Here is a 115,343-nt window from a genome sequence, read left to right as displayed (position 1 = left end):
GTCCTAACGAACCAGTAGAAGCATCTACTCCAGGTGTTGTTTTGATGTCAGGATGCCCTTGCAGCATCTCTCCTGTTTTCCGTAATTTACTTAATTCTTTTTTGGGGAAAAATCCTGTATTTACCAAAGTCGTATACAGCGCGGGTGCCGCATGACCTTTAGATAACACGCAACGATCACGATTTTCCATAGCTGGCTGGTTCGGATCAATCGTCATCTTTTCATAATAAAGCACCGTTAATACATCAATAATTGACAAAGATCCTCCAGGATGTCCAGATTTTGCTTCAGTAATCATTTGGATGATATCGATTCGAGCAGAAGTTGCAATTTCATTTAGTTTCTCACTTTTCATACAAACGCCTCCATTCTAGCTAACAAAGTGTTTCTATTTATTCAGACAATAAATTCGATCTTGTATATTTTTTTAATCACCCATAAATTGCTTTAATTACATTTAAAATGAGATTGAATAATTACCGAAATAATCTGGAATCAGTGCGGGAAACTACGCATCGCTAATCCCCAAATACACTCACTTAAAACTTAGACATTTTTGGTGATTCTCTTCTACAATTTTTACTACTTCTTCGTACCTTTGGGGGTCGCTGCCAAAACGACCAACAAAAACGCCGTCGATTTCATTATTTTGCACAATAAGCTTGGTATTTTCAGGACTAACAGAACCACCATAAATAATTCTCACTTTTTGTGCTGCTGCATCTCCGAAAAGATCCTGTAAAATATCTCGTATCAGACTCGCTATCTTGTGAATGTGTGGGACATTGGCAGCTTTTGTTTTCCCTACAGTCCACATAGGAGTATAGGCAACGACAATTTTTGGGGCTTGAGATTTATCTACTTCAAAAAGATCATTAAAAAGCTGTCGGTATAATTTGCTTTTGAGTAAATTATAATTCTCTGTCTTACTTTCTTCGCCAACGCAAATTACCAGTTTCAATCCTTTATCTAATGTCAATAAGACTTTTTTGTTAATCAATTCATCACTTTCTTTAAAAATGCTTCTTCGTTCCCAATGACCTAATTCCACATACTCCCCAGCTTCATCAATAAGCGAATCAATCGAGTACTCTCCAGAGAACATACCGTATGCTTCAGGGGCAATATTTTGAGCTCCTAATTTAATAACTGAATATTTAGTAATTTCTGCTACTGAAGTAATCATACCCATAGAAGGGAATAGAACTTTTTCAACACCTTGATCTTCTCCAACTAATTGAACAAGTTTAGCTGCAAATTCTTGGGCTTCTTTTTTTCTATTTTGCCTCATTGCCCAGCTCATTACTACAATTGGTTGTCTTTCTTCCAATTTAAAACACCTCCAATAGTCACTAATGATTCACCAATCAGTTCGTTTGTTGTTCAAACTTTTCCCAATCCTTAATAAAACCCTCAATACCAGAATCCGTTAATGGATGACTCCACAGCTTAGGGAATAGCGTTCCTGGGATGGTTGCAATATGAGAGCCAGCCAAAGCCGCCTTCTCCACATGTTGAATATTTCGAACGCTTGCCGAAATGATTTCACTTTGATAGCCATATAAATCAAGCACTTTTCTCAAGTCATTGATCAATTGAAGACCTTCACCCGAAATGTCTTCAAGCCTGCCTAAGAATGGACTAATATACGTAGCTCCTGCTTTAGCTGCCATTAATCCTTGTGCCACAGAAAAAATTAAGGTCACATTCGTTTTGATTCCTTCTTTAGATAATTGGTTCGCTGCCCTCAAGCCATCTTCTGTCATTGGAATTTTTACAACAACATTTTCAGCCCAACCGGCAATGTCCCGGGCCTCTTTAACCATGCCTTCAGAATCTAAAGCAATAACTTCCGCACTAACTGGACCTGAGACTACACTGCAAATCTCTTTGATCACAGTTTCAAAGTCCTTTCCCTCACGAGCAATGATTGTAGGATTTGTTGTTACACCATCGACTAGTCCTAAATCATTAATTCTTTTGATCTCCTCAATGTTCGCTGTATCTAAGAAAAATTTCATATGATAAAACTCCTATCTATTTTTTTGTGAGAACTCATATACCTTTAAAACATCGGTGATTTCTTCTGTAGTTTTACAATTTACTAAGTCGTTAAATAGCTCTTTGTTGGTAAGACACTTATATATTTGATACAGTAAAAAAACATGACTATCCTTATCGGGAATGCTTAGACAAACGATAAATTTGATTTTAATTTCGCTGCCTTGGAATGAGAGACTTTTTTTCATTCTCAACATACTGACACCCGATTCATTCGCCCCATCTTCGGGTGAAGCATGAGCGATTGCAAATCCAGGCATGAATAGTATGTACGGTCCGTTTTCTTCAACAATATCAATCATATTGTCAATATAGTTTTGATTGATATAGCCTTTATCTTTTAGCAATTCTCCCGATTTTCTAACGGCTTCTTGCCAGGTCTTCGTCTCAACATCAAGCATCATTTGATCATTCTTAAGCTGATCAAAGAAAAAAGGCCCCTTCATGTTACTATATTGCCGATTTAGCTCTTCCAAACCTTCTAATTTGGCATTATTGCTAATAAGCTGCTGGTACCCTTCTACATAATTTTCAATGTTACGATGAAATAAAGCCTTATTTGTCTTTTTATTTATTTGCCGCATACATTTGCGGATTTTTTGCATATCGCTCGATAAAAGCATTTGGTTCACAACAACCACCGGATACTTGCTTTTCTCAATTGGAATTGTGGAAATGACCAAATCAATTCCTTGTTGCGCGTCCAGCTTATAGGCAGGGATCGTATCTTTTATTTCCACATTAAAATAATTCAATAACCTATTCTTTAAAAACATCGAAACACATCGACCGTTTGGACAAACCAAAGCTACCCGAAGTTTCCTGTCGAAATTATCGTGATTTTCCACAATAACAGCCATGTGCATGACAATGTAGGTAATATCATTTTCATTGATTCTTCTGCTCACAATATTTTCAATCGTCTCTATATGATGATTGACTACCTCAAAGATATCTGGATATAGTGCCTTTAATTCTTCACTAATCGGATTTTTTTGCGAAATGTTTCCTTTTTTTATATTTTCAACGGTCGAAATAATGTGTGAGCATAAGACCTCATAGTTTTCGTATTCAATTTCGTCTAGGATATCTAAATCCTTGCAGACTTCCCAAACGAATGAGGATATTTTTATTTGATCTTCTACGTAATAGTGATTTTTCATTTCAAATCCATTATCCGAGCTTAACCATTTAAACATCCCATTCAAATCGTTCATCTCACCGTTAGTCAACCATTTCTTTGTTTGATAAATTTCATCAAAGAAAGCTTTCATGAATACTTGATCTTCATTGCTTTCTAATGGCTCATCAGAAAGTATTTGTCCTGCGGTCATCCTCTCTTTCTTAAAAAGAACACACAGTATGAATGCCCAAAACATATCATCTTTCAGCACAATGTGGTTTTTATCGAAGAAGACAATCAATTTTGATTTTAGTTCTGTTAGGGAATTTTCCGTGAATTTGAAGATAGAGGAAATGATTTCTCTGAATTTCTCATTGAAAGCTACCGATGTTTCCATCAGCTGAACATAAACCAGCTTACGGACTACCTTCTCTTCCCCAATAATTTTATACCCTTTATTTGTTTTTGATTTTAATTCAAGCTGTTCATTTTGTAAGTCTTTTCTCAACTGCTTCAAATCATTTGTTATAGTGTTTCTGCTGACAAAAAGTTTTTTTGCAAGTTCATTGCCGGTTACATAATTCGGGCTGCTTAATATGAAGAGAATTTCAAATATCTGTCGTTCTTCTTTGCTCATTTTGTAAAGGAAGGCATCCGTTTGTTCATTATTTTGCTCTAATTGGCTAAAAAAAAGGGACCAATTTTTCACTACAATAAACGATTTGTCTAACTCAACAACGTCAGATTGCAGTTCCTCATTTATAAATAAGACATCATTTTGCAACGTTCTGAAACTAATGTCGTTTTCTTTTAAAAACAAATCGACATCAACAATTTTATTTTTTTTGAGTTCATCAATTAGACCGCTTTTCCTATTATCCATTATTTTTGTCCCCAATCGTTATTGATGAATTGGCAAGATTAATTAAATTCCTTTTCAATGATCGCTTTCAAAACCGTAGATCCTTTTTCGTTAACATGATTAATCAAGTCAGTATCATTGAATAGACCAATTACTTTTGATAATACTGGTACTTGTTGTTTATTATCCTTAATTGCTAAGTTAAGAATGTAGTTTACTTCTATTTTGGTCGATGAATCTTCCATGCTAACAAAGCTTACTTTGTTTCTTGGTTTTAATAAGCAAATGGCAGACTCATGAACAAAATCAGAATCCGTGTGGGGAATTGCGATGGGGGCTAACGTATTTAGCCCGGTAGGATATTTTTTTTCTCTTTCAATGCATTGATTGCCAAACTCATCGTTTACAAAACCTTCATCATAAAGTTTTTTTGATGTTTTTCTAATTGCATCTTGCCAATTTTCTACTTCTTCATTGATTAATAGAATTTTCATGTGCACTCACTTCCATCATTTTAATTAAGTAAAGGTGATAATACAACTACCACCTTTACTTTCAATTCGCTTACTTCAACGACTGAATAGCCTTCGCCATGTTGTCACCAAAAACAAAACTTCCTGCCACTAAACAATCTGCTCCTGCCTCTTTACACAACATTCCAGTAGTCTGGTTAATTCCTCCATCAACCTGTATAATGTAGCTATATCCATGTTCCAGTCTTTGGTTTTTCAACCAAGCTATTTTTTCAAGGGCCGAATCTTGAAAGGGTTGTCCGCCAAAGCCTGGGACTATTGACATTACTAAAGCAATGTCCACATAAGGAAGAAAAGGTAAGTAATCTGCGGTATCTATTTCGGGACTGATGGTGACTCCAACCTGTTTTCCTCTCGCCTTGATTTTTTTTACCAGCGCCATTGAACGATCGACATCATTCATTGAGTCTAAGTGGAAAGTAATACTATCCGCTCCTGCATCCATGAAGACATCTACAAAATATTCAGGATCAGTGATGACTAAATGAACGTCGATTAACAGATTTGAAACTTTTTTTACAGCTTTTAATACATCTACCCCAAAAGAGATATTTTTTACAAAATTTCCATCGAAAACATCAAAATGGATCCAATCTGCGCCGCCTGCTTCTACTTCTTCTAATTGGCTCTTCAAGTCTCTAAAATCAGCGCTTAATATTGATGGTGCTACTAACATAAATTAACCCTCCTCTTATTTCAGTGCTTTTAATAGGTTTTTTACTGCTGCCATCGAGGTCCTATTGATTGCTTCTTTGCTTAAGGCCCCATTGTGTGGTGTTAAAATCACATTGTCTAACTCCATTAGTTTCTTATCAAAGGTTGGTTCGTCACTATGAACATCTAGAGCTGCCGCAAATACTTTTCCACATTTCAAGTAATCGTATAAAGCCTCATAATCAATTAGACTAGCTCGAGCCGTATTGATAATAACGACATCCTTTTTTAGTTTCTCAAAATTGTCTCTGCTTAGTATAGGCGTCGTTGAATTAGATGGGATATGAAAAGTTATAACGTCAGCAGTCTCGAAAATCTCATTTAGCGAGGCTTTTTTTACTTGAAACTTTTCACAAAATTCTTCATCGTAATATTGATCGAACCCAAGAATATTTAAATCAAATCCTGAAAGTCGTTGGATGACTGTTTTACCGATAGCCCCTAATCCTATAACCCCGACCGTTTTTTCTGCTAGATCTAATCCCATTAATTTTGTCCATTGCCCTTTTTTGGCCTCATTGGCGGAGTAGCATAGACCTTTCAAGGCAGCTAACATGGAAGTGACCGTATATTCCGCAACAGCATTGCTATTAGCACCACTGGTAACGGATACAATTACTCCTTTATTTCTGCAATAATCCAAATCAACGTTGTCTAGTCCAACGCCATATCTGGAGATGACTTTTAGTTTGGGACAATTATCTAAGACATTTTTAGTAATTTTTTCCGTACTCAAGATCAATGCTTCAACATCAGTAAGTGCCTGAATCAATTCTTGTTCTTCCATTTGTCTTCCATAAGAATTAAGACAAACTTCCATTCCTTCTTTTTCAAGCCATTCGATTGGCTCTTTGCTAAATTTACCAAAACTATTTGAAGTAACTAATACTTTTCCCATTCTCTCACCCACTTACCTTTACAGTAATTCATAATGCACTAACATCTCTTTAATTTCCTGATCCAGTTCAGTACTTGGCTCTTGAACAGGTAGTCTTCCAGCTCCAACTCGTGCAATATCTGCAAGTTCAACTGAACGTTTCAATACGGAGGGCATTGTTCCTGCTCTATTTACTTTACTCAAGGTTTGAAGGGACGTTTGCCATTTTTCTGCCTCTACATAGTCTTTGTTCTTCGAAGCTCTGTAAAGTTTAACAAGGTTCGTTGTTAACAAATTGCTTAATCCAGCAATCGCCCCGTCAGCACCTGCCTTCATCCCCTCTAAAATAACCGAATCCGATCCGACTAAAACCGTCATATTATTTTTATTTGCAATTTCAACATAGGCCTTCAAGTTTTCCATGTCTCTGCTGCTATCCTTAACACAGACGATATTCTCAATAGGAGCTAGCTTTGAAACAATACTAGGTGTTAAGGGATTGCCTGTTAATCTTGGAATGTTATACAAAATCACTGAAATATTTACACTTTCAGCGACTGCTTTATAGTGTTCAACTAATTCGTTTTCATTTAGTGTGACAAAATAAGGTGAGATGACCGATATTCCGTCTACTCCGAGTTTTTCCATTTCTTTGGAAAGATAGATTGTTTCTACTGTAGAACAGGTCCCAGTTCCAGCATATACCGGAACTCTTTTATCGGTATATTCTATTACTCTTTCTACAAACTTAATCTTCTCTTGATTCGTTAATACATTAAATTCGCCATTACTACCAAGTGCAAAAATACCATCTACACCTTTTTCAATTAAGTGATCAATCAGCTTTTTGGTCGCCGAGTAGTTGATTTCCTGCGCTTGATTTCGCTTAAATGGGGTAACGATTGGGGTAATTAATCCGTCTATCATTTAATTGCTCCTTTACTTAATCATATTTTGTATAAATGCCAGAATAACTTCTATAAAGTTATTCATACCACCAGCTGTTACTTGAACCCCGTCCTGGATCGCTAGTACTCCAGAGCTTTCAACGAATTGTGTACATAAAGCGGCGGTGTAGTTGAAAGCAAAATAAGTGAAAACCATATAAACGGTCCCGATAATAAGCGAGCGGAAGATATTGCCTCGAGAGACTAAAGTAACGGTTGCCATTGCATAGGTTAAAGAAGAGCCAAAGAATGCTAAGGGGAAAAAGTGATTAAATGGTAAAGCAAAAGCTAGGAATACACTGATAGGAATCATTAATGCTGATACAGTAATAGCCGTTTGGTTACCTACACCCAATGCAATATCTACACCAATGTGAAAATCTGCATCATTTCCAAGTCTTTTAATCATGTAATCACGCGCTGCGGTACTCAAAGGACTGATCCCTTCCATAAACATCTTAACCATTCTCGGTGTCAGTGTAATAACAGCCGCTAATCCAACAGCGACTTGAATCGTTACTGTTAATGATTGTCTGGTAATAATGGAAAGAAATGCTCCCAAAATACAAGCAATAATTGTTGGATCACTTAACCCGCCAAGTTTGTCATTTATAGTGTCATAGGATAGATCAACTTTTTTGACCCCTGGAATTTTATCTAAGATCCAATTGATTGCTACGGCAATAGGTAAAGTAGTTCCCAACTGAAGAATCGTTGTACAGGTAGTCCCTTCCAATCCAAAGTAACTTTGCCATGCAGGTGCGATTTTGTCACCCACGAAACAAACAAGTACTGATAAGAAAAGTCCAAAAATTACACTTACCACGTAATTTGACTTACCTGACATTCCTGCAAAAGTAAGAACAAAGGATAAGACTGCAGCCGATTTAATGAGATGCCAATAATTCCAAATATCTACATTCAACGTCTTTATAAATTTTGTTCTGATTAGAACGAAATTTAACAATAACCCTAGCGGTACAATCAAGCCAGCAAATTTCGTCGCCCACGCAGCTGCGGATAATGTCTCCCATCCAACGTCAACGATTGTAAAACCAGAGCCTTCCTCGGCCGCATAAAAGTTAATAATCGGTTCCAAGGTTGCTACTAAGAAATTCACGACTAATCTCAATCCCTGAAACCCAATACCAACCAATAATCCTGATTTCAATGCCTGCAAAAACTTCATTTTAAAAATTAATCCCATTGCCAAAATCATTAGTGGCAATAGGGCTACTGCTCCTACAGCCAGAATAGATTGAATAATGTGTGTCAGTTGTGCCATTTACAACGCCTCCTTATGTTTTGTTTGCCACATCTTTCAGAAGATTTCCCAGTTGTTCTTTCAACTTATCTGTACCAATTCCAGTAATCAAAGGAGTTACGCTCATATAGGGTTTTCCTAAATCCTTCTCATACCTATTTGTAGATAAGACGACATCTGCATTCTGAGATGAATCTTCAATTGTTTTCATGCTGCATGTCTCAATAGTTGCGTTAACTTCATACGTCTTACATATTTCTGTCACTGCTTGGGAGGCTAAAGTTGATGTGGCAACTCCACTCCCACATGCGATAAGAATGTTGATTTTTCTTGTCATTTATACCAATCCTTTCAAGTTGTTAGCTAGCTATATCTATAGTTTAGCCAATTTAATTAAAAAGAAAATAGCAATTTGTTACCGTTATCATAATAAGATTGTGCTAATCCTACTCATTTCTTCTCTTATGATGCCAACTAGACGTTTAACCATTTAAAAAATCCTTTGCCCTCTTTATAAATTGATTCCTCAATTCTAATTTATTCTAACGAAATCAGACAAACTATTTTTCTCTACCAAATAAAGAATGATTCGTTATGAAACTAGTAAGTAGAAACATCGTTCCATATTTTTCTAGTTTCAGAAAAAATTACCCATCTCAACAAAATGCCTAAATTTAAGACGTCTGCCTCTATGTCGTTTTGATAGATAAAGAATGATCTAAGATCAGTCTATTTAATGCGCCGCCAGCAGCAGCCCTCAACAAAGTATAAAAATCTCTTTACCTGTTAGATGTCGCTCCCACTTATTAAAGTAGAATAAAATGGGCATGTCTCTAAAATCTGCTAAAGATTTTTAGAGACATGCCTATTTTCTATGTAAATGATACTCTTATTCGTAGTATATTGCTCTGCTTAATGTTCTTTAAACCCATCACCAAAGCCTTCTTTGTCTATTTGTTGACAACAGGTATGAAAATGAAGTAGGTCTCTATAATCAACCTAAGTACTAGCTAGTACTGTAAAAAACTGCTTATGACGAATTTTGTACAAGTAAAATATTTTGAAAGAGTTAAGAAATGTTAAGAGAACGAAACGGTTATTGAAATAAGTTGATTGATTGGACAACTTATTTAGTAATACCAATAACTGGAAAAAGACAAGGAGAGGAACAATCTAAGCCTATTCGAAAGATCAAATCAGCTGATTGTTAAACAAAGATAAATAGTACACTTGAACAGATCGTACCTATTAGGAAAGATTTGATACTACCTTGATTCCCCTCCGGTAACTCAAATTTGATAATATTCATTAACATCGCACCAGTAATAAAAGCTTCAATGGAAACTACTACATAATAGGGCAACTGAATGACCAGAGAAAGAAGTGCTCCTATTAAAATGCTTAATGAGAGCACGAAGCGTCCTCTTTGATGGTACATTTTCCCATGATGATGACTCAATGACCAATCATTCATTAAAAAGTGCAGACCAAAGGCCACGAAATACATGAGGATATAAAAATGCTCTGAAAAAGTATTGGCAATCACCAGATAACCAATCATGATATTGTACACTGCGTAGAATGAGATGTCTGACCAAAAATATGCAACTTCCGCACTGGTAAGGTCCCGCTTCTCCACGATATTAAAGTTTCTTTCATCTAACTTGTACACAATATAAGAAACGACAAGTCCCAGCAATACAATGGCATAAATCGCATGAGTATAACGAATTCCAGAATCCCAACCAAATTCGTTCACCAACACTCCTTGGGAATAAGCTAATTGAGGTAACAAATGTATGATTGCATAAGATACACCTACTCCTGCCGCAAAAGACATCATAAATTCCACATTCAGCTCCTCAAATAAAAAAAATTTGGAAGCCAAATGGATAAAGATAAATCTTAGAATGACCAAAAAATTCAATAAATTATCTTCTAACACTGCCATAACACTATAACTCCTCTTTCCTCACCTTACTTTTTATGTTTGTCATTAATTATAAACGTTGAGGTTGTACTACTGTCAATAAATGTGATCAGAAAAGGACATGCTGCGCTATCTAACAACTCTCATAAACTCGGTAATTATTCGACTCATCTCAGTTGGTGATTTTCTTGGTGTTTCTTCACTCCACACTATGGTCAGCTTCCAAAAGCCAGCTAATTTATATGCGAACTCATATTTATGATCATTAATTATTTGCTTAGCTGCTTCTAAGTCATTAGGAACACGACCTACTTTCAAAGCAATCTTTAACACTAAATCAACAATATTTTCTTCTATACAGTATAAAAGCCTGGCTTCTTTCAACAGCAAAAAGACATCGATGTTGGCTTCCCAAAATTCAAAGTAGCATTCCATCATTTCAGCTAGTGATGCTGCCTGTTTTTCCAACAAATTTGCAGTAAAATCATCTATTAACCGCAAACTAATTAACTCAATAACCTCATCTTTTGACTTGAAGTGTCGATAAAAAGTCCTTCTACCTAAGCGAGCCTCATCCGTAATATTTGCAATTGTAATATCTGAATAAGATTTGCTTTTCAATAATCGAATTATTGCTTCCGCAATCCATTCTTTCGTTTCTCCAATTTCCATCACAATACTCCTTTTCCTTACGGCACAAAAAATGAAAAGTGTGCCAATTATTCTCAGGTTGTTGATTAACTAATTTTCGCTTATTATACTTAAGTTAGATAGCTGGCACAAGTGTGTCATAGTTCTAGAATTGGGATAAAACTTATGAATACTTTTTCTGATATCACCGATAAAATCGGCAGCTTCTTAGACACGCATGAATATGAATCGATCAAACTGTCTAATGCTATTTTTACTTATTTACTATGTGGTAAAGGTAATTCAACTTTGGTCTTTTTAGATGGGGAATTGGGCACGTCAGAAATTTGGTTTGAATACATTGACTATTTTGAGAACGACTATCAGGTGTTAACCTTTGTTTTTCCCGCCAATCTAAATACAAATACTAAACAGGTTGTGGCGATTCACGAATTGTTGGAATTCTTAACGATCGAAAAGCCAGTTTTCATCGGTGCTTCATATGGTGCATTATTGGCCCAACTTTTTACTAAACAATTCCCTGAAGAAGTTGGCGGATTGGTTCTAATTTCTGGTGGTGGAATGACAACTGTTACTAAAGTTGAGCTGAAAAAATTGAAGATTCCTTTTCACTTGGCAGTAGTCATAGCCAAAATCTTACCCTTTGGTTTTGTAAGGAAAAGCATTGTCAAAGAATCCATTAAGAATATGACGAACAATGAAAACATAGAAAATCAACAGATAATCGCTGAAACGATGAATACTCTGTATGGTGATCTATCAAAAGAGTCCTTAATCAACATGGGAAATTTGCTCCCTGATATATTCGATAGTACCGTTTGTACTTCGGAAGATTTTGATTCATTGGCTGGGAAAGTTTTACTCATTTTTCCTGAGAAGGATTTCTTTCCTAAAGCCTCTCAAGAATCTTTGTTACAGCTAATGACGAATTCTGAAGTTATTTGGATAAAGGATGGCTCTCACGGTGATCCTATGTTTAGCAAAGAATATATGGAGATAGTCTCGAGATTCTTGAAAAATAGATAGTACCTCATTTTGAATCCCTCTCGTTTTGGTTACTAAAATGATTACTATAAAAAAATACAGAAATATTCTACTTTCTGCTTGACCAACACGTTACGTGTTGGCCTATAGTAAGAATATAAGTTAAATGAAACGAATCAGAATCGTCATTCTTAACATCTAAGAATATGTAGATTATCTCATTGGAAAAATAAAGGAGGAATTATCAATGGCTAGACCAACAACCAAAATCGATTTAATTCAAACAAGTAATGAAACATTCACCAAATTAATGGAGTTACTAAATTCAATACCAGAAGACCAAGTAACCGCTACATTTACTTTTGACACTGGTAAAGAAAAAGGTGCTCACTGGGAGAGAGATAAAAATCTCCGTGATATTTTAGTTCATTTATATGAATGGCACCAGCTGCTAATTGATTGGGTAACTACCAATCTTGCTGGTGAAGAAAAACTGTTCCTAAAGGAAGGATATAACTGGAAAACTTATGGCGCGATGAATGATGAATTCTGGGGGAAACATCAGAATACTTCTTATAAGGATGCGCTGGCTTTACTAAAAGAAAGTCATTCTGCTGTTATCAAGTTAGCTGAACCATTATCAAATGACGAATTGTTTTCTAAAGGAGCATTCACTTGGGTTGGCGGAAGTACTTTAAGCAGCTATTTTGTCTCTAGTACTTCCAGCCATTATCAATGGGCTTTGAAAAAAACCAGAAAATTTAAAAAATCCTTACAGACTTAACTGAGGACAGCTTCATATGCTATACTGCTAATACCTTGGCAGGGGCAATTCGTATTGCTGCGGCATCGAGCGCTACATTGGCTCGATGCCTTTTTTGAAATTTAGTTCGTCTTCTTTTGAAAAATCAGTATGAATCACACAAAAAACTAAGATAGTCCACCCTCTCAGCTGATTTTACTAAAATTTTACTCAGGAAGTTTAATCACAAACTGCTTCTCATAATTATCTGCTCCCTGACTCAATTCAATCGTGAATCCGTGCTTTTCAATTATTGTCTTTGTAATTGCTAAACCTAATCCACTTCCATTAAAATTACGTTCAGTTTCATTCTCGCTGACGAAGGGTTCGAATAGACGCTCGCGTTTCGTTTCTGGGATAGGTATGCCATTATCTCCAAAAATAATTTTTGTTCTGCGACCTAACTGTTGAATCACAATCGTCAGTTCTGTTTGCGGCGGATTGTGTTTGCATGCGTTAATAATTAGGTTGGAAAAAACCCGTTTCATTTCAGTTTTGTCAATTGCATAATACAATGGTTCCTCTGGTAGTTCTAAATTCAATTTGATCTCATGCTGCTCTATTAGATCATAATTATCTGCTGCTGCCTCTTTTAAAAGATAGTTAATGTCTTGCTGTTGTTTTTTCAATTCATAATCGGCTGAATTTAACTTAGTGTAGCGAAACATCAAATCCAGTAATTCATTTGCAGCTACTGATTTTTGATAAATAATCGCTGAGACTTCCTTCTTTTCTTCCATTTCTACAATATCTTCGCTTAATGCTTTAGAAAAGCCAGTAATGCTGGTTAGCGGAGTCTTTAGGTCATGAGCAATATTGGCAAAAAGGATGCTTTGTTCTTTTGCCAGCTGCTGACTCGTTTGGGCAATTCTCTGATCCAAGCTGCGATAAAATAAGTAAGAAAAAATTGCGACTGCTGAAAACTGCAGACAAACACAGATCGCCATCAGCGGCAGCTCATATTTATAAGGAAACAGTAGGGTAATGCCTTCACTAAATAGCTCTTCTAGCAAAGAAACGGTGATAGAAAGACCGAAGAAATAAAGGACAAAAGCTTTTAATATGGCTCGCTTAAGTTCTTCCATTAGCTACCTCCAGTCGATAGCCTAGTCCACGAATTGTTCGAATTCGTTCGTTGCCAATTTTTTCTCTCAATTTACTCATCATAACACGAACATTATTATAGCCGGTGAGTGAATCTTGCCAGCCATGTTCATAAATTTGTTCTTTGGTAAACACGCGACCAGGCTGTTCCATCATTAGCTTAAGCACCCTGAATTCAATGGCTGTCAGTTCAATTGATTCTCCCAAGACGGTTGCTATACAAGAATGCGTATTTAAATTCAAATCTCCAACTGCTAATAAGGAGTGAGGGTTTTCCTTTGATACTCCCAACTCATGATAACGACGCAGCAAAGACTTTACTCGCGCAATTGCTTCGTGAGGATCAAATGGCTTAATTAAATAATCATCTGCTCCTAACTCTAAGCCAAAAATTCGGTCAGATGCTTCAACTCTAGCAGAAATAACCAAAATCGGAATATTGCTCTCTTTTCTAATTGTGCGAATCAATTCAAAGCCGTCAATCTTCGGCATCATTACATCAACAATCATCAAATCTATTTTATTCTTACTAAATATCTCTAAGGCTTCCTGACCATCGTAAGCCTCAAGAAGCTCCAGCTCTTCACTTTTTAGATACATCTTCAGCAGTTTTACGATTTCCTTTTCATCATCTACATGTAAAATCGTGTACTTCATTTCCCCGTCTTCCCCTTTCATATCCCTTTTTAAAGTTTATCATAGAGAAGGTGAAAGCCCGTAGCCTTTTTTACATTTCTGTTTTTATAACTGTATCATTAACTAGTTCCATTCGTCGTTCCAATTCTTTTCTAGTGAATTTACCAAGATAAAGCTCATCAACCAACTGACCATCACCAACAAACAAAACTCGTTCACTTTGAGCGGCGACTTTTGCATCATGAGTAACTACAATGATTGTTGTTCCTTCTTCATTAATCTTAAGCAAAATATCTAAAATTTCTTGAGCCGCCTTTGAATTTAATGCTCCTGTTGGCTCATCCCCGAAAACAATTCTTGGGTTTCCCATTAATGCGCGACAGATTCCTGCTCGCTGCAGCTGTCCACCAGAAACCTGATTGATTTTACGATCCCTTAATTCATCAATTCCGACTTTTTCCATCAAATCTTCTGCTCGATTAACCAACTCATTCATTCCCGCATTCTTATCCTTCATACTAGGAAGAATAATGTTGTCGATAATTGACAAGTTCTTCAAAAAAGTGGGTTGCTGAAAAATAAAACCCATCTTCTCTCTACGTAAATCAGCCAAAGTCGCCTCTCTCATTGTATCAATAGGTTCTTGATCGAAGACAACCTTTCCAGAATCAATGTTGTCCATTCCACTAATAGCGTACATTAACGTTGATTTTCCTGATCCAGAAGGCCCCATAATGGCGACGAACTGTTCTTCCTCAATTTGAATATCTAAATTATTGAGAATTTGTACCTTTTCTTGTCCTTTACCAAAACTTTTTACAATATTTTTTCCTTCAACTATTGTTTTCATTTTTCTCACCTTAATCTTTCAAATTCTCGGCAATCTCGATATTGCCGGTTCGTTTCGTTACCGCTCCGGTTGCTAAAATAGTAGTTAAAATCATTAGCAACGGGCAACCTAGATAAATCAATAAATTGCCGCTGAATCGGACAGAGGTTAATCCCATGAAAGAAACCAGTACTGCTGCTAACTCTTTACCAATAGTCATTGCCAACAAGGTCCCGGTAAATAAACCGATCAGCAAGATTACAATGCTTCGTGCTAGATACTGTCGAGCTAAATCTTGGTTGGTAAAACCTAATGCTTTCAAGGTAGCAATTTCTCTCTTATCCTTAGTCATCAACAGTTTCATAAACAAAGAAGTGATTAGTCCAGTAATCAAAACGGCTGTAATAGTTGCTCCAATAGCTGCTAAAAAAATAGAGCGTATGCTAGGTCCTAATGTTTGTTCCTTATAGTCGGCCACACTGTTCACCTTTGCAAAAGGCAGCTTCTTCTTGTACAAATCAGCCTTTTTTTCAACAGCAACGGTGGGCTTTAATTGAACAAAAATATTCGTCCACATTTTTTCAGTGTTTCCATCCTTAAAAGAGGCCTTCGCTGTTCTCCCACCATTAAATGCATTGGTGTAGGTCCCACAAACAGTCAGTTTTTTCGCTTTGCCATTTTGTAAAATAGTAAGTGTATCGCCAACTTTCTTACCATATTCTTCTGCATTGATTGTTGAAAGAGCGATATCATTTGCCGTTTTTGGTGCTTCACCAGTCGTGTAGTCTACAGTAAATTTCTGATGATTGCCTAATTCGATGCGCAACACCCCTTCAGCATTTGCTTCATTTACGGCAAAGCTTTTTGTGACCATTTTATTATAATCGGCAACCTCTTGGTCCTTTTCTAAAAACTGTTCAATTGCTTTTTCCTGTTCTAAGCTATTTGGTGAATCATAAAGACTAGTTATCACATTTACTTCTTCACTATAACCAATAAATTTAATAAACGAATCATCTACAATTGTTCGGTAAGCCATCCAAGGTACAATCATGATAAACGATGAGATGATAAAAACCAGCAGCATTGTTAAATACACTTTTTTCCGATTGATAATGTCGATAATTGCTAAGCGTGTGTTTAGTGAAAGGACCACTATTTTTCTTATATTGAACCAGGAGTGATTGGAATTTTTTTCATCCGTTCCGTTGAATCGAATTGCTTCAACCGCTGAAATTTTCTTGAAGCGGTTAAGTAACAAGGAGACATACAGAATCAACACCAGCATCACAATAAGAACACCAACTATCGAAAGAAGCTTACTCAGCTGTTCATTGCTGCTTTCACCGAAATTCAGCTTAATGTTTTCCAACAATTTGGTGCTAATTGGAAGCGAAATTATATAACCTAGTAAGCTGCCGATGACTGAAATGGCCACGTATTTAGCAACATAAATTTTCTTGATCTCTTTTACTTGCATCCCAATGGCTTTCATTACACCAATTTCTTGGTAATCTGCTTCAATTTTCGCCAGCAGAGTGAAGCGTATACACATAAAAGTCATCAGAACAACCAACAAACTTACTAATAATAGAATTGCTATCAGCATACCATCAGAAATTGCACTTGCCAGTCGAAACAAGTGATGGGTAACCGTGGGACCGTTCATCTCTAAACCTGCTTTTTCATAAGACGATTGAAAATCATTCAGTTTTGATAAATCTTTTAAACGAAACTGAATCAAATGCTCAGGAGTACCAGAAGACACTAACGCATCAAAGTCTTGTTGATGAACCAAAAATCGCTTTGATCCCGTCATTGGTGAATTCATCTCGCCATCTCTGACGAAACCATTTACTTTAAATTTCCTACCTGCGATGGTTACTTTGTCACCAATTTTTGCTATTCCACTCTTTTTTAAAGATATAGGAACGTACAACTCGCCAGGCTTTGGTTTAATTGGTTGATTAGTTAAATCCAACAAATAATCTAACTGTCTGTTTTGAGTTGCCAAGCCATTATCAACGACACTGTCGGAAAAATTGTAATCCCCTATCTGAATTTTTGACCCTTCGACATTCAAAAAGATTGAATCCTCATAGCGATCAATGTTCTCGTTATTTTCGACAAACTGTTTCATTCTTTCCTCATCGAGATCGCCAGCGTGCATTTGCAAATAATGAGCCACCTCAGATTTTTCCAACAAGGTATCAATGGACCCTAGCAAATTGATGCTCAAAATTGTTGCTAAAGCAACTAATAAAGCTGCTACTGTGACGAATGTAGTTGTAGTTATCGTGATTAGTTTGCTTTGCCTTACATCGTTACGTATAATTCTAAAATACATCTTGCTCACTCCTAACTCCTTTGTAATAAGAACTATCTATAATGATCCAGATAAACTTCCTTTTAATTCTTTGCTGATGCTGTAAAAAATTTATCAGGATTTATATAAACTATAACTAATCAAGGTTGCTGGAATGTACACGAAGTATTAACTGAATATTAAAAGTAAAAAAAGACATCAGATTCAAACATTTCTGTCCAAATTTGATGTCTTAATTAATTTTAATCCTAGCGGCTGTGACTTATCTGGCTTTTCAGTGGTCGATTATTCAACGAAGCTCCCTAGCAAGTATAGCAATTTTTTTGCCACTTTTTATCAACTTATTCTGCAGTCTCACACAACTGGCCAAGGATATCAATTGAACACAAATATCTTGCTTACTTAACCACTTTGAAAAACTTTTCATTGTTCAAATCCTTTTTTCGATCAATCCTATATCCAGAAGAAATAATCTCAAGCTGCTTAGTCTTAAACAAGTTAAAACATTCTGTTCCCGTATTTAAACGGACGATTTTTATTGTATTCATATTTTTCTAAAATAGTTGATTCAAGATTAATTCCATAGTGTTCACAAATATCCATGACTCTAATTACTACGTCTGCTAATTCAGAAGGAACACCTACCATTTTACCCGAATCAGTATAATAAGTTTCGTTAATTCCATGACCCTTACGAATTTCTTCCAAGGCTTCTGATAATTCAAAATGTCAGAGAGCAATCAAGGTACCGAATTCTCTTTCTGACTCCCACCAACCATGATTCATAGCATTTTCATGAATCATTTTTTGTACCTCTTGGATTGAGCTCATTAAACTATCACTCCAGCATTTTATTTTTTTATACCTTTTTAATACCAAAATTAGATTTTGTACTACATAATTAGATAGTATAGTTACAGCAAAGGTCTCTTTGTTAGCCCTATCATGGTCGTTGCTATGTGCCTATCGTATTTAGTCAAATAAATTAAAAAACCGGCTATTAAGCCAGCTTTAAAGATCCAACACCATATTGTACCAAGTTTCTCCAGCATGTTGTGAATCAGATATCCCTTCTACTTTGTAGCCATTTCTTTCATAAAAGGGAATAAGCGTTTCCAAACAAGTTAATGTAATTCCTGATCTATTGTGATTTTTTGCCACTCTTTTCAATTCTTCGAGCATGCCACTAGCAACACCGGTCCCTCTGTACTCCGGTAAAACAACCAAGCTAAGAACAGACTGATAACCACCGGTTTCAGGATTGACCGTACTTTTTTCGAATAATTCGTCATATAAGTATCTTTCTTGAATAACTGGACCTACTACATAGCCAATTGGCTGATTTTCTTTATCTGTAGCTACAATAAAACTGTCGCTAATCAATTGGATTCGTTCTTTCATTGCTTCTTTGGTAGCAGCTTCTTCTTTTGAAAATCCACTAATTTCAATCGCGATAATTTTATCAATTTCCGTAATTAAAGGTGCTCGAAAGTTAATTGCCATAGTATCTCCTTTCTATTACTTCATACTCATATTTACTGAGTACTCCAACTTATAGAGATTCCCAAAAAATCTTAAATGCTCTGGTCCTTATTTTCCCACAATTTATTCTCGTTAACTTATAGGTTTGGTTATCTCGAATATCAATAGGGTACATATTTGGGGATTTACCTGGCAATATTACTTTGTTGTCAAAGGTTACCGTAACTTGTTGTAAATCAAAGGATTTTCTTCGTAAGTTACCAAAAGAAAGAGCCTCCAACTGTCTATTCTTAACTTGGACGGTTGTAAATTGCCCCCAAAGAGCTAAACAAGATAGCAGCAGCAGTACTGGAAAAAAGATCCAGAAACTTATTTCTTCACTGTATCCATGAGTATAAGCAAATTGACACCAGTAAATTAAAAAAATCTGAAATAGGCTAATAGATACCACATAGGCCCAATTCCATACAATCACTTTTTTCATTTTTACTCCTTACCGTACAATTAATAAAAAGACAGCTTACTTGACGAGCCGTCTTGAAATGATTTTTATTATTCAATAATCAGCATATTATTTTGATCAAATTTCCAATCTTTACCATATGCAACTTCCCAATAGTACCCATCGGGATCAGTAAAATAGCCAGAATATCCATCCCATAATGGATTTTTTTCAGGCTTTTTGGCAATTACTCCGCCAGCTTTAACAACTTTATTGAAAATTTCATCTACTTCTGCTATTGAGTGGACATTTATTGCCAAGCTGATACCTGAGAAACCCGATGTTTGAACAGCTGGTGGTTCATCTGCGTTTATATCTTTAGCCAACTCTTTGATGGGGCACAATTCCAATTTGGTTCCATCATTATCAAAGAAAACAATTGGCGGATTATTTCCTTGTTCGTAGGTTTTGAATCCTAAATACTTATAAAATGCTAGAGAAGCTGTCATGTCCTTTACACCTAAACAAATCAGATTGATTCTATTCATCAAGTTTCCTCCTAATTTTTGAAATACACACTAAAAACAGCAAACGTTGAAAGCCTAATTGCATATTTCAGCTTCTCGCATAAACACAAAAGAATAAAAAAAATGCTCCAGAATAATTTCACACCAATTTCTAGAGCACTACCTAAATCTAATCTTCAATGACAACACGTTGAACAACTGCTAAATTAATCAGACGCGAATGGCTTGATTGTGAGTGTCTGACGTGAATCCAATTTGGTTCTTCGGGAAGCTCGTTGATGAGTGTATTCGCATGAAAACTATTTCCCCGATCATACCGGAAAGCAACTTCTTTTTCATTATTCAGAGCATCGATTATAATTTGTTTCAAGAGACGATCACCACACTTTCTAACCCAATTATAGCACTTTTAGAATGGAGCAGATAATCATTTTTCAAGCATTAGTTAATCAGTCCAACAATCAATAAAATGAGCTCTGCCGCACCGTTGATCACATCTATTACCGATATTGAAGTAAAGGCTAACACAAAGCAGTTCACCAAAAGTAAGCGAGTTAAAATCTACGTGTGAATAAAGATGATATGTGAGTGACGGTCTACTATTCTATTTCTTAAACACTCTCTAAGTTAGTCTGTCTACTACTGCAAATAAAAAGGCTCGTTTAAAATAGCACAGAAGATTGGTACAACTTGTAGTATTTTATCAAGTAAAGTACTTTAGTAATAAACGATGCAGCCTTGTTTTCTTAAATCCTCAATCCAATTAGGTATTATTAATTCGTGGTTCCACCTTAGATCAAGTCTTTGCAGTTTTACTAGTTGCAATAAGGTTTCTGGAAGTGATTTAAGTTCATTGCTTCTTAAATCAAGATCAATTAAGGAAGATGCTTGTCCAATGTCTTCAGGTAATCTTTCAACTTTATTATGGCGCAAATTAATTCTTTGCAAATTTTTTGCTCTCAAAAAGTTTAAGCTGAATTGCTGAATTTGATTACTTTCCAATTCCAAAATGCGGAGCCTTTCCCAGTTACTGCAATCAAACTTGAACGCATTAATCTGGTTGTTTCTCAAGTACAGCTCTCTAATATTTTCGAGTAGCGCTAACGATAACGGAATATCCTTAAGTTGATTGTTCATTACTCTCAGCTCAACTAAATATTTTAGTTCACCAATGCTCTCCGGAAGCTTCGTCAGCTGATTATCACTCAAATTTAAATACTCAATTTTTGGTACTTTGCCAAATAAATCAGGCAGTTCTGTGATTTTATTGTTGTGCAAATAGACATAACTTTGTAGATTAACTAAATCAAAAAAAGTTTCAGGAATTGTTCGAATTTGATTATGTCCAAAGTCGATATTTTTCAGTTGAGCTATTTGCTGAATTTCTGAAGGTATTGTATCAATTTGATTAGCCGAAATATTCAATATCTCTAAATTTTTCATTTTAATGAGTGCTTCTGGAAAGTGCTTAAAAGAATTATTGAAAATATTTACTTCTTTATAGCTATTCATTGCGCCTTCTAAATGCGGAAGCTTAGTCAACCCTTTACTCATTGCTGTTAGTTTCATGAATCCTCCTTTAAAATTGTGATAACTAAGTATAGCAATGTTTTATTGATTGGTTCAATAAACTTTGCAAGAAAGAACCTAACAAAAGGTCCTTTGCTAGGTCATTAGAAGGTTATTCTCTACTTCTTTTATAAGGATAACTTTACAAAAGAATAACTATAAAGATGAAAGCAATAATTACTCTCTACTATTGAAGAAAGCACCCCTGGAGTAATAAAATTGGGCTCCTTATTGTATTTTTATCACTACTATTCAAAAAAGTAAGAGGCACATTTAGCATCTTTGAAAACATTCCTCAAAAAGACAAAGAGTCGAATTTCAATAAACTATTGAAATCCTCGTTAGAGGTATTTTCTTCTTTCCGGCATTCTAAAATCAACCAACCCTTGATTAAGAAAACCATTTAAAGGTAGCATTAATTTAAATTTTTCTACTACATATTCTGAAGCTTCAGTTAGCAGTTCCTGGTCGCTGATTTTATATTCGATGTTCCATGACTTATGCTTTAGGTATTCTGCCAAGGGATGATCTTTATCATAGCCTCTTGGAACGTTTTTTAACTTTAAACCTTCCACTTTAAAAGTTTCCACAAATGCTTTCTTTGTAATAATCTGCTGAAATTCCTCTGGGTGTGAGATAAGGTGTTCCCTGATTAATTCAGTTGCTTGTGAAAATTGTGTTGCAAAAACACCACCACCCAAAAATGATTGACCTGGCTTAATGCAAATATAGTAGCCTGCTGGAATTGGTTTGCGTTCAGCAATTGATAAATGTGCTCTAAAGGCTGGATGATATGGCGTCTTATCATGACTAAAACGAATGTCACGATTTAATCTATAGACTAATCTCTTTGGCTCTAAATTGCCAATTGGCGGATCAAATTCAGCGATTAACAATAATAATTCCTGAACAAATTTCAGAAATTCATTTTTAGCAATCTGATAGTCTTTTTTGTGCTCTTTCATCCATTCAAAGGAATTATTTGCTTCTAATGCAGTAAGAAATTCAAGTGTTCTATCTAAATTCATTACTTGTTCCTCCGTACTGTGTCCATATTAGGAGAATTAAGCAGCTGTACGAGAAATTGTTTAGAGGCAATAGTAGAACTATAATTTGGCAGTTCTGAGAATATCGTTGCTTGCTCATCCAATTGTTCCATAGCTTCAATATAGTTAGTTAAACTATTCTGTTTAACCTCTTCTAAGTTTTGATAATCAAGCTTCTGGGGATCAAGACGTTTACTTTGGATGGCAAGGCCTATCCTTTTTTCACAGGAACAAAATCCAGTATTGGTTAATCCACAATAACAGGTTAAAAAACTTGCTACCTGCTTTTTTGCTCTAGATAATTTTTGGCGATAGTTTTCCGGAGTCATGTCCAAAATTTCTCCAGCAAGCTTGCTGTTTACTTTGAACATTGTTCCCAGAACAAAAACACAACGAGACGTCGGATCCAAACACTGCAGCATTACATTCGTACAAGACAGTTTCAATTCTTGTCCTAATATTTTTTCTTCGACTCCTTGAAGTAAATCATTGGTATTCTCAATCACACCTGCTTTTATATCTTGAGAATAAACTTCGAAACTTAATGGCTGATTAGCAAACATAGACTTCTTATAATCAATCAAATAGTTAGTGGCAATACGATATACCCAAGTTTCAAATTTACTTTCCTTTCGAAAAGTGCTTAGATTCGTAATTAACTTTGTTAGAATGTCTTGTGTTGCGTCTTCGGCGTCAGGAATTGATCCCAACATTCTAAGTGATAAATTAAAAACCAAATCTTGAACGTCCAATAAAATGTTTTCCAATGCTAGACGGTTCCCAGCAATAGCGTCATTAATTACATTCTCTGTTACTCTCTCATTTTTCATAGATTAGCTCCTCCCTTTACCCTATTAGACGGAGATATCATCCATTTGTGACAACTTTTTTACTTATTCTTAAAAATAAAAAGTTAGAATATTTTAGTTTATTATCTCATATTGCTATATAAGCTGCTATTAAACGGATACTTACAAAGGATGGGGCGTGATGAGAAAACTGAAATGAGTGGGGAAATTCAAAAACAATGTAAAAAAATCGCCAACTCGCTTTATAAGAGTGACGATTTTATGAATTAATTGGATACTGATTTTTTTAGACTTTTTCGAATGTATGTGATCCCTGTGTAAATAATTACTACTATAATGATCCATGTTAAAACGTCTAAATTTAAGCCCGTCACAAATTTAGCTGCAATAAATACCCCAAAGACACCACAAACGGTAATTGCTAAACTTACTTTTCGCGCATAATCTCCTGATTTAATAAAGTTAACGCTGGCCACTGGCATCAACCCTGCACAAGAACCCATCATAATTGGAAAAGCCACCAAAGGATTCAGACCCAACATATAAACCATAGCCATACATGGAGCATATAGTCCAACGCCGATCGTCATTAATGCACCAAAAATGAAATTGCCAACTACACCAATTAGTAACCGACCACCAGTTAGAGCAGTCGCTGTATTCCCTGCACCTAGTAAATTAATCATCCCTGTTTGACGAAGAGCCATTAATAATGCCGTAGCAATTAACGCCCATCCCATCCAGAACTGAACAGTTTTTTCAGGCAGCTTAGTTACTGTACGGGAACCTACGAAAGACCCCACAGTCGCTGCTGCAATTAAGGCAAATAATGTTAACGGCGCAACATCAACCACTGTAATAAAAATCATGGCTTCTACTAATACGGGAATTGCATGGCCAACATTTAAAGTTCCTGGCAATAAACGATCATGATCCAGTTGTTTAGTTAAATCCAGCAGCATAGCTGTAGGTGCAAAACAACCAATTCCTAATGTATCTAAAAAGTCAGTTATAAAGCCAATTACTCCAGAAATAATCCAGCTTCCGCCACCTAGATTGCCCTTATTTGCGAGAAGGTCTCTCCCCATTAAAACAGCTTGCATCACTGCAAAAATTGCTAAAATCGTTAATACAACTTGTACCATTTCTTCTATTGCTCCTTCATCAAAAATCAAATTTTTCTATTTTTGGGCGCAAAAAAATACACCCTATCATAAGAAGAAAAATTCCCAGTACTTCAGAACAAGAATGAATCAGCCTACACTCCTGTTCTGGCAAAGTAATCTCTGCACAAGTAATGGGAATTTATCCTTCGTTCTTAAATCACCTTACACATGCGCAATGTATTCGTAAGGTAATGGAACGATCTTACCTGGTGTCTCGATGGTTACTAAGTTGGTTAACGTATCTTTTAAGATACCTGTTTGCATCTCAATGTTGTGTGGTTCTCCAGAGTTAGCGCCCATTGGAACCATCGGTGCTACTGCACGTGGTGATCCATTTTGACGTACTACTGGTGGTAATGCTGCAATTAAAATAGTAGGAATTCCCGCTTCCTCAATAGCTCTCTGCACGATCACGGCAGTTCTATGGCAGGTTCCTCAGCCAGCGGTCATTACGACAGCGTCGACTTCTTCGTCAACTAATTTTTGTGCGATCTCAGGACCAGTGACATCGTGAAATGCTTCTTGGTCACCTCCGCCGCCCATAAATGCGTAATGTACTGGTGCTGCTTCTTTGATAAAGCCTTCTTTGACTAATTCATGCAATCGGTCGATCGGGAACATTGCGTTCACGTCACGGTTTACATCGGCGTTGTCATACCCGCCATGAGAGACCATTAATTCGTCGCTTGGTGTACCATCCGGCACTTCGCGATACGTTGTATCCCCCGCTAAATTGAATCGTTTATCACTCTTTAAATGAACGCCTGCTGCCGTAGCTAATGCAACACGCATTTCTTTCAGCTCTTTTTTGACAGGTGTGAAGACAGATTTCGGCGTAATCGGCACGAAAATTTCTGACTGCAACCCTTCAAAGACTGTTAAGCCCATGTGTTATTTCTCCTCTCCTGGTGTCTGTGCTTGCTTCTTCTGAGTTTCCAAGCGGCGTCGTTCATGCTCTTTGATGGCATGGACATAATGATCGTTGGGTTCCTCTTCCAAAACTTCTGGATAAGTCATCAAAAAACCGACTTCCTGACCAATCGCTAAATCATATTCAGAGATGATCATGCGTCTGGGAATTTTCAATTGACCTAAACGTCCTTTAATATCGATGGTTACACTGGCATCGTGAAGCTCGACAATGATTCCCTCAAACATTTGCTCTGTTGAAATGTACTTGAGTCTATCCATAGTTATTCGTCACCCAAATCTAGTCTTTTTCGTAAATCTCTTGACGTTTTTTACTCTTCGGCAACACTTGTTCATTGTCTGCCAGGTCAATTTTCTTCCCTGTCGTTTTTTCAATGATTTCGATGTTGTTCAACTTCACATTTGGGTTCCACTTGCGTTCTGCTGTTTTGATTTCGCCGCCGCCCATTAATGTTTTCAACATGGCCAAGTCACGAATCGCGTCTTCTTTACACAGGGTGTTATTAGACAAGATTTCGTTTTCGATTCCTTGTTTGGATTTGTTGTTATCCACCATGGCGCCCATTTCTGAGTTGCCGACAACCAATGCACCTTGAACAGCTGAATAAGAATCACCGACTACTTTCACGCCGCGTTTACCGATCTCTTCGATATGAGAAGCGAAGTCAATGTGGTTATTTCCGAAGCCTTCGGTTGTAACAATCGCTCCGTCAATATCCATCGCTTCAATCGTCATACCTAGACGTTTTGATACATAGTATTTTTCCGTGTTTGCCTGAGGTGAACCGACAAACATCACACCTACCAAGTCAATTTCTGGATCTTCCATTGCTTCCATGACCAATGGTTCTCTCCAGTAATGACGAGAGGTTTCTTTTGACGCTGGTCCAATACATGTTAATGCATGGATCCCACCATCCAATACTTCAGTTGGAGCTAACATGATTGGCAAGTTCCCCAAGTCAACGTTTGGCTTCGCGCCAAGGGTACCAACTGGTTCAACCGGCATAATCAAGTTATCGTGCATCGCACCTTGTCCCATGATTTCTTTCACGATCAAGACACGTTTATTGCCAAAGCGACGTTTTTGCACGATTTCTTGTGAGTCAACTACTAGTGAATCGTCCACTTTTTTGATCGCTTCACGAATTTCTTGTGTGATCAGGTCAGAAGCTTTATGAGCTGCCAATGGTCCAGGACGTTCCATATTGGCGCCCTCTTTAATCGTTACTTGGGTTTTAATGAAGATTTCGCCTTTTTCTGGGGCACCAGGACGTCCCCACATGATGTTCCGGTCTAATTCGCCTTCTGATGAGCCGAATTCTCCGATTTGAACACCATTGGCATCTGTTCCTGTTACCACCAACACAACGCCGTCTAATACTCGTGTCACTCCATGGCCGATACCGCCTTCTGCTTTAGCCGCAATCGGTTGTACATCCATGATGGTTTCACTATATTCGTCGTAACGGTCTGGTGTAATAATTTCGAAGGTCATGCTTTCCACTAGCTCTTCTAGCTCAACAGCTTCCGCACACATCTCTTCCATCTTACGTAAGATTAAGGTTGTTCCTTCAATTTTCGTTTCTTCGCCAAACTCTACTTTGTTAATCTTTAAATAATCACGGCGAACAGAGCGAATGACTTTTTCTTCTACTTCTGCTTCCGCAGCAGGTGCTTGCGGTGCAGGAACGGCTACTTGTTCGGGAGCAACTGGCGCTGGTGCAGTAGGTGCTGCAACGCCCATTGATCCGGCAACTGACATAGGAACTTCTAAGTCGATACCTTTTCCTTCAGCAATATGAATCTTGATAGTGCCGCCTGCAAACGGTACGGTTACTGGCGCTGGTGCAGCAGCTTCAGGTTCAGAAACTGGTAATTCTTCAATCATCTCAGGTTCTTCTACTGGCGTTTCTACCACTACTTCTTTCACACCATCGAGAATCTCTCTTGTTAAAGGAATCAATGCATCTGTAGTTTTATTTAATGTAGTACCAAGTACTTGTTCGATTGTTAGAGCATCTTCAGGGATTTCTAATAATCCTGAATCCTCTAAATCCTCGAAGATCGCTGGATCTTCTAAATCATCTGGTGCGATTACTTTGCCGGCTTCCGCACGGCAACATAATACTGCTGAATCTTTTGCATGTTCTTTTGCAGTGTCTGCTGTGATGGACATTCGTTAATTCCTCCTGAGATTTTCTTAATTTGTCGGTAATTTACGATATAACCTGTGCCCATCAGCCCGCAGTACATGATCTGTATGATGATAAACCGGAACTCCTAACCTAGGAGCTACACCCATGACGGTGTTCGTTCAATCAGAACAGGATCCGGTCATTACTACTTCGGCGCCTTGTTTCTTCAAGGACATTACCGTCTTCGCTTGACCTGGACATATACCTGGTAAGGCACACCTATATCTTCCATTTACTTCTACCATTCGCTTGCAGCGTTCTGCAGCGACAACTTCGGCGCCCATGTTATTCACGATTTCGGTCATACGTTCTGCTGAACCACCGCATTCGCAAATCAGCAAGCCGACTTTACGGTGTTCTTGTGGAAACGGCATTGCTACGAGCACGCCGCCACTTGTTTTAGTGATTGGTGTCATTTCTTCCCCGCTGCGTCCAGTCATCGGTCCGCCGATAACGATTTCGCCGTGAGGTTCGACATAACCACCCACATTATTAATCAAAGTTTTAACTGGTGTTCCAATTGGTACATCCACAAAGACTGTTTCTTTTTGTTTCACACGTCCAGAAACCGTAACATCTTTATCGATGAATGGTTTACGGTCTTCAATGGCCTCGGCAATACGTTTGATGGTTTCAACATTGTCAATTACTGCCCCAACTTCAGTCGGAAGCTGGCCAGGTTCAAGAACAATATCCATAACTTCACGAACAATCATTCGTTCATCGCCTGCTGGATAGATATCCGGCAATTGATAAACTTCAAGGTTGTCCACCTGCGAAGTTGCTTTAAGTAACCGAACTACAAGCGAACGATGTTTTCCTTTCACTGCGATTACACCCTTTGGTGCGTTCGTCATTTCAAGGCAATACTTCATTCCGCGGATTAGTTGCTCAATATGCTCATCCATTTGTTTGACATTATGTGCAAGTAACGCTTCGCATTCTGCTCCATTAGCAATGAATACTCCTTCAGGAATATCACAAGCCAATTTCAAGAATGTCGGAAAACCAGCGCCACCGGCACCAACCACTCCTGCTTCTTCTACCGCTTTAATCATTGTGTCGGTTTCAGGAATCGGTAAATAGCTGGAAAAGTCTTGTTCCTCATCAATCGTCAAGACAACACTTTCTTCACTAACGTCTACAACTTTTCCTGAAAAGCTACTGTGGATATTGGCACCAAGACCGTTTGGCTTTGCAACCAACTGACCACGCTTGACCATTTCTCCCGCTTTGACAATCCCTTTGCAAGGAGCGCCAACATGTTGTTTTAATGGTATAAGAATTTGTGTCAATTTATTTCACCTCCTGTATTTATAATGCCGCTATATATAGAAAAATTAAATAGCTCACGATTGCGTTCGCTAATCGTTCCAAATTATGACGTACTAGCAGGAATTGAAGCTCCCTAGTACTTCGAATCAATAGTCAACTCACTATTTGTGTTAATTGTTTTAGCTGACTATTCTGATTTTCCGATCGACTCTCCCATTACCAATGATGTGTGTCATTTGGAAGCTCTAAACTTCTATCAAATTTGTAAAAAACATCACTAACCAATTTAATAGAAATAGGCTCTTGTGAATAATATAATTTAGCTGTATCATTAAGTAAATCGCTAATTTCTAAACTTATCCTTGAAGACTTTTCAACAATAAGCGGAATCAATCGGATGTCTCTGGAAATTGCTTATAAAGGTGGATACTAAATGGATACTAGAAAGTATAAAGTTTTGTTGGAAGTAGTGGATTTAGGAAGCTTTACCAAGGCAGCGGAAGAGTTGGGATACACTGTCTCAGGTATTTCTCATATGATGAACTCTTTGGAGGAAGAAATAGGGTTTAAGATTCTATTTCGTTCTAAAAAAGGGGTAACACTCTCCCATGATGGGGCAGAGCTTCTACCGATTTTACGTTCTATTATCAAGCTAGAAGAGAAATATGAACAGACCTTGAGTGAAATGCACGACTTGAATCAAGGGAGTATTCATATAGGGAGCTATCCTAGTGTTGCCAATCACTGGTTACCAAAAATCATCAAACAGTTCAATCACGAATATCCCAAGATTAGAATTAAAATAACTGAAGGTGTCAATCAAGAGATCATAAAATTACTAGATGATAAAAGAGTCGACTTCGGATTTGCCAGCAGTCAAAACATTAAAAACTATAAATGGATTCCTCTGGGTACCGATCCAATGATTGCGGTTTTACCCTTGGATCACCCCAAAGCTGATGCAGATGTCTATGACTTGAAAGATATTGAGCATGATGATTTCATCGTTACAGCCGGCGGAAATGATGAAGATGTATCTAATTTATTGAGAAAATATTCACTAACTCCTAAAATCAGCTATCAAACCTTTGAAAATTATTCAGCTTTAGCAATGATTGAAGAAGGTTTAGGAATGAGCGTGATGAATGAGCTCATCACCAAAGGCAGAAATGTTACTTTGGTTAAGAAGAAATTGAATCCACCAGCCTTCATTGAATTAGGCATTCTTTTGCCTAAAGATATTATTACACCGGCTGTTGTAAAGTTTGTTGAATATACGAAAAACTATTTTAAAGAACACCCTTCTATTTAGGTATTGGTGAGAAAAAACAGCAGATTAAAAAAAAGCAGCTCGGACAGTAACGCCGAGCTGCTTTTTCTACAGGAAATTACTTTGTCTTACTGAAGTGCTAATAAAAACTAATACCATTTTACCGGAGCCCAGCAATTGAAATTACTATAAAAACCTGCAAAGTGACTTCCATTTTCCGAAGTTCCTTTAAACCAGAATTCTACTTCTGTAACTTTCTCATCTAAGTTATCAATGATAACTGCACCATTACTTATATAAGGTGATAACGCTACGTCCTCACTTGTTAACTCAGATTCAACCGTCTTAACCGTGAAATGGCTTGAATATTCTATAGGGTGTTCCATAATAAACTTTTTAGTTTTTTTATCAACATAAACTGTTGGAAGTTTAATCCTCTCATTGTTAGTTGCATAAAAAGTTTCTATATTAGGTAATTCATCAAGAACCGTCAAGTCTTGGATATCTGCCGCCCCAAATTGTAAACTTTTTATCTTTTTCAGTTTACCAAATGGTCTAATATCCAGAATCGCGTCCGGCAATTCATCTATTCCTGCAGCATAGGAATAGAACTCTTCAAGATTAGTCATACCCGTAATAGGGCGAAAATCCATCACACCAAAGCCACTACAATTTAACTTTGAAGCATTTTTTGCATATTGAACGCCTTCTAAAGAACCAAAACATCCTGCAAAAATTTCCCCTTCAACATTCTGAATTTGCTTTATAGTCGGTAATTCATTCTCAATAATTTCATTATTTTCTATTTGGCTATACTGAATTACACTTTCTCTCAAATCACTACATGGTATATACACTTTACTCTCATCAGCAGACACCTCCGAAACACCCCAGCAAAAACTACATACTAACAATAAGCATAAACCAAACAACTTCTCAAACTTCATTTTTCTCCTCCTCAAAAGATTTTTTTATGCTAAAGATGATCTAACTACCTCTAAACCCAATCAGCAAAAAGTCTATCTAAGAAACTAGATAGACTAAAATAAAACGCGACCTACACTTTCAAGCGGATACCAGCTAACATGAATGATTTTTACTACATCTCCAGGCTGTGGCGCTTGAATAAAGTAGCCATCTCCAATATAAAGTCCTACATGATGTGCGGATCTGCCCCAAAAGACTAAATCACCTGGTTGAACTTCGCTAATAGGAATTTCTTTTGCAGAAGCCTGCTGTGCCTGACTTAATCTAGGATGCGCTACTCCATTTTGAGCAAATACCCACTACTCAATCCGCTACAATTAAATCCTGTTGTGATCGTTCCTCCCCAAACGTAAGAAACACCCAAGTACTGCTTAGCTGATAAAATGATTGCCTGAGCCTTATCGCTAATCTCTTCGTCTGTTGATAATGACTGCCCCAAACTTAATTGTTCCAATAACTCTTGCTGTTGTACTTTTTGCAATAATTCTTGTTGCTGTTCTTCCTCTCGAATTTTTTTAGAAGGACCTCATTATCCTGCAGTTCCTGCTCTAATTGGTTCTTGCTACTTGTTTGCTCCTTAAGGGTATCGTTTAGAGCCGTCTGATACTCTTGTCGTTTATTTTCCAGCTCTTTTTGTTGCTTCGCTAGCTTTTCAACCAATGCTGAATATTCTTTTGCTTTAGTACCATCCGTTTTACGAATTGTTTCAATGCCCTTTTGGGAACTAAGTCTCTTTGTCCAATTATCAAGTTGAAAGAAACTCGTCTTTTGTTCTGAATCCTTTAATTGGATGGAGCGAACACGTGCTTAAATTTCTTGCTCCAGCTGATTCAGTTTTTCCATCATTTAGTTCCCTGTTTTCTCTTGAGCTTCCAGCTCTTTATTTAACTGTTGGATGGCCTTCTCTTGCTCCTCCTGCTGCACCACACTTGTAGAGATTTCATCGTTTAGCTGGCTTAGCCGTTCACTCAGGCTAGTAATTGTTTGTTGCGTTTCTGCTTTAGGGGTGGCCTATGCTTCATTAGAACGGAAGCATAGGCCGATAAAAATTAGTGTCATTCCTATCCAGAATTTTTTGATTGTTCGCACCTTCTAAATGATTAAGTGATTGAAGAAGCTTGATTGGGCTATGGAATTTTAATTGTCCCAATATCGTTGACTTTATAATCCCAATTGTAGGGTTTTATATCAGTTTGATTGGGCTTAATATATATCGTTAACCATTTTTCATAAACGCCATCATTGAAGTCATATTCATACTCTCCTGGTTGAACCGTATGTGTGGTGATTGAAGGCTTCTCAGCAGTATCACTAACAATGTACCCCTGGTTCTGATAATATCCTGGAATAATTGGTTTAAATTTCAGCTTACTATAAGTGTCTGCATCAACAAGCTCAATTACAATGGAGTTGAAATCTACCTGATCATTGTCTGCCGCATCTGTTAACTCATACCCACTATTAACATGCGTATTGTATTTGATCGTATCGGTGTTTTCGATTGTTAAATATCCTTCTGTTGGTGTAGTCAGTATTTCTCTGTCAGCGGCTGACGCTACGGCCATTTGGCGAATGTGCAATTTAACGGTTGCTTGTTCGACTATATAGGTAGTTGCGGCTTTAAAAGTTGCATCTTTATACGTTACATCTGTCTTAGGATTACGGTTACCTGATGCTATGTGAGTAGACTCTAAGCCTGTGCTGTTAAAATTAGCTGGATAATCTGCCGCATTGTCCTCTAAATAAATTTGGACTTTAGTATCCTTTGCAAAAGCAGAGCCTAGTTGATGTGACCATTCACCTGCAGCATTCGCGGTTCCAACAGCAGTTAATGGGCCATCGTTTACCGATAGATAGACCTTTGCATTCGGTTCAACGCCAGTAGCGCTCAATGATTTATCCGTCGTCGTAATCTTTCCTTTAGTCAGACTTATAGGAGTTGGTGGTGTCACATCAATAACAGTTGTCTTACCGACATCTCCTGTCCAAGTAATACCTCTAGTAGCAGTTCCCTCCATATCGAAAGTTGCTTTCTGAAACTCAGTATCCGTATATTTTACATACCCATCACTTTGAAGAGCAAGAGGACCACGGATATTTCCGTAAGTATCTTTAAGCGACACTACGGCCTGACCTGGTAGCGCCCAAGATTCAGTCATAATTGCTACACCATTACTATCAAATTGGCCGGTAGGAATTAGCCCTAAGCTAACGCGTGCACGATAAGATTTCTCTGCGTCAGTTACATAATCCCAGACTACTTTAGGCGGTACATTCAGACCATTGATTCTGCGGAAACCATTACTAGTAAAGCTAGTTTGCAAATCACTGTTACTTGAGGTTACAGTTGGACCAGCCGCCGTAAGATGACCCACTTTTTCATAAACAAAGTCTGCTGGATTCGTCAAAGCAGTAGCATTCTTCCAGGTATTGATGTCAGTATCTTTGATTCTAAAAATATTATTGTTGGAAATATTTAGGAAAGAACGTGTATTACTGTTCCGAATTTCAAACATTTTTGGTGTATCTAATTCAAATAAGCTTCCGTTACCAGCCATAGATATAACACCATCAGTAGTAGAACCATAAATAAAAACTTCTGAATTTTTTTCAGCTGTAAATGTCATATCTGAGTTAACACTACTATTGTTATAGTCTAGTTTAACAACTGATCCATTTCCTCGTGACAAAAGATTAACATGTGAATTTTCTTTAGCAATAAACTTTTTAGAAGGATACCTGTTGTTTAGCTCTGTCGCATCATAATTAGAGATAGCTCTTCCTTGCATATTTGCATTATAATAAGAACCTTCTCCTACAGTAATCGTTGAATAGTTATCATAGATTGCCGGATAAGTTGTTCCCCCAGTTGTATTTCTTAAATAAACAAAAGCATTCTTTCCTATTGTAAATTCACCACTTAATCCAGTTGAACCATCAAGCTGTCGCGTTGTAAACCACACTACTGAATAGTTTTGCCCACAGTTGGTTCCTTTCCAAACTGTATTATCTTCGACTACTATGCTGCCTGTATAAAAGTTTTCAGCACCAGTAACCAATATATTATAACCATACATAGTTACTTCCGACTGATTTACTCTTGCCCAACGCCCCACAAAGGTTGAATAGTTTTCATTTTCTCCCTCATATTTGGCTGGATCATAGTCCGTAAAGACATTTCCAAATCTAAAATACCAATTTTTAGAAACATCACCATCACCATGGATACCATTGTCTCCTCTAATAAGAGATTTTCGATAGGCAGCTTCTGAACCTCCAGACCCAGAGTAGTCAGTTGATTGAGCAGCTGTCAGATCATGCATATGAAAAACTGATTGAGTTCCACTTGTTGGCTCTGCAATGGAGAGGTTTCTACGATAAAGTAGAAGTTTATACCCTCCACCATCGATTTCAATCGAATTTTTCCGTTTACCAATATTTCCCGAGCCACTTGTTGGTGAGCTGATATCATTTAACATAATAATCTTCGTGACATCTTCATCCTGATAAGCTTCCACAAATCCATATCCCCACTGATTCGCACTAGAAGTAGTTGAACTGTACGTATCTACGGTGACGACCTTGCCACTCAATGGATCAAATCCATGCTTGGCATTGTAAGCATCATTTGCCGCACGATAGGAATCTCCGAAAAGGTCTTTGTGTTCTTCAAAGCTTATGCCTCCTGAAATATTATTTTCTGCTGCTTTGACTGTTTGAGGCGTTTCGTCAGGCTTTGCACCAAAGAAGAAGAGGGTGCCTGCTACTGCTATTGCCAAGATAAGTGCGCCTATTTTATACCTAAATGTTACTTTCATTCTTGAATCATCCCTTTCAGTCCTACTTTGCAGTGCAAAAACCAACTAAGACTTTATTGTGTAATAAACATCTGCCAACAAGCTTAGTCTAATTAATTTTTTCTAATGTCAACCTCTTACGCATGCTGGATCCAGAATTCGGAAAACTCGCTGCCCAGCTTGTACCCTCTACCCCATAAAGTAATGATAGTTTCACCAGTAATTCCGCCTTCTTCAAGCTTTCTTTTCAGCTTATTAATCAGACAAGAGAGCTGGCTCATGTTTGAAGGCGTTGGTCCTTCAGGCCATAATCGCTCACACAATTCAACTCGTGACAGAACCAATCCTTTTGAATATGCACTTAATAGATTTTCAAAAAGCTTCTTTTCTGTCTTGGAAAGTCTGGTTGTAAGTGGCTTTAAATCATCTTTTTCAGCATTGCCAAGAACTACGATCTTATTACTAACTATTTGGTTATCACGCATGTCTTTTTGAAGCTCATGTAATTTTTCGCGAATCTCTTCAAATGTTGCATCCTTTTTTAGGCTTCCAGACATTCCTTTTTCTTCCCAATAGACACTTTCTTCTTCATCCATTGTCTTTTCTACCATTCGTACCAAGAAAAAAGGATGATGCTTTAGCTGATTTAACACGATATCTACTTCTTCATTGCATAACGTTTCGCTTAAAAATACCCAATGAAAATAAGATAAAAATGAAGAAGACGTATACTTTTGTAAATGATAGAGTAAATCTGCTGAACATAATGTTTCAAAGTTTAATCGTCGTAATTTTCCAATAATTTCTTCTTCTGATACTATATTCTTTGTCAAAATCAATGCATGTTGCATTAGAATCACCTTCTCTTTTTATCTTCTGTTAGTTTTTTTCTTTTTCAATAGGATCTGCAGTCTCAGTATCCAACAGCACATTCCAGATGATAATTAAGGTTACTGCAATACAAATGACTACTTGTATCCATAATTGGTCAAAATAGGATTCAGCCAGCTTAATACTAAATATTGCCAATAAAAAACATAAGACTAATATTACAGCCAACTGAATTTGTTTTAGATCTTGTTGAATGCGATAAACGGTTTCTAGCGGCACCCGTTTTTGACGTGCAACCTGACGGATTGTTTGTTTTTCTACTAACAACCAAATGATTTCGCGGTACAGTTTTCGTGCTTCAGGTTCCTTGCTGAAAAGAGAGTAGGCTGCTTTACTGCGTTCTCTTTCTTTTCCTAACTTAAATAAAGTTGGATGCAACAAACGATCGTTATGTATAGACCAACGAAATACTTGACGCCACTCTTCAATGGTTAAATGTGGCAGTGTCAATACATCTAAAGTCAACTCCAACGCTTCTAATTGATCTAGGCATGCCAAGATTTGTCGATAATCTCGTGAAATCACTTCCCAGGACGTGATGACTACGTGGTCGCCTGACTGTGCAAAATTTAGCAACGCCTGAAATTCGCTAGCAGGAGAATTTATTGCCTTAATCTCCTGATTTCCATCAGAAAAAAGCTCCTCTATTGGATAATCCTCTAACATGTCTAGCTGCTGATTAAATTGATACCCTCGTGCATAGCCAAGATTCATGATTCTTTCCCCTTCTATCTCAAGTTTTCCTTTGTTTGATTTTTTCGAGGTGGTGTTGCTTTCTGAATCGGTCGTCTCTGTTCTTTCAAGCGAGATAGACGGACCAGCTTTATCTGGATATCTTTTTGACTCTTTATCAACGACATGAGTAGATAACTGTGAACAATTAATGCGAGTCCTAACACCAGCAACAATAAATAAACCACCGAATTCCACGCTTCCTTCTATCTATAAATACTCTCATTCGTGCCTAAAATTCTTGAATCAATAATTATTAGCCGAATGTTATTCTTTTTAAAAAAGGGATACAGAAGAGTCCTGTGTCCCTTTTTCAACATTACTTTTCTACAAGAGCCTTTAACTTGTCATCAACTGCCTTCAGCGTTGGATCAGCAGGAACTGCTCCTTGCCACCAAGCATCCCGGTACACATACTCTGCACAATTCACTGCTTCAACTTTAATTGAAATAGTAAAAGCAGATTGGTGATACATTTGATGGAGGCTGTTATCGAGTTTAATTGAATTGAACAAAGGTTCTGTATTTTCCAATGGTTTCACAGCTTCTTTTATATAGTAGTAATAGCCATCACCACCATATTTCCAGTCCACTGTATTTAATTGCTCTAATATTAAGTCCGTTCCAACAGCGATAGGCAAAGCTTGTTTGCTTTGAGGATCATCTGCAACATCCACCTGTGTTTCCGGCAATACCATTACCCGAATAAATTGTTTGATGGTTCCAGTGTTTTTAACCGTTACTTTCTTTGTTCTACTTTGATTCTTATGAATTTCAGTGATTGCTTCATCAAAGTCCTCATCAAGCTGGGTTTCTATTTGTCCAATTTGAAAATCAGTTGTTCGACGGTCTTTAGCTGTCATCGCAGCATAAACAAAGTAACTACCACCAAGCAAAAGGAGGACGAGAACAATTGAAACAAGTAAGTAACTCAGTTTTCGAGCCAATGGCTTTTTCCGTTTCATCTTGCTCCTCCTTATTTATATAGTTGGTCCTGGTACATGTTATAGGCGAAATCAGTAGAAGAAATCCCCCAATCAGAGTACAATTCTCTGGTAATATCGTGGGCATCCATTTCAGGAACCAATTTGTAAAAAGCTCCTTTATACTGATTCAAATAGGCTGGATTTAACGTAACACTAGTTAATAAACTGGTGGAGCTTTCTCCAGCTTTAAGTACTTCTGAATAATAAAAGAAACCATTCTCGTAATACCAGTAAGCAGAGTCTGTCCCCGATGGTTGCGTGTTGCTGTCAAATACCTTCCCGCTTGTAAAATTTAGTTGAATCGCAGGCATAGGTTCTGGTCGTGTTCCTTGATAGACATATGGCAGATCCTTCAATACATGATTGGCTTTATAATGCTTATTTGCACTGATTTCATAGGTCTTGCCGACAATCCAGGTACTAGTATCCTTCAAGCTTATAACCGGAAGAACCGGGGTTCCATAAGACATAAGATCCCCATTTCCATTGCCCGGACTATGATTATCCTTCACATCTGTTTCAAAACTAACAAATGATTCGGTTAATGATAGCCGTACAATTGCCGGAACTTCTCCATTGTTTGTCACCCGTATTTCTTTTGCTTCCTTTGTTCCAGGAGCGAAGTGACGAACCATATCGAGATTTCCGTCAATCTTGGCGGACAGTTTTCTTTGGTTAGCTTCCGTCCTATTTACTCGTTCATCATTGGAGGTAATCCAGGCATAGGTACTTCCTGTTACTAATAATAAACTCAACAAAAGAGAGAAGAAGGCGAACAGACCTTTGCTTCTAACAAATGTATGGAACAAATGACGACGCTTATCGCGCTGACTCATACCTCCTCCTCCTCTCGACGTTTTTTCCATAAGAACAAGGCAATCAAGACCAATAATAATCCTGATAGAAATTTGTAGACAATGTGTTCACCCGTTTGGGGCAACCGCTTTCCGTTTGACTGAACACTGGGTTCTATTTTAGGTAAAGTTGGGTTTTCAATAGAAGGCGTAGGTTCTTCAGATACAGAGGGTTTAGTTGGCTCGATCGGCTGATCTTTTGTCCCTACAAATGTCCAGTAGAAGTTCAGCGCGCTTTTTTCCCGCAAATTTTCATTTGTTAATTGGGAATCTACCGCAAATTCAGCGATCATGAGTTTATCTGTTCCATACTTACATACTCCTAATTCCAATGGGACTTTACTCCAATCTTTACCGCTATCACCTAATAGCGAGCCTTTATAGATTTGTTCGCCATCCAAGGTTAAGGTCATGGTAATGTGGTTTTTCCAATCTAACGATCCGGTTGAGTCTATTTCTTCAACCAGCATGCCTAAAGAAAAGGGGTCTTCTAAGTCCAAACTACGAATAGTTATCTCTTTCTTGTACACATCTCCTGGGAGAATATCCACTAAATCAATATAATATTCTCCGTCAGATGTGGCATACATTCCTTCAGAATCCCCGATCACCATGCCGGGAGGAAGTGCTTTTGCCGCTTGTACTGAGTACGTACTGCAAAAGAAGAAACAGAAACACAGGATGCTGCTTAATACTGTTGTAAGTTTTCTCAACATCTGCCACTTCTCCCTTCATTTCATGGTGTCCTTTTCAATTAAATGCCTGCTTTAAGTTTGTTCACAATTAGTAAAGTATCACCAGTTGGTGCTGAACCTTCACCTAAGTTCCAACCTGCTGTGTCAATTAGCGCATCCGCATTGGCTTGAACAGCTTCCATTTTCACAATCAAATCATACGAAGCATTGGTGTATTCAGTACCCATTGCACTTTCAAAGACTAGTTTTTCTAATAGATTCTTCGTTGTTTCGCCTGATTTCACTGGAACTGTGTAATAGAACCAGCCATCATCTGCGTTGTAAACCCATTTATTACTATCTAAAGCAGTCGTATTTGTCATATCTGCACTGTATCCAATACGGATATTATTCTTACCTAAACCGTTTGTATCTGCCTGAACCCCCTTATTACCAGTTGCTGTCGGGATTTGATCTGCTACTGTTGCTGGTGTTACTGTTGGAAGACCAGCCGCATTGGTATAACCTAGTCCACCGAAAGTATAGTCGTAATCTACGCTATAACGAACACCGTCAGTACCAAGCAATGCTCGACCTGTCGCTGCACCATCTTCATCTGGTAGAGAAGATTTTGCCCAGTTAACGGCTGTATTCTTATAGCCATTTTCATAGTAACCGTATTTCACATTACTTAAGGTAAAGTTCCAGTCTTTTGCATCAAGGCTACTGTTTTCATTGTTCACTGCAATATCAAAACTCATTGCTTGATATTTGTTTTTGCTTGCATCATACCCAACATCGCCAGGTTTTTTTCCAGAGTTATCTGCATGGGTGAAGTATTCATGCATTAATTTAGATTCGTAACTGATTTTTTCAACGCCAGTAACTGCGTCGACTGTTTTTCCACCCTTAACCAATAGCTTCACGTTGTCATCTGCAGGTGTTGCTAAACCGGTAATCTGACCCGCAGGTACAATAATAAAACCATCTTTGTAAGTTTGATCCCCATTAAAATTGATCGGCATATGCTTGTTCAAACCTGAATCGTTCGCCACATACGTATATTTCGCTCCAGTAACTGAACTTGAATCGTACTTTTCAGCACCTAATTTATCCAAATGCTTCAACACTTCTTCGTAAGATACACGAACAAATACACTGGCTGTACCCGTGTTGGATACGGCTACTTCTTTGGTTGCTTCGGTTCCTGGTACCAATGGTTTTGGTTCCCAAGTTTCTTTCACCGTTACACTGTTGTCATTAACCGCTGCCGATTCCGCTCGGTTAATCCGTTGATCCTGTGCAGTAATCCAGGCAAACGTCCCGGAGATGGCTGCGATTAATGCTAGAGCTGCTGCAGCTGCCATCAGCTTTTTCTTCTTACTATTCTTCTTCATTTCTTTTCCTCCTATACATCCTTTTTTTACTTTTATATAAATACTTGTAAATACAAGCAGTTATACCCCTCTTGGATAATTCTTTTGTTTCATTCGTTTCCTCGCTGGTTCTGGCTGTAGAAAATAAGCTTTCAGAACTAGGAAGAACCCGAACGTTGATAAGACACACACTAAACACAACCACAGATTTTCCTGAACAAAGTTCAGAACACCACCCATTTTCGGAATCACAAAGGTTACTTTTCCGTAAACTCGGTCTGCCGAAATCGGTGGATCCTTACTATTATTGGCATCCCCTTTAGTAACAATATAGTCGCCTTTTTCCCCATTTAGTTCGTCTAAGCGCTCAACCATTCTATGTGTTAGGTAACGATCCCCATCTCCAACTTGGAAGGTAACAATGTCGCCTTCTTTCACCTGACTGCCGTCGGTCATTTTCACTAGCACTATGTCTCCAGCATAGAATCCTCTTGAAGGCGAATCGGGTTGCGGTGCCATCGAATTGGTTAAGACTTGATAGAAACGATAACCAAAGATAGCAGTATCGGATTTTTCACTAAAGGCAAACATCAAAGAGCTCAATAAAATCCCAATCGTTAAGGTGTAAAAGAATAGGTTATACACGAACAGGAAGATCTTACGATTCGTGGATTTCTTTGCCTCCTGTAAGGGTGGCATTCCTTGTTGGGTGGGTACCGGCCTTTGAGGTCGCGCCCTTGGCGGTGGTGTCCGCTGCCGTTCATAGCCATAATCAGCTGGTCGTGGATTGCCATAACGTTCTGGCACACCTCGCGCTGGATAAGGATTGTGCTGAGATTGAGCTAACCGTCGTGGATCACCCTCTTCACGATTTCGATTAGCTGGTCGTTGGGGCGGATACGGTCTTCTGTCGTCATAATCCTCTTCATAGTCACCCCTTCTAGGTGGTCGGCGATTGGAAGGGGCACGTTCATGATACGACGGTTCGTCAAAATCATAATCATGATCCCGATATTCACGTTGTCTCGACATATCTCCCCTTCTTTCATTGGACAATTCGATTGCCAGTCAGCTGGTTGGCTGGCCGTTGAGCAGCAGGCGGAATAACAATTACAGGTTGCTTTGTTTGATTGACCTGAATTTCTTGCCCGCTGCTTTCGTTAGATGCTTCAGTCATCTGTTTTTCTTCTACGACAGCGTCTGATTTGATTTGATCAGTAGCTGGTTTTTCTTGCTCTACTTCATCATTTGTCACTGGCTCCTGATCATAGAAGCTTAAATTGTATGCTTCGATTAGTGCAATCAATTTCTTGTCATAAGCCGTATCGGTTGCGTACTTTCCAGTTAAGGCTTTCGCTGCTTCACGGAAGGTTGCTGCATTTGATTTCCACGTTTCTTGATAAAAACCAGTATTTCCTGAAGGTCCTTTTTTCAAAAGGGAAGCATAATCTTCCAATGAGTCTTTATAGCTGGGATACTGGCGAAAAGCTGAACGGATCGTATAGAGTTGTCCGTCGCCTTTATCCTCTTGGGTACTAAAGGACACTTGCTTTCCTTGATAACTGCCTTTAATTCCAAACAAATTATGATACGGCGGACGAGCCAATTGACTGTTTCCAGATCCGGTTTCTAAAATTGCCTGTGCGATCATCACTGAGGCATATATGTCTTCGTTCCAGGCAATCGCCTGAGCATCTTTTCCAATTGTTTGGATGAATTCTTCGGTCGTTTGATTCTTTGTCACCGAAAGCTGGTAATTCTCTTCTACCTTCGTTGCAGGTACTACGGATATCTGATCTTTGACAACTGCTTCCGGAACTGTCTGTGAAGCAACTGCAACTGACTCTTCTGTTGCCTTTTCTGATTCCTTCGATGTAGTTATTGAAGCGGTCGGTTTCCATTCTACTGACTCACTTTCCATAATTTCTTCTGTAGAAAAATCTACTGAAGAACTAGTTGATGCTATTGGTTTTCCACTAGTTGTACTGACAGCGGTGTTGCTAGCTGCCACACTAGATACGGCCCCCTGCTGAGACGAAACTAATTCCTTCGTTTCAGCTGATACTATCAGCTCTATTTGTGTTTGATAACCCGTAGTGATAAAAATGCCTGTTACTAAACTACCAAGTAAAATCTTACCCTTCATTAAGGGTTCCGCCTTTCTTGTGGACGTGGTTGAGGGCGTTCTCTCGGTTTTCTTGGTCTCGCTGCCGTTTGTTGAAGTTTCAATAGAACACTGTGATAATGTAAAGCTGTCATTCGTAAATAAACAGCTAATATCATCAATAACAGTAGTAAAAATAATTGGCTGACCGTTACAACCTCCTGAAAATCAGTAAAGTAGAAGAAGATTCCCAACACAATAACTCCCAAAAGTACAACCAAAGAGAAGAGCCAATATACCCAGTACCAAAAAGAATACCATTCAATTTTTTCTTGTAATGTCTTCATACTTATTTGTTCCCCTCTTCGACAATTCCTAAAATTTGTTTTTCTGCAACCAAACCAAACATTCGACTATCTTTCGAAATGGCCCGATTATCTCCAAGCACAAAATAATAATTTGGAGGGATCGGCTGGTCATACAGGTCATCCCAGTCAAATGAATCTGTTTCGGATGCAAATCTGTCAGCAATTACTTTCCCACTAATAAATAATTGACCACCTTTAACGTCAATCCGCTCTCCTGGTAGTCCAACAACTCTTTTAAGGTACAACGCTTCAGGATCGTCTGGAGGATGAAGTACTACTACGTCAAAACGATTAGGTTTGTGATGTGATATCACTTGGACCAGTTCCTGTTCCCAAAATGTTGGATTCATAGATTCACCACTAACTGAATATTTAGGATAAAGCCAAGAATAAAGCCGGAACAAACTTAAAAAAACTAAGTAAGTGGAAATGAGTAAGCCAACAAACCTGACTGAATAACTTCTTTGGCCAATAGATTTGTCCTTTTTACCTCAGCCAACCTCCTGGGCAAAGTTAGGTGAAATTTCCTTATGCTCTCTTACATATTTTTCTAGTATCGAGCTCTCACCTTGCAAAAGATCAAAGTAAGCAGCTTTCCCCAATAAATTGTCGTAATCCATTTTCATCAGTTTCACATAGGGTTTTCTAAACCAGGGTCTAGTATGGACCTTAGCTCGAGATTCAATAACTTGGCATTCATACAGTACAAAATGAATATCCCGTGTAGAAAGGTTTGCTTTAATCTGCTTCACTTGATCTCGTTCGTAAACTAATTTATTACCTGTAACAGTCATTTTTTCAGTCTTATTAATCATTTCACCATTCAAATTCCACATTTGCTCTAAAAAGCGAGCTTTTTGCAATAGGTAGGTATACTCTCGTAAGCTGATTGTTAACCGTTTATCCCAGTCGCTTTCCTCTTTGGTGTAATCTTGATCAAAGTATTGAATACCGCTGTGAAGCATAGAAAGTTCAAGCTTTTCAATGACCATTTCAAGCTTCTGATTGACTGCCCTTAGACGAGCCTTGCTTTGACTCTCTTGTCGAACATTCTCTTCTTGAACAGGATTAAACATCGTCTCTACTGCTTGTGTTTCAGTCTGATTAACTACTTCTGAATTTTCGTTTGTTGTTTTCTTTATGTGTTGTTCGCCTAAGTCTTTTATCAATTGTTCAACATGCTTGACTGGGTCTGATTCCAAAAGTGGGAATTGCTGGCTTAAGCTTTCTTCCAAACGAACAGCAAAAGGAAAACCTGTTTCTTGATAGACCAGAGGTATAAAATCAACACGATACGTTTGTCTCCCGTACTTAGGAGGTTCCGTTTGGATCTTCGTCCACGCAAATTGCGGAAAGAATTGATGGATTGCCTGCCAAAAATCTGACCAGTCAAATCCTTCTGCTGCGATTAACAACTCAACATGGTAACTGCTATCCATAAATTGAAACAACTGTTGAAAATGTTGAAGAATTTTTTCTCGTTGTTCATTGCTTAATGTTCCGTGAGGTGCATATAGATATTCACAAGTTTTTTCGATTTCTACTAAAACCGGAAACGAAATTAGTTCCTCCTGCATTGCAGGAGCAGGGGTAGGGTATAAGGTCACTTGACTATCGAATTGCATCACCAACGTTCACCCTTTCTGCTATTCATCTTCTAGCAATGCATCACTGTTAGCCAATAAACGCACAAAAAATTGTGTTGTTTCTTCCTGCACAGATCGTAGACGTTTGCGGTAATTTTTTATTTCCTGCTTCATCACACGCAATTCAAGAGAAGCATCATGAAGTACTTGGTGAGCTTCTTGTTCGGCCTGACTTCGAATTCCTTTAGCTTCAAACTCTGCGCGTTCTAAAATGGCACGTTCCTGTTTCTTGGTTTCAATCAGAATAGTTGCCAATTCAGCCTTCATTTCTTCATTATCTGTTTGAGCCTTTTTTAGTTCTTCAATTTGCAAGTGCGCTTGCACTAAAGCTTCTGATTGATCCTTTTGATTGTTTTGTAATTGTGTCCTTAACTGTTTGTTTTGCTCGCCTATTTGATCCAGTTGTTCCTCGTGATCAATTTTCTGATCCTTTAATTGTTGTTTAATCTGTTCTTGCAGCTTTTGGATGGCTTTTTCTTTGTCCATTTTTTGTTCTTGTAAACTTTGTTCTTTTTCCGTTAGACTAGATGCCATATTGGTCATTTCAGTATGTTTAATTTCTAATTGATACTTTAGCTGTGATACAGTTTCCTCCAAACGCTCAATCTCTTGCTGAGTTATAGATTCCTGTTGTGCTGCGGAGTCTCTATCAATATCTTGGGAGAAATTTATTCGCTCTTCATTGTTAGATTGTTTCTCATATCGTTGGTCATAATATTCATCAATGTTCGCTCTTCTTCGCGGTCTGTTCCGATCATTACGACCATATTCAGAATATGTTTCAACTGGGCGTTCAAAATCATCTTCTGGATACGAATCATATTCGTACTCTCCTTCATACCCTTTGTTATCATACTCATCATAAAAATAGTCATCTTGTTGCTGTTCCTGATATGCGTCTCTTTTTTGCTTGCCAAACCCGAACATTCAGGCTCCTCCTTTGCTCTACTTTTGTTTCTTTAAGGATCTATAACTTTTCTAATAATTTCCTTCTAATTTCACCTCTTTCCTTAGGTCCGTGATATACTTTTTACTAAGAGAGACTTGATTTTCTTTCTTAGTTTTAGTAAAACTAAGAAAAGTCTCAAAGAAAACTATGCAACAACAAAAAAGAGCTACCATTTGACGGTAACTGACGGGTTAAATATTTATATTTAATGTCCCAAAAGATTTAAAACATGTCATTTAATCAGTAAAATCATTAGTAAGAAGAATCTTAACTCAACAAGAATTAATGAATCTACTTTTTTTAAACTATCCACAATGTAAGCGTTTTCTTGGAAAAAGATAAAAAAAGACCCGCTATAACGTATTTCAGTTATTTTTGAAAACGTTTTAGCTAATTGCTTTTTCCATTTGTGCTATAACTTGGATACGCTGTTTCATTAACGAACCAGCATAAGTATCCAAAGTCATCTGTGTGGAGCTGTGCCCCATTAAGGCACTCACACTTACAACATCTCCGTTGCTTTCAAGACAACGAGTAGCAAATGTATGACGAAGCTGATGGAAATGGATTTTATCTAAACCAGCTTTACGCCGAATTGCATGAAAACGATATGTTAATAGGCGCGGTTCAACCGGTTTCTGCTTATTCGAAACAACAAAAGTACTGGAAGATTCTATTTTTTGTTGAATTAAAATCCGCTTTAGTCTTTCACTCATTGGAATAGTTCTAGTAGCGGAATGAGTCTTGGAATCTGTATATATTAATATTGTTTTACTGCCTTCTCTGACATTCAAAGTTCGCTGGTAAGTCGTTTTAATATGGATCAGATTATATTGAAAATCAATGTCTTTCCAGCTTAGGGCTGCGATTTCACCAATTCGTAAGCCAGCATGAAGGGCTAAAAATACAGGTAGACCATTTCCATTTTTTTCACATAAAGCAGCCTTTTCTAACTGATGTTGTTCTTGTAATGTAAGGGCCTGATTTTTTTCCTTGATTACCTTTGGAAGTTTAATTGATTTAAATGGATTTTCCTTAATGAGTTTTTTATGAACAGCAAAATTCACACATTGATTCACAATTCGAAAAATCGAGTGAATTGTTGAAGCTTTTAGTTCACGCTCTTGAAGTGACTGAAGTAATTCTTCACTAATGTTCTCATTTAGCTCATTTAAGCGATACTGACCAATCACTGAAAGTACATAGTGGTTCAATTTGTGTTTATAGTTTGCATATGTAGATTGTTTAATGGCAACACTTGTTTCATTTAGCCATATATCTCCCCATTCCTGTAAAGAAATAGCAGAGTTGCCTTGAATTTCCTGAATTAGTTGATATTTTAATTTAAGTGGATAAAGCTTCTTACGAACGGCCTGCAAAGTTTTACCGTACACTGATCCATATTTAGTTTTGCCATTGGATTTTTTTCCAATTGGATACCTTCCTTCCCATCTTTTATCTTTTCTTCGATAGATATTTTCGCCTCTACGCATGTTTTTCTCCTTTTCTAAAAATCGACGGTAATTTTGACGGTAAATAGATTCTATTCTATTAATACCGTTGTTGTCAGTTTTTTGAACTAGCATTTCGTGCCATCTAAGTGTCAAAAATTTATTTTGATTATTTTTTAAAAAGATATTGCGTATTTTTTCTTCGTAATCTATAATAAAAAACGTGAAGTAAAGAAAAAATAAACAAGCATTGTTTCTAATCCTCCTTCTTCATGGTCTTACTAAAACTAAGAAAATTCTACTCTTTTAATAGCAACAATATTTTTCATTCCTAACTCTGTAAATAAAATAAGCAATTAGATTTGCTCAAGAACTTATTATATAATTTCCTCAAAAATTTATCATCAACTTTCTGCATTATGTTTTTTTCTAATTAACAACCAAACCATTTTAAAACTTCCAGTTTAATCTAACAAAAATATATCTAAAACTATCTAACTTTAGTTTTTAAAAATTCTTTTAATAGATTATTACTACCTTCAAATCTGAAAAAATTATGCTTTCCAAGATTGATCATAGAGAAAATATATCGTTATCTTTCTTTGTAAGTCGTAATGAAACTTTTTTTTGATAATCTTTATATTTGTTTCCTTTTTTTAAGCCACAATCAAAACCACCAGTATGAACAGGTGGTTTTGATTGTGGCTTAAAAGCCTCTTTTATCGGTCAAGATTCAAAGGCATTCTGAAGAGGCTTCCTTGCGTACCACCTTTAGTGAATCTCTTTCTATTTCTTTTTATTCGTAAACGATACGTTTCCGAAATTTTGGGGCAAATACGATGTGACCTTACATTTCCTACTTGTGTGTAATGAACTTCCCTTGTGCTTCTTTATCTGGACACCGCCTAATTTGTTTATGATGTGGTCAGTCACCCTTTATCAATTTAGCGTTTTAGAAAGCTTTTTTATTACCACTCTTGAGCCTCAATGGAACCACCAGCATAGTAAGTAGTTTTCAAGGCACAAAAAAATCAGACAATACAAAAGAGGTATTGTCTGATTGAGAATTTAATTTATACTAAATGTGGATTGGCATTCCAAGAGCTAACTCAGAAGCATCCATCACAATTTCTCCTAAAGATGGGTGTGGGTGAATAGTTAATGCAATATCTTCTGCATTCATGCCTGATTCGATTGCCAATGCTAATTCGGAAACCATGTCACTGGCACCAACACCAGCAATTTGTGCACCGATAATTACATTGTCTTCAACAGTAGTCACTAAACGGATAAACCCTTCTGTTTTAGCTAAGGACAACGCACGTCCGTTCCCAGAGAATGGGAATTTGAAAGCTTTTGCTTCAAGTCCTGCTTCTTTAGCTTCCTTAATAGTCATACCAACAGAAGCTAATTCTGGATCAGTAAAGGCAACAGCTGGCATTGCTTTATAGTCTACAGCTACTTTTTTACCAGAAATGGCCTCAGCAGCAATTTTTGCTTCATAGCTAGCTTTGTGAGCTAGCGCTGCTCCAGGTACAATATCCCCGATCGCGTAAATATTTGGAATATTGGTGCGCCCTTGTTTATCCACTTGAATTAGTCCGCGTTCGTTCATTTCAACACCAGCTTGTTCTAATCCCATATCATTTGTGTTAGGACGACGGCCAACAGTTACCATTACGTAATCTGCTTCGACAGTTTCTTCCTTGCCATCTACTTCATAACGGACGCTTACACTGTCACCATTGTCAACGGCTTCACGAGCCATTGCTGAAGTAACGATTTTTACGCCTTTTTTCTTGAAGTCTTCCTCAACAATTTTAACCATATCTTTTTCGTAAGTAGGTAAAATTTGTGGTGTTCCTTCAATAATGGTTACTTCTGAACCTAGGTTAGCATACGCAGCACCTAGCTCAGCACCGATTACGCCGCCACCAATGATAACAAACTTTTTCGGTACTTCTTTCAATGACAAACCACCAGTTGAATCTAATACTCGTCCACCAAATTTGAAGCCTGGGATTTCGATTGGGCGTGATCCAGTCGCGATAATCGCATTGTTAAATGAATAAGTTTGCGCAGAATCCGGGTGGATCACGCGCAACGTTTTATCATCCACAAAGAAGGCTTCTCCTTCAATAATTTCAACTTTGTGTTTCTTCAATAGGAATTTTACGCCAGAAGTTAATTTGTTAACCACGCCGTTTTCTTTCCATTCTTGGGTTTTTTCAAAGTCTAATTTAACGTTCTCGGCAGTCACACCAAAGGTTGAAGAATCCAACGCTTCTTGGTAATGATGTCCAGCTGAAATTAGGGCTTTTGAAGGAATACATCCGACGTTTAAACAAACGCCTCCGATGAATTCTCGTTCAATGATGGCAACCGTTTGTCCCATTTCAGCGGCCCGGATAGCGGCAACATATCCGCCAGGTCCGGAACCGATCACGACTGTATCTAATTCAATAGCAAAATCTCCAACTACCATGCTTCTATCATCCTTCCATTAGTAATAATTCTGGTTCAGCCAATAGACGTTTGATGTTGTTCATGGCTTGTTGAGCAGTTGCACCATCGACAATACGGTGGTCAAAGCTTAGTGAAAGTTTCATTACGCGGCCAACAGCTAATTCACCTTCAGCATTCACAATTGGTTGTTGAGCAATCGTGCCCACACCTAGAATGGCTACTTCAGGGTAGTTGATGACTGGTGTAAAGAAGCCGCCGCCTACTGAACCGATATTTGAAATTGTAATTGTTCCGTTACGCATATCGTCAGCGGAAAGTTTACCGTCATGAGCCATTGCTGCTTTTTCGTTGATTTCATCAGCGATTGCAAACATGCCCTTCATGTTAGCATTTTTGATATTTGGTACATACAAACCAGCATCCGTATCTGTTGCGATACCGATATTGTAATAATTTTTGTAGACAATTTCTTGAGCTGCATCATCAATTGAAGCATTCAAGACTGGATATTTTTTAACCGTTGCAGTTAAGGCTTTAACAACATATGGCAGGAAGGTTAACTTCGTGCCGTTATCCGCTGCAACCTGTTTGAATTTCTTACGATGATCCCAAAGTTTAGATACTTCAACTTCGTCATGCAAGGTTACGTGAGGTGCAGTGTGTTTACTGTTAACCATTGCTTTAGAAATTGCTTTGCGCATTGGTGTTAGCTTTTCACGAGTTTCCATTTCTCCCATGTTAGAAGTGAATGGTTTCGCTGGTGCTGCTGATTTCGCTGATTCAGTTGAAGCAGAAGCTTGTGGTGCTTCCTGACTTTCAGCTGGTGCGCTGGCTTGTTGACCACCAGAAGAAAAAGCATCAATATCTTTCTTAGTTACTCGGCCGCCTTTACCTGTTGCGCTGACTTGAGTAATATCAATATCTTTCTCACGAGCATATTGGCGAACCGACGGCATAGCCAAGACACGTTTGTTTGGATCAGCTGCTTCAACAACCGGTCCTGCTTCAGCAGATGTTTCAACTGCTTCGGTTGATTTGCTTGCTTCAGCTGGTGCAGCAGTTGCTGTATCGCTGTTGTGTCCAGGTGCATCAATTTCTACTAAAACGTCTCCTACGTTAGCAACCGTACCTTCTTCGACAATAATCTTTTTGATTGTTCCAGTTACTGGAGATGGAATTTCTTCCACTGATTTATCGTTTTGTACTTCTAATAATGTATCGTCTTCTTCGATCTTGTCGCCATCCTTAACGAACCATTTTACGATTTCGCCTTCAGCAATTCCTTCACCAATATCTGGTAATTTGAATTGGAAGACTCCGCCTCCGTCGTTATTACTAGCAGCTTCAGTTGGTTCAGCCGCTGGATGAGCTGGTGTTTGAGCTTCAGCAGGTGCTGGAGAAGCTTCTTCACTATCGTCCTCATGTCCAGGAGCATCGATTTCAACTAGGATATCGCCAACATTTGCGACAGTCCCTTCTTCGACTACAATTTTTTTAATTGTTCCAGTTACTGGAGATGGAATTTCCTCCACAGATTTATCATTTTGTACTTCTAGTAATGTATCGTCTTCTTCGATTTTATCGCCTGGTTTTACGAACCATTTTACGATTTCACCTTCTGCGATACCTTCGCCAATGTCTGGCAGCTTGAATTGGAAAGCCATGTTTGTATTCGCTCCTTTTCTTAAAACTCTACGATTTCTTTCACTTTTGCTTCGATATCTGCTGCATTAGGAAGCCAGATGCCTTCTGCTTGTCCAAATGGGAAAATCGTATCTGGAGCAGAAACACGTCCAATTGGTGCTTCTAATGAAAGAATAGCACGTTCGGAAATTTCGGAAATGACTTGAGCAGAAACACCTGCTTGTTTTTGCGCTTCTTGGACAACGACTACCCGACCAGTTTTTTCAACTGATTTGATAATTGTTTCCACATCTAGCGGTGCAACTGTACGCAGGTCAATAATTTCAGCGTTGATATTTTCTTTCGCCAAGTTGTCGGCTGCTTTAACCGCTTCACGAACCATCGCACCATAAGTGATGATGGATACATCAGAACCTTCTTTAGTGACAGCTGCTTTATCCAAAGGCACTTCATAAATTCCTTCCGGCACTTCTTCACGGAACGAACGATATAATTTCATATGTTCCAAGAAGACTACTGGATCGTTGTTGCGGATTGATGCAATCAACAAGCCTTTCGCATCGTATGGATTTGATGGAATAACCACCCGTAAACCTGGTGATTGAGCCATTAATCCTTCTAAGTTATCTGAGTGAAGCTCAGGTGTATGCACGCCGCCACCAAACGGTGCACGAACAGTCACTGGCAAGTTACGAGTATTACCCATACGGTAACGAGTACGCGCCATTTGACCTACGATTTCGTCCATGGTTTCAAAAACGAATCCGAAGAATTGAATTTCGGGAACTGGACGAAAGCCTTCAAGTGCTAAACCAAAAGCTAAACCACCGATACCTGATTCTGCTAAAGGAGTATCAAATACTTTTTCTTCACCAAATTTGTCTTGCAATCCTTCTGTTGCTCGGAAAACACCGCCGTTTTTACCAACGTCTTCACCGAAAACTAGGACATCTTCATCTTTTTCAAGCATCAGAGCTAAGGCATCTGTAATTGCTTGGATCATTGTTTTTTGTGCCATTTTTATTTCGACTCCTTCGCTTCGTAAGTTTCAATTTGTTCTTTAATATTTTGTGGTTGAACTTCGTACATATTTTTCAAGAAATCAGATACTTTTTGTTTTGGTGCCCGATCAGCATCAGCAATTGCTTGCTTGATCTCTTCTTTTGTTTGTTCAATCACTTGTTCTTCTTTTTCTTCATTCCATAAACCTTTTTCTGTTAAATAGTTACGGAAGCGAACCAATGGATCTTTTTGCTGCCATTCGTCATCCATATCTTTGGTACGGTAACGAGTTGGGTCATCCCCTGATAATGTATGTGGACCATAACGGTAAGTCAAAGCTTCGATTAAAACTGGGCCATTTCCGTTTGCTGCCCATTCACGAGCCGTTTTAGAAACAGTGTACATTGCTAATGGATCCATTCCATCTACTTGAATACCAGGAATTCCGGCTGCAACTGCTTTTTGAGCAAGTGTTGCTGCTGCAGTTTGTTTTTCTCGTGGTGTTGAAATCGCGAAACCATTATTTTGGATATAGAAAACTGCATTTGCATGATATGCACCTGCAAAGTTAATTGCTTCATAAAAATCACCTTGAGAAGATCCACCATCACCAGTGTAAGTGAAGACAACGTTCTTTTTCTTACGTTTCTTCAAGCCTAATGCTACTCCGGCTGCTTGCACGTATTGCGCACCAATAATGATTTGTGGTGGTAGTGCTTGCAAGTCATCAGCATATAAGTTTCCGGCAACATGACCGCGAGACCATAGGAAAGCTTCAGACAATGGAAGTCCGTGTTGAACAAGTTGAGGTACATCACGATAACCTGGAAGTAAAACATCTTCTTTTTCAAAAGCGAAATGGCTGGCAAGTTGACTTGCTTCCTGTCCTGCTGTTGGTGCATAGAAGCCCAGGCGTCCTTGACGGTTCAATGCAGTTGAACGTTGATCCAACACACGAGACCAAACCATTCTTGTCATCAATTCTACTAATTCTTCGTCAGTCAATTCAGGAATCAAATCCTCATTTACGACTTTCCCCTCTTGATCAAGTGCCTGATATACTGGGAAATCTGCGTTGATCTTTTCCAGTAGGGCTTCAAAATCAATTGCATTCTTTTTCTCTGCCATGTTGTAACACAATCCTCTCTTTAAGTCTTTAGAAAGTGATACAGACCTTCAATCTGTATCATTGTTCTGTTGCTTACATATCTAAAGTAACATTTTTATTACTGAAAGACAACCAATATGCTGTAGTATTTTGAAGAAAATGAAGCGATTTTCTCCAGCGAATTGTGACAAAAAAAACAAACTCTTCTTATTTCAAGTTTCTTTTTCTTTAAATACTGAAAACGTTCTACCTAATCTCTTGCCTAAAGGATCGCTATATTAAGGTTCTTTAATTATCTTATGTTAAGTAATTTCCATGTGAAATTAGAAACGATCTAAACTAGGAGTTATTATTGTAAATGCAAAAAAAGAAACAGAGTAACGAAATTCGTTACTCTGTTACAATTAGATCCATTCTTTTGCAATTTTTATATAAAGGAACTTAGCAAATTGAACTGCAGCCATATATGCAGCTACAATCCCTACAAACCAAATCCAGTAGCTAGCAGGTAATTGCACAAATTCAAATTGTTCGCGGAATGGTGATAAAACAATAATCATTCCTAAAACGACTGCAGCCATGATACTGCTAAAAACTGGCAAGGAAGGTCGACTTTGAATGAATGGAACTTTTCGGGTTCTTACCATCAGTACGACTAAAGCTTGCGTAGCTAATCCAACCATGAACCAGCCGGTTTGGAATAAGCTTTGATTTGCTACCGTATTTGCCCCAAATACAAACCACATAACTAGGAAAGTAATCACATCGAAAATGGAGCTGACTGGACCGATACAAACAGTGAATTTCATTAGTCCTTTTGTTTCCCATTTCGTTGGTGTTAATAATTCCTCGTCGTCTACGTTGTCCCAAGGTATAGTCAGTTGAGCAAAATCATAGATCAAGTTTTGCAATAGCAACTGTAAAGAAAGCATTGGCAGAAATGGTAGGAAAGCACTAGCAATTAAGATTGAGAACACATTTCCAAAATTGGAACTGATGGTAATCTTAATATATTTCATCATGTTACTAAATACTCGGCGGCCTTCGATTACACCACTTTCTAGTACATCCAAGCTTTTTTCTAAAAGAATAATTGAACTAGCATCCTTTGTAATGTCCGCAGCAGTATCTACTGAAATGCCTACATCGGCTTTTCGTAATGCAGGTGCATCGTTAATACCATCGCCCATAAAGCCAACTGTGTGACCTTTTGTCTGTAAGGATTCAATAATTCTAGCTTTTTGCATAGGATTCAATTTAGCGAATAAGTGAATTTTATCTGCAGCCTGTTGTAGTTCTTCATCACTCATCTGATCCACTTGATTACCTAGAACAAATTTATCCGCATCAATTCCAACATCTTGGCAAACTTTTTGAGCTACAATTGCGTTGTCACCCGTCAAAACTTTTACATCCACTCCATGTTCATGTAAAGAAGAGATAGCAGTAATTGCAGATTCTTTTGCAGGGTCCAAGAAGCCCATGAATCCAATTAGAGTCATATCTTTTTCGTCTTCTGTGCTATAAACTGCTTCATCATGAGCATCCCTTTTTATAGCTACTGTGATCACCCGCATCCCTTGACGATTCATGCGTTCATTAACCTGCTGTAATTCCTGATGCAGTTCTTCAGTAAATTCCAATACCTCTCCATCAATTTCAACATATTTACATATAGAAGCCATTTCTTCAACAGCACCTTTTGTAATCATCCATTGATGCTCATCAGCTTTTACTACGACAGTTAATCGGCGACGAGAAAAATCAAAAGGTATTTCGTCAATTTTTTGAATCGACTGAAAAGGCACTTGCCGGTTTTCTTCTTCATAGTAATTAATCACAGCAATGTCCATCAGATTTTTCCAACCTGTTTGGTAATTCGAATTCAGAAAGGCCAAATCCAATACTTGAGTGTTTTCTTTACCTAAAGGATCAAGATGCTGAACCAATACTACTCGGTCTTCGGTGATGGTTCCTGTCTTATCCGTACACAAGACATCCATACTACCCAAATTTTGAATAGATGGTAATTCTTTCACAATCACTTTATGCTTCGACAAGGTCAAGGCACCTTTTGCTAAATTAGAGCTGACAATCATTGGTAACATTTCTGGCGTTAAGCCCACTGCTACAGCGATAGCGAAGAAAAATGCATTGCTCCAATCACCTTTTGTGATGCCATTAATTAAGAACACTAATGGGAAAAGTACCATAATCAAGCGCAACAATACTTTACTGACACGGGCTAAACCGACATCAAAGGTTGTCTTGCCGCGTTTGGTTGTGGCATTTTTCGCAATGTCGCCAAAGAAAGTCTGTTGCCCAGTCTTTAAGATAATTGCCCGACCTTGTCCACTTAATACGTCCGTTCCCATAAAAACTAAGTTTGACATATCCAATGCATTGTTCTCATCATCTGAAGCAACGGAAGCAGACTTTTCAACTGGCATTGATTCTCCAGTCAAAGAAGACTGATTCACAAATAAATCCTTCGTCCAAATTAATACTGCATCTGCTGGAATCATATCTCCAGTTGCTAAAGTTAAAATGTCTCCCGGCACCACTTCATCCATTGGAATTTCTTTTGTTTGGCCTTCACGCGTAATTGCGGCCGTATTCTCGATCATTTCTCGTAATTCAATACTAGCTTTTTGTGAACGATATTCTTGAATAAAGGTAATCAGCACGCTGGCTAAAATCATTATTCCCATAACCACAGCTGCTTCATAATCAGAAGTCAAAAAAGAGACAACCATTAATAAGGCCAATACATAAACAAACAAATCATTAAATGCTTGAAGAAACAAAATGATTGCAGGGGTTGGCTTTTGAGCCGATACTTCGTTGGGACCATATTCTTCCAGTCTCGCTTTAGCATCTTCTTCTGATAATCCGTTTAAAGATGTTCGCAGATTCAGGAACAAATCACGATCCGGTAATAATGCGAGTTTTTTCAACGCTTGATCTTTACTTATTTTTCGTGTGATGAGGCTCTTTTTGTTCATCATCATATTTCCTCCTACCAGCAGAGAAAATCAGTGTCTTCCCTACATTTTTAACTATTTTCGGTCGACTCTCATCTGGATAGTCCATGACTCATCACCGTCCTTTCTTTATTGGCAAAGCAAAAAGCGCGCGCTCGATAATGAGCGCGCGCAAAAATAATCACGGTCATCGTCGAGCTTTAGCACTATAGGGCGTAGACAGTTTTATCTGTCAGCTGCGTTATGAATCACCTTCACGATGATTCCTGTTCCACCAACTAAGAGTCTCTCGATTCTTTCGCGGCAGCAGCTTGTGTCCATATAGGAGCCTCACCTAACAATTTATACAATTTCCACTTTTACTATAGTAAAGATAGCACTGAGTGTCAACAAAAAGAGCAACTTATGTGAGAATTTGAAAAGAAGTTGAACAGTATGTTCTCTGGGTCTCCCTATTTAAAAAGAGAAGAGATAGTAACAATTCTTCAAGCTTTTATTCTTTTAACAAACGTTGTTCTTTCACAAATTCATCGATGGTAACATTTGGCTTATTACTAAAATAATCCGCAAACTTTTTACTCCACAATTTAGTTTCTCGGGCTTCAGCAAAAACTTCCATGGTTTGATCGTACGCTTCAATTTCTCCGTAATCATACTCTTGATAACCATCATAATGAACAACTGTTTTTTCCGGTAAGCGTGGCTTAATACGCATTTCCATAGTAGGCTTACCAATACTTAACCCAGCCACTGGCAGTACGTAGTCGGGAAGGTTCAGTAATTCACTGATTTTTTTTATATCTTTACGAATGCTGCCCACTACCACGCTACCTAGTCCTAATGCTTCAGTTGCAACAACAGCATTTTGCAAAGCTAGTGCAGTATCAGTGACAGCCGTGATCAGTGGATCGATTCCTTCAGCAATTGAGTAGTCCACTTGATAATGCTCTGCTACTTTCTGTGTGCGTTTTAAATCTGCAACAAACAATAAGAAAACCGAACTTTTCAGCATATGAGGATTACCTGGATTAAGCTCAACAAATTTTTGGCGAAGTTTTTGGTTCTTGACTACAATGATGCTGTACATTTGACCATTCATCCAGCTGGGTGCTTGACGGCTTGCATCCAATATTTGTTGTAAATCCTCATCTGGCAATTGATAGTTCTCATCAAAATCCCGATAGGTACGATGATTATTTAATACTTCAATTATCTCTTTCATACTTACGACCTCCTATAATTTCTGATATCTTTTGCAGTTTAACAAAAAAGATGTAACACTCCTCTTCTGTCATCCGGGAATAATTCACCCGCATAGCCATTGTATCATTACTAAAGAGAAATGAGGGAGCTACCAAGAGCTTTTCTTGTAAAAAAAGACCCCAATCTTTGCGAGTCAACTTTTGGTGACGCCACTTCAGCCAAACGTAAAGTCCTCCGTCGATCTCTTCAAATTGCCAATCGCTGGAAACTGATTGGGCACAGCTATAGAAACAATCCCTCTTATGTTTGAGAGTGTCAATCAGCTCTTGACGATTAGTTTCGAAGGACTGATCGGTCAGTGCCGTATACGCGACTACTTGAGGGAAAACGCTAATAGAGAAATCCATCATTTGTTTAGCCTCAGATAAACGCTGAATCAGACTTTGATCGGCAACAATCCAACCGATCTTAATGGAGGAACCGAAAATTTTTGACAGTGACCCTAAATAAATCACTTGGTGAGGAGCCAAAGATTTCAGTGAAGGGGGAAGCTGTAAAAAGTTTAGTTCACCAAAAACATCGTCCTCTACAATTGGCAGCTGGTATTTTTCGCTCAAAGCAATTAATTGTTTGCGACGTTTCAAAGTCATGGTGTTGCCAGTGGGATTTTGAAATGTCGGATTTACGATAATTAACTTAACTCTTTTGGCTAGAATCAATTGCTCTAATGCCTCGATCTGCATTCCCTCTTCATCCATTGCCACACCGTATAATCGAACACCAGCTGTATCAAAAATTGGTAAAGAGTACAAAAATGAAGGATCTTCAATCGCTACACTGTCTCCGGCTTCAAGCATCACCTGCAACAACAGAAATAACGCTTGTTGGGCACCAGAAGTAATCAATACCTGATTAGTTGCTGCTTCTAATCCCTGCTCTCTATACAACCGTTCGCATATGATTCTCTGTAAAGGCGGATAACCTAAATCCCTCTGTTTCTTTTCTTCAATCAGCAACTCCTCCCAAGTATACGCAGGTAAACGAAAATCTGGGATTAAATCTAATGGCAGTTCTCCTGTGTATAGATCTAAGGTCTGAGTATCTTTCTGAATTTCATGCAGCTCCAGCAGATAGGGTTCTGTTTGTGGCGTTTCTCTGCTTAATAATTGCCGCCAATTCATGCGAGGTGTCGCACTACGTCCCCATCTCCCCTCGTTAACCAATGTACCGCTGCCTTGTTGACGAATAATCCAACCCAAGCTAACTAATTCCTCCAAAGCATGGACCACAGTCGAACGATTCACTTGATAGCTAGCAGCCAGTTTACGTTCAGAGGGTAAACGATCCCCTGGATTTAATTGTCCCTTTTGAATGTATTCAATGATTTGTTCCATGATTTGCTGATAAACAGGTATCTTTTTAGTGCTATCTAATTTCCACATACTAGGACCTCATTTTTATTGGATGGCTTAAAACTAAACCAATTTTATAAGAGTGTCAATACTAAATAGATTTTAACCTAAACAAGTATTACTCCCTTAACAAAACTATCCAAAACTCCTTTTTTGTTTAAACCTTCTCAGCAAATGCCAACTTTCTCTCCGAATTTGTTACAATAGACAGGTAATGTGCAAACAAGATCAATGAAGGTGAGGAATATTCATGATTAAAAATATCGTTTTTGATTTAGGTAATGTTCTGGTTAATTATGAGCCAACAAAGTTTATCACGAAATTTACAAATAATTCTCTTCATCAAAAGTTTTTACTTGAAAATATTTTTTTAACTGCGGAATGGATTGATTTTGACCGTGGAACCATTACAAAGGATGAAATTGCTCGTCGAGCGCTCAAAAAAGCACCTGCTGAATTAAAAGAAATTATCCCTAACATTTTAGCTACTTGGTACCAAGAAATCATGCCTATTCCTGAAATGGAAGCTATTGTAAAACAATTAAAAGATCAAGGCTATAAACTTTATGTTCTTTCAAACGCTCCAGATGATTTCTATAAATACGAAAAAAATATTCCTGCGTTGAAGTACATGGATGGTATCTTCGTAACTGCTGATTGGAAAATAATTAAGCCAGAAGCCCAAGTTTACTATACTTTTTGTCATCATTTTCAGCTGATTCCCTCTCAATGCATTTTCTTAGATGATCTGCCAGTAAATGTAGCGGGCGCCCGAGCAATCGGGATGGAAAGCTTTGTTTTCCGCAAGAATCTCTTTGCTCTAAAAGAATATCTAATTGACTTTGATATCGAAATAACTATTTAAAAAGATCCCGCTGCAGCTGATTAAAAGCTGTAACGAGATCTTTTTTTATTGAAATACTAAAATGTATCTTTCTTAAATAGTGTCACCATTAAAAATAGAATTTTTCACAACAACATAATCCACTGTCCGAATAGCTTCAAGATCATTTCCACCAGCATAAGAAATTGAAGACTGTAAATCTTGCTGCATTTCTATTAAGGTATCTGCTAAATTTCCTTTATAGGTTATCCAGATTTTTTTCCCCTCGACATTTTTCTTTTCGCCCTTTTGAAATTCTGAAGCGCTACCGAAGTATTCTTTATAAACCACACCATCTTGAACCATTGTTTCTCCTGGTGATTCCTCATGACCAGCAAATAATGAACCAATCATCACCATTGATGCTCCAAAACGAACAGATTTTGCAATATCACCATGAGTTCGAATTCCGCCATCTGCAATAATTGGTTTACGCGCAGCTTTTGCACACCAAGCCAATGCTGCTAATTGCCAGCCACCTGTTCCAAAACCTGTTTTAATCTTCGTAATACATACTTTACCAGGTCCGATACCGACCTTAGTCGCGTCAGCACCAGCATTCTCCAATTCTCTGACTGCCTCTGGCGTTCCTACATTTCCCGCAATTACGAAAGTTTTTGGCAATAATTCTTTAATATACTTAATCATCTTAATCACTGACTCTGAATGTCCGTGGGCTATGTCAATTGTAATATAATCCGGAATCAGTTTTTTATCAGCCAATTCTTTTACGAAGTTGTACTCACTTTCCTTAACACCTACACTGATAGATGTAATTAAGCCTTGTTTCTCCATCTTTTTGATAAAAGGAATTCTTTCCTCTTCATAAAAACGATGCATGATATAGAAATAACCATTTTTTGCTAAAAATTCGGCAATTTTTTCGTCAATAATTGTCTGCATGTTGGCTGGAACCACCGGCATTTTAAAAGTGTGTTCACCTAAAGTTACGCTAGTGTCGCATTCTGATCGACTGTTTACAATACACTTATTGGGAATTAATTGAATATCCTCATAATCAAATACTTTCATGAATTTCCTCCATAAATTGAATGACGTAAAAAAACATAGGGTTTTTCAGCCCTATGTAATTTACAACAATTCAAAATAAAAAGCAAGCTTTTTTTAAATAATGTTCGTGAAAACCGAACATTCCACTAAACTTTTTGGGTTTCTCTTAATTTTTTTGCCTGGAGGCTAACTAGATAGATGACATCTTCCATCTCAGCCTCAGTAGTAACGTCCATTTCAAATTGCTTAGTAGCTTTCGTCACGTGGGCATACTGTTCTTTAAATTCATTAGACATTACCTGCAACATCGGATCGAGGTAACTCCGACTAAATTCTGGAAAAGGTGTTACTACAGAAAAGTAATCATTATGAATAATGATTCGGCATAAAACGCCGTCATATTGAGCCACTTCAATATACCAACCAAATCTTTTCTGAAACATAATTTTGATTTCTGGATCATAATGTCGATTTAATTGTGCAAGTAAAATTTTCAAGTAATGGGCATTCGGTAAAAAGTCCATAAACTGATCTAAATCCGGCTTGGCTGCTTCCATTTGGGATGTTTGCCATTTGTTTTCCATATCACTCGCCTCTTTCATTAAGGTAAGTCATTTCCTGCAGCGAGATAGATACTATACCAATCTTCTCTCGTTAAGACTACATCCGCTGCCTCAGCAATTTCCTTAATTCGCTGTTCGTTCATTGTTCCAGCAATGACTTGCATTTTGGCTGGATGACGTAAAATCCAAGCACTTGCTAACCCTGTCGATGTAGTACCATAACGTGTTGCCAGTTCTTTTAATTTTTCATTTAGTTCAGGAAATTTAGGATTATCAATGAAGACACCCTCAAAGAATCCGTATTGATAAGGCGACCATGCTTGGATGGTCATATCATTAATACGTGAGTAGTCAATTAATCCACCATCATGATATAAACTGCGTTCATCCGTCATATTCACGTGAATTCCTTGATCAATCATTCCGGTATGCATAATTCCAAATTGTAATTGATTAGCTACTAACGGTTGCTTTACAGCAGTTTTTAGTAAATCAATTTGACTTGGATTCTGGTTGCTTACACCAAAATGACGAACTTTTCCTTCTTTTTCTAGCTTAGAAAAGGCTTCTGCCACTTCTTCGGGCTCCACCAATGCGTCTGGACGGTGGAGCAGCAAAGCATCCAAATAGTCTGTACCTAGACGTTGCAGACTCCCCTCTACGGCTTTAATAATATGTTCTTTTGAAAAATCGAACATAACACCCGGAACAATCCCGCATTTACTTTGGATAATCAAATCTTCTCGTTTAATGTTCGTTTTTTTCAACGCATCACGGAAAACCTCTTCGCATTCACCGTTACTATATATGTCTGCATGATCAAAAAAATTAATGCTATGCTCAACCGCTGTCTCGATCACTCGAACAGGGTCTTTTGCTTTATTCATTCGCATACAGCCTAAAATAACGGCTGAAACTTCTAAATCAGTCGAACCAAATTTAATCTTCTTCATGAAATATCTCCTTTTCCGATTCTCTAATCGTTTTATCATAATCAGTTTACCATTTTAAACAGATTCTGTCATTTTAAATGCAATGTTCTTTCTGATTTGCAAAGAAATGCTAAATAGCGCTTTCATTTAGTTGATAAAACCATTTGAAGTATTCCCACTAAAAACCCATCGAGAACTAATTTGATGAGTATTTGTAAAGTACTTTTAGATAGCTAGTTGTAAAGAATTAAAAATTCTCACTTAAATTTTCAATTATAGAATCTTGCACAAAAAAGCAGCTGCCCAATGAATACGGACAGCTGACGAATTAATTTTGATTACTGTTTACTTTTATCTCCTATATCATTACGATAGAAAAAATTAGTGGTATCTACTGATTTTAATGCTTGATAGACCTTAATCTGTGCTTCTTGGATAGTTGCTGCTTCAGCTTCAATTAAAAATACCCGTCCTCCTGAAGATTTCAATTGGTCTTTTTCTCCAGCTACTCCAGCATAATAAACGGTAACATCTTCAGCAAAGTTCGGTATTGGTATGTCTTTTTTGTAGGATCCCGGATAACCTTCAGCAGCGATTACTACTCCCACAGCGGCATTTTCCTTCCAATTCAACTGAGGTTTTTTGCCATTTATCAGATCATCAAGTACTATTGTTAAATCACTCTCCATTCGCGGGAGAACTACCTGGGTTTCCGGATCGCCAAAGCGAGCATTGAATTCAATTACTTTAGGACCAGCTCCAGTTGCAATTAAACCGGCATATAAAATACCCGTAAAGGGTGTACCATTTTTCATCATGCCGATGGCTGCAGGATAAAGTACTTTTTCAATCGCCTGTTGTACAGTAGCTTCAGAAATTTGTGGAACGGGAGAATAGGCTCCCATGCCTCCAGTGTTTGGTCCTTTATCCTGATCATATGCACGCTTATGATCCTGAGAGATTACCATTGGATAAACCTCTTCATTGCGAACAAAGGCAAGCAATGAAAATTCTTCTCCTTCAAGAAATTCTTCCACAACCACTTTTGAACCACTTGCTCCAAATTTTAAATCTGTCATCATTTCCTTCAAGGCAGCCAAAGCTTCATCCAATGTCATAGCAACTGTAACGCCCTTACCCGCTGCTAATCCATCTGCTTTAATGACAATCGGCGCACCTTTTTCTTTTACATAAGAAACGGCTTCTTCGTAATCAGTAAAGGCTTGGTAATCCGCAGTTGGGATCTGGTTATTCACCATAATCTCTTTGGCAAATTCCTTTGATCCTTCAATCATTGCTGCCTTTTTATTTGGTCCGAAGATTTTTAAGTTGGCCGCCTGAAAATCATCTACAATTCCATTCAGCAAAGGAACCTCTGGACCAACAAAGGTCCAAGAAATTTGCTGGTCTTTAGCGAACTTAATTAATTCTGGATGGTTGTCTTCTTGAATCGCAACCGTTTGAATGCCGTCTTTTTCCATCCCAGGGTTTCCCATTGCACAAAACACATCGCTTACTTTAGGACTGGAAAGAATTTTCTTTGCAATAGCATGTTCACGTCCACCACTGCCGATAATTAATACTCTCATTTATTTCCTCCCCATTAATGTCTGAAGTGACGTCCGCCAGTGAAAACCATAGCAACACCATATTTATTTGCCATAGCAATAGAGTCCTTGTCACGAATGCTTCCACCCGGTTGAACTATTGCTTTGATACCATGCTGTGCTGCATACTCTACACTATCATCCATTGGGAAGTACGCATCGCTGGCTAAAACAGCGCCATCCATTTTTTCTTTGGCCTGTTCTAATGCAATCTCAACTGAACCAACTCGATTCATTTGGCCTGCACCAATACCAACTGTTTGGTGTTCATTTGCTACAACAATCGCATTGGACTTCACATGTTTAACTGCTTTCCAAGCAAAGCTCAAGGCCTTCAATTCTTCTTCAGTTGGTTTGCGATCAGTCGCTATCTCCCAAGTATCAGGAGTTTCAGTTACTAAATCTTGGTCTTGAACCAGCAACCCACCTAAAACAGAAACAGTCTCTGGAGAGTAATTTTCCTTAATTTGATCAAAGTCTAATTGCATCAATCGCAGATTTTTCTTTGAAGCTAATAAATCAAAAGCCTCTTGATCAAAAGCAGGTGCCACAATAATTTCTAAGAACAGTTTGTGCATTTCTTCCGCAGTTTTTAAATCAATCGGACGATTAGCAATCAAGATTCCACCAAAAATTGATTTTGGATCTGCTTCATAAGCAAATTGATAGGCTTCAGCAATTGTTCTACCGCTGCCAATTCCACAAGGATTCATATGCTTTAAAGCTACCACCGTTGGTTCCTCGAATTCACGGATAATTCGTAAAGCAGCATCTGCATCTTTGATATTATTATAAGATAGTTCTTTACCATGCAGCTGTTTGGCGCTGGCAATCGAAAACGATACAGGCAAGGCAGATTGATAAAACGCAGCGTTTTGGTGGCTATTCTCACCGTAACGCAAGGTTTGCTTCAAATCGTACGTCAAGATCAATTTTTCTGGTTTAGTTTCCTCCACTGCTTTAGTCAGATACTCCGCAATTAAGGCATCGTATGCTGCTGTGTGTCGGAAAACCTTAGCAGCCAAACGTTTTCGTGTTTCTAAGGTAGTTTTCTGTTCTTCCTTTAATTCGCTCAAAACAACTTCATAATCTTTCGGATCAACGACCACTGTTACTGCATTGAAGTTTTTAGCAGCTGAACGCAGCATGCTTGGTCCTCCGATGTCGATATTTTCAATCGCTTCCTCTTCAGTAACATTAGATCTGCTGATAGTTTCTTTGAAAGGGTATAAATTTACACAAATAAAATCAATCGGTTGGATATCATGTTTCTTCATAGCACTCATGTGCTCCACTACATCTCGACGGCCCAGTAGTCCACCATGAATTTTGGGATGTAATGTTTTTACCCGTCCGTCCATCATTTCTGGAAAGCCTGTCACTTCATCAATTGCTAATGTTGCAATTCCTGCCTCATCCAACACTTTCTTAGTTCCACCAGTTGAAATAACCTCGATTCCTTGTTCAACTAAACCTTTGGTAAATTCTACAATTCCTGTTTTATCTGATACACTAATTAGTGCTCGTCTCATCTTTGAATCTCCTTTACAATTTCAGCAATTACTCGTGGATAGAGCTGATGTTCTACTTGATGAATTTTTTCTTCCAATTGTTCTAATGTATCCGACGATTCGATCTTAACCGCTTCTTGAGCAATAATCGGCCCAGTATCTACACCGCTGTCAATGTAATGAACTGTCACGCCAGTCTCACTGACTTTCGCGTCATAAGCATCTCGGATGCCGTGTAAACCTGGAAAATTTGGTAACAATGCTGGATGAAGGTTTATAATTCTATTTGCGTAAGCCTGCAGCAGACTTTTACCAATAATCCGCATATATCCTGCTAAAACAATAAGCTCAATTTCATGATCAGCTAAAAGCTCTAATAATGCTGCTTCATACGTTTGCTTGTCCTCAAACTCTTTCAGCTCAAACGAAACATATGGAATATTATGATCCTTGGCACGTTTTAATACATACGCATCATGATGATCAGCAAACAATAGAACTATTTCAGCTGGAATTTCACCCACCTCAACCGCTTGTATGATCGCCTCGAAATTTGAGCCATTACCTGAAGCTAAAACAGCTAATCTCATAGCTGAGCTCCTTTAAAGCTGATTGGCGTGTCCTTACGATTCACTATTTGTCCAATCGTATAAAATTCTTCTTTTTCACTCTTCAAGGTCGCTTCTACTTGCGAAACTTTTTCAGGAGAAACAGCTAGCACCATCCCAATACCCATGTTGAAAATTTCATACATTTCCATGGCTGGAATTTCACCGTATTTTTCCATTACTTTAAAAATTGGTAAAACTGGCCAAGTTCCCAAATTAATTTCACAAGCTAAATTATCCGGTAGCATCCGTGGAATATTTTCAACAAAACCACCGCCAGTTACATGAGCAATGCCATTCACTAATTCTTGTTTTACTAATGGTAAAACAGCGGAAACATAGATTTTGGTTGGTGTTAGTAGTTCGTCAGCTAATTTTTTATTTGCCAGTTCAGGAATTTTAGCATCGATTGCTAATTTATGCTGTTCAAAGAAAATTTTACGTACTAAAGAATAACCATTTGAATGAATTCCTGAAGAAGATAAACCAATTAAGACATCCCCTGCTTGAATTTTTTCACCAGTGATCATTTGACTTTTTTCAGCAATTCCTACAGTAAATCCAGCCAAATCATAATCATCTTCACTGTACATGTCAGGCATTTCTGCTGTTTCTCCCCCGATTAAAGCGGCACCAGCTTGAACACAACCTTCTGCCACGCCAGCTACTACTTGTTCCAAACGAGCCGGAATGTTTTTACCAGTTGCAATATAGTCTAAAAAATAGAGTGGCTCAGCACCTTGAGCAACGATGTCGTTTACACACATAGCAACACAATCAATACCGATTTGATCATGCTGATCTGATTGAATGGCTACCATCAATTTAGTTCCAACTCCGTCTGTGCCAGAGACTAAAACAGGTTCTTTCAAATCGAATTGACTTAAATCGAAACAACCGCCAAATCCACCAATCGCTCCCATGACACCCTTGCGTTCAGTTCTTTTTACGTGCTTTTTGATTCGCTCTACTACTTCATAACCAGCTTCTACATCAACGCCGGCTTTTGCATACGCGTTTCCCACTATATTCGCCCCTTTTTTTCTCATTCGTTTGCTGCTTAATTCTAATTTAGAAAAAAGATATTTTTTCTTTTAGTGATGCTTGGTATTGTTCTTCATAATCGTATAACGGCGTTGGAAAATCCCCGTTAAAATAAGCCATACACAAACCAGAATACGGTGCGTCGAAATTTAATCCAATCGACTGGATCAAACCATCCTCGCTCAAAAATGAAAGCGAATCGGCTTCTATACATTCACGAATTTCATCTACCGTATGATTAGCAGCTATTAATTCTTTGCGTGTCTGAATATCAATTCCATAAAAACAAGGATAACGTAAAGGCGGCGAAGCAATACGAACATGTACCTCTTTAGCTCCAGCTTCTTTTAAAAGATTAACAATTCGACGGCTTGTGGTTCCCCGAACAATTGAATCATCAACCATAATTACTTTTTTGCCCTCTACCACACCACTCACGGCTGAGAGCTTCATACGAACCCCTTGCTCCCGCAATTCTTGGGTTGGCTGAATAAAGGTACGCGCGACATATTGATTTTTTACTAATCCCATTTCGTAAGGGATACCGGAGGCTTCAGCATAACCGCTGGCAGCGGAAAGCGAAGAATTTGGAACGCCGACAACCATATCAGCGTCTACAGGTGATTCTTTTGCCAATGTTTTACCCATTTTTTTCCGAGCACTATGAACGTTCACACCAGCAATATTTGAATCTGGACGAGCAAAATAAATATATTCCATTGAACAAATTGCATGCTGAGTATCTTCGGTAAAGTGATCAACAGTTAACCCTTCATCATTGATAATGATGATTTCTCCAGGATTCACATCCTGAATGAACTCAGCACCAACAACCTCTAAGGCGCAGGTTTCTGAAGCTACTACATAGGCTCCGTTGACCATGCGACCAATTGATAAAGGTCGAAATCCATTGGCATCTAAAGCTGCTACCATCGAATCTTCTGTCGCAATTAGATAAGCAAAGCCGCCCTTTACGACATTCAGGGATTCTTTTAGTCGATCCAAGAAAGTTTCTTTTTGACTGCGACGGATCAGGTGCATCAAAATTTCAGTATCAGAATTCGAATGAAAAATTGCACCATCCTTCTCCAACTCTTTACGCAAGCTTTTAGCGTTAGTCAAATTACCATTATGAGCTAAAGCCAAATCGCCATCGTAAAATTTAAACAGAAATGGTTGAATGTTGTCCACACTGCCGTTACCAGCTGTCGCATAACGGACGTGACCTATTGCAGCTTGACCTGCTAATTTTTCTAACTGCTGGTCATCTTTAAATACCTCAGACAATAATCCTAAACCACGATATCCGATCAATTTCCCGTTATTATTGGCTACAATTCCAGCACCTTCTTGTCCCCGATGCTGCAAACTATGCAAACCAAAATAAGTGACGCGAGAAGCATCTGGGTGACCCCAGATGCCGAATACGCCACATTCTTCATTTAAGCTTCTTACTTCATAAGACATGGAATAGCTTCCTCCCATAATTGTACGGCCGTCTTAGTTGCAACTTGAATACGAGCGTTCTCTGCTTGAATTATCAATTCACCACTGTTAGTCACTTCACCAATCAACTGATCCTTTGTTCCCATTAGTTCTTCAAAAGCTGCTTGTTGTACTCTAGGAATAGAAACAACAAAACGTGATTGAGTTTCGGCAAATAATTTTTCTTTAGATAGTGTCAATTTCACGTCCACACCCAATTCATTAGAAAAAGCTGCTTCAGCAATCGCTACTGCTAAGCCACCTTCTGCACAATCATGACAGCTTGAAACATATCCCGCTTTGATAGCTTTCAGCATCATCTCTTGGTTTTCTTTCTCAGTAGCTAGATCAAAGTTCATCAATTTTCCTTCGATACGCCCAAGCTGCATTTTTTGAATCTCAGACCCGTTAAAATCATCACTAGTTTTTCCAATTACATACACCAAGTCTCCCGCTTGTTTGAATTCTTGGGTGGTGATATGATTCAGGTCTTCAATTAAGCCGACCATACCAATCATTGGTGTCGGATAGATTGCTTTTCCATTAGTTTCATTGTATAAGGAAACATTCCCCGAGATAACTGGTGTGTTCAATGTACGGCATGCTTCTGAAATCCCATCTGCAGAAGTCCACAATTCCCAGAATACTTCTGGCTTTTCTGGAGACCCATAATTCAAACAATCTGTTATGGCTAGCGGCTGTCCACCAGACGCCACAATGTTGCGAGCTGCTTCAGCAACCGCAATTTGCCCACCAATTTCTGGATTCAAATATAAGTAGCGAGCATTACAGTCAGTAGTCATCGCTAATGCTTTATTCGTTCCGCGAACACGCAATACTGCTGCATCGCTGCCTGGACGAACGACTGTGTTAGTACGTACTTGTGAATCATAGGTTTCATAAATTGATCGCTTCGAAGCAACAGTTGGTTGTTTTAATAATTCTAATAATGTATCAGTGGCATTTTCTACTTTTGGAACAAAATCAGCCATCGCTGCAAATTCCTGAATACGAGCTGGTTCAGTCCGTTCATTTTCGTAAACAGGTGCATCTTCGGCTAGAGCATCTACTGGTAAGTTCGCTACTTCAGCTCCATGATGGTACAAGCGATACATTCCATCATCAGTTACTTCACCTATTGTTACAGCATCTAATTCATACTTTTTGAACAACTCAACTACTTCAGCTTCATGGCCCTGTTCAACACAAATCAGCATGCGTTCTTGAGATTCTGATAGCATCATTTCATACGGTGTCATATTAGTTTCCCGCTGTGGAACATCATCGAGGTATAATTTTAAGCCTGATCCAGCTTTTGAGGCCATTTCAGCACTTGAAGATACTAAACCCGCTGCCCCCATGTCTTGAATGCCTACTAAAATATCAGCGTGTTCTAAAATTAGTTCTAAACAAGCTTCTAAAAGCAGCTTTTCCATAAATGGATCCCCAACCTGAACTGCTGAACGCTGCTGCTCTTCGCCCTCAACAAATTCTTCTGAAGCGAAAGTTGCACCATGAATACCATCACGACCAGTTTTTGCCCCGACATACATAATCGAATTACCTACACCTTTAGCTTGGCCCTTTTGGATATCTTTATGATCAATCAATCCAACACACATAGCATTTACCAGTGGGTTACCTTCATAGCATGGATCAAAGGCTACTTCGCCACCAACAGTAGGAATTCCAATACAGTTACCGTAGCCGCTAATACCTGCTACTACTTCCTCTAATAAATATTTCGTACGAGCATTATCTAATTCACCAAAGCGTAATGAATCTAAACAGGCAATTGGACGAGCTCCCATACTGAAAATATCCCGAATAATTCCTCCTACACCAGTAGCAGCTCCTTCATAAGGTTCAACTGCCGATGGATGATTATGGCTTTCAGCTTTAAATACAACTGCTTGCCCATCGCCAATATCAACTATCCCAGCACCTTCACCAGGGCCTTGTAATACTTGTTTTCCTTCAGTTGGGAACTTCCGCAAAACCGGTTTAGAATTTTTGTACGAGCAATGTTCACTCCACATAACAGAAAATAGGCCTGTTTCCGTATAATTTGGCATACGATCCAAGATATCCTCAGAAATTAGGCGGTATTCTTCATCTGTTAATCCCCACTCGGCATAAATGCGCTGATCTTTAATTTGTTGTGGTGTCGGTTCTACATTTATCATTAGTTAGCGTTCACCTTTCCGAAGTTTCTTAAAATTGAGGCAAAGAACTTTTTGCCGTCTTCTGAGCCTAGTATTTTTTCCATAGCTCGTTCTGGATGAGGCATCATACCTAGAACATTGCCTTGTTTGTTAATTATTCCAGCAATGTTCTCTACACTACCATTAATATTTTCTCCTTCATAAGCGAAAACTATTTGATTGTTAGCCTTTAGCTCCGCCAAAGTTTCTTCGTCACAATAGTAATTGCCTTCACCATGGGCCACAGGAATCTGTATCGTCTCATCTTGCTCATACTCACTGGTAAATTTCGTTTGATTATTCACAACGGCTAACGGAGTAATTTTACTGATAAATTTTAATGTATCGTTACGACGCAAAGCTCCTGGCAGCAATCCTGCTTCAGTTAATATTTGGAACCCATTACAGGTACCAAAGACCGGTTTGCCTTCTTGAGCAAAACGAACTACTTCATTCATAATAGTAGCAAAACGAGCAATTGCCCCACAGCGCAAATAATCGCCGTAAGAAAATCCGCCGGGTAGCAGCACTCCGTCGAAGCCTTCTAAACTAGAAGCATCATAACGAACGTATTCGCAATCCGCACCCATGATCTCTTTCATCGCCCAGTACATATCCATATCGCAGTTAGAACCCGGAAAAACAACGACAGCAAACTTCATGCTAGACTTCCTCCATCTCAAGGATTTCAAAACGGTACGTTTCCATGTTGATATTTGCCAACAACTTGTCACAAACCTCTTCAATCATTTCTTCGATAGAACGATCACTTTTGGCTACTTTCATTTCGAAATATTTACCAATCCGAATTTCTTCAATTTCTTCATACCCCAAACGATGAACTGCTCCTTTCACAGCTTCTCCCTGAGGATCCAAAACAGATTCTTTATACGTGACATAAACTTTTACAAAATACATAGTTAAGCTCCTTTTCGTTGGTTTAATCGGTTGAAAACTTCTTGATAAACGGGAATGATATCCCCCAAATCACGGCGATAAATATCTTTATCTAAATGGGCATTTGTAGTTAAATCCCATAGACGGCAGGTATCTGGTGAAACTTCATCAGCTAGCAGAATATCACCATTAGCAGTCCTGCCAAATTCCAATTTAAAGTCAATTAATTGAATATTGATTTCGGTGAATAATTTTTTTAGGACCTCATTCACTTGCAACGCTTTTTTACGTAAGGCTGCAATTTCTTGTTCAGAGGCAATTTCTAATACTTTGATGTGATCTTCGGTGATCATTGGATCGTCTAAGTCATCGTTTTTAAAGTAAAACTCAACGATCGGAAATTTTAGAGGAGTCCCTTCAGTAATTGCCAGTCGTTTAGAAAAACTGCCAGCAGCAACATTTCGAACTACGACTTCCAGAGGGATAATTGAAACTGAACGAATTAATTGTTCTGTCTTTGAAATCTGTTCAATAAAATGATTCTCAATGCCTGCTTGGTGCAGATAAGAAAAAATTAAACTTGTAATCTGATTGTTAAGTTCGCCTTTACCAGAAATTTGATCTTTCTTTGCACCATTTAAAGCTGTTGCTTGATTCAAATACTCTACCCATACAACATCTGAATCATCGGTATTAAACAATTGTTTTGCTTTGCCTTCATAAAGCAATGCTTCTTTTTTCACAGATATACGCTCCTTTATTATGAACAATCCGATCACATCTAACATGAATCGTTCGTTTCTTTATCATCTATAGTTTAACAAGCCAAAAAAAATGGGTCAACATATTATCGTATATTATAATTATTTTTTCTTGCTATCGTTCGTGTTTTACTAAATATAGGATTTCAAAAAAAGGTATCGACCATAGATAACGTTTACAATTTATTCTAAGGGTGATATATTTTACATGAGAGAATAATATCGGGGGAATTATTATGTTAGATTCGCAGTCAGCAGCTCAAGAATTTATTGCTACACTATCTGAATATGATAAACAACTATTGCTTAATTCACTATTAGGACTTGATGAAACCCACACTAGCAACTGTAATGTCAGCTTCTATTCTTGTCGCAATTTAAGAAAATTGTTAAAGCCTAAACGCTCCGAATGTATGCAATCATTACACTTCAAAAATGATCAGCAGGATGAATTAATTATTACACAGCTGAAGGATCATTCCTTCTTAAAGAACTCTTATCGTATTGAAATCAACTATAAGAATCATTCCTACGATTATTCATTGATTTCTTCGTTGCTAGATCATTTAAAGCAGACATATTTTATGGAAATAGAATCTTATGCATAGTAAAAAAACCGCATATTCTGATTATATGCGGGTTTTTTTATCAAAAATTAGTTTATACCAATACGTTTGAATACTTCGTCAACATTTTTCAAATGATAGTTATAATCAAATGCATCGTCCAATTCGTTTTCAGGTAAGACGTTAGTAATCTTTTCATCGGCTTCTAGTAATGGACGGAAGGCTGTTTGATTATCCCAAGCATAAGCTGTTTTGGGTTGAACTAAATCATAAGCCTCCTCGCGAGTCATGCCATTGTCGATTAGTTTTAACATTACACGTTGGCTGTAAATTAGTCCAAATGTAGCATCCATATTGCGTTTCATATTTTCCGGGAAGACCGTCAAATTTTTGACGATATTGCCAAAACGGTGCAACATATAATCCACTAAAATAGTTGTGTCAGGAACGATAATCCGCTCAGCTGAAGAATGAGAAATATCCCGTTCATGCCAAAGCGCAACATCCTCATATGCAGTTACCATATGTCCACGAACCACACGAGCCAATCCCGTCATATTTTCAGAACCAATTGGATTACGTTTATGAGGCATTGCAGAAGAACCTTTTTGACCTTTTGCGAAAAATTCCTCTACTTCACGCGTTTCAGATTTTTGTAATCCACGAATCTCTGTAGCAAATCGTTCAACTGAAGTTGCGATTAGCGCCAAAGCTGAAAAATATTCAGCGTGCAAGTCCCTAGGTAAAACTTGAGTAGAAATTTCTTGTGGGCGAATGCCCAAATTTTCGCAAACATATTTTTCTACAAATGGTGGAATGTTAGCAAACGTTCCAACTGCTCCAGAAATTTTACCGGCCTCTACCCCTTTTGCTGCACGATCAAATCTTTCAATATTTCTTTTTATTTCTGAATACCACGTTGCTAATTTTAAACCAAAAGTTGTTGGTTCAGCGTGCACACCGTGGGTACGCCCCATCATTACTGTATATTTGTGTTCTTTGGCTTTTTCACCAATGATCGCCAAAAATACAGCTAAATCTTCGCGTAAAATGTCATTGGCTTGTTTATACAAGTAACCATAAGCTGTGTCAACTACATCTGTACTAGTTAATCCATAATGAACCCATTTGCGTTCTTCACCTAATGTTTCAGAGACTGCACGCGTAAATGCTACAACATCATGCTTAGTTGATTGTTCAATTTCTAAAATACGATCAATATCAAAATCAGCATTTTCACGAATTTTTTTAACGTCTTCTTTAGGAATCTCACCTAATTCAGCCCAAGCTTCATCCGCTAAAATTTCTACTTCGAGCCAAGCACGGTAACGATTTTCATCACTCCAAATTTCACCCATTTCAGGTCGAGTATAACGAGGTATCATGTTGTTCTCCTTTTAATCCCAGATTTCAGTATTTTTAATTTCTTTTAATGATTGGCCAATATCTTCTGTCAGCAAGGTAATATGTCCCATTTTTCTACCCTTTTTAGCCATTGCTTTACCATAATAATGAAAATGCCAATCAGGCTTTTCATCGATAATTTCATAAGTTCCAAGTAAGTTTTCCCCTAATACATTCACCATAACCGCATCCGACAATAATTTTGGTTGAGCGAGTGGCCATCCACAAATACCTCGAACATGCGCATCAAATTGGCTCATGGAACAAGCCTCAATCGTATAATGACCGGAATTATGAGGACGAGGTGCCATTTCATTAACATACAATGCACCGGCTTTGGTCAAAAACAATTCAACACACAAAGTTCCTACTAACTCAACACCCTCTGCAATTACTTCCGCAATCCGTTTGGCTTCCTCAGCAACGGCGGGAATAATTTGAGCTGGAGCTATAGTCTCATGCAAAATATTGTTCCGATGATTATTTTCTACAACAGGAAAAGTCACATATTCTCCGTAGCCATTTCCAGCTACTAAAACAGAAAGCTCCTTTTCAAAAGGAATCCATGCTTCTAGCACACAAGTTCCAGAGCGCAACAAATTCATGGAAGGGGCTAAATCAGAAGTTCCTTTCAACACGTATTGACCATGTCCATCGTATCCGCCGCGTGTCGTTTTCAATACACAAGGATACCCGATACCTTCGATGGCATCCTGTATATCCGTCGGGCTGATAATTGTGGCATAGGGAGCAATCACAATATTATTCCCCTCTAAAAAAGCTTTCTCCATTAAACGATCTTGAGTAATAGCCAGTAAATCCGTTCCCTGAGGAATGTTAGCTCGGTCGACAATTTGATTCAATGCATCAACATCCACATTCTCAAATTCATAGGTAATGACTTGCGTACGGCGAGCCATTTCTTCTAGCGCCGCCTGGTCATCGTAAGGGGCGATGATATGCCAATCTGAAACTTGAGAGGCTGGACAGTCTTCAGTTGGATCGATAATGCCAATGCGAAACCCCATTTCTTTCGCACTAATCGCCATCATCCGACCTAATTGCCCCCCGCCCACAATTCCAATTGTTGCGCCAGGTTGTAAAGGTTTAACCAAGTTGTTCACTACTTTCCAATACAGAATCTTTCATTTTATGACGTTTAGCATCTAAACGAACAGCTATGTTTTCATCATACATTGAAAGCATCTGAGCCGCAAGTAGTCCAGCGTTTGTTGCCCCGGCTTTTCCAATAGCTGTTGTTGCCACAGGAACTCCACCAGGCATTTGAACAATTGACAAAAGGGAATCCAATCCATTAAGAGCCTTCGATTGAACGGGTACACCGATAACAGGTAGAGTAGTTTTAGCCGCTACCATGCCTGGCAAATGTGCTGCACCGCCTGCTCCAGCAATGATAACTTTGATCCCTCTGCTTCGCGCTTTTTCAGCAAATTCAAACATTAAATCTGGTGTACGATGGGCGGAAACTACCTGTTTCTCATAAGAAATTTCTAGTTCGTCTAAGCTGTCACAAGCATGTTTCATTGTTTCCCAATCGGAAGTACTTCCCATAATAATCGCTACTTCTGGCTTCATAAATTGCTCCTTTCATTATGTCATTCACATTTTAACAAGCAATTAAAATGAAGTCAAAACAATATTCGAATAATAGACATAGAATCTCAGCTATTGTTCGTATTTAATTAGATATATTGGTCAAAATTTCTGATTTTCCACATAGATTACTGAGATAGTTACCATTTCCTTAATGAGCATTCTAAATAATATTTTTCTAAACAAAAAGGCAATCCAAAGAGCAATTTGTAATGACCATAAAAAGTTAAATTTTTAATCTAACTCTTAGGGATCGAAACAATTAGCAGTTTGGATTACCTTGCTATTTACGTATGTGAATTAGTTGCTTTAATCGAAGCTTTTGTTTTACCAGAATAACCGTGAAAGACTAGATTTAAAACAATTGCTGATAAACTGCTCATAACAATTCCGTTACCAGTAAACATTTGAACAGTTGCTGGCAGCTGATTGAACAAGGTCGGCATTGCATTGAAGCCTAGACCAAAACCAATTGAAATTGCAACAATCAACAAATTTTTTTCGTTATGAAAATCAATTGTTGAAAGCATCTTCATACCTTGAACAGCCACCATGCCAAACATTACCAGCATGCCGCCACCTAATACAGGCTCAGGAATAATTTGTGCTAGCGCCCCAATTTTTGGAAATAAGCCTAAGATAATCAGAAAAAAAGCTGAGAAATAAATTGGTTTACGGGTCTTAATACCGGATAGTTGAACCAGACCTACATTTTGCGAAAAACCAGTATAAGGGAAAGTATTAAATATTCCACCTAAAACAACTGCCAATCCCTCTGCACGATATCCTCGTTTCAAATCATCTTCTTGTATTTTCTTTCCTGTGATATCACCAAGCGCAAAATATACACCCGTTGACTCCACCATACTAACAATTGAGATAATAATCATCAGTAGAATTGAAGAAATATCAAAAGTCGGCGTCCCAAAGTAAAAAGGCTGCGGCACATGAAATAACGGAGCATGACCAATTGCCGAAAAGTCTACTCGATTTAAAACCATCGCTAAAAGTGTTCCACCAACTAAACCGACTAACACTGCAATGGAACGAATAAAACCTTTACCAAAAATTTGAATGACTAATATAAGTGCGATAGTTACGAAAGCCAACAACAAGGTTGTCGGATCACCAAAATTCGAAGCAGAAGCATCACCACCACCCATTTTTGTGATCGCAACTGGAATTAGAGTCAATCCGATCGTTGTAATTACCGTACCGGTAACTACTGATGGAAACAGCTTTTCAACCTTTGAAAAGAACCCTGCAATCAAGACAATAAATACTCCAGCAGCAATGATCGAGCCATAAATAGCACCGATACCCTTTGTCTGACCGATTAAAATTAATGGTGCTACAGCTTGAATTGCACAGCCTAAAACAACAGGTAGCCCAATCCCAAAAAACTTGTTTACTGTTAGCTGAAGTAATGTGGCTATTCCACACATAAAAATATCAATGGAAATTAGATACGTCATTTGTGATTCGTTAAATCCTAAACCTGTTCCGATTAATAAAGGAACAGCTACCGCTCCAGCATACATCGCTAATAAATGTTGCAGCCCTAGGACAGCGGCCTTTCCATTTCCATTTTGATTTGACAAAATTATGCATCCTCCTCTAAAAATGCTACTTTACCGTCATGAAGTGAAGCAATTCTAGCAAGTGAAACAACTGGAATACCCATGTCTTCTAATAATTGACGTCCATCTTGAAAAGATTTTTCAATTAAGATACCAATGCCAGCTACCTCAGCACCCGCTTGGCGACATAATTCGATCAAGCCTTTGGCAGCTTGGCCATTTGCTAAGAAATCGTCTATCAAAAGTACACGGTCTTCACTAGACAAGAATTTTCGAGAAATTGAAATAGTGCTAGTAAGCTGTTTAGTAAAAGAATAGACAGAAGAAGTTAATAATTCTTCATCCATGGTTAGGCTCTTTGACTTGCGAGCAAAAATCATTGGCACTCCTAACGCTTGAGCAGCATAGACTGCTGGAGCGATTCCGGAAGCTTCGATAGTAACTACCTTTGTAATTTTTTGATCTGCAAAGACTTCAGCAAAACGTTTACCAGTTGCTTCCATCAATATTGGATCGACTTGGTGAGTCACAAATTCATCGACCTTAAGTACCCCGTCGCCTAATACACGTCCATTTTTTTTGATGCGTTCTGTCAATTCTTTCATAATCCTCTTCCTCTCTATGGTAAGTTTAAACAAAAGACGCACCAATTCTGCATAAAGCAAAAAAGGTACGCCAAACGTACAATTTTTGCTTATAGTCTTGCGTTTACGGCACAAGGTAGAAACTGTCATCCCTATCATGACGATATATAAGCTTTAAAAATATAGTAGCATTATCCACATTTTGAAAAGAAAAAGCAAGTAAAAATGATGATTCATGAAAAATTTCATCACAAATTCATCATTCTCACCTGCTCCGTTAATTAAGTGTAGGAATTATTCTTCGATCGGTTCTTTTAGAAATACTAATTGATCATTTAATAATTCGAGTGTTACCCGTGTTTTTGGCAATATTCGCCCCGCAATAATTTCTTTTGCCAGCGGTGTCTCTGCTTCACGAGTAATGAAACGTTTCAGAGGTCGTGCCCCGTACTGAGGTTCATACGCATTTTCAGCAATCCAAGATTTTGCCTGATCAGTAATAATCAATTGAATTTCCTGATCCTCTAACCGAAGTGAAAGCTGAGCAACTAATTTTTCTACGATCCCTTTCACGTTTTCCAAACTTAATGGTGTAAACAATATTGTATCATCAATTCGATTCAAGAATTCAGGCTTAAAGTGCCCTCTCAGCATGTTCATAACCTGTTCCTGAACTGATTCAGGTATTTCTCCATCAGCAGTTACACCGTCTAACAGTACCTGTGAGCCGATATTACTAGTCATAATTAACACAGTATTTTTGAAGTCTACGACACGACCTTTAGAGTCGGTCAGACGCCCATCATCTAACACCTGCAACAAAATATTGAAAACATCCGGATGGGCCTTCTCAATTTCATCCAATAAAATGATGGTATATGGATTGCGGCGAACCGCTTCTGTCAGCTGACCGCCCTCTTCATAACCTATATATCCTGGAGGGGCTCCAACCAATCGTGAAACAGCATGTTTTTCCATGTATTCACTCATGTCTATTCGAACCATATGGTCCTGTGAATCGAACAGATTTTCAGCTAATGCCTTTGCTAATTCCGTTTTTCCGACACCCGTTGGTCCTAAGAACAGGAAAGAGCCTAATGGGCGATTTGGATCTTGCAGCCCAGCTCGAGATCGAAGTACTGCATCACTTACTGCATCAACTGCTTCATCTTGTCCGATTACACGTTGATGCAATGTATCGTTTAGATTCAACAGTTTCGCTCGGTCACCCTCTACTAGCTTAGTTACCGGAATACCCGTTAAACGAGCAACCACTTGGGCAATTTCATTTTCAGTCACCGATTCTTGAACCATCCGAATATCATTGCTTTCATTCTTAGATTCAAGGTCTTCTAATTCTTTCTCCAACTGAGGGATTGTCCCATGACGTAACACTGCGGCTCTTTCTAAATCATAATTATTCTCTGCATCTTCTAATTCATGTTTCGCCTGATCAATTTCGGCTCGTTTATTAGAGACCGCATTAACTTCTTCCTTTTCTGTTTCCCATTGCAAACGCATGGCATTCGCTTCTTCTCGCAAGTCTGCTAATTCTTCCTGCAGATTACCTAAACGTTTCTTACTAGCATCGTCGGTTTCCTTTTTCAATGCAGCTTCCTCAATCTCCAACTGCATTAAGCGTCGAGTAACTTGATCCAGCTCTGTCGGCATAGAATTCATTTCTACACGAATGCTTGCACTAGCTTCATCCACTAGGTCTATTGCTTTATCAGGTAAAAAGCGATCCGTAATGTATCGATCAGATAAAGTGGCAGCAGCCACTAATGCATTATCATGAATATTAACACTATGATGGATTTCGAAACGCTCCTTTAGTCCTCGCAAAATACTAATTGTATCTTGGACTGTCGGTTCTTTTACCAAAACTTTTTGGAAACGACGTTCTAACGCTTTATCTTTTTCCATATATTGTCGATATTCATCTAAGGTTGTTGCACCAATTAAATGCAATTCTCCACGAGCTAGCATGGGTTTTAGCAGGTTTCCAGCATCCATACTTCCCTCAGTTTTACCAGCACCTACAATATTATGGATTTCATCAATAAAGAGTAGAATTTGTCCGTCGGATTTTTTAACTTCCTTTAAGACAGATTTTAATCGTTCCTCAAATTCTCCCCTGAATTTTGCTCCAGCGATAAGTGATCCCATATCTAGCGAAAAAATAGTTTTGTTTTTTAGATTTTCCGGTACATCTTTGCGAACAATCCGTTGGGCCAATCCTTCCACGATAGCTGTTTTACCAACTCCAGGTTCACCAATTAAGACCGGATTATTTTTGGTCTTACGAGATAGAATTCGGATGACATCTCGGATTTCTTCATCCCGACCAATAATTGGATCTTGTTTACCATTTTTTACTTGTTGAACTAAGTCAACTCCATATTTTTCTAAGGCTTTATAGGTTTCTTCTTGATTTTGAGAAGTCACACGATCTCCCCCTCTAATATCTTCAATATTTTTTTGTACTTCTTTTTTGTTTAACCCAACTTGATTAAGGTATTTCGTCAAGCGATAATTTTTCAAGCTCATTAATGCAAGTATTACAATCTCAGTAGACAAATATTCATCTTGATAGTGTTCTCTTAATTTATCTGCTTCCCTTAACAAGGAAAACAAATTTTGGCTAAGATTTTGTCCGTAAACAATATTTTCACCGGCGACTGTAGGATAGTCATCTAGCGCACGATCAATTTCTATTTCAAATGCTTCCACATCTATACCAGCATCTGTGTAAAAATTGCGGCCGAAATGATTAGGCTGTAATAATATTTTCCATAGATGGGCAATATCAATTTCTTGATGTTGACGCGTCATAGCAATTTGTTGAGCCTCAGCAATCGCCTCTTGTAAGGTAGTAGTCATTTTTTCAATATTCATTCAATTACCTCCTCTAAACCTTTTGAGGTTTCCCTCACGAATAAAATTATACTCTTTTGGTCAGAATTGGTCAAAAATTTTCTATTTGAAAAGCATAACTTTCGTAGACTTTTAAGTAAAATGCTACAATTTTATCAAAGGAGATGAGTAGATGATTTCTAGAGCCATTGGATTTGAGAAAGGGTTTGAATTATCAGAAGGTAATTTTTTTGAAACTTTCGAAATTATGCTGCCTAAACTAATGAAATATGACGTGATGGTTCAAAACATCGCGATATCAATAAATCCTGTTGACACTAAATTACGTCAAACAGGAAAAGGAACTAAAGCTCCTCACATTTTAGGTTTTGACAGTGTTGGAATTGTTACACAAGTGGGCGATCAGGTTCCTCACCTTGTTGCTGGCGACCGCGTAATTTTTGCGGGAACAACCAACCGCTACGGCAGCTACAGTGAAAAACAAATTGTGGATTCACGCATCGTTGCAAAACTACCGGAAAACATTCCTGCTGAAAAAGCAGCAGCCTTGCCCTTAACATTTTTAACAGCTTATGAACTACTTTTCGAGAAAATGGATTTGGTTTCAAAAGAAAACGGAAATGATGCAACATTATTAATCATAAATGGTGCAGGCGGAGTAGGTTCGATCATGATTCAATTAGCTAAGTGGGCAGGTCTCACAGTTCTAGCAACTGCTTCAAGGCCAGAAACAGCAGATTGGTGCGAGAAGTTAGGGGCCGATCAAATCCTGAATCATCATAAAGACTTGACTAAGCAAGTCAAGAAGTTAGGTTACGATGCCCTTCCTTATATTGCTGTCTTACATTCTTCTGACCATTATTATGATGAAATGGCTGACTTATTAAGTCCTTTTGGTTATCTTGGTTCAACTGTAGCAACTGCTAAGGATCATAATCTGGCTAAGCTAAAAGCAAAATCAGGCAGCTTTGTATGGGAGTACATGTTTGCAAAAACTGATTATGACTATCATATTAAGTCACAGGGAGAAGCCTTAACACTCTTAACTCATCTATTGTCTACCGAAAAAATTCAATCGACCCTGACCGAAACCTTAGATGGACTTTCCCCTGAAACATTTTATCATGCTCATCAAATAGTAGAAGCGGATAAAATGATTGGTAAATTGGTTATCCGCTATTAATACAAAAAAAGGAAGCCTATGACTGGTTGTCGGCTTCCTTTTTATTTTCTTTTGCTTCTTCAAATTCTGTTTTAATTTCTTTTTGTTTTGTCACTAGCACATAGACCATTCCTATAAAGAAAGGCATTAAGTAAGTTGCATACCGATAAAGCAGCAATGAGGATACAGCATCTACATTACTAACAACATGTTTAAACAGCAAGACGTAAACAAATTCTAACCCACCAATGCCTCCAGGTGCTGGTAAAACTCCACCTAAAGTAATTGTAAAACTAATAAGTGCTATCGACAAAGATAGTGAAAGGTTGGGATAACTCTGACTTAGAATAAAATAAGGAATAGCATACCAGACAGCTAGCTTAGCCATATTTGAGGCAAATACCTTAACCACTACATGTTTATTTTTGATAAAAGTTTGAATCGTTTCTCTCAATGAATAAAACTGCAAATTGGCCTTATCTACTAGATCACGCCAGCGTTGTCTTTTAAAGATACGATTGGAAATTTTCACAAAAATTACTTGTGCACTGACATTCAAGCTAAAAAGTAATAATACTGTTACGATTGCTAATGTTACCGACATACCAATTAAAACCAGCATAATGCCATTCGGTACTTCTTGACGCAAAACATCTGATTCCAAGACCAAAAATACTAAGGCCCAAATCATAACAGCAATTTTATAAGTTACCATTCGTAAAGCAGTGACACCCGTTCCTTGTGAAAGCTTCAAGCCTTTTTTTCGATAATAGATAACTTCAGCTACTATTGAACCCGTTCCGAACGTGACCACGCGATAAAAAGTTGCATAAGCTGATCCAAAGAAACCATCCATAATTGTAAACGATGGATTATACTCTGAAGCAATATTTTTTATTGTGTAGCCTTCAATCAATTGACTCACTACACCTAATACAGTAACACCTAATACAATTGGCCAAGATGTTGTCGTTAGTTCTTCGAAAATCTCACCTAAAGAGTCACGGATTACAAAAATTATTAATCCAATAACAACCAAAAATAAAAGGATGTTTAAGATCAACTTTCGATTAACAGAAAGATTCATTTGGGACCCTCATTCATCTATTTTGTACTAGCCTATCATATTATTTATTCTGGAGCAAAAAAACAAGTCTAAAAAAACAAACTTTTTACGCAAAATCCTCAAGAGTAAATTGGGATTTTCAAATAAAAAGTTTGTTCGTTGTACTTAATTATTTTCCATTGTTTTCAATAATTTTGACGATGACGTCGACTGCTTTTTCCATCGTTTGCAAGGAGACAAACTCAAAACGTCCGTGCATATTTTCGCCACCGGCAAAAATATTAGGAGTAGCTATTCCTAAGAAGGAGATCTTCGACCCATCTGTTCCCCCACGAATTGGTTCAATTACAGGAGTAACATTAACTTCTTCCATAGCTTGTTTAGCCAATTCAATGACTGTCATGTCCTTTTCGATAATTTCGCCCATGTTGTAATATTGATCATACATATCAACTACAACACGCTCCACATCAAATTGCTGGTTCATTTCTTTTTGAATAGCCAAGATTTGCGCTTTGCGAGCTTCAAATTTTTCACGATCATGATCGCGAATGATATATGTCATTTTTGCTTCTTCAACATTTCCATCCAAAGCTAATAAGTGATAAAATCCTTCACGACCTTCAGTTTTTTCTGGTCGATCTGCTTCTGGCAACTGATTATGGAAATCAATAGCTAATTGTAAAGCATTAATCATGGTATTTTTAGCTGTACCTGGATGGACGTTCTTACCTACTAATGTGATAGTTGCTTGAGCAGCGCTGAAAGTTTCATATTGAAGTTCACCCAAAGGACCGCCATCCATAGTATAAGCAAAATCTGTATTAAATTGTTTAACATCAAATTTATCTGCTCCAATGCCTATTTCTTCATCCGGACCAAAACCAATACGAATTTCTCCGTGTTTGATTTCAGGATGCTTGATCAAATATTCCATCGCGGTCATAATTTCAGCAATTCCAGATTTATCATCTGCTCCTAAAAGAGTTGAACCATTCGTAGTAATCAACGTTTGATCTTTATAATTTTTCAAGTTAGGAAAATCTTTTGTATTTAACGTATACTTTCCATTTTTGTCCAATTTAATCGTCGACTCACCATCATAGTTTTCTATGATTTGTGGATTCACACCCTCAGCATTGAAATCAGCAGTGTCCATGTGAGCAATAAAACCAATCTTACGTACCTTTTTGTCGATATTACTTGGCAAAGTTGCGATGACATATCCGTTACTTTCATTGTAAAGAATATCCTGCATCCCTATTTCTTCTAATTCCTTCATCAACTCATGAGCGAAAGCTACCTGAGTTTGAGTAGTTGGAGTGGTGGTACTTGTCGCATCAGAACGAGTTTCTGTTTTTACATAGCGTAGGAAACGAGGTAATAAATTTTCGTACATACTGCTTCTCTCCTCTTATATATTATTTAAAAGAAAAAGGATTGGTTGAGACTTCTGAGACATAGAATGAAACATCCCAATCCTCTTCGTCTTTCCATTGATTAAATAGTTCGACCATTTTTCTCTTGCACAAAGCTTCAATATAGTGCCCAGGATCAATAACCAACATACCTGATTCTTGCATATCATGAGCGGTATGATAATAGACATCTCCAGTAATGTATACATCAGCCTGCTGATGAAGAGCATCCTTATAAAATTTTTCAGCACTTCCGCCACAGATAGCTACTCGTTGAACGGTAGCTTTTGGTTGTTTCGGATAAACTACTCTTAGCCCATCCAAATTAAAAACCTTCTTTACTTGCTGAATAAATTCTTCGGTTGATAGGGGCGCAGCTAAAGTACCTACACGGCCAATCCCATATTTTAACGGTGGATTATCTAGCTGGTAAATATCGTATGCTGGCTCTTCATAGGTGTGAGCTGTCAGCATTGCTTCCACCACCTGCTCTTCTAAAATAGCTGGAAAAATAACCTCGATTTTACTTTCCTGAACCTGTTCCTGTCGATTCAATTCACCAATTGTCGGATTTGCCTCACCAACTGGAGTAAAGCGTCCAGTTCCTGAGAGTGTATAGGAGGTAGCTTCATAATTACCTTGCTTGCCAGCTCCTGCTTCGGCTAACGCTGTTCGCATCGCTTTACTATCGTCCATTGGTACATAAACGGCTAACTTTTTTATAGGAATCGACTGACTCTCCACTAAATAAGTAGTATTTTTAACCTCTAGCAATTCACAGAACCAGTCGTTTAAACCATTAGGAATAATGTCCATGTTCGTATGTGCAACATAGACAGCAATATCATGCTTTAACAAATCTACATACATTTTTGTTTGAAAGTCATCCGTCGTCAAACGATCAATAGGGCGAAAAATAGGCGGATGTTTAACAATCAGCAAATCAATCTTTTTTTCAATCGCTTCTGCTACTACTGCTGGACGAACATCTAAACTCATCATGACTCTTTGGATATCTTTGTTTAAAGTACCAATGTGCAGCCCAACAGGATCCCCATCTTCAATTAACCATTCGGGACAATACTGTTTGAAACGCTCAATAAATTTACTTGCTTTCATCTAAAGCCTCCTTAATCCATTGAATCTCCCGCTCAACTTGAATAATTTTATCCTCAAGCTGCTGATTGCTTTTGGCTAAATTGGCACGAACCTTTTCTAATTTTTCAAGCTGATGCTGCCATTTCTTCAAGAAAACAGTTGACCGCTCCTGCAATAAATGTGGTCCAAAAAGTAATTCATGTTGCGTGTAACTCGCAGTTGAATCTAGTTTTTCAGCTACCATCACTTCATAGATCTTGTGATGATCTTCAAGAATTGTCTCAGCAATAATTGTGTAGCCCTCTGCTGCTAACCACTCTCTCAATTGTTTTTCACCAACATTAGGCTGCAAAATCAATCTTTCTTTGCCTGAAAAACGATGCATCCTTTTTCCGCGCTCTAAAATATCTCGTATCAAAACACCGCCCATTCCACAAATTGTGACGGTTTCGATGTTATCTTCTAGGAAAACAACCTCCATTCCATCACCTAAGCGTATCTCAATAAACTGCTCTAATCCATTTTTAGATACTTGTTTTCTTGCTGCTTCATACGGACCTTGAACCACCTCACCAGCAATCGCATACTGAATTCTTTCATTCCGCACTAAAGCTACAGGTAAATATGCGTGGTCGGAACCAATATCCGCTAGTCGAGCTTTTTTTGGCACATAATTAGCCACTACTTGTAAGCGTGGCGATAATTCATTAGCATTCATTTCGTCACTTCCTATCATTGATTATAGCACTCATCAAAAAAAGAACCTCAAAAAAAGGCGAGTCAACTTCGCTTTTTAATGAGGTATTTTGTTTCTTCTCAGTAAATTCTTTTTTTAGCCATTTCGACGATTTTCACCGATCATCCAAATCTCACGACTTAAATAACGAATACGCTCCATAATTCGTTTCGCCTTCAATGGTTCTTCATCTCCCCGCTGCGTCACAGATAGATGCTCCTCCAATTGTATCATGTCAAAATTTGATGAAAAGAAAGTAGGCAGTTGTTCTTGCATGCGATATTGAAGGATGACTCCTAAAACATCGTCTCGAATCCAAGCACTCATTGAGTCAGCTCCAATATCATCGATCATTAAAATTGGAGCCCGCTTAACGCTGTCTAATTTCGGTCCAACTTTATCTGTAGAAATCGCTTGTTTCATTTCACCAGCAAAAGTAGGAAAATGAACTAACGTTGTCTCATACCCTTTTACTGCTAGCTCATGGGCCATGGCTCCTAGCAAGTAAGTTTTTCCAACTCCAAAATCTCCTACTAAATATAATGCTTTATGAAAATCCTTTGGAGCAGCATTATATTGGTTTATGAAATCTAAAGAAGCTTCTAATGCTTCACTTCGACCAGAAGTCACTTCAAAGGTCCGAATCGATGCCTGACGAATATCTTTAGGCATATCAACCGAGTTAATTCGATTGCGAATCTCTTCTTCTTTTTTGCGCATCAATAATTCATCAGTAGGAACATAGGTTACATCAATAAAATGAAAATTAAGCGTTAATTTAGGTTCATATCCAGGAGCGATCATAGTAGGATCATCTGCCAAAAATTTTTTCTTTTCTTGAACAAATTCGTACAGCTTGGCAAAGGATTTCTCGATATCTTCTTGTGTCAATTTTGCCTTATGTCGCTCTATAAAATCACGTACATCGGAATCTTGAAGTACTTCCTGCATCATTTGCTGGTACCTGCCATCTACTCCACGTGACTTAATAATTCGATTCAGTTCTTTGCCTACATCTTCCATCAGCTCTCACCCTCTTTGTTCAGATATTCCGCCAGCTTGCGATTCAACTCGGCCTCTTTTTCTGGACTAATCTTCTTCTCTTTTGGTGGTTCTTTAATGTGCGTCGGCAGAATTTCTTTTCTACCTTGTGCCTTCCGACCAGCAGCATTATTACGGCGATTGGTGGTCTTTTTCTTGACCAGCTTTTGGTCTGCTTGACGAACATGTACAATGGCTTCTTCCGGTCGTTGAATCTTCCTTTGAGCCCAATCATTAGCGATTGCATTCAGATAGTTTTGATTAATTACTGCCTGGTTTTGAATCACTAATATGTAGTTAATTAGTATATTCACTACACTATTTGGAAATAAGTGACGACTCAGCAAATCTTCAATCAAGCGAATTTCTTGATTAGTTTCGTACCCACCCTTTTGCTTTTTAATTGCCTGCAGATATTTGATTGGTGGTATCCTTTCACTTTGACGAATTATTTCCTGTTCGGCCTTTGAAAATTCTCCTGATAAATTTCGATTATCAGCTAATTGTACTTCTGTCTCACCGTCTACGGATTTTATTTGTTTGCTTTTTACAATTAAATTTCTTAAAAAAGTTAACTGAATCTGATTTTGTTCACTGGATTTTACAGCAAAATCCAGCATTTCCATTTCATCAATCCCGTACATTTGATGTAAAGCTTCGATTTTTTTTTGATCTTCTTCCTCTAATGTCAAACTAAACTTCTCTAGCTGCTGATTGAAGAAGGTCCAGTCAAAAGTACTAGCTGCTACTTTTGGTTGAATAAATTTATCATGGGTATCATCAAATAGTTCCGTATTCGCAGCAAACCTCGTTTCTTCAAATCGATAACTATCGCGAAACCGTTTTGTAATGTTGGTTAATCCTTCTGTTGGAACTACCTTTGGACGGAAACGTTCAACTAATCGTTGAAAACGGCGTTCACCAATTTTTTCCATTAACAAATAACACATTAATGCGTCCTGAAAAAAATCGATAGGCATTAACGGAGGAATTAATTGATAAAATAGCGTCATCCCCAATTCATTATCTTCTTTCTGAAAAGTATTTAACAAGCCGATACCTTCCAGCTTTTCACGGGCTTTCAACATTGCAGCTAACCCGTTATCTATGGCGGCCAATAAATCAGCATGCATCAACTCAGGGCTTTTTCCTTCGACTGTAATGTCGCTAGATAGGTTTAAATACAGACTCAGAGCTTCCGCACCTATAATCGGTTGGTATAAAAATAATAGTGCTTGCTGGCGGCTCTCATCCAGCAGAGGACTGCCATAGACGGAGTAAATAGTCGTTGGCTTTAATTCAGATGTCACAAACTAGCCCCCTAAAATATTCAGTAACAATCAGTTCGATAATTGCCTCAGTTCCTGTCAAAGTTTAAAACAAATCCTGTTCTTTTCCATCAGCAGATTTGGCTTTATCTACGATTTCCTGTAATTCTTTTAAGAACACCGACATGTCCTTAAATTGGCGATAAACACTGGCAAAACGAATATATGCAATTTCATCAACATTCATTAAATCTTCCATAACATATTCACCGATTAAACTGGTAGATATCTCATTTTCACCTAAACCGCGAACACGATTTTCTACATGATCAACAATCTGTTCCATTTGCTCCATGGCAACAGGACGTTTTTCGGCCGAACGAATTAGCCCGCGCAGAATCTTGTCGCGATTAAATTCTTCCCGATCGCCATTACGCTTAACAACTAAAAGCGGTGCAGCTTCAATCCGTTCAAAAGTTGTAAAACGGAAACCGCAATTTTCACATTCTCTGCGTCTTCGGATGGCACGTCCATCATCGGTTTGACGACTATCAATGACTCTTGAGTTATTATGATTACATCTTGGGCAACGCATTTTTTCACCTCTCAGATGATAGTATTTTATTGTAACACGAGTTTATCATATCCTAATGGCTAAAAAAAGCTTTGTTATGCCATTTTTCGAATCTTTATTCAATAAAGGCTTGTTTTTTTAACCATTTTATCACTTGGTCAGCTGTTTCCTCTAAAGTTCCGCTATTATCAAAAATAACATCTGCCAGCTGCTTTTTTTTATTTAGAGGCATTTGGCTGTTAATTCGGTTCATTGCTTCCATTTCTGATAATTGATTTCTAACTATCAAACGTCTCAATTGAGTAGCATGATCGATATAAACAACAGCAATAGCATCCATTTTGTTTTCATAATGTCCTTCATAAAGTAAAGGGATATCAGCAATTACTAACGAATTACTTTTTCTGGCAACTTCTATCTGCCGATCAATTTCATTACGAATAAAAGGTTCAAGTGTTCGGTTAAGTTTTTTACGTTCTTCTTCATCCCTAAAAATAAGATTGCCTAATTTTCTTCGATTTAATGTTCCTTTAGGTGTAATGATCATTTCACCAAAAGCTTCAACAAGTGCAAAAAGACCGGGAGTACCTGGCTCGACAACTTCACGAGCCACTACATCCCCGTCTACAATAGGAAATCCAGCTGAGCGAAATACATTAACTACTGTCGATTTTCCACTAGCGATACCACCAGTAATCCCTAACACATAACTCATTTTTTTCACCTCTTCAGTTGTTGGCAATGTGGACAATAATGGGTTCCACGTTGAGCAACTTTCATTTTAGCTATGAGCGTCCCACAACGCGGGCAAGGTTTTCCAGTTTGTCCATATACATTAAGCTCCTGCTGAAAATGTCCGGCTTCCCCTAAAGCATTTAGATAGGTTCTGATAGTTGTCCCACCTGCTTCTTTTGCCTTATTAATGACAGCAATAATCGCTTGATGTAAAATTTCAACTTCTTTAGTTGTTAACGTATTGGCTGGCTGCTCTGGATGTATTTTTGACAACCACAATACTTCATCTACATAAATGTTCCCAAGACCCGCAACAATTTTTTGGTTCAACAACAAGGGCTTAATCATCGTATGCGCCTTATTTAAGCGAGTCTCAAACTCTGCTAAATCAAATGTTTCATTCGTAGGCTCAGGGCCTAACTGTTGAATTCCTTTATATTGCAAACCAGTATTTTTTTTCATTAAACTCATTCGACCAAATTTACGCACATCATTGTAAATTAATTCAGAATCATCAGTAAAAACGAAACGTATGTGACTATGCTTATCTAACGTTGTAGCTTCAGGGAAAAATTCGTATTTCCCTTCCATTCTTAGATGAGATACCATATCATAATGAGTAAAATGAAAAATTAAATATTTACCTCTACGGCCAACATCTTCAATAGTCTCTCCTACCAGCTCATTTCGAAACTGATCAACTTCTGGGGATTCAATGATTTTGGGCCAAAGAACATCGACCCTGCGAATAGTTTTTCCTATAACTAAAGAAACTAATCCACGGCGGACTGTTTCAACTTCTGGTAGTTCTGGCACTTTTTTCACTCCTAAGGGAAAAGCTGGAAAAATTCCAGCTTCTAGTTATTTTGCTTCATACCAAGTTTTTCCCCAACTGCTATCAGTAACTAATGGAACATCCAGCTGTACAGTATTTTCCATTACTTCCTTAACTAGCTTATCTAATGTTTCTAACTCTGCTTCAGGTACTTCAAAAACTAATTCATCATGTACTTGTAACAGCATGTTCGCTTGTAGTTTTTCCTCTTTTAATCGTTTATCCAATTCAATCATAGCTAATTTTAATATATCTGCTGCGCTTCCTTGAATAGGGGTATTAATAGCTGTTCGTTCAGCAAATGATCGAACATTGAAATTACGCGAATTAATATCTGGCAGATATCGACGACGATTGTACAAGGTAGCAGAATATCCAAGATCCTTTGCTTCTCGAACACTTTCTTCCATATACCGTTTTACGTCTGGATAGTTTTCGAAATAAGTGTCAATATACTCCTGAGCTGCTTTCCGAGATATTCCTAAATTTTGAGACAATCCATAATCAGAAATCCCATACACAATACCAAAATTGACTGCCTTAGCATCCCGACGCATATTTGGGGTCACTTGATCTTTTTCTACACCAAAAATTCGCATTGCAGTACTAGCATGGATGTCCATGCCTTCCTTAAAAGCCTCAATCAAATGCTTATCTCCAGAAATATGAGCCAACACCCGTAATTCAATTTGAGAATAGTCAGAAGAATAAATTAACCAGTTTTTCTCACTGGGAACAAAAGCTTCTCGAATTTTCCGGCCCTCTTCCAAACGGATAGGAATATTTTGTAAATTGGGATCCACTGAACTTAAGCGACCAGTTTGTGTTAAAGTTTGCAAATAACGCGTATGCACTTTGTTATCTGATTGAATAACCTTCAAAAGACCCTCAACATAGGTTGATTGGATCTTAGCAATTTGTCGGTAATTCAAAATATCATTTACTATAGGAGCTTGTTCTCTTAATTGCTCTAAAACATCTACCGCAGTTGAATAACCCGTTTTCGTCTTCTTAATCACAGGAAGGTGCATCTTCTCAAATAGGATAACGCCTAACTGTTTTGGTGAATTGATATTAAATTCTTCGCCTGCTTCTTCATGAATCCTTTGCTCAATTTCCTGAAGACGTTTAGAAAACTCTCCGCGCATACTTTGCAGGCGTTGAGCATCGACCTTGATACCAATAATTTCCATTTCAGCTAAAATACGCGACAGCGGTAATTCCATCTTATAGAACAGCTCATCCTGTTTCTTTTCTTCAAGTTCTTCTCCAAGATGGTCACTTAAATAGTTGATTGCTTTGATTTTACGTGCCAAATGATTGTAGAAAACTTCTTCATCTTCTGGCAAACCCTTTTTAGCACCTTTTCCGTAAACCTGTTCATCTGGTTGAATTTCCGTATAGCCATAATGCTGTGCTACCCCAGCGATATCATTGCTATTATCGTTCGTATCTAAAAGATATGCTGCTAACAATACATCAAAGTTTATGCCTTCGGTTTTACCGATGTAACGATTTAACGCTACATAGGTACGTTTGGCATCATAAACCTTCTTGCTATTTGATTCTTCTAACCATAATTTAAAATCAGAATTGTCAAAAATAGCTAAATCGTCTGTCACATATACTTGTTTCTTAGTTCCCCAAGCTACACCAACAATATCTGCAGTATGATAATTATCCTCAAGCATTTCTACATATAAGCCAGCATCTGGAGAGAACATGGAAGCATCATACTCATTGACAACTTGATACATGATATCTTCCAATTCGATCGGTTCCTCTTCAATATTCAATTTACTTAAAAATTGTTTGAAGTCCATATCTTTGTAAAAAGTTACCAGCTTGTCTAAATCCTTGCCAAAATAAGCCAGGTCTTCTAGCGAAATTGCTACTGGAGCATCTGTTATGATGGTTGCAAGCTCTTTAGACAAGAAGGCCTGATCTTTATCGTTGATCAAATTATCTTTCATCTTGCTTTGTTTCAGTTCATCAATATTTTCATAAACACCTTCAACGCTGCCATATTCCTTCAAAAGTTTTATAGCTGTCTTTTCACCAACCTTAGTCACTCCTGGATAGTTATCGGAAGTATCCCCAGCTAATCCCTTCATGTCAATAATTTGATTAGGTGTCAGTCCATCATATTTCTCCGCTACATGTTTTGGTGTGTAAGACTCAATATCGCTGACACCCTTTACAGTAATATCAACAGTAACCTTATCGCTAGCCAATTGAGTCAAATCACGGTCACCAGAAAGGACCACCACATCAAAATCAGCATCAGAAGCTTGCTTTGCTAAGGTTCCGATGATGTCATCTGCTTCATAGTTATCTAGTTCGTAGTGCTTAACACCTAAACCTTGTAATAATTCACGAATATAAGGAAGCTGTTCTCGAAATTCACCAGGTGTTTTTGAACGTCCACCTTTGTACTCTTTGTACATCTCTGTTCGAAAAGTAGTTTTGCCTGCGTCGAAGGCTACTAAAACATGCGTTGGTTTTTCCCTATCCATCACATTTTCGAACATATTGTTAAAAGCATAGATTGCATTGGTGTGCAATCCGTTTTTATTTTTAAACTTTTCCAACGAATTATGCAACGCAAAAAACGCACGAAAGGCCACACTGTTTCCATCTACTAGTAATAATTTATTTTTAGCCATTGTCTCGACTCCTTTACGTTTTCATTTTAACAAAGTATTCCCTACTTTGGAAAGCATCCAATCCCTTAAAAAAATTTTCGACTTTTTCAAACTTTTAGTCATTTTGTAAAACCTAAAAAAACTGTTACTCATGAAAAAAAGGCGATTGCTCGCCTTTTAATTATTATTACCGAAAATTCGCAAGAATGAGATAAACAGATTGATAAAATCAAGGTACAGTTGCAAGGCCATGAAGACCGCTACCCCTGAACCAGCCTGACCATTAGTTTGCTGATAAATTCTGCGAATCATTTGATTGTCATAAGCTGTAATTGCTGACATTATAACTACCATCAAAATAGAAATAAATAGATCTACCACACCACTGTGTAAGACAAAGATATTCAAGAACATTGCTATGATAATCCCTATTAAGCAGCTAAGTGCCGCCCGGCCAATGCCAGATAAATCACGCTTAGTAAAAGTACCGATTAACGACATTGCAACAAACGTTACCGATGCTGTTACAAACGCTTGGGTAACTGTTCCAATATCATACATCGCTAATGTGACAGCTATAGTCAATCCATTCAATACAGAATAACCAATGAAACCGCCAATCGCTAAGCTAGGATTTGATTGGGCCTTAGCTCCTAATATAACTACCAAGATAATTTCAGCAATCCATAAACCGAAGAATCCTAAAGGGAATCCGTTGATAAATGCTGCAACTTGATTGGTCATTGGACCTAACGCCAAATAAGAAATAAATGCACTAATGCCAATTCCTAGTGCTAGATAACCATAAATTTTCCCATAAAATCGATTTAAGCCCGTTACTGCTTGTTGATTATTCATTTGTTTCCTCCTCCAATTTAAACGCAGGTGGTTTCACCATTACTACAGCATCTAAAATTCGTTTTTCTTCACTATTTTCTGCTTCAACTGATATGGTTACAACATCCTTCATTTTGTCTACCTTAATTACTTCAAATTCAAAAGTCAGAGTCTCATAATGATACACTGGATCAATAAAATTGATCGAAAAATTTACGACATGAGAACCTGGACCAGGCAGATGTTTAGAAATAGCACTAGTAATAATACCCATCAGCATGATAGATGGAACTACCGGCCGTTCATATTCAGTATCTTTGACAAAATCATGTTGGATGTATAATGGATTTGCATCATTGGTTAAGCCCAAATATAAGAGCAACTGATTGTCTTCGATTGATTCCGTTAAGGACAGCGAGTCGCCTTCTTCGATTTCATCAATCGTCTTTCCAATTTTTCTCGCCTTCATATTGTACAAATCATTTCCCTCCGTTGTTTAATCTAATACATATTTTATCAGAATGCAGTAAAAACACAAGAAGCTTCCATTTTAGTCATATACTTAAGATACTAAAAAACCGATCTAACCTTGATTGATTAGATCAGTTAAAGTTTTTATAATACGTTTCTAGTTGTATTACTTAATAGGTTTTCATAAGCTCGTTCAAACCGTTGGACGTCACCAGCTCCCATAAAGATCACTACTGCATTCTCATAGTCCAATAACGGAGACATATTGTCTTCCTGCATCACTAGCCCACCCTTTTGAATCTTATTGCCAAGATCCTCAATTTTCACTTCTCCGCTAGTTTCGCGGGCTGATGAAAAGATGTCTAAAAGATAAACATGATCAGCCTTATCTAAAGCTTCAGCAAATTCATCAATCAGAGCAATTGTCCGGCTGAATGTGTGAGGTTGAAAAACAGCAATTAATTCTTTCTCAGGATATTTTTGACGAGCAGCATCAATGGTTGCAGTAATCTCCGCTGGATGGTGCGCGTAATCGTCAACAATCACCATGTCTGCGACTTTTTTCTCGCTAAAACGACGTTTCACTCCAGAAAATGTCAACATTTCTTCTTTTACTTTATCCATGTCTAACCCTTCAAAATAGGCTACAGCTATTACTGATAAAGCATTCAAAATGTTGTGTTTTCCAAATGAGGGTACAGAAAAACGTCCAATAAAACTTTCTTTGTGATAGACGTCAAAAGCAGAACCGTTAGTAGTTCGTACGATATTACGTGCTTGAATATCATCGTCATCAGATAAACCATAAAAATAAATTGGCACATCTGATTTTAACTTACGCAAATATTCATCATCACCATAGGCAAAAATTCCTTTTTTTACTTGAGACGCCAAAGTTTGGAAGGCTTCATAGACGTCATCAATACTTTTGAAATAATCAGGATGATCAAAATCAATATTAGTCATGATCGCATAATCAGGAGAATACGCCAAAAAGTGACGTTGGTATTCACATGCTTCAAAAGAGAAAAATTTAGCATCTGGTACGCCGTGACCTGTACCATCTCCAATTAGGTAGCTAGTTGGTGCGATTCCGCTAAGTACATGTGAAAGCAACCCAGTTGTGCTTGTCTTGCCGTGAGACCCAGTTACTGCAATGCTAGTATAAGGTTGGATAAATTGTCCAATAAAATCATGGTAGCGGACAATCTCCAAACCTAACTCTTTCGCACGAACAATTTCTTCGTGAGTATCAGGAAAAGCATTGCCGGCAATAATAGTCATTCCCTCTTGAATATTATTTTTATCAAATTGCAGAATACTAATTCCTGCTTTTTCCAAATCCCGTTGAGTGAAAAAATATTTTTCAACATCTGACCCTTGCACCTTGTAGCCTTTTTCAAATAAGACTAATGCCAGCGAACTCATGCCAGAGCCCTTAATTCCAACAAAATGATAAAGCGTATCCTTGTTATTCATCTTATCCCTCTATCCTCTTCTTTGGTACGTTTATTCGTTTCACATTATCGTATAAAAATGACAAAATAGCAATTTTTTCTTCTCTTATGTAAGCAACCGATCCCTTAAAAGTCTAAGAAGAAGCTTTTACAGTATTTACAAAAACTAATTTCCCATGACAATTGCCGCAAACATAACGTTTAGTATCAATTTTCCGGCGTCTTTGAACACTTTTTCCACAACTTTGACAACGATACAACTGAATTGCTACGCTTGCCAATGGTGGTGCGTAACGAGATCCGCCAGTTTGTTTGAGCAATTGTTTGAAATCTTGATCTTTATGCTGATAGCCTCTTCCAGTTAAATGAAGATGGTAATGACAGAGCTCATGCTTAATCACATTTATAAGTTCCTCTATTCCATAACGTTCAAAGATCAATGGGTTAAAGTCCAAATTATGACTATTTAAGTGATAACGGCCGCCAGTCGTTTTCAAACGGCGATTGAAGCTGGCTTGATGTAAAAAAGGTTGCTGGAAAGATTCCAGCGAAACCTTTTCTACTAACAGTTGTAATTCCTCTTTAGTCATTAGCTGATATCGGAATCATCGTCAAGCTGATTCGAGCTTTCTTTAAATCCACCGCTTCTACCCAAACGGTAACAACATCCCCAACTGAAACTACATCAGTTGGATGCTTCACAAACTTTTGGCTTAACTTAGAAATGTGAACTAAACCGTCTTGTTTCACACCAATATCCACAAAAGCTCCAAAGTCGATAACATTTCGGATTGTCCCCTGCAGCTCCATTCCTGATTTCAAGTCTTCCATACTTAAAACATCTTGGCGAAGCAATGGCGCAGGCATCTCATCACGCATGTCGCGACCAGGTTGTAACAAAGATTGTAAAATATCTTGAATTGTCTCTTTACCAGTTCCCAAGCTCTGAGCCAATTGATTAACATTCAAGTTTTTTAGTTTCTTAACTGCCTCTTCGGTACCTAGGTCTTTTAAAGAAACACCAGCTTGTATTAAGATTTCTTTCGCACTATCATAACTTTCTGGGTGAATGGAAGTATTATCCAATACATTTTTTCCGTTTGGAATACGCAGAAAACCAACTGCCTGTTCATAAGCTTTTGGACCTAGACGGGGCACCTTTTTCAACTGCGGGCGAGCAATGAAGCCGCCGTTCTCATCACGATAAGTTACAATATTTTGTGCAGTAGTTTTGTTAAGTCCAGAAACGTATTGCAACAATTGTGGACTAGCTGTATTTACATTAACACCAACTTGGTTTACTGCAGTTTCTACCACAAAATCAAGTTGTTCAGAAAGACGCTTTTGTGAAACATCATGTTGATACTGCCCTACACCTACGGCTTTGGGATCAATTTTAACTAATTCAGCCAAAGGATCCTGTAAACGTCGAGCAATGCTGACGGCACTGCGCTCTTCAACTTGTAAATCAGGAAACTCAGTTCGAGCAATTGTACTTGCTGAATAAACTGAGGCTCCAGCTTCATTAACGATTACGTAAAAAACTTCATCTTTCACTTGCTTTAATTGTTCGGCAACAAATAGTTCTGATTCTCGGCTGGCAGTACCATTACCGATTGCAACCATCTCAACGTGATGCTTTTCAATCAATGCCCGTAATGCTGGACCCGCCGCTTGGCGTTTTACTTGAGAAGCAGGTTTATGTGGATAAATTACTTCAATTGCCAGTACTTTTCCGGTTTCATCAACAACAGCCAATTTACATCCTGTGCGGTAAGCGGGATCAAAACCTAATACTATTTTTCCTTTTAATGGTGACTGCAATAATAAATTACGCAGATTTTCACCAAAAATAGCGATTGCTTGTTCATCTGCTTGCTCGGTTAATTCATTACGAATTTCTCGCTCAATCGCAGGTCCAATGAAGCGTTTATAACTGTCTTTATATGCTTCACGAACAAATTCTACCGTAATTGACTGACTATTTTCAATTAACTTTCGTTCAAGATAACTGAAAACTTTTTCTTCGTCCACGACGATGTCTACTTTTAAAACCTCTTCTTTTTCACCGCGATTTGAAGCTAAGACACGATGAGAAACCATTTTTTTAATTGGTTCTGTGAAGTCGTAATACATTTCATAAACTTCTTTGTCATCCTTGTCAGCATCTTTTACTTTACTTTGATATAAACCATAATTCTTAGTATAGTCACGAATCCATGTTCGATAATCTGGGTGATCACTTACATGCTCAGCCAGGATTTCATGAGCGCCTTGCAATGCTTCATCAGGAGTGTCTATTTCATCATTCACGTAAGACGCAGCTTCAGCATAAACATCCCCACTTGTTGGAAAACTCATTAAGTACTGAGCCAACGGTTCTAAACCGTTCTCCTTGGCAATAGTAGCCTTTGTACGTCGTTTTTGCTTGTAAGGGCGGTAAAGATCCTCAACTTTCTGCATTTTAACAGCAGCTTGGATGGACTGAGACAATTCTTCAGTTAGCTTACCCTGTTCTTCAATTAAACGTAAAACTTCTTGTTTTCGCTTCTCTAAGCCTTCAAGATAATGATAGCGTTCCTCGATTTCGCGAATTTGAACTTCGTCCAAACTGCCAGTCCGTTCTTTCCGGTAACGGGCGATAAACGGAACGGTATTTCCTTCATCTAACAATTCTAAAACAATTTTAGTCTGCTGCGGGCGATATACTGTTAACTCTTTATTTAATAATTGGACGATTTCTTGATTGATGCTCATGACCATTCCTCGTTTCTACAAAATCTTATCTATTTTACCATAACGATAGCATTTGTTGAACTTCTAGCAGCAGATTATCATTACTTTCACTTATTAACGAGACTTTACCTTCATTCGCCGCTGAGCAGCTATGTTCGGCCATTCTGATAAAAATAGGCCAGACAACGTCAATAGTATTCCAATTCCTGCTTTAATAGTTAACTGTTCCCCTAACAAAATAACAGATGCTAACGTAGTTAACATTGGAATCGAATAAATATAGATGGCCGCTCGAACTGCCCCTAACTGCCTTACTGAAAAATTCCAGGTTACAAAGCACAAAGCAGAAGCCCCAACACCTAAAAATAGTAAATTCCCCATATTTTTTATATCAGCAAAACGCGCCCAATCAAAGCCATCGATTGAGTATAAAAACACTGGCGTCATAAGTAATAATCCATAAATGAAAATACGTTGAGTTATTGCAATCGTTGAATAACCAAACTGTCCAATTTTTTTAATCACCAACGAGTAGCCCGCCCAGAAAAAAGTTGCAATGAACGCCAAGCCGTCTCCAATTGGGTTTACGTTAAGAGTACCAGTCAAACTGATAAAACAAATCCCAATAATCGAACAGAAAAAGCCTAAAATAAATAGAGGCTTCAATTTGCCTTCTTTTAACAAAAATCGGCTAAGCAATGCTGTAACAAAAGGACTGATTGAACCAATAATTCCTACATTCATAGCTAAAGTATAGGTTAAAGCGACATTCTCTAAATAGTAATAAAGAAAAACACCAAAGATACCCGCTAAGGCAAAATATCCTTCTTGCCTCCAACTAGAAAATGGCAAAAGCTTAGGTGAAACTATTAAAAGAACGACTAAGCCTAACAAAAAACGAATAAACAGGATTTCAATCGGTAAAAATGAAGACAGCAATACCTTAGTCGAAATGAAGGTTGATGCCCAAATGATAACTGTAACAATTGCAGCTAAATGACCCTTTACATTATTTTCCATCTCATTCCTTCTCTCACCCTTATTCAATTCTTAACTATGCCACAAAAGTATCAGAATCACTAGGTTTTTTACAAAAAAATCTGACACCTAAATGTCAGACCTACTAATTATTTAAAAATTTGGCTTCCATGGGCCCTTCAAATTCGGTAACTCATGGTCCTCTATAATTCCACTATTATTAAAAAGCACTCCATGGAGTGAGCCGCCAAAAACTGCGCCTCCATCAACGCCAATTTTATTATCTGACTGCCAAAGTGCGGTAGTTTGCATATCCCCGTACAACATAGGTGTAATAGTGTGCCCAAAAACAATCACTTTGCCTGTTTGATTTTTGCCTGTATGAAAAGGTTCGCGAATCCACAAAAAATCATGTAAATCAGTGTTTCGCCAATTGCTTTTTGCCAAATCAATTCCTGCGTGTACAAACACATACTGCTTCCATTCAAAATAGAAAGGACGGTGACCTAGAAACTCAACCAGGTCTTTATATCGACTTCTGATAAACATTGCTATTTCAGTTGGAGAATATTCTTCTGTTGCCCCAGCATGAAGCAAGCTTTCAATTGTCTCTTTTCCACCATTATAAAGATAACTCTCAAACCAGTCTTCAGGATTTTTTAGAAACTGAAGAAAATACTCTTCATGGTTTCCTTTAAGATAAACTGCCTGATATTTCTCCACCAACTGTTTCCCCAACAACCAACAGTCTTTACTTTTTGCTCCTCGATCATTTAAATCACCAATTAGAACCAATTGCTGTGTTTGCGGCTCAAAAAACTCCAGCATTTTTACAAATAAATCATATTCCCCATGAACATCCCCAATAACAAAAACCTGGTCCATCTTTCTCATCTCTTTCTTACAGAAAACGTCAGTATCTACTGACCAGACACAACAAAATAATTGCCATCCAAATCAACAAAGTTGAAAACATATTCTTCACCAATTTGAGCAATCTCACCTACTTGAACATTTTCTCCTTTCAATTTTTTATACAATTTCAACACGTCATCACTACTAAAAATCAAGGCAGGAGATGGCTCCACCGTTTCACCAGAATTGGTCTCAACAAACTGACGATCATAAATCACTAAGTGAGTTTCACTGGTTTCACTAACGGCCAATTCAGCCACAAATGACCCATCTATTTCATCCAAACTAATTTGAAAAAAGCCTAACGATTGCCAAAACTCATTCGATTTTTTTACATCTTGAGCATATAGAATGATCTTCAACCGATTATTAAACATTTTATTCATCACCTCTGGAAAAGTGTACCAAAAAAGGCTTGGTCGCGCTAGCCAAGCCTTCGAATTCTTTTATGAATTTACTTCAATTGAAGCATCTTTATCCTGTAAAATCTCCCGATCCAATTCATGTATGCGTTCACTGGTTACCACACCAGCTACCATACTGCCGCTTACATTGACAGCAGTACGAGCCATATCAATTAATGGCTCAACTGATATAACTAAACCAACAATCGCTACCGGCAAATTCATAGCACCTAATACGATTAATGAAGCAAAGGTCGCTCCACCACCGACACCAGCTACACCAAATGAACTAATCGTAACAATAGCTACCAGCATAATGATGAATTGTAAATCAAAGACATTTACACCAACTGTTGGGGCAACAATTGTCGCCAACATGGCTGGATACACACCAGCACATCCATTTTGACCAATAGAAATTCCAAAACTTCCTGCAAAATTTGCAGTCGCTTCATCAACTCCTAAAGCCTTTGTTTGAGTTTCAATATTCATTGGCAATGTTCCTGCGCTTGAACGTGATGTAAATGCAAAACTTAAAGCAGGAAAAGCTTTTTTGAAAAAGTTCACCGGACTTACTTTGACTAAAATTAAGATTAATGAGTGAACCAATAACACAGCAATTAAAGCAGCATAAGAAGCTACGATAAATTTGCCTAAGTTGAGGATTGCCTCAAAGTCACTTGTTGCTAATACATTAGTCATTAACGCTAACACCCCGTAAGGAGTTAAACGCAATACTAAAGTAACAATACGCATGATTACTTTGTACAGGCTGTCAATCAAATTGGCAAAAAATTCAGCCTCTTTGGGTGCTTTTCTTTTAATACCAAGATAGGCTACTCCAACAAAAGCTGCGAAAATTACTACGCCAATAGTACTTGTTGGTCGAGTTCCAGCAAAATCAGCAAATACATTGGTTGGAATAAATGCTAAAATTTGTTGCGGAATTGAAAAATTCTGTACCATTTCTTGTCGTTCAGCTAATTCGCTGATACGAGCAGATTCAGCAGCACCTCTAGTAAAAGTTGCACCATCTAATCCGAAGATTATCACAGCTGCAATGCCAATTAATGCAGCAATAGCTGTAGTAGCTAATAATACAAATAGGACATTTGCACTAATTTTGCCTAGTTTACTGCTGGACTTCATTTTAGTAAAGGCACCAACAATCGAAATAAATACCAATGGCATGACCAACATTTGTAATAATGAAACATAACCATTACCAACGATTCCGATCCAATCCATGGCTTGAGTAATAACCGTGCTTCCATTTCCCAAAAGCAATTGTAAAAGACCACCGAATACGATTCCTAGTCCTAAACCTGTAAAAACACGTGTTGAAAACTTCACATGTTTTCTTTGCATTTGATAGAAGCCTACAAGCATGGCAACAAAGATCGCAACCACTAATACAGTGAGCAGAGTTGTCATTGTATTCCTCCTTAAAAAAACATATTAGAATGACAAGTCTGTCAAAGGAAGTAAAGGTTCCCGGGGAATATTCTTCAATATCCCACCCTAAAAAATAAGTGCGCGACTCTTGAAATTTTTAGTGACTGTATCATTATAACCTACATCCAGCATTCTGTCCTTTCAAAAAGCTTACAAAAAAAGAAACTTCCGCAATGGAAAAGTTCTATTGAGCAGTTGGCGAAGCAAAATTAATTTTAATTCCTGGTTGATCCAAGGTAATTTCAGTCATTTCATAGATCATGCGCTCCACTAGCCGGAAGAGCGGCTTCACCATTTCATTCGCCTCCGCCTCATTCATGTCAGATTGGTTTCTGATTTGTCGATTGATTACGTGGTTCACTTGTGACACGGTCCCACTGACAATAAACGCATCAAAAGGTAAAACAAACTCAAAACGAACACCCATAATACTGTTTTCTTTCGGATAATTTTGATCGGTTGACTCTAAGGGACTGAAGTTAATCTGTATTTTCTGCTTAACCTCCTGATCCCTTGGTGGCAACCCATAATTAAAGGCTTCAACAAGCTCTTGATCACGTATTATTTCCATATCGCACCCCCCCCTTAAAATTATAACATAGTCTACTGGTGAAAAAGAGAGGATATTTCTTTTAGATGTGTAATTGTATAAGTCGCATTTACCTTTGTATCGAGAGGGTCTCGGTTGTAAAAGCATGTTGCAATTTGCGCATTTTCTCCTGCTTCAATATCTAATTTTCGGTCACCAATCATGATAGTTTCTTTACGGTCCAATCCATAGTTTTTGATTAGCGCATTCAAAGAGCTCGGATCAGGTTTTCTTGGATAACCTGAATCACTGCCAATAATATCCTCAATTAAACTATCCAAAAAATCTCGTTTTAAGAGCTTCCAAGTTGCATCCACCGTACGATGAGTTACAATAAAATGCCGGCCACCTCTTAACTTCAAGTTTTCCAAAGTTTGCTTGGCATCACTAAAGGGAAATGAATCCTTCAAAATTTGGTTCTCATACTGATGAAAGACTCGGTTAAATGAGTCTTCAGGTAAGTTTTGCTGTTCAATCAAATAGCGAATCGATTCTGCTTTGATCATTTCGTAAACTTGATGGCGTTCAGCCTTTACTTTGAAATCTTGTAAAGCTTGCATCAAGGCATCCATCATTACCGGATAAGTATCATAAAGTGTACCGTCAAAATCCCAAATAAAATTCTTCATCTATTCGTCTCTTTCTATGCTTTACATAATAATTTTATAGTTCCGTTTTATTCTTAATTGTAAAATTTGAATCAAAAGAGTATAAGATTGGAGTCGCATTGGGTACTTGAATCTCATCTACACAATTTTCAGGAATTCCCTCTAAATATTGAATTAGTGCTCTCAAGCTATTACCATGGCCACAAACTAGAACAGTCTCTCCATTTTTTAATCTAGGAACAACTTGGTCTTGCCACAGAGGTAGAACTCTTTTTGAGGTCATACTCAAACTCTCTCCTCGAGGAATTAAGCGTGGGTCTAAATTTTTATATCTTCGATCCAATTGATTTTTCTTAATTAACGGTGGTACTTCGTTAAAATCTCGACGCCACTTTTTTATCTGATCCTTACCAAATCTCTCGGCCATTTCATCTTTATTCTTCCCAATTAGATCACCATAATGACGTTCATTTAATCGCCATGATTTTACTTCAGGAACAAAAATGGCTTTAGCTTCCTCCAACACTAATTCTGCTGTTTTGATTGATCGTTTTAAAACTGATTCAAAAGCACAATCAATCATTAAGCCAGAATTTTTAATTCGCTTTCCTGCTTCACGAGCCTGTTGACTGCCTTTATCAGTCAAATCAACGTCCAACCAGCCAGTCCAGTAGTTAGCAAAGTTAGCCTCACTTTCACCATGTCTAATTAAAATTAGCTTCATCCGATCACCTCTTGAATAGAATATCAGAAAAGGCCTAGTTTGGTATACTAGACCTTCTTGATAAATTGTGTATGACACTTTTTACAGGTAACTTTTATCTTGCCCCTCCCACTTGGAGCACGCATCTTTTGCTTGCAAGAAGGGCATTTAAATTGGCGATAGGACCGATCAATACTAAAATCTCTTTGTTTGATTTTTTCTACCATCCGCAGATATTTTTGGTTTTCATTACTTCTTGGATAAATACGTTTAGAGAAGAAACGATAGAAAATAATAGATAGTATGAACAAAGTTAGCAAATTTCCAATAGAGTAAGGAATCCAGCGATTAAACAAGGATATGATTAATCCAATAATCAGCAATGTTTTATTTAAAAAATCAAATCTACCATAACGTCCCTGCATAAACTGCACATATTTCTGATAAAGCTTGAGTAAACGTTGCATCCAAATTCCTTGCAATTTCATTCTCCTTTGATACTAATTCTTTAAAGCTTTTTCCAGTGAGAAAATATCACCACTCTGTGTTGCTGATAGATAAGCATTTATTTTATTCTTTGGCCAATTCCATCATTAATTATCTAAAAGGTTAGAAATTATATTCTCTGGAAATCGCTGTTTGATCATTTTTGTTGGCACTTCCCCAACAACTATGTAGGCAGGCACGTTCTTAGTAACCATAATGCCCTTGCCCTAATTACAGCTCCATCTTCAATGGTAACACCAGCTACGAGGTTAGCCTCATAGCCAAATCCAGACATCATTTCCGATAACTATGTTGCCTTTGTTATCCCAGTCATTGGTCATTTCACTCTTCAAAAACAAAGGGAAAGTGTAAGTAGAGAGAGGATTGGCTGTGATTTTCACTATTGAATAAAAATTTTGCACCACATAGTATCGAACAAAATTTTCCAATTATCAACTTATCATGATTAATCGGGTAATGATAAAGATCAATATTCTCTTCGAAATCTCTTGGATCATTTATAAAGTCATTATAGATCGTATATGCTCCACAGCGATGTTAGGATTATTAATAACAACTTTTAGATAAACAATTTTGCATATCATTTCGATGTGTATAGATTTTGTTGTAGGAATAGTCATGATAAAACTCCTACTTTTAGTTTTATCAGTAGTTTCAACTATTTCCACTTGAACAATGCTTCATCCCATTAAGTCACTTCTTTTGTCAAAAAGAGTATTGTGATCACGAAATGAGTTCAAGCGAGAATTTTCTTTGCCAATAATTACTTATTGTAAATCTTTGGTCCTTTTCGCATGTTTTTCCGATCATTTTTGGGTGACTCCATCTTTTTAGATCTTCCACCACCGGCCTGTTTTTTCTTAATTAATTCCATCATCTTTTCTTTCGTATTCATTTTTTACACCGCCTTCGTTAACAACACAACTGCTTCGATATGATAAGTTTGTGGGAATAAATCGACTGGTTGAACTTTTTCTGCTTGATAACCAAGTTCGCCAAAACGCTCTAAGTCACGAGCTAAAGTTGCTGGGTTACATGAAATATAAACAATTCGATCTGGATTCAACTCAGCAGAAGCTTGAATAAATTCTTCAGCTAATCCTTTTCTAGGTGGATCAACAAAGATTACATCAGGCTTAATTCCTAATTGTTCCCATTGCTTCATTACCTTCTCTGCTTTACCAATTTGGTAGGTCACATTCTCAAGCCCATTTACTTGAGCGTTATATTGAGCGTCTTCAATCGCTTGAGGTACAACTTCGACTCCATAGACATGTTTTACTTGTTCAGCAAAAGATAAGCCAATTGTTCCGATACCGCAATAAGCATCAATGACAACATCTTCGGGTTTCAATTGAGCGAAATCAATCGCTGTTCGGTATAGCTTTTCAGCTTGTTCAGTATTTACTTGATAAAATGATTGTGGCGAAATACGATAAGTTCTGCCAAACAATTGGTCTTCAATGGTTTCTTTTCCAGCTAATAAGATGTCTTCTTTACCCATAATCACATTTGTCTTTTCGCTATTTACATTTTGTATCACTGAAACAGTTTCCGGCAATTCAGACTGAATCGCTTCAGCAATCCGACTTCCTTGGAAAAATTTTACAGTCCTAGTAACTAATATTACCATCATTTCATGGGAATAATGTCCGCGTCGGATGATAATATGCCGTAAAAAACCAGTATTTTCTTCTTCATTATAAGGTTTGATTTTGAAACGTTGCAGAATATCTCTTACAACAAGAATTGCTTTGTCGATTTCAGGGTCTTGAATGAAATAATCTTCAATTGGTAATAACTCATGAGAATTTTTCCGGTAAAAACCGGTAGCTAATTCATCATTTAACTTTCTAACTGGGATTTGTGCTTTGTTGCGGTAAGCATAAGGCTCAGCCATTCCAATAGTTGGAAGTACAGGGACATCCGGCATATGAGCAATTTTATTCATTACACGTTTTACTTGTTCTTCCTTGAAGTCCAACTGATAATCATATTTCATATGACTAAGAGGAGCAATTCCGCTTCTTAATAAATCCATGTCCTTAACAGGTGTACGGTTAGTACTTTCAGTTGATCGTTGTAATACTTTTCCGTAAGCAAACTTTTTACCTGTTTTTACAATTAGAATTTCTACATCTTCATCTGGTAGAGCATTCTCAATAAAAATTGGAAATCTTTCAATATGAGCAACACCCAGTCCCTCATGGGTTAGATCGTCGATAGTAACATTGTAAGTTTGATTTTTTTCAATAGTTTTCATTATTTCCTCCTTAAGGAAGTGCTTTGCTTAGTTTAATGAATAAAAGGTGAAAAAGCAACAGTTCTAGCGACAAATTAAAAAGGTATTTCCACTATAAAAGCAGAAATACCTTTATCAATAATTATTGTTCCTCTTGCTCTTCTAACTTCTTATACTCCTTGACAAGTTCTTCACCGGCTTCTTTTTCTTCTAATTCAATTCCTTTAATAGCATCATCTGATATTTCATCAGTGTTCGCGTAAAACTCAATATGCTGATGTAAATTCTCAAATCGCATAGGCGCATCTCCACCATATTCGCCATCTAAATTAATCATCATCCGCTTATTGCCATCCAAAGTGGAAGCTTCGAGAAAATTAGTTTTAACGTACAATACTTTCGGGTCATTTACATGTTTGCCACCATTCAATACTAAAGTAATTAAACGAACAATTTCAAACAAGTTAGCAGTTTTTACAACAATTAGAGAGAATTTCCCATCATCCAACATTGCATCGGGTGCAATGGTCTCAAAACCGCCAATTGAATTCGTTAAGCCGAGAAAGAACATAGACGCATCGCCTTCGTATTCCCCACCTTCATATTTTAAACGCATTTTTATCGGTTTAATTCTAGGAAGCATTTCTGCTCCCTTAGCAAGGTAAGCTAAATAACCGAAAATACTTTTCAATTCAGAAGGAACATCATAAGTCAGTTCAGTTAAATAGCCACCAGCCGCGATGTTAATAAAATATGTCTCGCGTGCTTTACCAATATCCATTTTGACTGTTTGATGCTTTTGAATTACTTCAGCAGCTGCTTTAACATTACTTCTTGGTATTTTTAAAGCCCTAGCATAATCATTAGTGGTTCCAGCAGGAATGATCGCCATTTTAGGTCGATTTTCTAAAGGAGCAATTCCATTTACTACTTCATTAATCGTACCATCGCCACCTGCAGCTATAATCAGATCAAAACCAGCTTCGGCTGCTCGCTTTGCCTCATTTTTAGCACAATCTGGTTCTGGCGTAGTCGCAAAAGCGCTTGTTTCGAAGCCAGCCTTTTCGATTGCATCCAAAATATCTGCTAGGTTGTTACGCATGATTTCTTTGCCAGATACCGGATTGTAGATTAATCGTGCTTTTTTCACAATAGGACTCCTTCTAGCGTTTCGCTAATTCCTCTTGCAATAATTGATTAACTACTCCAGGATTTGCTTTGCCTTTAGTAGCTTTCATAATTTGACCAACCAAGAAACCAACAGCACGGTCCTTACCATTTTTGAAATCATCAACTGACTGCTGGTTATTATCCAGAACCTCATTAATCATTGGCAGCAACTGGGCAGGATCAGATAGTTGAACCAAACCTTTTGCCTCAACAACTTCTTTAGCGTCCCCGCCACTTTCAATTAATTCGCGGAAGACTTTTTTAGCTATCTTAGAACTGATTGTACCGTCGTTAATTAATTTGATCATACCCGCCAAGTTCAATGGTGTTAATTTAGTTTCCGCCAAGTCCAGCTTTTCACTGTTTAAATAAGCAGAAACTTCACCCATCAACCAATTAGATGCTTGTTTAGCATCAGCACCTGCTTTTAAAGTTTCTTCAAAGAAATCAGACATCTCACGAGTTAATGTTAAGACCATTGAATCATACTCAGGTAAACCTAATTCATTCACATAGCGTTCTCTTCTTGAAGCAGGCAATTCTGGTAATTCTGTTCGAACTTTTTCAATCCATTCATCATCAATAATAAAACGAGGGATATCTGGTTCTGGGAAGTAACGATAATCACTTGATCCTTCCTTAACCCGCATTAAAATAGTCTTATTTGTAGATTCATCATAACGACGCGTTTCTTGTTGAATGGCACCACCAGAAAGAAGCACTTTCGTTTGTCGTTGTACTTCGTAAACTAAACCCTTACGTACAAAACTCATTGAGTTCAAATTTTTCAATTCCGTCTTAGTACCAAACTCTTCTTGACCATAAGGTCGCAAAGAAATATTGGCGTCACAACGCATTGAACCTTCTTCCAGCTTAACATCACTAACATCAGTAAATTGAATAATTGAACGTAGGGCCTCTAAATAAGCATAAGCTTCGTCAGGAGAACGCATATCTGCTTCAGAAACAATCTCGATTAATGGTGTTCCTTGACGGTTCAAATCAACATAAGAATAGCCGCCGATACCGTGCATATTTTTACCAGCGTCTTCTTCTAAATGGACCCGTTCAATACGGATCGTTTTCTTTTTGCCGTTTACGTCAATTTCAATATGTCCATCATGGCCGATGGGTTCATCAAATTGAGAAATTTGATAAGCTTTTGGATTATCTGGATAGAAATAATTTTTACGATCAAAATGCATATTTTTTGAAACTTGGCAGTTCAATGCTAAGGCTGCTTTCATACCAAATTCTATAGCTGCTTTATTCATTACAGGCAGAACTCCTGGGTAACCCCAGTCGATAATGTTTGTATTCGTGTTTGGATCAGCTCCAAAATTTACTGGCGCAGGCGAAAAGATTTTAGAATTAGTTTTCAGTTCTACATGGACCTCAAGTCCGATGACGGTTTCTAAGTTCATTACTTGCTCCCCCCTAAAATCACTGGTTTTAGCTTGTGATGATCGGTTGCTTGCTCAAAAGCATAAGCTGCTTTATACATGGTTGATTCATCAAAATGATTACCAATCAGTTGCAATCCTACTGGTAAACCACCAGATAGTCCAGCAGGTATTGACATTCCAGGTAACCCAGCTAAGTTTACTGGAATTGTTAAAATATCGCTTTGATACATTGTAATTGGATCGTTAATATTTTCACCGATACCATAAGCAACTGTTGGCGAGGTTGGCCCAATAATTAAATCGTAATTTGCAAAAACTTTTTGGAAGTCTTCCATAATTAATGTACGAACTTGTCCTGCTTTTTTGAAATAAGCATCATAATACCCAGCAGATAAAGAGAAAGTTCCTAGCATGATCCGACGTTTTACTTCCTCGCCAAAGCCTTCTGTACGAGTATTAACATACACATCTTCTAGGCTTTGTACGTCTTCAGAACGGAAACCATAACGAATACCGTCAAATCGCTGCAAGTTAGAACTTGCTTCAGATGAAGCGATAATGTAGTAGACTTGTACACCATATTTTGAATGTGGCAAACTTACTTCTTCTACTGTCGCACCTAATGCTTTAAAGGTATCTACAGCTTTCAAAATAGCTTCTTTGACTCCTGCATTTACGCCTTCACCTAGATACTCTTTTGGCAAAGCAATTTTCATCCCTTTAATATCGCCAGTTAAACCAGCGGTAAAATCAGGTACTTCAACACCTGCAGAAGTGCCATCTTTTTCATCGTAACCACTAATCGCACTTAACGCTAACGCATTATCCTTTACAGTACGTGTAAACGGACCAATTTGATCTAATGAAGAAGCAAAAGCAATTAAACCAAAACGTGAAATACGTCCATAAGTTGGTTTCATTCCAACTACCCCGTTAAAGGCTGCTGGTTGACGAATACTCCCACCTGTATCACTACCTAAAGAAACTGGTACTTGACCAGCAGCAACAGCCGCAGCTGAACCGCCAGAAGAACCACCAGGAACTTTCGTATGATCCCAAGCATTTTTCGTCTTCTTAAAGTAAGAGGTTTCTGTTGAACCCCCCATAGCAAATTCATCCATATTTAGTTTGCCAACAGTAATCATGTCAGAGCTATAAACCTTTTCCATAACAGTGGCATCATAAATTGGACTAAAGTTTGACAATATTTTTGAAGCTGCCGTTGTTAACAAGCCCTTTGTTACAATATTGTCTTTAATCCCGATTGGAATACCAGCTAAACTATTAGATTCAGTAATTCCTTTTTCATCGGTCGATTTAGCAGCAGTCATAGCATTTTCTTCATTTAAAGTAATAAAGGCTTCTACTTGTTCTTCTGTTTCATTGATGCGTTTAAAAGTATCTTGAGCTAAATCAGTTGCTGTGATTTCTTTAGAAACAAGCAGGCTGTGTAATTCTTCAATTGTTTTATCGTATAATCTTTCCATTATGCACCCGCCTCTCCGTTATCAATAATTGCAGGAACTTTGATGAAGCCGTCTTCGCTTTCAGGGACATTCTTCATTAGTTCATCCCGTGACCAACCCTCGGTTGCTACATCTTCACGCATTACATTCACAGTGTCAATTACATTAGAGGTAAATGGTACTCCTTCTGTATCTGCTTCACTTAATTGTTCAACCATATCGATGATTTTACCAAGTTGATCGGTAAAACCAGTCAATTCGTCATCAGAAAAAGAAAGTTTCGCAAGTTTCGCAACATGCTTGACTTGTTCTTCATTGATTGCCATATTATCCCTACTTTCTATCGACGATTCCGCCAATTTTCATCATTTTATCATATCTCTTTCAGATTACACGCTTTTTCCAGAAATTTTTCAGCTCAAGAGCTGATTTTTCTTTTGCTTATTTCCTCAGAGACATATGCTTTTTTATAATACTCGTTTTTTATGAAACTCGTCAACTGCTCTTTTGTCTTTATTACTCATCCAAATAGCTAGTTTCGATTGCCTGAATCATTTGTGTTTCATCCCAAACATCAATTCCTAAAGATTGAGCTTTGGTCAATTTACTTCCAGCATCTTCTCCAGCAACTACGATATCTGTCTTTTTAGATACACTTCCTGTGACCTTTCCACCTAGATTTTCAATCTTTTCTTTCGCATCTTCGCGGGTATAATCTAGCAATTTACCAGTTAATACTATTGTTTTACCTTTAAATGGGGATTCAACTTCTTCCAACTGGCTGGTTCGTAAGCCCTTATAGATAAGATTAACTCCGCGATCGGCTAATTCCTTCATCAGATCATGAACTTCATCGTTTTCAAAGTAGGTAACGACACTATCTGCAATTGTTTCACCCATCGTATTCAATTCAATAATCTCTTCTTTTGTTGCTTGGCTTAAGTCGTGAAGACTACCAAAATGTTCAGCCAATATACGAGCCGCCTTAGAGCCTACATGGCGAATTCCTAGACCAAAAATAAGTCGCTCTACAGAATTCTCCCGACTAACATTAATTGCTTGTAAAATATTTTTGGCAGATTTATCTTTAATTTTATCCAAGGTTAACAATTGCTCTTTTTCCAAAGCATATAAATCAGCAACATCACTAACTAAATGTTTGTCATACATTTGAGCGAGTACACTTGGTCCTAGTCCGTCAATATTCATAGCATTGCGGGACACGAAATGATTCAATCCTTCTTTGATTTGAGCAGGGCATTTCGGATTAATACACCTTAAAGCAACTTCTTCATCTAAATGAACCAGTTCACTATCGCAAATCGGACAGTGAGTGGGAACTTCATAAGGTGTACTATTACTTGGACGTTTTTCCATAATCACTTGCGCTACTTCTGGAATAATGTCTCCTGCCTTATAAACTAAAACAGTATCATTCAAACGTATATCTTTTTTCTCAATATAATCACTATTATGTAAGCTAGCTCGACTAACAGTTGTTCCTGCTAAACGTACTGGATTCATAATAGCTGTGGGTGTAATTACACCCGTGCGCCCAACGGTCCATTCGATACCTTCAATAATTGTCTCGGCTTCTTCAGGGGGAAACTTGTAAGCAGCTGCCCATCGGGGTGCCTTAACTGTAAAACCTAATTGATCTTGCAAATCAAAATCATTCACCTTGACGACAATACCATCAATTTCATAAGAAAGTTGGTTTCTTTTTTCATGGAATGCTTCAATATACTCCCAAACCTCGTCAATCGTGTCACACAGTTTCCGTTCATCATTTGTCCGGAAACCTAATCTTGCTAGTTCACTTAGAGCCTGATCTTGAGTAGTCGCTTCTAACGGACCAAAATCAGCCAGAGTGTACAAAAATGTACTCAGATTGCGATGAGCAGTAACTTTTGAATCTAGCTGTCTCAAGCTGCCAGCTGCAGCATTACGCGGATTAGCGAATACTTCTTTTCCTTCTTCTTCACGACGCTCATTTAATTTAACAAAGGATTCTTTTGGCATATAGCATTCCCCGCGCACTTCAACAGATAACGGTTCAGTTAATCGTAACGGAATTGACTTAACAGTTTTTAGGTTTTCTGTAATGTTTTCGCCGATACTTCCATCCCCGCGAGTTGCTCCTTGAACAAACAGACCATTTTCATATTTTAGAGAAATCGATAGCCCATCTATTTTTAACTCACAACAATAAGAAACGGAATGTCCGACTGTTTTTTTTACACGTTCATCAAAAGCAATCAACTCATCTTTATTAAACACATCATTCAAACTATACAACGGTGTGTCATGAATGACTTTTACAAAGCCTTCCAGTACTTTCCCACCCACTCGCTGAGTTGGTGAATCCGCAGTGATCAAATTAGGATAGTCTGTTTCTAAATTCACTAGTTCTTGGTATTTTTTATCGTACACATAATCTTCAACAGAAGGCTGATCCTTGACGTAATATTGATAAGCGTATTTATTCAACTCGGTGCGTAACGCCTCTGCTCGCTGTTGTGCTTTTTGGAAAGTAAGTTGTTCCACTCCGTCTCCTCCTAAATTTTTTCAATTGGAGCAAAAGCTGCTAATAATCGCTTCACTCCTTGTTGTGGAAAAGCAATATCTAATTCTATATCGTTTGCATTCCCAGAAACCTTTACCACTGTCCCGATTCCCCATTTTTTATGTTTTACCTTGTCCCCAGGATTCCAGTCTTCTTTTTCGCCGCCAGACGCAGTTTTACTACTGATCGGTTCACGAATTGCTTGTTGATACTTAGCCTGTTTTAACGATTGCGCATTCGAAAACGGATTAGATGTTGCTGGATTTTTTTGCGGCTGCATTCCTTCTGGTTTTACTAAAGAATCACCAATTTCAGCCACAAAACGAGAGGGCTGGTTGTATTGTGTTTTACCATAAAGTGTCCGGGAAAATGCGTTAGTCAAATACAAATTTTCCTCAGCACGAGTAATTCCTACATAAGCCAATCGGCGTTCTTCCTCTAATTCAGATTCCTCCATTAATGAACGAGAAAGCGGAAAGAGATTTTCTTCCATACCAATCAGAAAAACAATCGGAAATTCTAGTCCTTTCGCCGCATGCAACGTCATCAGAGTAACCTGAGCACTGTCTTCTTGGTAATCATCCAAATCAGATACCAAAGCTAAATCATTTAAAAAAACTGCTAATTTTTCTTCTGGTGCTTCTGCATCTTCTTCATCCTGTAATTCATAACGTTTATCAAATTCCTGAGTAACTGTTCGGAACTCTTCCAAGTTTTCTAAACGGGATTCCGCTTCTAGGGTACGCTGATTTTTTAGTTCTTCTAGATAACCGCTTCGTTCCAATACCTGATCTACTAGTTCTGTCACTGGCAGATAGGGAACCATTTCCCGAAACTGCTCCATCATCACAGCAAACTCGGCAATCATACGTCCAGCTTTGCCAGAAATATTAGCCAACTCTACATTCTGGGCCGCTTCTAACATCGACCAATCATGCATCTGAGCAAAGGCACGCAATTTATCTACAGAAGCAGCACCAATTCCTCGTTTTGGTGTGTTAATAATTCGTTCAAAGCTTACACCATCTCTTGGATTATTAATGACATTCAAATAAGCAATAATGTCTTTAATCTCTTTTCGATCATAAAATTTATGACCACCAACCATGGTGTAAGGTATATTAGACTTTACTA

At 37.9% G+C, this 115,343-nt stretch carries 106 protein-coding genes, 1 pseudogene and 2 riboswitches (2 of these 109 running past the window's edge); of the genes and pseudogenes, 6 read left to right on the top strand and 101 right to left on the bottom strand.

Annotated elements, in window-relative coordinates; genetic code table 11:
- The 12 genes from IGI46_RS12610 to IGI46_RS12555 form a co-directional block, all read right to left on the bottom strand.
- Positions 1 to 355 carry the 5' end (the start) of a transketolase gene (locus IGI46_RS12610; protein ID WP_429963457.1) on the bottom strand. Its footprint begins 479 nt before the window's first position, so the window shows 355 of its 834 coding nt (coding positions 1–355); it begins with the start codon at positions 353 to 355; its stop codon lies off the left edge, out of view.
- Positions 356 to 535: 180 nt separating this feature from the next.
- Positions 536 to 1,330: a triose-phosphate isomerase family protein gene (locus IGI46_RS12605; RefSeq protein ID WP_429963456.1), complete on the bottom strand. Its 795-nt coding sequence runs from the start codon at positions 1,328 to 1,330 to the stop codon at positions 536 to 538.
- A 37-nt stretch (positions 1,331 to 1,367) separates the two neighbouring features.
- Complete coding sequence (gene fsa / locus IGI46_RS12600) at positions 1,368 to 2,021, bottom strand: fructose-6-phosphate aldolase (protein ID WP_429963455.1); 654 nt, start codon at positions 2,019 to 2,021, stop codon at positions 1,368 to 1,370.
- Positions 2,022 to 2,033: 12 nt separating this feature from the next.
- Positions 2,034 to 4,067: a BglG family transcription antiterminator gene (locus IGI46_RS12595; RefSeq protein ID WP_429973535.1), complete on the bottom strand. Its 2,034-nt coding sequence runs from the start codon at positions 4,065 to 4,067 to the stop codon at positions 2,034 to 2,036.
- Between the two features lie 38 nt (positions 4,068 to 4,105).
- Positions 4,106 to 4,540 (bottom strand): PTS sugar transporter subunit IIA, encoded by a 435-nt coding sequence (locus IGI46_RS12590; RefSeq protein ID WP_429963453.1) that lies wholly within the window; start codon positions 4,538 to 4,540, stop codon positions 4,106 to 4,108.
- A gap of 70 nt (positions 4,541 to 4,610) precedes the next feature.
- On the bottom strand, positions 4,611 to 5,255 hold the full coding sequence (gene rpe / locus IGI46_RS12585) for a ribulose-phosphate 3-epimerase (protein ID WP_429963452.1): 645 nt from the start codon (positions 5,253 to 5,255) through the stop codon (positions 4,611 to 4,613).
- A gap of 15 nt (positions 5,256 to 5,270) precedes the next feature.
- A complete protein-coding gene (locus tag IGI46_RS12580) occupies positions 5,271 to 6,191 on the bottom strand; it encodes a phosphoglycerate dehydrogenase (protein WP_429963451.1) in 921 nt (306 codons plus the stop codon).
- An 18-nt stretch (positions 6,192 to 6,209) separates the two neighbouring features.
- Positions 6,210 to 7,097, bottom strand: coding sequence for a 4-hydroxy-tetrahydrodipicolinate synthase (gene dapA / locus IGI46_RS12575; RefSeq protein WP_429963450.1), 888 nt, complete (start codon positions 7,095 to 7,097; stop codon positions 6,210 to 6,212).
- Positions 7,098 to 7,109: 12 nt separating this feature from the next.
- Positions 7,110 to 8,402, bottom strand: a complete 1,293-nt coding sequence (locus IGI46_RS12570) for a PTS transporter subunit IIC (RefSeq protein WP_429963449.1) — start codon at positions 8,400 to 8,402, stop codon at positions 7,110 to 7,112.
- Between the two features lie 13 nt (positions 8,403 to 8,415).
- A complete protein-coding gene (locus IGI46_RS12565) occupies positions 8,416 to 8,718 on the bottom strand; it encodes a PTS sugar transporter subunit IIB (RefSeq protein WP_429973534.1) in 303 nt (100 codons plus the stop codon).
- Positions 8,719 to 9,588: 870 nt separating this feature from the next.
- A complete protein-coding gene (locus IGI46_RS12560) occupies positions 9,589 to 10,332 on the bottom strand; it encodes a hypothetical protein (protein ID WP_429973533.1) in 744 nt (247 codons plus the stop codon).
- A gap of 108 nt (positions 10,333 to 10,440) precedes the next feature.
- Positions 10,441 to 10,983 carry a TetR/AcrR family transcriptional regulator gene (locus IGI46_RS12555; protein ID WP_429963446.1) on the bottom strand — a complete coding sequence of 181 codons (543 nt, stop codon included), beginning with the start codon at positions 10,981 to 10,983 and terminating at the stop codon, positions 10,441 to 10,443.
- A gap of 144 nt (positions 10,984 to 11,127) precedes the next feature.
- On the opposite strand from IGI46_RS12555, the gene IGI46_RS12550 reads away from it, so the two are divergent.
- Both IGI46_RS12550 and IGI46_RS12545 read left to right on the top strand, forming a co-directional pair.
- Positions 11,128 to 11,988, top strand: a complete 861-nt coding sequence (locus IGI46_RS12550) for an alpha/beta fold hydrolase (protein ID WP_429973532.1) — start codon at positions 11,128 to 11,130, stop codon at positions 11,986 to 11,988.
- 205 nt (positions 11,989 to 12,193) lie between these two features.
- Entirely contained in the window at positions 12,194 to 12,730 is a 537-nt protein-coding gene (locus IGI46_RS12545; protein WP_429973531.1) for a ClbS/DfsB family four-helix bundle protein, read from the top strand.
- 185 nt (positions 12,731 to 12,915) lie between these two features.
- Here the strand turns inward: IGI46_RS12545 and IGI46_RS12540 are convergent, their stop codons facing one another.
- The 16 genes from IGI46_RS12540 to prdC all read right to left on the bottom strand — a co-directional run bounded on the left by IGI46_RS12540 (position 12,916) and on the right by prdC (position 29,107).
- A complete protein-coding gene (locus tag IGI46_RS12540; protein WP_429963443.1) occupies positions 12,916 to 13,833 on the bottom strand; it encodes a sensor histidine kinase in 918 nt (305 codons plus the stop codon).
- Positions 13,820 to 14,509 (bottom strand): response regulator transcription factor, encoded by a 690-nt coding sequence (locus tag IGI46_RS12535; protein ID WP_429963442.1) that lies wholly within the window; start codon positions 14,507 to 14,509, stop codon positions 13,820 to 13,822. Before IGI46_RS12535 ends, IGI46_RS12540 begins: the two co-directional genes overlap by 14 nt.
- Before the next feature lie 70 nt (positions 14,510 to 14,579).
- A complete protein-coding gene (locus IGI46_RS12530) occupies positions 14,580 to 15,338 on the bottom strand; it encodes an ABC transporter ATP-binding protein (protein ID WP_429963441.1) in 759 nt (252 codons plus the stop codon).
- A 10-nt stretch (positions 15,339 to 15,348) separates the two neighbouring features.
- The gene (locus IGI46_RS12525; protein ID WP_429973530.1) at positions 15,349 to 17,664 is read right to left on the bottom strand and encodes an ABC transporter permease; all 2,316 of its coding nucleotides are present in this window, start codon (positions 17,662 to 17,664) and stop codon (positions 15,349 to 15,351) included.
- A gap of 477 nt (positions 17,665 to 18,141) precedes the next feature.
- A complete protein-coding gene (locus IGI46_RS12520) occupies positions 18,142 to 18,351 on the bottom strand; it encodes a hypothetical protein (RefSeq protein ID WP_429969591.1) in 210 nt (69 codons plus the stop codon).
- Between the two features lie 303 nt (positions 18,352 to 18,654).
- Positions 18,655 to 19,146, bottom strand: a complete 492-nt coding sequence (locus IGI46_RS12515; RefSeq protein WP_429963439.1) for a GNAT family N-acetyltransferase — start codon at positions 19,144 to 19,146, stop codon at positions 18,655 to 18,657.
- A 49-nt stretch (positions 19,147 to 19,195) separates the two neighbouring features.
- A complete protein-coding gene (locus IGI46_RS12510; protein WP_429963438.1) occupies positions 19,196 to 19,609 on the bottom strand; it encodes a hypothetical protein in 414 nt (137 codons plus the stop codon).
- 68 nt (positions 19,610 to 19,677) lie between these two features.
- Positions 19,678 to 20,115: a VOC family protein gene (locus IGI46_RS12505; RefSeq protein WP_429963437.1), complete on the bottom strand. Its 438-nt coding sequence runs from the start codon at positions 20,113 to 20,115 to the stop codon at positions 19,678 to 19,680.
- A gap of 696 nt (positions 20,116 to 20,811) precedes the next feature.
- Positions 20,812 to 21,663: a leucine-rich repeat domain-containing protein gene (locus IGI46_RS12500; RefSeq protein ID WP_429973529.1), complete on the bottom strand. Its 852-nt coding sequence runs from the start codon at positions 21,661 to 21,663 to the stop codon at positions 20,812 to 20,814.
- A gap of 341 nt (positions 21,664 to 22,004) precedes the next feature.
- Positions 22,005 to 22,691, bottom strand: a complete 687-nt coding sequence (locus IGI46_RS12495; protein ID WP_429963435.1) for a DUF2461 domain-containing protein — start codon at positions 22,689 to 22,691, stop codon at positions 22,005 to 22,007.
- On the bottom strand, positions 22,691 to 23,539 hold the full coding sequence (locus tag IGI46_RS12490) for an RNA polymerase sigma factor (protein ID WP_429963434.1): 849 nt from the start codon (positions 23,537 to 23,539) through the stop codon (positions 22,691 to 22,693). The genes IGI46_RS12495 and IGI46_RS12490 overlap by 1 nt, the downstream gene beginning before the upstream one ends.
- Positions 23,540 to 23,784: 245 nt before the next feature.
- On the bottom strand, positions 23,785 to 24,663 hold the full coding sequence (locus tag IGI46_RS12485; protein ID WP_429963433.1) for a permease: 879 nt from the start codon (positions 24,661 to 24,663) through the stop codon (positions 23,785 to 23,787).
- 183 nt (positions 24,664 to 24,846) lie between these two features.
- On the bottom strand, positions 24,847 to 25,572 hold the full coding sequence (gene prdB, locus IGI46_RS12480) for a D-proline reductase (dithiol) protein PrdB (RefSeq protein ID WP_081633041.1): 726 nt from the start codon (positions 25,570 to 25,572) through the stop codon (positions 24,847 to 24,849).
- A 3-nt stretch (positions 25,573 to 25,575) separates the two neighbouring features.
- Complete coding sequence (locus tag IGI46_RS12475; protein WP_429963432.1) at positions 25,576 to 25,875, bottom strand: CBO2463/CBO2479 domain-containing protein; 300 nt, start codon at positions 25,873 to 25,875, stop codon at positions 25,576 to 25,578.
- A gap of 19 nt (positions 25,876 to 25,894) precedes the next feature.
- A complete protein-coding gene (gene prdA, locus IGI46_RS12470) occupies positions 25,895 to 27,793 on the bottom strand; it encodes a D-proline reductase (dithiol) proprotein PrdA (protein WP_429973528.1) in 1,899 nt (632 codons plus the stop codon).
- Positions 27,794 to 27,817: 24 nt separating this feature from the next.
- A complete protein-coding gene (gene prdC, locus IGI46_RS12465) occupies positions 27,818 to 29,107 on the bottom strand; it encodes a proline reductase-associated electron transfer protein PrdC (RefSeq protein WP_429963430.1) in 1,290 nt (429 codons plus the stop codon).
- Positions 29,108 to 29,520: 413 nt separating this feature from the next.
- Between prdC and IGI46_RS12460 the strand changes: the two genes are divergently transcribed.
- A complete protein-coding gene (locus IGI46_RS12460; protein WP_429963429.1) occupies positions 29,521 to 30,399 on the top strand; it encodes a LysR family transcriptional regulator in 879 nt (292 codons plus the stop codon).
- 107 nt (positions 30,400 to 30,506) lie between these two features.
- Here IGI46_RS12460 and IGI46_RS12455 read toward each other — a convergent pair whose 3' ends face one another.
- The 24 genes and pseudogenes from IGI46_RS12455 to IGI46_RS12340 form a co-directional block, all read right to left on the bottom strand.
- Entirely contained in the window at positions 30,507 to 31,304 is a 798-nt protein-coding gene (locus IGI46_RS12455; protein WP_429963428.1) for a hypothetical protein, read from the bottom strand.
- Between the two features lie 93 nt (positions 31,305 to 31,397).
- Positions 31,398 to 31,583 (bottom strand): annotated as a pseudogene (locus tag IGI46_RS12450) (C40 family peptidase); the annotation flags it as partial.
- Positions 31,584 to 31,618: 35 nt separating this feature from the next.
- Positions 31,619 to 31,825 (bottom strand): hypothetical protein, encoded by a 207-nt coding sequence (locus IGI46_RS12445; protein ID WP_429963427.1) that lies wholly within the window; start codon positions 31,823 to 31,825, stop codon positions 31,619 to 31,621.
- A 646-nt stretch (positions 31,826 to 32,471) separates the two neighbouring features.
- Entirely contained in the window at positions 32,472 to 35,162 is a 2,691-nt protein-coding gene (locus IGI46_RS12440) for a pectate lyase-like adhesive domain-containing protein (RefSeq protein WP_429963426.1), read from the bottom strand.
- Between the two features lie 116 nt (positions 35,163 to 35,278).
- Complete coding sequence (locus IGI46_RS12435) at positions 35,279 to 35,992, bottom strand: winged helix-turn-helix domain-containing protein (RefSeq protein ID WP_429963425.1); 714 nt, start codon at positions 35,990 to 35,992, stop codon at positions 35,279 to 35,281.
- Between the two features lie 28 nt (positions 35,993 to 36,020).
- Positions 36,021 to 36,746: a recombinase family protein gene (locus tag IGI46_RS12430; protein WP_429964965.1), complete on the bottom strand. Its 726-nt coding sequence runs from the start codon at positions 36,744 to 36,746 to the stop codon at positions 36,021 to 36,023.
- 337 nt (positions 36,747 to 37,083) lie between these two features.
- Entirely contained in the window at positions 37,084 to 37,728 is a 645-nt protein-coding gene (locus tag IGI46_RS12425) for a hypothetical protein (protein ID WP_429963424.1), read from the bottom strand.
- 11 nt (positions 37,729 to 37,739) lie between these two features.
- Entirely contained in the window at positions 37,740 to 38,585 is an 846-nt protein-coding gene (locus IGI46_RS12420) for a hypothetical protein (protein ID WP_429963423.1), read from the bottom strand.
- Positions 38,582 to 39,316 carry an LPXTG cell wall anchor domain-containing protein gene (locus IGI46_RS12415; RefSeq protein ID WP_429964964.1) on the bottom strand — a complete coding sequence of 245 codons (735 nt, stop codon included), beginning with the start codon at positions 39,314 to 39,316 and terminating at the stop codon, positions 38,582 to 38,584. The genes IGI46_RS12420 and IGI46_RS12415 overlap by 4 nt, the downstream gene beginning before the upstream one ends.
- Before the next feature lie 41 nt (positions 39,317 to 39,357).
- Entirely contained in the window at positions 39,358 to 40,674 is a 1,317-nt protein-coding gene (locus IGI46_RS12410) for a hypothetical protein (protein ID WP_429963422.1), read from the bottom strand.
- Positions 40,675 to 40,734: 60 nt separating this feature from the next.
- The gene (locus tag IGI46_RS12405) at positions 40,735 to 41,685 is read right to left on the bottom strand and encodes a signal peptidase I (protein ID WP_429963421.1); all 951 of its coding nucleotides are present in this window, start codon (positions 41,683 to 41,685) and stop codon (positions 40,735 to 40,737) included.
- A gap of 13 nt (positions 41,686 to 41,698) precedes the next feature.
- Positions 41,699 to 42,799: a glucosaminidase domain-containing protein gene (locus IGI46_RS12400; protein WP_429963420.1), complete on the bottom strand. Its 1,101-nt coding sequence runs from the start codon at positions 42,797 to 42,799 to the stop codon at positions 41,699 to 41,701.
- The gene (locus tag IGI46_RS12395) at positions 42,799 to 43,104 is read right to left on the bottom strand and encodes a hypothetical protein (RefSeq protein ID WP_429963419.1); all 306 of its coding nucleotides are present in this window, start codon (positions 43,102 to 43,104) and stop codon (positions 42,799 to 42,801) included. Before IGI46_RS12395 ends, IGI46_RS12400 begins: the two co-directional genes overlap by 1 nt.
- A 2-nt stretch (positions 43,105 to 43,106) precedes the next feature.
- Complete coding sequence (lepB, locus tag IGI46_RS12390) at positions 43,107 to 43,529, bottom strand: signal peptidase I (RefSeq protein ID WP_429963418.1); 423 nt, start codon at positions 43,527 to 43,529, stop codon at positions 43,107 to 43,109.
- Between the two features lie 87 nt (positions 43,530 to 43,616).
- Positions 43,617 to 44,750 (bottom strand): hypothetical protein, encoded by a 1,134-nt coding sequence (locus IGI46_RS12385; protein ID WP_429964963.1) that lies wholly within the window; start codon positions 44,748 to 44,750, stop codon positions 43,617 to 43,619.
- 21 nt (positions 44,751 to 44,771) lie between these two features.
- On the bottom strand, positions 44,772 to 45,698 hold the full coding sequence (locus tag IGI46_RS12380) for a hypothetical protein (protein WP_429963417.1): 927 nt from the start codon (positions 45,696 to 45,698) through the stop codon (positions 44,772 to 44,774).
- A gap of 408 nt (positions 45,699 to 46,106) precedes the next feature.
- A complete protein-coding gene (locus tag IGI46_RS12375; RefSeq protein WP_429964962.1) occupies positions 46,107 to 47,213 on the bottom strand; it encodes a tyrosine-type recombinase/integrase in 1,107 nt (368 codons plus the stop codon).
- A gap of 1,036 nt (positions 47,214 to 48,249) precedes the next feature.
- Positions 48,250 to 49,656: a dihydrolipoyl dehydrogenase gene (lpdA, locus tag IGI46_RS12370; protein WP_429969590.1), complete on the bottom strand. Its 1,407-nt coding sequence runs from the start codon at positions 49,654 to 49,656 to the stop codon at positions 48,250 to 48,252.
- 7 nt (positions 49,657 to 49,663) lie between these two features.
- Positions 49,664 to 51,301, bottom strand: coding sequence for a dihydrolipoyllysine-residue acetyltransferase (locus IGI46_RS12365; RefSeq protein ID WP_429973527.1), 1,638 nt, complete (start codon positions 51,299 to 51,301; stop codon positions 49,664 to 49,666).
- Between the two features lie 20 nt (positions 51,302 to 51,321).
- Positions 51,322 to 52,299, bottom strand: a complete 978-nt coding sequence (locus IGI46_RS12360) for an alpha-ketoacid dehydrogenase subunit beta (protein ID WP_429963414.1) — start codon at positions 52,297 to 52,299, stop codon at positions 51,322 to 51,324.
- 2 nt (positions 52,300 to 52,301) lie between these two features.
- Positions 52,302 to 53,411 carry a pyruvate dehydrogenase (acetyl-transferring) E1 component subunit alpha gene (gene pdhA / locus IGI46_RS12355; RefSeq protein WP_429963413.1) on the bottom strand — a complete coding sequence of 370 codons (1,110 nt, stop codon included), beginning with the start codon at positions 53,409 to 53,411 and terminating at the stop codon, positions 52,302 to 52,304.
- 384 nt (positions 53,412 to 53,795) lie between these two features.
- The gene (gene mgtA, locus IGI46_RS12350; protein WP_429964961.1) at positions 53,796 to 56,396 is read right to left on the bottom strand and encodes a magnesium-translocating P-type ATPase; all 2,601 of its coding nucleotides are present in this window, start codon (positions 56,394 to 56,396) and stop codon (positions 53,796 to 53,798) included.
- 157 nt (positions 56,397 to 56,553) lie between these two features.
- A riboswitch (M-box (ykoK) riboswitch) is annotated at positions 56,554 to 56,724 on the bottom strand.
- 144 nt (positions 56,725 to 56,868) lie between these two features.
- The gene (locus IGI46_RS12345; protein ID WP_429963402.1) at positions 56,869 to 57,597 is read right to left on the bottom strand and encodes a nitroreductase family protein; all 729 of its coding nucleotides are present in this window, start codon (positions 57,595 to 57,597) and stop codon (positions 56,869 to 56,871) included.
- On the bottom strand, positions 57,581 to 59,020 hold the full coding sequence (locus IGI46_RS12340) for a PLP-dependent aminotransferase family protein (protein WP_429963401.1): 1,440 nt from the start codon (positions 59,018 to 59,020) through the stop codon (positions 57,581 to 57,583). The genes IGI46_RS12345 and IGI46_RS12340 overlap by 17 nt, the downstream gene beginning before the upstream one ends.
- A gap of 220 nt (positions 59,021 to 59,240) precedes the next feature.
- On the opposite strand from IGI46_RS12340, the gene IGI46_RS12335 reads away from it, so the two are divergent.
- A complete protein-coding gene (locus IGI46_RS12335) occupies positions 59,241 to 59,855 on the top strand; it encodes an HAD family hydrolase (RefSeq protein WP_429963400.1) in 615 nt (204 codons plus the stop codon).
- Between the two features lie 72 nt (positions 59,856 to 59,927).
- On the opposite strand, the gene guaC is transcribed toward IGI46_RS12335, so the two are convergent.
- The 12 genes from guaC to purC form a co-directional block, all read right to left on the bottom strand.
- Positions 59,928 to 60,905: a GMP reductase gene (guaC, locus tag IGI46_RS12330; RefSeq protein ID WP_429963399.1), complete on the bottom strand. Its 978-nt coding sequence runs from the start codon at positions 60,903 to 60,905 to the stop codon at positions 59,928 to 59,930.
- 125 nt (positions 60,906 to 61,030) lie between these two features.
- On the bottom strand, positions 61,031 to 61,468 hold the full coding sequence (locus IGI46_RS12325) for a DUF3788 family protein (protein WP_429963398.1): 438 nt from the start codon (positions 61,466 to 61,468) through the stop codon (positions 61,031 to 61,033).
- Positions 61,469 to 61,485: 17 nt separating this feature from the next.
- A complete protein-coding gene (locus IGI46_RS12320; protein ID WP_429963397.1) occupies positions 61,486 to 62,400 on the bottom strand; it encodes an aldo/keto reductase in 915 nt (304 codons plus the stop codon).
- 317 nt (positions 62,401 to 62,717) lie between these two features.
- Complete coding sequence (gene purD / locus IGI46_RS12315; protein WP_429973526.1) at positions 62,718 to 63,968, bottom strand: phosphoribosylamine--glycine ligase; 1,251 nt, start codon at positions 63,966 to 63,968, stop codon at positions 62,718 to 62,720.
- Positions 63,969 to 63,982: 14 nt separating this feature from the next.
- Positions 63,983 to 65,518: a bifunctional phosphoribosylaminoimidazolecarboxamide formyltransferase/IMP cyclohydrolase gene (gene purH, locus IGI46_RS12310; protein WP_429963395.1), complete on the bottom strand. Its 1,536-nt coding sequence runs from the start codon at positions 65,516 to 65,518 to the stop codon at positions 63,983 to 63,985.
- The gene (gene purN / locus IGI46_RS12305) at positions 65,515 to 66,087 is read right to left on the bottom strand and encodes a phosphoribosylglycinamide formyltransferase (RefSeq protein WP_429973525.1); all 573 of its coding nucleotides are present in this window, start codon (positions 66,085 to 66,087) and stop codon (positions 65,515 to 65,517) included. The genes purH and purN overlap by 4 nt, the downstream gene beginning before the upstream one ends.
- Entirely contained in the window at positions 66,084 to 67,130 is a 1,047-nt protein-coding gene (purM, locus tag IGI46_RS12300; protein WP_429973524.1) for a phosphoribosylformylglycinamidine cyclo-ligase, read from the bottom strand. The genes purN and purM overlap by 4 nt, the downstream gene beginning before the upstream one ends.
- A 46-nt stretch (positions 67,131 to 67,176) precedes the next feature.
- A complete protein-coding gene (gene purF / locus IGI46_RS12295; protein WP_429973523.1) occupies positions 67,177 to 68,616 on the bottom strand; it encodes an amidophosphoribosyltransferase in 1,440 nt (479 codons plus the stop codon).
- Positions 68,601 to 70,820, bottom strand: a complete 2,220-nt coding sequence (gene purL / locus IGI46_RS12290; RefSeq protein ID WP_429973522.1) for a phosphoribosylformylglycinamidine synthase subunit PurL — start codon at positions 70,818 to 70,820, stop codon at positions 68,601 to 68,603. Before purL ends, purF begins: the two co-directional genes overlap by 16 nt.
- A complete protein-coding gene (gene purQ / locus IGI46_RS12285; RefSeq protein ID WP_207703335.1) occupies positions 70,820 to 71,500 on the bottom strand; it encodes a phosphoribosylformylglycinamidine synthase subunit PurQ in 681 nt (226 codons plus the stop codon). The genes purL and purQ overlap by 1 nt, the downstream gene beginning before the upstream one ends.
- A 1-nt stretch (position 71,501) precedes the next feature.
- Positions 71,502 to 71,756, bottom strand: coding sequence for a phosphoribosylformylglycinamidine synthase subunit PurS (gene purS, locus IGI46_RS12280; RefSeq protein WP_207703334.1), 255 nt, complete (start codon positions 71,754 to 71,756; stop codon positions 71,502 to 71,504).
- 2 nt (positions 71,757 to 71,758) lie between these two features.
- Positions 71,759 to 72,478 (bottom strand): phosphoribosylaminoimidazolesuccinocarboxamide synthase, encoded by a 720-nt coding sequence (purC, locus tag IGI46_RS12275; RefSeq protein ID WP_429963390.1) that lies wholly within the window; start codon positions 72,476 to 72,478, stop codon positions 71,759 to 71,761.
- Between the two features lie 254 nt (positions 72,479 to 72,732).
- Here purC and IGI46_RS12270 point away from each other — a divergent pair, with 254 nt between their 5' ends.
- Positions 72,733 to 73,104, top strand: coding sequence for a hypothetical protein (locus IGI46_RS12270; RefSeq protein WP_207703332.1), 372 nt, complete (start codon positions 72,733 to 72,735; stop codon positions 73,102 to 73,104).
- A 47-nt stretch (positions 73,105 to 73,151) separates the two neighbouring features.
- On the opposite strand, the gene purB is transcribed toward IGI46_RS12270, so the two are convergent.
- From purB to clpB, 6 genes are all read right to left on the bottom strand, one after another.
- Entirely contained in the window at positions 73,152 to 74,447 is a 1,296-nt protein-coding gene (gene purB, locus IGI46_RS12265) for an adenylosuccinate lyase (RefSeq protein ID WP_429963388.1), read from the bottom strand.
- Between the two features lie 12 nt (positions 74,448 to 74,459).
- Complete coding sequence (gene purK, locus IGI46_RS12260; protein ID WP_429973521.1) at positions 74,460 to 75,581, bottom strand: 5-(carboxyamino)imidazole ribonucleotide synthase; 1,122 nt, start codon at positions 75,579 to 75,581, stop codon at positions 74,460 to 74,462.
- Positions 75,574 to 76,062 carry a 5-(carboxyamino)imidazole ribonucleotide mutase gene (gene purE / locus IGI46_RS12255; protein ID WP_429973520.1) on the bottom strand — a complete coding sequence of 163 codons (489 nt, stop codon included), beginning with the start codon at positions 76,060 to 76,062 and terminating at the stop codon, positions 75,574 to 75,576. Before purE ends, purK begins: the two co-directional genes overlap by 8 nt.
- 305 nt (positions 76,063 to 76,367) lie before the next feature.
- A complete protein-coding gene (locus IGI46_RS12250) occupies positions 76,368 to 77,687 on the bottom strand; it encodes a nucleobase:cation symporter-2 family protein (RefSeq protein ID WP_429964960.1) in 1,320 nt (439 codons plus the stop codon).
- Positions 77,684 to 78,265: a xanthine phosphoribosyltransferase gene (locus IGI46_RS12245; RefSeq protein ID WP_429973519.1), complete on the bottom strand. Its 582-nt coding sequence runs from the start codon at positions 78,263 to 78,265 to the stop codon at positions 77,684 to 77,686. Before IGI46_RS12245 ends, IGI46_RS12250 begins: the two co-directional genes overlap by 4 nt.
- 72 nt (positions 78,266 to 78,337) lie before the next feature.
- Positions 78,338 to 78,435: riboswitch (purine riboswitch) on the bottom strand.
- Between the two features lie 103 nt (positions 78,436 to 78,538).
- Complete coding sequence (gene clpB / locus IGI46_RS12240; protein ID WP_429973518.1) at positions 78,539 to 81,142, bottom strand: ATP-dependent chaperone ClpB; 2,604 nt, start codon at positions 81,140 to 81,142, stop codon at positions 78,539 to 78,541.
- A gap of 151 nt (positions 81,143 to 81,293) precedes the next feature.
- Between clpB and IGI46_RS12235 the strand changes: the two genes are divergently transcribed.
- A complete protein-coding gene (locus IGI46_RS12235; RefSeq protein WP_207703325.1) occupies positions 81,294 to 82,304 on the top strand; it encodes a zinc-binding alcohol dehydrogenase family protein in 1,011 nt (336 codons plus the stop codon).
- 16 nt (positions 82,305 to 82,320) lie between these two features.
- Here IGI46_RS12235 and IGI46_RS12230 read toward each other — a convergent pair whose 3' ends face one another.
- From IGI46_RS12230 to pcrA, 31 genes are all read right to left on the bottom strand, one after another.
- The gene (locus tag IGI46_RS12230) at positions 82,321 to 83,370 is read right to left on the bottom strand and encodes a lysylphosphatidylglycerol synthase transmembrane domain-containing protein (RefSeq protein WP_429963384.1); all 1,050 of its coding nucleotides are present in this window, start codon (positions 83,368 to 83,370) and stop codon (positions 82,321 to 82,323) included.
- 148 nt (positions 83,371 to 83,518) lie between these two features.
- Entirely contained in the window at positions 83,519 to 84,748 is a 1,230-nt protein-coding gene (gene pepT / locus IGI46_RS12225) for a peptidase T (protein WP_429973517.1), read from the bottom strand.
- Positions 84,749 to 84,770: 22 nt separating this feature from the next.
- Entirely contained in the window at positions 84,771 to 85,886 is a 1,116-nt protein-coding gene (locus IGI46_RS12220; RefSeq protein WP_429973516.1) for a Nif3-like dinuclear metal center hexameric protein, read from the bottom strand.
- Positions 85,873 to 86,583: a tRNA (adenine(22)-N(1))-methyltransferase gene (locus tag IGI46_RS12215; RefSeq protein WP_429973515.1), complete on the bottom strand. Its 711-nt coding sequence runs from the start codon at positions 86,581 to 86,583 to the stop codon at positions 85,873 to 85,875. Before IGI46_RS12215 ends, IGI46_RS12220 begins: the two co-directional genes overlap by 14 nt.
- 114 nt (positions 86,584 to 86,697) lie before the next feature.
- Complete coding sequence (gene dnaI, locus IGI46_RS12210) at positions 86,698 to 87,624, bottom strand: primosomal protein DnaI (protein WP_429963380.1); 927 nt, start codon at positions 87,622 to 87,624, stop codon at positions 86,698 to 86,700.
- On the bottom strand, positions 87,624 to 88,952 hold the full coding sequence (locus IGI46_RS12205) for a replication initiation and membrane attachment family protein (protein ID WP_429973514.1): 1,329 nt from the start codon (positions 88,950 to 88,952) through the stop codon (positions 87,624 to 87,626). Before IGI46_RS12205 ends, dnaI begins: the two co-directional genes overlap by 1 nt.
- A 64-nt stretch (positions 88,953 to 89,016) precedes the next feature.
- Positions 89,017 to 89,505 carry a transcriptional regulator NrdR gene (gene nrdR, locus IGI46_RS12200; protein ID WP_429973513.1) on the bottom strand — a complete coding sequence of 163 codons (489 nt, stop codon included), beginning with the start codon at positions 89,503 to 89,505 and terminating at the stop codon, positions 89,017 to 89,019.
- Between the two features lie 94 nt (positions 89,506 to 89,599).
- Positions 89,600 to 90,199 (bottom strand): dephospho-CoA kinase, encoded by a 600-nt coding sequence (gene coaE, locus IGI46_RS12195; protein WP_429973512.1) that lies wholly within the window; start codon positions 90,197 to 90,199, stop codon positions 89,600 to 89,602.
- Positions 90,200 to 90,204: 5 nt separating this feature from the next.
- Positions 90,205 to 91,035, bottom strand: coding sequence for a DNA-formamidopyrimidine glycosylase (gene mutM / locus IGI46_RS12190; RefSeq protein ID WP_429963376.1), 831 nt, complete (start codon positions 91,033 to 91,035; stop codon positions 90,205 to 90,207).
- Between the two features lie 45 nt (positions 91,036 to 91,080).
- Positions 91,081 to 93,720, bottom strand: a complete 2,640-nt coding sequence (gene polA, locus IGI46_RS12185) for a DNA polymerase I (RefSeq protein WP_429963375.1) — start codon at positions 93,718 to 93,720, stop codon at positions 91,081 to 91,083.
- A gap of 156 nt (positions 93,721 to 93,876) precedes the next feature.
- On the bottom strand, positions 93,877 to 94,557 hold the full coding sequence (locus tag IGI46_RS12180) for a Bax inhibitor-1/YccA family protein (protein WP_429963374.1): 681 nt from the start codon (positions 94,555 to 94,557) through the stop codon (positions 93,877 to 93,879).
- Entirely contained in the window at positions 94,550 to 95,005 is a 456-nt protein-coding gene (locus tag IGI46_RS12175; RefSeq protein WP_207703368.1) for a MaoC family dehydratase, read from the bottom strand. Before IGI46_RS12175 ends, IGI46_RS12180 begins: the two co-directional genes overlap by 8 nt.
- Before the next feature lie 146 nt (positions 95,006 to 95,151).
- Entirely contained in the window at positions 95,152 to 96,486 is a 1,335-nt protein-coding gene (murC, locus tag IGI46_RS12170) for a UDP-N-acetylmuramate--L-alanine ligase (RefSeq protein WP_207703313.1), read from the bottom strand.
- A 112-nt stretch (positions 96,487 to 96,598) separates the two neighbouring features.
- Positions 96,599 to 97,054, bottom strand: coding sequence for a SprT family protein (locus IGI46_RS12165; RefSeq protein WP_429963373.1), 456 nt, complete (start codon positions 97,052 to 97,054; stop codon positions 96,599 to 96,601).
- A complete protein-coding gene (locus IGI46_RS12160) occupies positions 97,047 to 99,227 on the bottom strand; it encodes a Tex family protein (RefSeq protein ID WP_429973511.1) in 2,181 nt (726 codons plus the stop codon). Before IGI46_RS12160 ends, IGI46_RS12165 begins: the two co-directional genes overlap by 8 nt.
- An 87-nt stretch (positions 99,228 to 99,314) precedes the next feature.
- The gene (locus IGI46_RS12155) at positions 99,315 to 100,220 is read right to left on the bottom strand and encodes a DMT family transporter (RefSeq protein ID WP_429963371.1); all 906 of its coding nucleotides are present in this window, start codon (positions 100,218 to 100,220) and stop codon (positions 99,315 to 99,317) included.
- A gap of 111 nt (positions 100,221 to 100,331) precedes the next feature.
- Positions 100,332 to 101,063 carry a metallophosphoesterase family protein gene (locus IGI46_RS12150; RefSeq protein ID WP_429963370.1) on the bottom strand — a complete coding sequence of 244 codons (732 nt, stop codon included), beginning with the start codon at positions 101,061 to 101,063 and terminating at the stop codon, positions 100,332 to 100,334.
- Between the two features lie 35 nt (positions 101,064 to 101,098).
- Positions 101,099 to 101,470: a VOC family protein gene (locus IGI46_RS12145; protein WP_429963369.1), complete on the bottom strand. Its 372-nt coding sequence runs from the start codon at positions 101,468 to 101,470 to the stop codon at positions 101,099 to 101,101.
- A 69-nt stretch (positions 101,471 to 101,539) separates the two neighbouring features.
- Positions 101,540 to 102,931: an L-cystine transporter gene (locus IGI46_RS12140; protein ID WP_207703307.1), complete on the bottom strand. Its 1,392-nt coding sequence runs from the start codon at positions 102,929 to 102,931 to the stop codon at positions 101,540 to 101,542.
- A gap of 205 nt (positions 102,932 to 103,136) precedes the next feature.
- A complete protein-coding gene (locus IGI46_RS12135) occupies positions 103,137 to 103,523 on the bottom strand; it encodes a DUF1149 family protein (RefSeq protein WP_429963368.1) in 387 nt (128 codons plus the stop codon).
- A 32-nt stretch (positions 103,524 to 103,555) separates the two neighbouring features.
- On the bottom strand, positions 103,556 to 104,170 hold the full coding sequence (locus tag IGI46_RS12130; protein ID WP_429963367.1) for an HAD-IA family hydrolase: 615 nt from the start codon (positions 104,168 to 104,170) through the stop codon (positions 103,556 to 103,558).
- A 34-nt stretch (positions 104,171 to 104,204) separates the two neighbouring features.
- Positions 104,205 to 104,873 (bottom strand): 2,3-bisphosphoglycerate-dependent phosphoglycerate mutase, encoded by a 669-nt coding sequence (locus IGI46_RS12125; protein WP_429963366.1) that lies wholly within the window; start codon positions 104,871 to 104,873, stop codon positions 104,205 to 104,207.
- Positions 104,874 to 104,920: 47 nt separating this feature from the next.
- A complete protein-coding gene (locus IGI46_RS12120) occupies positions 104,921 to 105,340 on the bottom strand; it encodes a hypothetical protein (protein WP_429963365.1) in 420 nt (139 codons plus the stop codon).
- Between the two features lie 782 nt (positions 105,341 to 106,122).
- Entirely contained in the window at positions 106,123 to 106,254 is a 132-nt protein-coding gene (locus tag IGI46_RS12115; protein ID WP_278253114.1) for a hypothetical protein, read from the bottom strand.
- 3 nt (positions 106,255 to 106,257) lie between these two features.
- Entirely contained in the window at positions 106,258 to 107,622 is a 1,365-nt protein-coding gene (gene rlmD, locus IGI46_RS12110) for a 23S rRNA (uracil(1939)-C(5))-methyltransferase RlmD (protein WP_429973510.1), read from the bottom strand.
- 121 nt (positions 107,623 to 107,743) lie between these two features.
- Positions 107,744 to 108,751: a diacylglycerol kinase gene (locus tag IGI46_RS12105; RefSeq protein ID WP_207703302.1), complete on the bottom strand. Its 1,008-nt coding sequence runs from the start codon at positions 108,749 to 108,751 to the stop codon at positions 107,744 to 107,746.
- 13 nt (positions 108,752 to 108,764) lie between these two features.
- Positions 108,765 to 110,195, bottom strand: coding sequence for an Asp-tRNA(Asn)/Glu-tRNA(Gln) amidotransferase subunit GatB (gene gatB, locus IGI46_RS12100; protein ID WP_429963363.1), 1,431 nt, complete (start codon positions 110,193 to 110,195; stop codon positions 108,765 to 108,767).
- A complete protein-coding gene (gene gatA / locus IGI46_RS12095; protein WP_429963362.1) occupies positions 110,195 to 111,664 on the bottom strand; it encodes an Asp-tRNA(Asn)/Glu-tRNA(Gln) amidotransferase subunit GatA in 1,470 nt (489 codons plus the stop codon). The genes gatB and gatA overlap by 1 nt, the downstream gene beginning before the upstream one ends.
- Positions 111,664 to 111,969 (bottom strand): Asp-tRNA(Asn)/Glu-tRNA(Gln) amidotransferase subunit GatC, encoded by a 306-nt coding sequence (gatC, locus tag IGI46_RS12090; RefSeq protein ID WP_207703299.1) that lies wholly within the window; start codon positions 111,967 to 111,969, stop codon positions 111,664 to 111,666. The genes gatA and gatC overlap by 1 nt, the downstream gene beginning before the upstream one ends.
- Positions 111,970 to 112,159: 190 nt before the next feature.
- Entirely contained in the window at positions 112,160 to 114,190 is a 2,031-nt protein-coding gene (ligA, locus tag IGI46_RS12085) for an NAD-dependent DNA ligase LigA (protein WP_429963361.1), read from the bottom strand.
- A gap of 11 nt (positions 114,191 to 114,201) precedes the next feature.
- Positions 114,202 to 115,343, bottom strand: partial view of a DNA helicase PcrA gene (gene pcrA / locus IGI46_RS12080; protein ID WP_429963360.1) — the 3' portion only. It continues 1,105 nt past the right edge of the window; 1,142 of the gene's 2,247 nt are visible here — the last part of the coding sequence; its start codon lies beyond the right edge, outside the window — the gene reads right to left on this strand; it ends in the stop codon at positions 114,202 to 114,204.

The organism is Enterococcus sp. AZ163, assembly GCF_050498925.1.
GTDB classification, from domain to species: Bacteria; Bacillota; Bacilli; order Lactobacillales; family Enterococcaceae; genus Enterococcus_A; species Enterococcus_A ferrettii.
The sequence above is the reverse complement of the archived record's forward strand: the minus strand, read 5'-3'. Positions and strand labels throughout refer to the sequence as shown.

Bases quoted from the DNA above. Each gene is read 5' to 3' on its own strand.
- pepT (WP_429973517.1), bottom strand. From the start codon at position 84,748: ATGTACGAAAATTTATTACCTCGTTTCCTACGCTATGTAAAAACAGAA.
- IGI46_RS12495 (WP_429963435.1), bottom strand. From the start codon at position 22,691: ATGAATTTAGATAGAACACTTGAATTTCTTACTGCATTAGAAGCAAAT.
- IGI46_RS12590 (WP_429963453.1), bottom strand. From the start codon at position 4,540: ATGAAAATTCTATTAATCAATGAAGAAGTAGAAAATTGGCAAGATGCA.
- IGI46_RS12270 (WP_207703332.1), top strand. From the start codon at position 72,733: ATGTTAGATTCGCAGTCAGCAGCTCAAGAATTTATTGCTACACTATCT.
- polA (WP_429963375.1), bottom strand. From the start codon at position 93,720: ATGGCTAAAAATAAATTATTACTAGTAGATGGAAACAGTGTGGCCTTT.
- IGI46_RS12120 (WP_429963365.1), bottom strand. From the start codon at position 105,340: ATGAAATTGCAAGGAATTTGGATGCAACGTTTACTCAAGCTTTATCAG.
- purQ (WP_207703335.1), bottom strand. From the start codon at position 71,500: ATGAAGTTTGCTGTCGTTGTTTTTCCGGGTTCTAACTGCGATATGGAT.
- lpdA (WP_429969590.1), bottom strand. From the start codon at position 49,656: ATGGTAGTTGGAGATTTTGCTATTGAATTAGATACAGTCGTGATCGGT.
- IGI46_RS12595 (WP_429973535.1), bottom strand. From the start codon at position 4,067: ATGGATAATAGGAAAAGCGGTCTAATTGATGAACTCAAAAAAAATAAA.
- IGI46_RS12230 (WP_429963384.1), bottom strand. From the start codon at position 83,370: ATGAATCTTTCTGTTAATCGAAAGTTGATCTTAAACATCCTTTTATTT.
- IGI46_RS12405 (WP_429963421.1), bottom strand. From the start codon at position 41,685: ATGTCGAGACAACGTGAATATCGGGATCATGATTATGATTTTGACGAA.
- IGI46_RS12335 (WP_429963400.1), top strand. From the start codon at position 59,241: ATGATTAAAAATATCGTTTTTGATTTAGGTAATGTTCTGGTTAATTAT.
- IGI46_RS12340 (WP_429963401.1), bottom strand. From the start codon at position 59,020: ATGTGGAAATTAGATAGCACTAAAAAGATACCTGTTTATCAGCAAATC.
- purN (WP_429973525.1), bottom strand. From the start codon at position 66,087: ATGAGATTAGCTGTTTTAGCTTCAGGTAATGGCTCAAATTTCGAGGCG.
- IGI46_RS12135 (WP_429963368.1), bottom strand. From the start codon at position 103,523: ATGGAAATAATACGTGATCAAGAGCTTGTTGAAGCCTTTAATTATGGG.
- IGI46_RS12175 (WP_207703368.1), bottom strand. From the start codon at position 95,005: ATGAAGGCGAGAAAAATTGGAAAGACGATTGATGAAATCGAAGAAGGC.
- rlmD (WP_429973510.1), bottom strand. From the start codon at position 107,622: ATGAAAACTATTGAAAAAAATCAAACTTACAATGTTACTATCGACGAT.
- IGI46_RS12545 (WP_429973531.1), top strand. From the start codon at position 12,194: ATGGCTAGACCAACAACCAAAATCGATTTAATTCAAACAAGTAATGAA.
- purL (WP_429973522.1), bottom strand. From the start codon at position 70,820: ATGATAAATGTAGAACCGACACCACAACAAATTAAAGATCAGCGCATT.
- IGI46_RS12365 (WP_429973527.1), bottom strand. From the start codon at position 51,301: ATGGCTTTCCAATTCAAGCTGCCAGACATTGGCGAAGGTATCGCAGAA.
- dnaI (WP_429963380.1), bottom strand. From the start codon at position 87,624: ATGGAAGATGTAGGCAAAGAACTGAATCGAATTATTAAGTCACGTGGA.
- clpB (WP_429973518.1), bottom strand. From the start codon at position 81,142: ATGAATATTGAAAAAATGACTACTACCTTACAAGAGGCGATTGCTGAG.
- IGI46_RS12180 (WP_429963374.1), bottom strand. From the start codon at position 94,557: ATGAATAATCAACAAGCAGTAACGGGCTTAAATCGATTTTATGGGAAA.
- IGI46_RS12455 (WP_429963428.1), bottom strand. From the start codon at position 31,304: ATGAAGTTTGAGAAGTTGTTTGGTTTATGCTTATTGTTAGTATGTAGT.
- gatC (WP_207703299.1), bottom strand. From the start codon at position 111,969: ATGGCAATCAATGAAGAACAAGTCAAGCATGTTGCGAAACTTGCGAAA.
- IGI46_RS12160 (WP_429973511.1), bottom strand. From the start codon at position 99,227: ATGGTCATGAGCATCAATCAAGAAATCGTCCAATTATTAAATAAAGAG.
- IGI46_RS12485 (WP_429963433.1), bottom strand. From the start codon at position 24,663: ATGGTACAAGTTGTATTAACGATTTTAGCAATTTTTGCAGTGATGCAA.
- IGI46_RS12360 (WP_429963414.1), bottom strand. From the start codon at position 52,299: ATGGCACAAAAAACAATGATCCAAGCAATTACAGATGCCTTAGCTCTG.
- IGI46_RS12125 (WP_429963366.1), bottom strand. From the start codon at position 104,873: ATGAAGCTAATTTTAATTAGACATGGTGAAAGTGAGGCTAACTTTGCT.
- rpe (WP_429963452.1), bottom strand. From the start codon at position 5,255: ATGTTAGTAGCACCATCAATATTAAGCGCTGATTTTAGAGACTTGAAG.
- IGI46_RS12570 (WP_429963449.1), bottom strand. From the start codon at position 8,402: ATGGCACAACTGACACACATTATTCAATCTATTCTGGCTGTAGGAGCA.
- IGI46_RS12460 (WP_429963429.1), top strand. From the start codon at position 29,521: ATGGATACTAGAAAGTATAAAGTTTTGTTGGAAGTAGTGGATTTAGGA.
- IGI46_RS12505 (WP_429963437.1), bottom strand. From the start codon at position 20,115: ATGAATAGAATCAATCTGATTTGTTTAGGTGTAAAGGACATGACAGCT.
- IGI46_RS12245 (WP_429973519.1), bottom strand. From the start codon at position 78,265: ATGAAAGAATTGACAGAACGCATCAAAAAAAATGGACGTGTATTAGGC.
- IGI46_RS12435 (WP_429963425.1), bottom strand. From the start codon at position 35,992: ATGCAACATGCATTGATTTTGACAAAGAATATAGTATCAGAAGAAGAA.
- IGI46_RS12395 (WP_429963419.1), bottom strand. From the start codon at position 43,104: ATGAAGACATTACAAGAAAAAATTGAATGGTATTCTTTTTGGTACTGG.
- prdA (WP_429973528.1), bottom strand. From the start codon at position 27,793: ATGTCCATCACAGCAGACACTGCAAAAGAACATGCAAAAGATTCAGCA.
- IGI46_RS12380 (WP_429963417.1), bottom strand. From the start codon at position 45,698: ATGTTCGGGTTTGGCAAGCAAAAAAGAGACGCATATCAGGAACAGCAA.
- IGI46_RS12325 (WP_429963398.1), bottom strand. From the start codon at position 61,468: ATGGAAAACAAATGGCAAACATCCCAAATGGAAGCAGCCAAGCCGGAT.
- IGI46_RS12430 (WP_429964965.1), bottom strand. From the start codon at position 36,746: ATGAATCTTGGCTATGCACGAGGGTATCAATTTAATCAGCAGCTAGAC.
- IGI46_RS12320 (WP_429963397.1), bottom strand. From the start codon at position 62,400: ATGAAGAAGATTAAATTTGGTTCGACTGATTTAGAAGTTTCAGCCGTT.
- IGI46_RS12510 (WP_429963438.1), bottom strand. From the start codon at position 19,609: ATGAAAAAAGTGATTGTATGGAATTGGGCCTATGTGGTATCTATTAGC.
- IGI46_RS12215 (WP_429973515.1), bottom strand. From the start codon at position 86,583: ATGAATGCTAATGAATTATCGCCACGCTTACAAGTAGTGGCTAATTAT.
- purH (WP_429963395.1), bottom strand. From the start codon at position 65,518: ATGAGACGAGCACTAATTAGTGTATCAGATAAAACAGGAATTGTAGAA.
- IGI46_RS12420 (WP_429963423.1), bottom strand. From the start codon at position 38,585: ATGAGTCAGCGCGATAAGCGTCGTCATTTGTTCCATACATTTGTTAGA.
- IGI46_RS12540 (WP_429963443.1), bottom strand. From the start codon at position 13,833: ATGGAAGAACTTAAGCGAGCCATATTAAAAGCTTTTGTCCTTTATTTC.
- IGI46_RS12130 (WP_429963367.1), bottom strand. From the start codon at position 104,170: ATGAAGAATTTTATTTGGGATTTTGACGGTACACTTTATGATACTTAT.
- IGI46_RS12425 (WP_429963424.1), bottom strand. From the start codon at position 37,728: ATGAAACGGAAAAAGCCATTGGCTCGAAAACTGAGTTACTTACTTGTT.
- purD (WP_429973526.1), bottom strand. From the start codon at position 63,968: ATGAGAGTATTAATTATCGGCAGTGGTGGACGTGAACATGCTATTGCA.
- IGI46_RS12165 (WP_429963373.1), bottom strand. From the start codon at position 97,054: ATGACTAAAGAGGAATTACAACTGTTAGTAGAAAAGGTTTCGCTGGAA.
- IGI46_RS12440 (WP_429963426.1), bottom strand. From the start codon at position 35,162: ATGAAAGTAACATTTAGGTATAAAATAGGCGCACTTATCTTGGCAATA.
- IGI46_RS12550 (WP_429973532.1), top strand. From the start codon at position 11,128: ATGAATACTTTTTCTGATATCACCGATAAAATCGGCAGCTTCTTAGAC.
- IGI46_RS12410 (WP_429963422.1), bottom strand. From the start codon at position 40,674: ATGAAGAAGAATAGTAAGAAGAAAAAGCTGATGGCAGCTGCAGCAGCT.
- IGI46_RS12155 (WP_429963371.1), bottom strand. From the start codon at position 100,220: ATGGAAAATAATGTAAAGGGTCATTTAGCTGCAATTGTTACAGTTATC.
- IGI46_RS12115 (WP_278253114.1), bottom strand. From the start codon at position 106,254: ATGAATACGAAAGAAAAGATGATGGAATTAATTAAGAAAAAACAGGCC.
- IGI46_RS12220 (WP_429973516.1), bottom strand. From the start codon at position 85,886: ATGAAAGCAAGTAAATTTATTGAGCGTTTCAAACAGTATTGTCCCGAA.
- IGI46_RS12565 (WP_429973534.1), bottom strand. From the start codon at position 8,718: ATGACAAGAAAAATCAACATTCTTATCGCATGTGGGAGTGGAGTTGCC.
- mgtA (WP_429964961.1), bottom strand. From the start codon at position 56,396: ATGAACAAAAAGAGCCTCATCACACGAAAAATAAGTAAAGATCAAGCG.
- IGI46_RS12580 (WP_429963451.1), bottom strand. From the start codon at position 6,191: ATGGGAAAAGTATTAGTTACTTCAAATAGTTTTGGTAAATTTAGCAAA.
- IGI46_RS12490 (WP_429963434.1), bottom strand. From the start codon at position 23,539: ATGAAAAATGAGAGAGTAACAGAGAATGTAATTAATGACGCTATTGCT.
- IGI46_RS12535 (WP_429963442.1), bottom strand. From the start codon at position 14,509: ATGAAGTACACGATTTTACATGTAGATGATGAAAAGGAAATCGTAAAA.
- IGI46_RS12530 (WP_429963441.1), bottom strand. From the start codon at position 15,338: ATGAAAACAATAGTTGAAGGAAAAAATATTGTAAAAAGTTTTGGTAAA.
- gatA (WP_429963362.1), bottom strand. From the start codon at position 111,664: ATGGAAAGATTATACGATAAAACAATTGAAGAATTACACAGCCTGCTT.
- IGI46_RS12560 (WP_429973533.1), bottom strand. From the start codon at position 10,332: ATGGCAGTGTTAGAAGATAATTTATTGAATTTTTTGGTCATTCTAAGA.
- IGI46_RS12235 (WP_207703325.1), top strand. From the start codon at position 81,294: ATGATTTCTAGAGCCATTGGATTTGAGAAAGGGTTTGAATTATCAGAA.
- guaC (WP_429963399.1), bottom strand. From the start codon at position 60,905: ATGAAAGTATTTGATTATGAGGATATTCAATTAATTCCCAATAAGTGT.
- coaE (WP_429973512.1), bottom strand. From the start codon at position 90,199: ATGAGTTATGTGTTAGGGATTACTGGTGGTATCGCTAGTGGAAAATCG.
- gatB (WP_429963363.1), bottom strand. From the start codon at position 110,195: ATGAACTTAGAAACCGTCATCGGACTTGAGGTCCATGTAGAACTGAAA.
- IGI46_RS12475 (WP_429963432.1), bottom strand. From the start codon at position 25,875: ATGGATAGACTCAAGTACATTTCAACAGAGCAAATGTTTGAGGGAATC.
- nrdR (WP_429973513.1), bottom strand. From the start codon at position 89,505: ATGCGTTGCCCAAGATGTAATCATAATAACTCAAGAGTCATTGATAGT.
- IGI46_RS12385 (WP_429964963.1), bottom strand. From the start codon at position 44,750: ATGCAATTCGATAGTCAAGTGACCTTATACCCTACCCCTGCTCCTGCA.
- IGI46_RS12525 (WP_429973530.1), bottom strand. From the start codon at position 17,664: ATGTATTTTAGAATTATACGTAACGATGTAAGGCAAAGCAAACTAATC.
- IGI46_RS12345 (WP_429963402.1), bottom strand. From the start codon at position 57,597: ATGAAAGAGATAATTGAAGTATTAAATAATCATCGTACCTATCGGGAT.
- IGI46_RS12400 (WP_429963420.1), bottom strand. From the start codon at position 42,799: ATGAAGGGTAAGATTTTACTTGGTAGTTTAGTAACAGGCATTTTTATC.
- IGI46_RS12150 (WP_429963370.1), bottom strand. From the start codon at position 101,063: ATGGACCAGGTTTTTGTTATTGGGGATGTTCATGGGGAATATGATTTA.
- purE (WP_429973520.1), bottom strand. From the start codon at position 76,062: ATGAAGCCAGAAGTAGCGATTATTATGGGAAGTACTTCCGATTGGGAA.
- purF (WP_429973523.1), bottom strand. From the start codon at position 68,616: ATGTCTTATGAAGTAAGAAGCTTAAATGAAGAATGTGGCGTATTCGGC.
- IGI46_RS12140 (WP_207703307.1), bottom strand. From the start codon at position 102,931: ATGACAACTCTGCTCACTGTATTAGTGGTTGCGATCTTTGTTGCCATG.
- pdhA (WP_429963413.1), bottom strand. From the start codon at position 53,411: ATGGCAGAGAAAAAGAATGCAATTGATTTTGAAGCCCTACTGGAAAAG.
- IGI46_RS12375 (WP_429964962.1), bottom strand. From the start codon at position 47,213: ATGCGTAGAGGCGAAAATATCTATCGAAGAAAAGATAAAAGATGGGAA.
- purS (WP_207703334.1), bottom strand. From the start codon at position 71,756: ATGTATTTTGTAAAAGTTTATGTCACGTATAAAGAATCTGTTTTGGAT.
- IGI46_RS12145 (WP_429963369.1), bottom strand. From the start codon at position 101,470: ATGTTTAATAATCGGTTGAAGATCATTCTATATGCTCAAGATGTAAAA.
- IGI46_RS12500 (WP_429973529.1), bottom strand. From the start codon at position 21,663: ATGAAACTAACAGCAATGAGTAAAGGGTTGACTAAGCTTCCGCATTTA.
- purB (WP_429963388.1), bottom strand. From the start codon at position 74,447: ATGATACCTCGTTATACTCGACCTGAAATGGGTGAAATTTGGAGTGAT.
- fsa (WP_429963455.1), bottom strand. From the start codon at position 2,021: ATGAAATTTTTCTTAGATACAGCGAACATTGAGGAGATCAAAAGAATT.
- murC (WP_207703313.1), bottom strand. From the start codon at position 96,486: ATGAATAACAAGGATACGCTTTATCATTTTGTTGGAATTAAGGGCTCT.
- IGI46_RS12555 (WP_429963446.1), bottom strand. From the start codon at position 10,983: ATGGAAATTGGAGAAACGAAAGAATGGATTGCGGAAGCAATAATTCGA.
- IGI46_RS12515 (WP_429963439.1), bottom strand. From the start codon at position 19,146: ATGGCAATTAACTTTCGAGCACCTTTAATTACGGAAATTGATAAAATT.
- dapA (WP_429963450.1), bottom strand. From the start codon at position 7,097: ATGATAGACGGATTAATTACCCCAATCGTTACCCCATTTAAGCGAAAT.